This is a genomic window from Pseudomonas sp. NPDC087598 (genome assembly GCF_044743525.1).
GTDB lineage: Bacteria > Pseudomonadota > Gammaproteobacteria > Pseudomonadales > Pseudomonadaceae > Aquipseudomonas.
In genome coordinates this window covers 3,049-98,442 of record NZ_JBIUWQ010000020.1, presented here as the reverse complement: position 1 = coordinate 98,442, position 95,394 = coordinate 3,049, and the positions used below count along the sequence as shown (strand labels likewise).

At 59.2% G+C, this 95,394-nt stretch carries 75 protein-coding genes; 41 read left to right on the top strand and 34 right to left on the bottom strand.

Annotation, left to right across the window (positions count from 1 at the left end; translation table 11 throughout):
- The 9 genes from ACIOWE_RS13630 to ACIOWE_RS13590 form a co-directional block, all read left to right on the top strand.
- Positions 1 to 234 (top strand): HU family DNA-binding protein (locus ACIOWE_RS13630; RefSeq protein ID WP_401392068.1); only part of this gene is annotated, 234 nt, incomplete at its 5' end.
- 227 nt (positions 235 to 461) lie between these two features.
- Positions 462 to 2,333, top strand: a complete 1,872-nt coding sequence (locus tag ACIOWE_RS13625) for a SurA N-terminal domain-containing protein (RefSeq protein ID WP_401392066.1) — start codon at positions 462 to 464, stop codon at positions 2,331 to 2,333.
- Positions 2,334 to 3,312: 979 nt separating this feature from the next.
- On the top strand, positions 3,313 to 6,666 hold the full coding sequence (locus ACIOWE_RS13620) for a P-loop NTPase fold protein (protein ID WP_401392063.1): 3,354 nt from the start codon (positions 3,313 to 3,315) through the stop codon (positions 6,664 to 6,666).
- Positions 6,667 to 6,987: 321 nt separating this feature from the next.
- Positions 6,988 to 8,178, top strand: coding sequence for a Fic family protein (locus ACIOWE_RS13615; protein WP_401392060.1), 1,191 nt, complete (start codon positions 6,988 to 6,990; stop codon positions 8,176 to 8,178).
- Positions 8,179 to 8,229: 51 nt separating this feature from the next.
- Complete coding sequence (locus tag ACIOWE_RS13610; protein ID WP_401392057.1) at positions 8,230 to 8,694, top strand: hypothetical protein; 465 nt, start codon at positions 8,230 to 8,232, stop codon at positions 8,692 to 8,694.
- Positions 8,695 to 8,716: 22 nt separating this feature from the next.
- Positions 8,717 to 9,226: a hypothetical protein gene (locus tag ACIOWE_RS13605; protein WP_401392054.1), complete on the top strand. Its 510-nt coding sequence runs from the start codon at positions 8,717 to 8,719 to the stop codon at positions 9,224 to 9,226.
- Positions 9,227 to 9,324: 98 nt separating this feature from the next.
- A complete protein-coding gene (locus ACIOWE_RS13600) occupies positions 9,325 to 9,711 on the top strand; it encodes a hypothetical protein (RefSeq protein WP_401392051.1) in 387 nt (128 codons plus the stop codon).
- A 115-nt stretch (positions 9,712 to 9,826) separates the two neighbouring features.
- On the top strand, positions 9,827 to 10,207 hold the full coding sequence (locus tag ACIOWE_RS13595) for a hypothetical protein (protein WP_401392048.1): 381 nt from the start codon (positions 9,827 to 9,829) through the stop codon (positions 10,205 to 10,207).
- A gap of 354 nt (positions 10,208 to 10,561) precedes the next feature.
- Complete coding sequence (locus ACIOWE_RS13590) at positions 10,562 to 11,674, top strand: helix-turn-helix domain-containing protein (RefSeq protein WP_401392045.1); 1,113 nt, start codon at positions 10,562 to 10,564, stop codon at positions 11,672 to 11,674.
- Between the two features lie 312 nt (positions 11,675 to 11,986).
- On the opposite strand, the gene ACIOWE_RS13585 is transcribed toward ACIOWE_RS13590, so the two are convergent.
- Positions 11,987 to 13,189 (bottom strand): MFS transporter, encoded by a 1,203-nt coding sequence (locus ACIOWE_RS13585; RefSeq protein ID WP_401392042.1) that lies wholly within the window; start codon positions 13,187 to 13,189, stop codon positions 11,987 to 11,989.
- Positions 13,190 to 13,307: 118 nt separating this feature from the next.
- On the opposite strand from ACIOWE_RS13585, the gene ACIOWE_RS13580 reads away from it, so the two are divergent.
- Entirely contained in the window at positions 13,308 to 14,207 is a 900-nt protein-coding gene (locus ACIOWE_RS13580) for a LysR family transcriptional regulator (RefSeq protein WP_401392039.1), read from the top strand.
- 92 nt (positions 14,208 to 14,299) lie between these two features.
- Positions 14,300 to 15,139: a DUF2242 domain-containing protein gene (locus ACIOWE_RS13575; protein WP_401392036.1), complete on the top strand. Its 840-nt coding sequence runs from the start codon at positions 14,300 to 14,302 to the stop codon at positions 15,137 to 15,139.
- A 371-nt stretch (positions 15,140 to 15,510) separates the two neighbouring features.
- Here ACIOWE_RS13575 and ACIOWE_RS13570 read toward each other — a convergent pair whose 3' ends face one another.
- Together ACIOWE_RS13570 and ACIOWE_RS13565 are read right to left on the bottom strand one after the other, a co-directional pair.
- A complete protein-coding gene (locus ACIOWE_RS13570) occupies positions 15,511 to 16,551 on the bottom strand; it encodes an AraC family transcriptional regulator (protein WP_401392033.1) in 1,041 nt (346 codons plus the stop codon).
- A 3-nt stretch (positions 16,552 to 16,554) separates the two neighbouring features.
- Positions 16,555 to 17,682: a carbon-nitrogen hydrolase family protein gene (locus tag ACIOWE_RS13565; RefSeq protein WP_401392030.1), complete on the bottom strand. Its 1,128-nt coding sequence runs from the start codon at positions 17,680 to 17,682 to the stop codon at positions 16,555 to 16,557.
- A 208-nt stretch (positions 17,683 to 17,890) separates the two neighbouring features.
- Between ACIOWE_RS13565 and ACIOWE_RS13560 the strand changes: the two genes are divergently transcribed.
- Positions 17,891 to 19,927 carry an FAD-dependent oxidoreductase gene (locus tag ACIOWE_RS13560; protein WP_401392027.1) on the top strand — a complete coding sequence of 679 codons (2,037 nt, stop codon included), beginning with the start codon at positions 17,891 to 17,893 and terminating at the stop codon, positions 19,925 to 19,927.
- A 145-nt stretch (positions 19,928 to 20,072) separates the two neighbouring features.
- Positions 20,073 to 20,999 carry a 1-aminocyclopropane-1-carboxylate deaminase/D-cysteine desulfhydrase gene (locus ACIOWE_RS13555; RefSeq protein WP_401392024.1) on the top strand — a complete coding sequence of 309 codons (927 nt, stop codon included), beginning with the start codon at positions 20,073 to 20,075 and terminating at the stop codon, positions 20,997 to 20,999.
- An 89-nt stretch (positions 21,000 to 21,088) separates the two neighbouring features.
- Here the strand turns inward: ACIOWE_RS13555 and ACIOWE_RS13550 are convergent, their stop codons facing one another.
- From ACIOWE_RS13550 to ACIOWE_RS13540, 3 genes are all read right to left on the bottom strand, one after another.
- On the bottom strand, positions 21,089 to 21,637 hold the full coding sequence (locus tag ACIOWE_RS13550; protein WP_401392021.1) for a cytochrome b: 549 nt from the start codon (positions 21,635 to 21,637) through the stop codon (positions 21,089 to 21,091).
- A 189-nt stretch (positions 21,638 to 21,826) separates the two neighbouring features.
- Positions 21,827 to 22,654, bottom strand: coding sequence for a phosphonoacetaldehyde hydrolase (phnX, locus tag ACIOWE_RS13545; RefSeq protein WP_401392018.1), 828 nt, complete (start codon positions 22,652 to 22,654; stop codon positions 21,827 to 21,829).
- Positions 22,655 to 22,797: 143 nt separating this feature from the next.
- Positions 22,798 to 23,907 (bottom strand): 2-aminoethylphosphonate--pyruvate transaminase, encoded by a 1,110-nt coding sequence (locus ACIOWE_RS13540; protein ID WP_401392015.1) that lies wholly within the window; start codon positions 23,905 to 23,907, stop codon positions 22,798 to 22,800.
- Between the two features lie 112 nt (positions 23,908 to 24,019).
- Between ACIOWE_RS13540 and ACIOWE_RS13535 the strand changes: the two genes are divergently transcribed.
- Positions 24,020 to 24,880 (top strand): LysR substrate-binding domain-containing protein, encoded by an 861-nt coding sequence (locus tag ACIOWE_RS13535; RefSeq protein ID WP_401392012.1) that lies wholly within the window; start codon positions 24,020 to 24,022, stop codon positions 24,878 to 24,880.
- Between the two features lie 113 nt (positions 24,881 to 24,993).
- Here ACIOWE_RS13535 and ACIOWE_RS13530 read toward each other — a convergent pair whose 3' ends face one another.
- Positions 24,994 to 25,866 carry a LysR family transcriptional regulator gene (locus ACIOWE_RS13530; protein ID WP_401392009.1) on the bottom strand — a complete coding sequence of 291 codons (873 nt, stop codon included), beginning with the start codon at positions 25,864 to 25,866 and terminating at the stop codon, positions 24,994 to 24,996.
- 282 nt (positions 25,867 to 26,148) lie between these two features.
- Between ACIOWE_RS13530 and ACIOWE_RS13525 the strand changes: the two genes are divergently transcribed.
- Positions 26,149 to 27,474: an MFS transporter gene (locus tag ACIOWE_RS13525; RefSeq protein ID WP_401392006.1), complete on the top strand. Its 1,326-nt coding sequence runs from the start codon at positions 26,149 to 26,151 to the stop codon at positions 27,472 to 27,474.
- A gap of 73 nt (positions 27,475 to 27,547) precedes the next feature.
- Entirely contained in the window at positions 27,548 to 28,939 is a 1,392-nt protein-coding gene (locus ACIOWE_RS13520; protein ID WP_401392003.1) for an FAD-dependent oxidoreductase, read from the top strand.
- 141 nt (positions 28,940 to 29,080) lie between these two features.
- Here the strand turns inward: ACIOWE_RS13520 and ACIOWE_RS13515 are convergent, their stop codons facing one another.
- Complete coding sequence (locus tag ACIOWE_RS13515; protein ID WP_401392000.1) at positions 29,081 to 30,481, bottom strand: type VI secretion system Vgr family protein; 1,401 nt, start codon at positions 30,479 to 30,481, stop codon at positions 29,081 to 29,083.
- 221 nt (positions 30,482 to 30,702) lie between these two features.
- On the opposite strand from ACIOWE_RS13515, the gene ACIOWE_RS13510 reads away from it, so the two are divergent.
- Positions 30,703 to 31,407 (top strand): YebC/PmpR family DNA-binding transcriptional regulator, encoded by a 705-nt coding sequence (locus ACIOWE_RS13510; RefSeq protein WP_201237610.1) that lies wholly within the window; start codon positions 30,703 to 30,705, stop codon positions 31,405 to 31,407.
- A 123-nt stretch (positions 31,408 to 31,530) separates the two neighbouring features.
- On the opposite strand, the gene ACIOWE_RS13505 is transcribed toward ACIOWE_RS13510, so the two are convergent.
- Together ACIOWE_RS13505 and zapE are read right to left on the bottom strand one after the other, a co-directional pair.
- Positions 31,531 to 32,844, bottom strand: a complete 1,314-nt coding sequence (locus ACIOWE_RS13505) for a leucine-rich repeat-containing protein kinase family protein (protein ID WP_401391997.1) — start codon at positions 32,842 to 32,844, stop codon at positions 31,531 to 31,533.
- Positions 32,845 to 32,934: 90 nt separating this feature from the next.
- Positions 32,935 to 34,074 (bottom strand): cell division protein ZapE, encoded by a 1,140-nt coding sequence (zapE, locus tag ACIOWE_RS13500; protein WP_401391994.1) that lies wholly within the window; start codon positions 34,072 to 34,074, stop codon positions 32,935 to 32,937.
- Between the two features lie 285 nt (positions 34,075 to 34,359).
- Between zapE and ACIOWE_RS13495 the strand changes: the two genes are divergently transcribed.
- From ACIOWE_RS13495 to ACIOWE_RS13465, 7 genes are all read left to right on the top strand, one after another.
- Complete coding sequence (locus ACIOWE_RS13495; RefSeq protein WP_401391991.1) at positions 34,360 to 34,881, top strand: spore coat U domain-containing protein; 522 nt, start codon at positions 34,360 to 34,362, stop codon at positions 34,879 to 34,881.
- 106 nt (positions 34,882 to 34,987) lie between these two features.
- On the top strand, positions 34,988 to 35,521 hold the full coding sequence (locus ACIOWE_RS13490) for a spore coat U domain-containing protein (protein WP_401391988.1): 534 nt from the start codon (positions 34,988 to 34,990) through the stop codon (positions 35,519 to 35,521).
- Between the two features lie 20 nt (positions 35,522 to 35,541).
- A complete protein-coding gene (locus ACIOWE_RS13485) occupies positions 35,542 to 36,078 on the top strand; it encodes a spore coat U domain-containing protein (protein WP_401391985.1) in 537 nt (178 codons plus the stop codon).
- Positions 36,079 to 36,082: 4 nt separating this feature from the next.
- On the top strand, positions 36,083 to 36,583 hold the full coding sequence (locus ACIOWE_RS13480; RefSeq protein WP_401391983.1) for a spore coat U domain-containing protein: 501 nt from the start codon (positions 36,083 to 36,085) through the stop codon (positions 36,581 to 36,583).
- 34 nt (positions 36,584 to 36,617) lie between these two features.
- Positions 36,618 to 37,406, top strand: coding sequence for a molecular chaperone (locus tag ACIOWE_RS13475; RefSeq protein ID WP_401391980.1), 789 nt, complete (start codon positions 36,618 to 36,620; stop codon positions 37,404 to 37,406).
- Positions 37,407 to 37,651: 245 nt separating this feature from the next.
- The gene (locus ACIOWE_RS13470) at positions 37,652 to 40,009 is read left to right on the top strand and encodes a fimbria/pilus outer membrane usher protein (RefSeq protein WP_401391977.1); all 2,358 of its coding nucleotides are present in this window, start codon (positions 37,652 to 37,654) and stop codon (positions 40,007 to 40,009) included.
- Positions 40,006 to 40,977 (top strand): spore coat protein U domain-containing protein, encoded by a 972-nt coding sequence (locus tag ACIOWE_RS13465; RefSeq protein ID WP_401391974.1) that lies wholly within the window; start codon positions 40,006 to 40,008, stop codon positions 40,975 to 40,977. Before ACIOWE_RS13470 ends, ACIOWE_RS13465 begins: the two co-directional genes overlap by 4 nt.
- A 122-nt stretch (positions 40,978 to 41,099) precedes the next feature.
- Here ACIOWE_RS13465 and ACIOWE_RS13460 read toward each other — a convergent pair whose 3' ends face one another.
- The gene (locus ACIOWE_RS13460) at positions 41,100 to 41,846 is read right to left on the bottom strand and encodes an anti-sigma factor family protein (RefSeq protein WP_401391971.1); all 747 of its coding nucleotides are present in this window, start codon (positions 41,844 to 41,846) and stop codon (positions 41,100 to 41,102) included.
- Positions 41,843 to 42,349: a sigma-70 family RNA polymerase sigma factor gene (locus ACIOWE_RS13455; RefSeq protein ID WP_401391968.1), complete on the bottom strand. Its 507-nt coding sequence runs from the start codon at positions 42,347 to 42,349 to the stop codon at positions 41,843 to 41,845. Before ACIOWE_RS13455 ends, ACIOWE_RS13460 begins: the two co-directional genes overlap by 4 nt.
- Positions 42,350 to 42,589: 240 nt before the next feature.
- Here ACIOWE_RS13455 and ACIOWE_RS13450 point away from each other — a divergent pair, with 240 nt between their 5' ends.
- The 5 genes from ACIOWE_RS13450 (at position 42,590) to ACIOWE_RS13430 (ending at position 48,134) form a co-directional block, all read left to right on the top strand.
- Positions 42,590 to 44,215 (top strand): amino acid adenylation domain-containing protein, encoded by a 1,626-nt coding sequence (locus ACIOWE_RS13450; RefSeq protein ID WP_401391965.1) that lies wholly within the window; start codon positions 42,590 to 42,592, stop codon positions 44,213 to 44,215.
- Positions 44,212 to 45,546 carry a hypothetical protein gene (locus tag ACIOWE_RS13445; RefSeq protein ID WP_401391962.1) on the top strand — a complete coding sequence of 445 codons (1,335 nt, stop codon included), beginning with the start codon at positions 44,212 to 44,214 and terminating at the stop codon, positions 45,544 to 45,546. Before ACIOWE_RS13450 ends, ACIOWE_RS13445 begins: the two co-directional genes overlap by 4 nt.
- A 53-nt stretch (positions 45,547 to 45,599) precedes the next feature.
- On the top strand, positions 45,600 to 46,364 hold the full coding sequence (locus ACIOWE_RS13440; protein WP_401391959.1) for an enoyl-CoA hydratase-related protein: 765 nt from the start codon (positions 45,600 to 45,602) through the stop codon (positions 46,362 to 46,364).
- A gap of 121 nt (positions 46,365 to 46,485) precedes the next feature.
- The gene (locus ACIOWE_RS13435) at positions 46,486 to 47,592 is read left to right on the top strand and encodes a catalase family peroxidase (protein WP_401391956.1); all 1,107 of its coding nucleotides are present in this window, start codon (positions 46,486 to 46,488) and stop codon (positions 47,590 to 47,592) included.
- Positions 47,589 to 48,134 carry a cytochrome b gene (locus ACIOWE_RS13430; protein WP_401391953.1) on the top strand — a complete coding sequence of 182 codons (546 nt, stop codon included), beginning with the start codon at positions 47,589 to 47,591 and terminating at the stop codon, positions 48,132 to 48,134. The genes ACIOWE_RS13435 and ACIOWE_RS13430 overlap by 4 nt, the downstream gene beginning before the upstream one ends.
- Here the strand turns inward: ACIOWE_RS13430 and ACIOWE_RS13425 are convergent.
- The 3 genes from ACIOWE_RS13425 to ACIOWE_RS13415 all read right to left on the bottom strand — a co-directional run bounded on the left by ACIOWE_RS13425 (position 48,131) and on the right by ACIOWE_RS13415 (position 51,464).
- On the bottom strand, positions 48,131 to 49,345 hold the full coding sequence (locus ACIOWE_RS13425; protein WP_401391950.1) for an MFS transporter: 1,215 nt from the start codon (positions 49,343 to 49,345) through the stop codon (positions 48,131 to 48,133). The genes ACIOWE_RS13430 and ACIOWE_RS13425 overlap by 4 nt on opposite strands.
- A gap of 149 nt (positions 49,346 to 49,494) precedes the next feature.
- Positions 49,495 to 50,646, bottom strand: a complete 1,152-nt coding sequence (locus ACIOWE_RS13420) for a M14-type cytosolic carboxypeptidase (RefSeq protein ID WP_401391947.1) — start codon at positions 50,644 to 50,646, stop codon at positions 49,495 to 49,497.
- 479 nt (positions 50,647 to 51,125) lie between these two features.
- Positions 51,126 to 51,464, bottom strand: a complete 339-nt coding sequence (locus ACIOWE_RS13415) for a DUF6124 family protein (protein ID WP_401391944.1) — start codon at positions 51,462 to 51,464, stop codon at positions 51,126 to 51,128.
- A 129-nt stretch (positions 51,465 to 51,593) separates the two neighbouring features.
- Between ACIOWE_RS13415 and ACIOWE_RS13410 the strand changes: the two genes are divergently transcribed.
- Positions 51,594 to 52,253 carry a LexA family protein gene (locus ACIOWE_RS13410; protein ID WP_401391941.1) on the top strand — a complete coding sequence of 220 codons (660 nt, stop codon included), beginning with the start codon at positions 51,594 to 51,596 and terminating at the stop codon, positions 52,251 to 52,253.
- 40 nt (positions 52,254 to 52,293) lie between these two features.
- On the opposite strand, the gene ACIOWE_RS13405 is transcribed toward ACIOWE_RS13410, so the two are convergent.
- The 4 genes from ACIOWE_RS13405 to ACIOWE_RS13390 all read right to left on the bottom strand — a co-directional run bounded on the left by ACIOWE_RS13405 (position 52,294) and on the right by ACIOWE_RS13390 (position 57,960).
- Complete coding sequence (locus ACIOWE_RS13405; RefSeq protein ID WP_401391938.1) at positions 52,294 to 54,243, bottom strand: acetyl/propionyl/methylcrotonyl-CoA carboxylase subunit alpha; 1,950 nt, start codon at positions 54,241 to 54,243, stop codon at positions 52,294 to 52,296.
- On the bottom strand, positions 54,243 to 55,058 hold the full coding sequence (locus tag ACIOWE_RS13400; RefSeq protein WP_401391935.1) for a gamma-carboxygeranoyl-CoA hydratase: 816 nt from the start codon (positions 55,056 to 55,058) through the stop codon (positions 54,243 to 54,245). The genes ACIOWE_RS13405 and ACIOWE_RS13400 overlap by 1 nt, the downstream gene beginning before the upstream one ends.
- Positions 55,059 to 55,175: 117 nt before the next feature.
- Positions 55,176 to 56,783 (bottom strand): carboxyl transferase domain-containing protein, encoded by a 1,608-nt coding sequence (locus ACIOWE_RS13395; protein WP_007917238.1) that lies wholly within the window; start codon positions 56,781 to 56,783, stop codon positions 55,176 to 55,178.
- Positions 56,784 to 56,796: 13 nt separating this feature from the next.
- The gene (locus ACIOWE_RS13390) at positions 56,797 to 57,960 is read right to left on the bottom strand and encodes an isovaleryl-CoA dehydrogenase (protein WP_401391930.1); all 1,164 of its coding nucleotides are present in this window, start codon (positions 57,958 to 57,960) and stop codon (positions 56,797 to 56,799) included.
- A 360-nt stretch (positions 57,961 to 58,320) separates the two neighbouring features.
- Between ACIOWE_RS13390 and ACIOWE_RS13385 the strand changes: the two genes are divergently transcribed.
- On the top strand, positions 58,321 to 60,018 hold the full coding sequence (locus tag ACIOWE_RS13385; protein WP_401391927.1) for an AMP-binding protein: 1,698 nt from the start codon (positions 58,321 to 58,323) through the stop codon (positions 60,016 to 60,018).
- A 668-nt stretch (positions 60,019 to 60,686) separates the two neighbouring features.
- Here the strand turns inward: ACIOWE_RS13385 and ACIOWE_RS13380 are convergent.
- The 3 genes from ACIOWE_RS13380 to ACIOWE_RS13370 all read right to left on the bottom strand — a co-directional run bounded on the left by ACIOWE_RS13380 (position 60,687) and on the right by ACIOWE_RS13370 (position 63,247).
- Positions 60,687 to 61,586 carry a hydroxymethylglutaryl-CoA lyase gene (locus ACIOWE_RS13380; RefSeq protein WP_401391924.1) on the bottom strand — a complete coding sequence of 300 codons (900 nt, stop codon included), beginning with the start codon at positions 61,584 to 61,586 and terminating at the stop codon, positions 60,687 to 60,689.
- A gap of 142 nt (positions 61,587 to 61,728) precedes the next feature.
- Positions 61,729 to 62,130, bottom strand: a complete 402-nt coding sequence (locus tag ACIOWE_RS13375; RefSeq protein WP_038362702.1) for a MerR family DNA-binding transcriptional regulator — start codon at positions 62,128 to 62,130, stop codon at positions 61,729 to 61,731.
- A 187-nt stretch (positions 62,131 to 62,317) separates the two neighbouring features.
- Positions 62,318 to 63,247, bottom strand: a complete 930-nt coding sequence (locus ACIOWE_RS13370) for a LysR family transcriptional regulator (RefSeq protein WP_095189900.1) — start codon at positions 63,245 to 63,247, stop codon at positions 62,318 to 62,320.
- Between the two features lie 172 nt (positions 63,248 to 63,419).
- Here ACIOWE_RS13370 and ACIOWE_RS13365 point away from each other — a divergent pair, with 172 nt between their 5' ends.
- Positions 63,420 to 64,649, top strand: a complete 1,230-nt coding sequence (locus ACIOWE_RS13365; protein ID WP_401391921.1) for an acyl-CoA dehydrogenase — start codon at positions 63,420 to 63,422, stop codon at positions 64,647 to 64,649.
- A 166-nt stretch (positions 64,650 to 64,815) separates the two neighbouring features.
- Here the strand turns inward: ACIOWE_RS13365 and ACIOWE_RS13360 are convergent, their stop codons facing one another.
- Positions 64,816 to 66,150, bottom strand: coding sequence for a substrate-binding domain-containing protein (locus ACIOWE_RS13360; RefSeq protein ID WP_401391918.1), 1,335 nt, complete (start codon positions 66,148 to 66,150; stop codon positions 64,816 to 64,818).
- A gap of 267 nt (positions 66,151 to 66,417) precedes the next feature.
- A complete protein-coding gene (gene xthA / locus ACIOWE_RS13355) occupies positions 66,418 to 67,230 on the bottom strand; it encodes an exodeoxyribonuclease III (RefSeq protein ID WP_201237637.1) in 813 nt (270 codons plus the stop codon).
- A 303-nt stretch (positions 67,231 to 67,533) separates the two neighbouring features.
- On the opposite strand from xthA, the gene ACIOWE_RS13350 reads away from it, so the two are divergent.
- The 3 genes from ACIOWE_RS13350 (at position 67,534) to ACIOWE_RS13340 (ending at position 73,648) form a co-directional block, all read left to right on the top strand.
- Positions 67,534 to 68,184 carry an N-acetyltransferase gene (locus tag ACIOWE_RS13350; protein WP_201237638.1) on the top strand — a complete coding sequence of 217 codons (651 nt, stop codon included), beginning with the start codon at positions 67,534 to 67,536 and terminating at the stop codon, positions 68,182 to 68,184.
- A 65-nt stretch (positions 68,185 to 68,249) separates the two neighbouring features.
- On the top strand, positions 68,250 to 69,977 hold the full coding sequence (locus ACIOWE_RS13345) for an autotransporter assembly complex family protein (RefSeq protein ID WP_401391914.1): 1,728 nt from the start codon (positions 68,250 to 68,252) through the stop codon (positions 69,975 to 69,977).
- Positions 69,974 to 73,648 (top strand): translocation/assembly module TamB domain-containing protein, encoded by a 3,675-nt coding sequence (locus ACIOWE_RS13340; RefSeq protein WP_401391911.1) that lies wholly within the window; start codon positions 69,974 to 69,976, stop codon positions 73,646 to 73,648. The genes ACIOWE_RS13345 and ACIOWE_RS13340 overlap by 4 nt, the downstream gene beginning before the upstream one ends.
- Positions 73,649 to 73,780: 132 nt before the next feature.
- Here the strand turns inward: ACIOWE_RS13340 and ACIOWE_RS13335 are convergent, their stop codons facing one another.
- From ACIOWE_RS13335 to ACIOWE_RS13300, 8 genes are all read right to left on the bottom strand, one after another.
- On the bottom strand, positions 73,781 to 76,273 hold the full coding sequence (locus ACIOWE_RS13335; protein WP_401391908.1) for a fimbria/pilus outer membrane usher protein: 2,493 nt from the start codon (positions 76,271 to 76,273) through the stop codon (positions 73,781 to 73,783).
- An 84-nt stretch (positions 76,274 to 76,357) separates the two neighbouring features.
- Complete coding sequence (locus tag ACIOWE_RS13330; RefSeq protein ID WP_401391905.1) at positions 76,358 to 77,107, bottom strand: molecular chaperone; 750 nt, start codon at positions 77,105 to 77,107, stop codon at positions 76,358 to 76,360.
- A gap of 72 nt (positions 77,108 to 77,179) precedes the next feature.
- Positions 77,180 to 77,776 (bottom strand): fimbrial protein, encoded by a 597-nt coding sequence (locus ACIOWE_RS13325; protein ID WP_123462404.1) that lies wholly within the window; start codon positions 77,774 to 77,776, stop codon positions 77,180 to 77,182.
- A gap of 109 nt (positions 77,777 to 77,885) precedes the next feature.
- Positions 77,886 to 78,533 (bottom strand): response regulator, encoded by a 648-nt coding sequence (locus ACIOWE_RS13320; RefSeq protein WP_401391901.1) that lies wholly within the window; start codon positions 78,531 to 78,533, stop codon positions 77,886 to 77,888.
- 22 nt (positions 78,534 to 78,555) lie between these two features.
- A complete protein-coding gene (locus ACIOWE_RS13315) occupies positions 78,556 to 81,720 on the bottom strand; it encodes an ATP-binding protein (RefSeq protein WP_401391898.1) in 3,165 nt (1,054 codons plus the stop codon).
- Positions 81,721 to 81,806: 86 nt separating this feature from the next.
- Entirely contained in the window at positions 81,807 to 82,994 is a 1,188-nt protein-coding gene (locus ACIOWE_RS13310) for an EAL domain-containing protein (RefSeq protein ID WP_401391895.1), read from the bottom strand.
- A complete protein-coding gene (locus ACIOWE_RS13305) occupies positions 82,981 to 85,794 on the bottom strand; it encodes an ATP-binding protein (protein ID WP_401391892.1) in 2,814 nt (937 codons plus the stop codon). Before ACIOWE_RS13305 ends, ACIOWE_RS13310 begins: the two co-directional genes overlap by 14 nt.
- 94 nt (positions 85,795 to 85,888) lie before the next feature.
- A complete protein-coding gene (locus tag ACIOWE_RS13300) occupies positions 85,889 to 86,461 on the bottom strand; it encodes a fimbrial protein (RefSeq protein WP_201237642.1) in 573 nt (190 codons plus the stop codon).
- Positions 86,462 to 87,071: 610 nt separating this feature from the next.
- Here ACIOWE_RS13300 and ACIOWE_RS13295 point away from each other — a divergent pair.
- From ACIOWE_RS13295 to ACIOWE_RS13275, 5 genes are all read left to right on the top strand, one after another.
- Positions 87,072 to 88,391, top strand: coding sequence for a hypothetical protein (locus tag ACIOWE_RS13295; protein WP_401391889.1), 1,320 nt, complete (start codon positions 87,072 to 87,074; stop codon positions 88,389 to 88,391).
- A 254-nt stretch (positions 88,392 to 88,645) separates the two neighbouring features.
- Positions 88,646 to 89,128, top strand: a complete 483-nt coding sequence (locus ACIOWE_RS13290) for a MarR family winged helix-turn-helix transcriptional regulator (protein ID WP_201237644.1) — start codon at positions 88,646 to 88,648, stop codon at positions 89,126 to 89,128.
- Positions 89,118 to 90,587 (top strand): efflux transporter outer membrane subunit, encoded by a 1,470-nt coding sequence (locus ACIOWE_RS13285; RefSeq protein WP_401391885.1) that lies wholly within the window; start codon positions 89,118 to 89,120, stop codon positions 90,585 to 90,587. Before ACIOWE_RS13290 ends, ACIOWE_RS13285 begins: the two co-directional genes overlap by 11 nt.
- Before the next feature lie 15 nt (positions 90,588 to 90,602).
- On the top strand, positions 90,603 to 91,805 hold the full coding sequence (locus ACIOWE_RS13280) for an efflux RND transporter periplasmic adaptor subunit (RefSeq protein WP_401391882.1): 1,203 nt from the start codon (positions 90,603 to 90,605) through the stop codon (positions 91,803 to 91,805).
- 200 nt (positions 91,806 to 92,005) lie between these two features.
- On the top strand, positions 92,006 to 93,535 hold the full coding sequence (locus tag ACIOWE_RS13275; protein ID WP_201237647.1) for a DHA2 family efflux MFS transporter permease subunit: 1,530 nt from the start codon (positions 92,006 to 92,008) through the stop codon (positions 93,533 to 93,535).
- Between the two features lie 125 nt (positions 93,536 to 93,660).
- Here ACIOWE_RS13275 and lpxH read toward each other — a convergent pair whose 3' ends face one another.
- A complete protein-coding gene (gene lpxH / locus ACIOWE_RS13270; protein ID WP_401391879.1) occupies positions 93,661 to 94,413 on the bottom strand; it encodes a UDP-2,3-diacylglucosamine diphosphatase in 753 nt (250 codons plus the stop codon).
- Positions 94,410 to 94,916 (bottom strand): peptidylprolyl isomerase, encoded by a 507-nt coding sequence (locus ACIOWE_RS13265; protein ID WP_150652315.1) that lies wholly within the window; start codon positions 94,914 to 94,916, stop codon positions 94,410 to 94,412. Before ACIOWE_RS13265 ends, lpxH begins: the two co-directional genes overlap by 4 nt.
- Positions 94,917 to 95,167: 251 nt before the next feature.
- Here ACIOWE_RS13265 and ACIOWE_RS13260 point away from each other — a divergent pair.
- A partial coding sequence (locus ACIOWE_RS13260; RefSeq protein WP_401391875.1) for a glutamate--tRNA ligase family protein occupies positions 95,168 to 95,394 on the top strand: 227 nt, incomplete at its 3' end.

The window sequence follows — 95,394 nt, the reverse complement described above, 5'->3', positions numbered from 1 at the left end:
GCTGATATCCCGAAAGCTGCTGCTGGCCGTGCGCTGGACGCTGTAATCGAATCCGTCACTGGCGCTCTCAAGGCTGGCGACTCTGTTGTCCTGGTTGGTTTCGGTACTTTCTCCGTAACTGATCGTCCAGCTCGCGTTGGTCGCAACCCGCAGACCGGCAAGACACTGGAAATCGCTGCTGCCAAGAAGCCAGGTTTCAAAGCCGGTAAAGCACTGAAAGAAGCGGTTAACTAAGTTTCAGGTTTTTACCCATCCGGGTCGGGTCATGCCTGACTTGGCAGCGGAGCGGTAGAGCAGGTCGCTGGAACAGCTTCCTGTAACGCCGGGATCGAGGGTTCGAGCCCTGTCCGCTCCGCCAGTTACGAGAAGGCGCATCCTCGGATGCGCCTTTCTTCTATCCGGATTCTACCCACGCTCCACGGTTGCCTAATTTTTGAAGTTCAACCGTTTCTGGGGGACGCATGCTGCAGAATATCAGGGACAATTCACAAGGCTGGATTGCCAAGACCATTATCGGGGTCATCGTTGCACTGATGGCTCTGACCGGTTTCGACGCCATTTTCAAGGCCACGACGCACTCTAACGAAGCGGCCAAGGTCAACGGTGAAGAAATCAGCCAGAACGAACTGAGCCAGGCCGTTGATATGCAACGCCGTCAGTTGATGCAACAGCTGGGCAAGGACTTCGATGCTTCTTTGCTCGACGAAAAAATGCTTCGCGAATCGGCGCTCAAGGGCCTGATCGATCGCAAGTTGCTGCTGCAAGGCGCCGAACAATCGAAATTCGCTTTCTCCGAAGCCGCGCTTGATCAGGTGATCCTGCAGACGCCTGAGTTTCAGGTGGATGGCAAGTTCAGCTCTGACCGTTTCGACCAAGTGATTCGTCAGCTGGGTTATAGCCGTATGCAGTTCCGCCAGATGCTGGCTCAGGAAATGCTGATCGGCCAACTGCGCGCCGGTGTGGCGGGCAGCGGTTTTGTCACCGATGCTGAAGTGCTGGCATTCGCCCGTCTGGAAAAACAGACCCGCGATTTCGCTACGCTGAACATCAAGGCTGATCCAGCCGCGGTGAAGCTGACCGACGACGAGGTCAAGGCTTACTACGACGAACACGCCAAGGAATTCATGACCCCGGATCAAGTGGTCATCGATTACCTGGAGCTGAAAAAGGCTTCGTTCTTCGATCAGGTCGCCGTGAAAGACGAAGGCCTGCAAGCGGCGTATCAGAAAGAGATCGCCAATCTGTCGGAACAGCGTCGTGCCGCGCACATTCTGATCGAAGTGAACGACAAGACCACCGAAGCGCAGGCCAAGGCGAAGATCGAAGAAGTCCAGGCGCGTCTGGCCAAGGGCGAGAAATTCGAAGCGCTGGCCAAAGAGTTCTCGCAGGATCCGGGTTCGGCCAACAATGGCGGTGATCTGGGTTACGCAGGTCCTGGTGTTTACGATCCAGCTTTCGAAAAAGCCCTGTACTCGCTGGCTAAAGACCAGGTGTCCGAGCCGGTGCGCACCGACTTCGGTTATCACCTGATCAAGCTGCTGGGTGTTGAAGCTCCAGAAGTGCCAACCCTGGCCAGCCTGAAAGACAAACTGACCCGTGAGCTGAAAGCGGCGCAGGTCGAGCAGCGTTTCGTCGAGGCGACCAAGCAACTGGAAGACTCCGCGTTCGAAGCTTCCGACCTGGCTCAGCCAGCGGCGGATCTGAAGCTGACCGTGCACACCTCCAAGCCGTTCGGTCGCGAAGGTGGTGAAGGTGTTGCGGCGAACCGCGCCGTGGTCACTGCCGCATTCAGCACTGAGGTGATTGATGAAGGTGCCAACAGCACCGCCATCGAGCTGGATCCGGAAACCGTGATTGTGCTGCGCTCCAAGGAACATCTGAAGCCTGCGCAACTGCCTCTGGAAAGCGTAAGTGCGGCGATTCGCACCCAGCTGACCAAAGAGCACGCCAGCGCTGCTGCCAAGACCAAGGCTGAGAAGCTGATCGCTGATCTGCGTGAAGGCAAGGCCCCGCTGGACAAGGCTGTTGATGGCCAAAGCTGGAAAGCCACCGAAGCGGCCACTCGTGGTCAGGAAGGGGTTGATCCGGCGGTGCTGCAAGCGCTGTTCCGCATGCCGAAGCCGGCTGCCAAGGACAAGCCGACGTTCAGCAGTGTGACTCTGCCGGATGGCAGCCTGATGATCGTGCGCCTGAATGGCGTCAACGAAGCGGCTGCGCCGACTGATGAAGAGAAGGCTCAGTACCGTCGCTTCCTGGCGTCGCGTGAAGGTCAGCAGGACTTTGCGGCGTATCGTAAGCAGTTGGAGAGTCAGGCTGACATCAAGAAGTTCTGATGTTTGACTGAGGTTTGATAGGGAGCCCTGGCCGATTGGTCGGGGCTTTTTTATTGGGGCGGTTGATTTTTGGTGGATCCGTTTTTTTGGGTGATGGCGACTTAGGGTTCCGCCCTTACGGCGGGTCACTTTGGCAAACGCCCCAAAGTAACCAAAGGTCTGTGCCCTGACGTACGGCCCTCGCTTAGGCTCGGGTTCCTTCGCTCCGGGATTGATCCGGGCGCATCGCCTACGGTTTGCTTCGCTGCACCTCCTCTCGATGCATTTGGCTGCGCCAAACGGTCGCTGCGCTCCCACCCCCGGATCAATCCCTCCACTCAGCCTTCCGACGGGCGCTCTAGATCAAGAGCGGTACTCGAGCTAACGCTCATTGTGTTGAGTGGTGAAGGTCAAGAGCGGTACTTGAGTTAACGCTCATTGTGTTGAGTGGTGAAGATCAAGAGCGGTACTCGAGCTAACGCTCATTGTGTTGAGTGGTGAAGGTCAAGAGCGGTACTTGAGCTAACGCTCATTGTGTTGAGTGGTGAAGGTCAAGAGCGGTACTTGAGCTAAGGCTCATTGTGTTGAGTGGTGAAGGTCAAAAGCGGTACTTGAGCTAACGCTCATTGTGTTGAGTGGGGCGGCATGCGCCGCGTTTGGGGGGTACTCATTTTTTGTGTGGGCTGGCTTGCCAGCGATGGCGGCCTGACAGCCGACCAGTCTCTGGCTGTTGTAGGCAGTTCCTACACAGGGAATTTCTACATGATGGGGTGATATCCGGTCAGGTATTGAGAGGTATTCCACCAATAAGAATAAGTTGCATACTGCGGACGCCCAAAGTAAATGGGTGCCTATGGACATTGACGCTTGTTCTTACAGAGAGATCCCTTGGCTACTTGGCTACCTGGCTACCTGGCTACTCTGGTGCAAATTACCGTCAAAGTCGTATGCTGGCGGCAATTGGCCATGTGGTGCTGGTAGGCAGAGGTGCAAGGGACTGATGAACAACCTAAACTTCCAAAATGAAAGCCCGTCCGATGTCGATGTTTTCAAGGGCGAGAGTCACGACCGCGTGGCTCAAGCGATGCATGATTATCTAAAGCCTAAAACCAATCACCGAGTGATTGGATTGGACGGTGAATTCGGTTCAGGGAAGAGTTCGATCCTTCAGATGCTCGAAAAGAAGATCGATACGGAGAAGTCGAAAACGAAGCTGTGGCTCTTTGACTGCGAGCAGAATTATCAAGGCTCGATCAAAAGCAATTTTATCCAACAATTGACCGAGCAGGTCACGGAACTGCTCAAGACATTGGGGCGAGAAAAGCAAATCGCGGAGGTCGAAACTAGCCGCGACATCGCCTTAGGTCGGCACTACAGCTACACGAAGGACACCCGCAGTCATATCAGTATCTGGGCAGTGCTACTGATCGCAAGCGGTGTACTTACGCCGACCTTTATTCGTGACTATCTAATTCGCCTTCATGCCAGCGATTCTCTAGCCCTATGGCTCCATGCTCTTTATGTGCTGGCGTGCACAGCGCCTGGCATTATTCTTCTGTTCGCGTATCTCGCCAGCCGAAGAGAAGAGGATCCTAAGAAACGCTGGAACTTGGCCAGTCTGCTCAAAGGCAGTTCAGATGATCGAATCACTGAAACTATCGAAGTCAGCAAAGAGGTGAGCCCTCTCGATTTGAAGCAGGCGCTGCGGAAGCAGCTGCATGCAGTGAAGGATTACCACATCATCATTGTGATCGATAACTTGGACAGGCTGCCAAGGGATGTCCTGCGAGCGGTATGGAGCGATCTAGAAATTTTCACGTCCGTCACAGGCGAGGAAAATCTCAGTGTCATAGTGCCGTTCTGTTCCACAAAGGTGTCCAAATATCTCAATGGGGAAAACGAGCAAAGCTACGACTCGAAGGACTTCATCGCCAAGAAGTTCCCTGTGGTGTTTCGTACCCCGCCGATCATCACATCCGGCTGGAAAGATGCATTCAGGAAACTTTGGGGTGAGAGTTTCGGTGCATCCAACTTGTTGGATGCTGATGCGTGCAGCGTAATTCTCCAGCGTCATAGCCCCATGGCTGGCGGGTTGGTAACTCCTCGCCTACAGAAAAGATTCATCAACGACATCGCAACCACACTGCTGGTCACTGCAGATAGACCAAGCATAGTCTGCATCGCTGCCTATCTGGCAATCTGCAAATATAATGGCGTGGCCATCGAGGCGATGCTGAGAGACCCAGATGCTCCGACGGTCGATAAGAGCACTGAGAGCACCACAGAAGCTGAAGATGAAGCCGCCCAAACCGTGGCGCTAAACATCGATAAAACCAAGCGCTCCCTGAAGGCACTCCTGGGAGAGGACATGAAGACGGGCTGGCCCATCCAGATCCTGCAGATCCATTTCCAGACATCTTCGGATATCGCCATCGCGGAACTTATCGACCAGCCACTTGAAGATGCTATCGACTCCCAAGACGGCAAAAGGCTCGCCGCACTCGTTCCTTACTTTGGATTTAAGGACTCTTTTGTTCGCCGCTTGGAGACACCGGTTTCCCCGGTCAGTCTTCTGAAAACCCTCCATCAAGCGTCTCAAATGGAAGGGTGCAGCATTGATGACCTGCTCCCTCACGTGAGTGCGAAATTTGGAAATGGGGATCAGCTGGAAACGGTAAGCACAGATCCCGGTTACTTTGATTCCATCAAGGGGCTGATTGGGTTAGGCCTGCGCGGAGACATCTTCGAGAGGGCACTGGCGACTTCCAAAACTGCGTTCGAAGAAATGATGGAAGAGGCCTATGATCCAGACTCTGCTGAAGGCTATACAGAGACCATTTCCAAGTACGACAGCTACCTGGATTCTGTAAACGCCCCATTTGAACCCTCGACCATGGGTGGCGCTGAACTGTTGTTCCATATGGTAATGCCCGATCCAGATCTCAAAAAGATTGATACGAGTAAAATTAGCCTCAACGACAATGGTTTGAGGGACGCGGTCCTGCAACTCGCAGCAACTGAACATGCAACCCTAAATCGAGTTCCACTCGATGAAAGCGATTGGCTGCCATGTTTCACAGCCTATTTTGGCCATATAAGACTGACCACTACCCCTAGGCCATATTTCATAGGTGTTGAGCCTACTGCGGCAGTTACGACGGCAATTGATTTGAACCCTGCCGAACATAGGGTCTGGTTCGCAGCAGCCCTGTTCGGGAAGCTTTCCAGCGCGATGCCGCAGCTGATTCTGCAGCATCTACCTAACGTGAAATCCAACCGCATCAAAGTCTCAATTGCAGTCATGTACATGAGGCTGAACACGGGTGTACCGCTCAGCGAGATTCCAGGCATCAAGGAGGCTTTTGAAGCCGAGCAGGAATATCTGTACGCGTTGGTTCGGGCAGCGATCATCTCTGAAAACCTCTTCAAACTGACGATTGAAGATGAGTCTGCACACCTAGTGGCACCGATTCTGTCTAGGCTGATTAAGGTTGGAGCCATCGGAAACGTTGCCTCTGGCCACGTCTATGAGTCCTATTCGACCCTTGCGGATAGGCTAAGTGGCTACGACCTAACGGATAATGAGTTCCTTGAATGGTTCACCTCGTTCAACTTGGCATCCGAGAAAGTACCGGCGCTCTCAGATATCGATACGCTGTTCTTGAGCCACGCCCTTGAGGGGTCCAACGCCAAGTTGCTGGAGTTGCGAGCCGCCATACTTGATCGGAGCTTTGGGGCGGGTATTGATGCTTCTGGATGGATGAATCTCATTGAAGCTCCCAGCACCAATGAGCGAACTGTATTGAGATACATGATTGACAACAAAATCGATTTTTCTGGTGAGACGTCAGCTCACCAAGCCGTGTCGGCCTGGCTTACAGCTGCAGTCAAACAAGCCACGTTCGCCAAACCGTCCTCCACGAGCATTCAGAATTCAAAGCTACTGCTCAACCTCTTTGAAGGAGACACTCGCGCCATCATTGGCACCATGCTTCGGCCATTTGTGTACGATCTCAAGGTCTCTGTTGAGGCCTCAATCCTTATCTTGGGCGAATACGGCGAGCTGTTACCGAACATCACTCCTAGAACACCTGAAGAGGAGGAACGCCTTCTTCAGATACTACTGCAGATGAACAGTGACCCTGAGGGCACAAGATCCGCAGCGAGTTTTATAGATTCAAGAGCGTCTCAATTCGCTGAGTGGAAAATCTCTAATGAACATAAAGACACGTACGCTTCCCAGGTAACAAAGCTCAAGGAACGCCTCCCAAATATCTACACCAACCTGTCCGAGCAGCATGGGAACAAGGGGCGCATGCAGAAAATGGCAAGAGCCCTTTTCGGCAAAGAATGAAAAGTGCGTTCGCCGCTACCGACTTGACGGCACAAAACGTGAACGAAAAAAACAGGCGAAACGTCGCGCAGCAATTTGGTAATCGATTATTTTGATGGATCGACTTAATTCGCGACGTTAGCGGCGCTAATGGGCCCTGTTTGAACGTAGATCAGGATGCAATCAGGAAGGCTTTTGAGGACGCACTTAAGACTGTTAATTGTTCCTAATGCTTTAAAAAGTCAGTGTTACAATACCGGCAAGCGAACCGGCAAAATAATCGCCGTAAAATTGATTTAGGCCTTTATTTATAGGGCATAGCGCAAGGTAGGTAAGCGGCAAATGTCATTCACGCCATATATTCCCCAAGACAAGGCTTCAGAAGAGCTACAGGATCAGATCGTCAAGGTCATGCGCCTTGATGCGGAACTCCACGGCAAGATCCCGCGCCCGCTGCGCGTGCCGATGACCAACCTACTGCGTGTGGTGAATTCGTACTACAGCAACAAGATCGAGGGTAACTCCACAGTACCGGCTGACATTCTGCGCGCCGAACAGGTTGTAGACGCGCCCCAGGAGGTCAAAGTCAGCGAGGACTTCTTGGAGATCAAGCGCCACATTGAAGCGCAGCGCCGCCTCACCGACGACCCGATCGACCCGGTCGATGTCTGCACTCGGGACACCATCTCGCGCCTGCACCGCGAGTTCTACGTCGGTGTGCCAGAGGAAATGCTGGATATCCAAGTTAACGAACAAGGCGACACCATCCGTATGGTTCCCGGCGTTTTCCGCGAGTACGGCGTCAAGGTTGGCCAACATATCGCCCCGACCGCTGAGCAGATGCAGGCCCACCTTGGCCAATTCGAGCGAGTTTACCGACTGGATCGGATTCACGGGCTGTCGCGTTTCCTCGCAGCCGCTGCAGCGCACCACCGGCTGATGTGGATCCACCCCTTCATGGACGGAAACGGCCGCACAGGGCGTCTGTTCACCGACCAGTACCTGAAGGCCTCTGGTTTTGGCGGCTATGGGTTGTGGTCGATGAGCCGTGGCTTCGCCAGAAACACCACGGTGTATTACGACATGCTCAATGCAGCCGACCACCCTCGGAAAGGCGACCAGGACGGTCGCGGCATCTTGTCGGATAGCGGTCTGATGCGCTGGACCCGGTACTTCACCGAGACTGCGCTGGACCAGGTTCAGTACTTCAGCGCGCAGCTTGATCCGGAAAAGCTGGGCGAACGGATCGATGTGTACTTCGAGATGCGCAGTCGCGGCGCGCTTTCAGATGGCAAGGGCAATGCACTGCCAGAGCTCCGGATCGAGGCCAGGAACGTTTACAAAACCTTGCTCCATATGGGCGACCAGCCACGTGCCGAGTTGCAGGCCAGCCTTGGCGTTGGGGAGCGCACCACCCGGGGTCTGTTGAGCCAGATGGCAAAGGAGGGTTTGATCATCCTCGACGGACGCAGGCCGGTATCCCTGAACCTTTCGCGGCACTCAATCGAGTTCCTCTTCCCCTACCTTTGGTAGGGGGGCCTGGAACACCTTCGGAATGATAGGGAAAATTAAAAGGGAGTTGAAATGTTTGGGTTTTTCAGAAGAAAAATTAGAACGGTTGCCGATATTCAGGAACTCTTGACGACCGAGGGCAATGCCAAAGCTGGTCAGGTACTGAGGTCTGAGGCAGACAAGGGCAACCACATTTGTCAGATTTTTTTATCCCAGTTCTATCTGGACATGATGGAACGAGAGACCAACGACGTGATTTTGAAAGACCTGAGCGAATTTTTTGTCAGGTACTCCGAAATGGCCGCCAACCAGGGCGATGCGGACACCCAATACAACTTAGCCAAACACTTGATGAGCGTCGCATCCGCTGACATCAGAGCCGGGGGTGGCAGGCTGTCAGAGTCGGGTCGGGATACCCTGCTAAACTCGAAGAAGTACTTGCTTTTGGCGGCAGAACAAGGCCTCGATGATGCTAAAGAGTCGCTGTCGAATCTCGACGAACTGCTCGATTGGGCTGAGGCTCAAGAGTACGTCTAAGTAGTGTAGTTGGGGAAAAGGCTTGGACATTGCATCGGCCATGAATGAAGAAAAGCAGAGGCTGTATGAGCGTCTCTATGTTGCCGCCGAAGATTTGGGCATCGCACGCCAATACGCTCAACATCTACTGAAAAAAGGTTGGCACTCTGCGCCTTGGGAGCGGCGTGGTTCTATCTACATTCAGCAATCCGCATTTGTGACGGCACTTGTTGTTAGCTATGCGAGGGCATTCACCAAAAGCTACGGGTGGCCGAGTCTTCCAGCATGTTTTTTGCCAGAAGATCACGGCGCGGCAGCTCTGCATAAGCGGATGATGGGTCTTCGCCATGAGGTGTATGCACATTCGGACAGCAAGCACCATAAAGTCCAGCCTTGGCGCATAGATTCTAAGGCGCTCACCGATTTGCGTGGTGCACCATTCTGGCGTTTTACGAAAGAAGAATGTGAACAGATAACCGAATTGATTGATGGAATTCGTAAGCGACTAGTACCGAAGATAGCCATCATGCGAGCCGAAATTGCGGACGCATAGGAAAAGACCAGCAACGTCCCGGATCAGCCGTCGAACCGCTGGGCCGAGGCAGTAAAGGGACGCCCAATTTCGCGTCCGCCAAAACGAAGGAATGTCGGATGAGTGAAAGAAACCTGTTCGGTGAGCGGTCGAGGGCAAACTCAATGTCGTGGGCGGATACAATTCAAGCATACGACAGAGGCGAATTGGGGTTGTACGTGGATCGTGGTCTAGCACTCCGCGCAGCTTCCAACGGGCTTAAGACAGGGGCGCTTGGTCCGATTTGTGGCATCGCCGCGCCGTTTGCGCTTATTGCGGGTGTTGCTATGGCGTTTCTGATGGCTTGGTGGTGGTGCTTGATCGGCGCCTTTCTTTGCTGGCTCTGCTTTCGCGTTTCAAGAAGCTCTGCTATCCGAGCAGTCCGAAAAGCTGTTCTGGAGAACCAGGCCCATTTTTACGCCTTGCGGGATCTGGAAGTGGTTTGTTTTGAAAGAATCAAAAGCTGATGGGAATCTGGCCATCCTCTTGGGCTGCACTGGAAAGCGTTCATTTCCCAATCTAGCTGGCCGGGACAGTCATTGAACGCTTTGCAAATGCAGCTTTGAAACAAAGGAAAACGCTATGCAAAGAACTTCTGCTATTAATACACACCAGCGGGTTGCTTTGCTTGTAACACTTGCTGCGTCGATCTTGGTGATGTTGCTTCACTTTCCCTTTGACGGCTATGTAACGAAGTTTGAAACAACTCTTCCTTCGTTCACCGCATGCCCTAAGGCCGATCTCCAGAGCATGAGAGCACTAGGTGCGGAGGCATTCAATAACGCGCTTGCAGCTTGCCAACCAAAATCTGTGATTACGGAGCTTCCGATTACCGATTGGCATAGCAATGGTGCGCCAATTTTCTGGTTCGCCTCTCTGCTACATGCGCTGGCAACGATTCTCTCGGTCTTACTTATCGGTTTAGCCTGGTTTTTTTCTGCTAGATCAGGAGAAAGGCGTTAACCACGGAACATCAGCTGCACCGTCAGCCTGCCGTCGCGGGCTTTGGCAGCAGGAACAGGGCGGTTGTCCCAAACGCAGCTGACGCTCGAAGCAGCTTCCCCGTGATCAGATATCGGAAAATAGTTTGAGAGTAGACGAAATTATGCGTACAAAAAAATGTGAAAAATGTGGCGAAAAGTTTGAGATTGTTGAAAACAATGGTGACGGCTTTGACAGGCCCACGAGCACTGAAATCGAGTGCCCATCCTGTAAGGATGTGACGTATGAAAAGTCCACTGGTTACTTTGTGACAAAGAAGCTCCCTCGCCGATAGGGAATGTGGGGGATCTCTGATTTTTTCAACATGGTGCTGCAATGACCGATGAAGATTTGATTGAACGGCTGCTTTATACCGGCGAAGGCATCACCTTGGACTACAAAAGGCAGGGGTACATAACTGACGGGGCTGATCCCATCCCCAAAAGCGAGCTGCTCAAAGATATCCTTGCGTTCTGCAATACCTGGCGGTCTGAACCGGCATATATTTTGATCGGGGTAGATAACAAAGATCAGTCAATTTTTCCTGTAGACCGCCATCCCGATGATTCCAGGCTTCAAGAGCTCATAAACACCAAAACGAACCGACCTATAGTTTTCTCCTACAGACCCGTCACCTACAGAAACCAGTCTCTCGGACTTTACACAATCGAGGTGCAGGAGCGCCCGATATTTGCCAAGAAAAAATTTGGGAATGTTGATCAGAACGCCGTATACGTCCGCCGTGGCTCGTCAACAACAATTGCGGATCCGGAACAGATCGCAAAAATGGGCGCAATCGATGCTCAGAGAATGGCGGCAGGCAATCCGCAGCTCAGCATCGATATGTTTAGGCTCGACGATCAGTCGACGATCAATAATGGGTTTCAGTTCGAATACAAACATCTGCTGCTCGAGGACTATCCCGACTACAAGGCTCCAGCACACGGCTATGTAATGAATCAATCTGTCATGAACAACAGACAGTTTTATCGGGAGCTGGCGGTACACGAACAGGAGAAAACGGGCGCATTTGGATTTCGTGTTCGAGTAGCAAACAAAGGGAATGCACCGGCAAACAGTGTGAGAGTTCACCTCGGATTTGAACCTGCAGGGACGCTCCGATTGGTATCTGAGACGGCCGAACTGCCGAGTACCGAATTTAACCTCACCGTACCGAATGTTATCAATCCGGCGCATGCTCATTTCGACGTCCAGGAAGATTTTGATCGGACAACCGCTGTGTTTAATTTCGGGAAAATCCATGCAGGCGAAGAGGTTCTGAGCAGCGACGTTTTTTTGATAACTCCTCCCGCGGACCTCACGTCAATTTTGGTGCGGGTACATGCTGATGAACTCAGTGTGCCTATTTCCTATTCAATTCCCGTTGCCGTCACAGCGCATGCTCATAGGCTAGGTTTTAGTGAGCTGCGAAGCATTGCTCAGTGCTAAGCCAAGAGCATAGGAAAAAGGACGTGTAGGGCCGCCCGGTGTACCCGAAACCGGTGACTGAGACTCCCCGGTTTCGTAAGGGAGACGGAGTGAACGCTTTTGGCCGATAGCTGCCTGTCACGAATGATTCCACTAGGCAACGAGCTGTGCTGTCCGCGGTCAACAGCAGATTTCGGTATGGACAAATTAGACTCTGAAAGCCCTTCATAGGGGGGATATCCATGGCCATGGTCTATTCAGCGGGAAACGAGAGTTGGTACGGGTTCCACTCATGTCCATAGGTTGACATCTATCCTTTACATCGATGAGGATTTATCCCGCTCGTGGAAATCCATGTTGTCGGGCATTGATAGCGGCGTACAAAGTCGAGACCAGTAGCGCCGCGACGATCCACGGAAAGTGCCCGATCCCAATGCTGTCCAGCAGCAGGCCTCCTGCCAGTCCACCGCCGGCAATGCCGACATTCCAGAGTGTGACCAGCATTGACTGTGCAGTGTCGGCGGCGTCTTTCGCGGTCTTCGCTGAAGCTGTTTGCAGCAGCGAGGGCATGGCGCCGAATGCCAGTCCCCACACGGCTGTGGCGATGTAGACCACGCTTGGCGATTCGCGCCAGATACCCAGGGCAATGGCTGCAACCATGAAGAGTATTGCGCTGATCAGTACCAGTTCGCGCAGCCAGCGGTCGATCAGGCTGCCGACGATCCACAGGCTCAGCACGGATGCCACGCCGAACACCAGTAACACCCGGTCAATTTCCCCACCCAACCCCGATGGTTGCAGGAACGGTGCGATGTAGGTGTACAGAAGATTGTGTGCGACCACGTAGGACAGGGTTACGAACAGCACCGATCGTACGCCGGGCAGGGTAAACACCTGACGCAGCGGCAGCTGTTTGCCGGCTCGCTCGCCCGGGAAGTCTGGCACTTGCCAGCGTACCCAGATCACCAGCAGCACGGTCAATGCGCTCATGATTGCGAAGCTCAGGCGCCAGCCAATCAGGGTGCCAAGCAGGGTGCCGGCGGGGATTCCCAGTGACAGCGCAAGCGGTGCGCCGAGCATGGCCACGGTGATTGCGCGGCCTTGCAGGTGCGGGGCGACCATTCGGCTCGCGTAGCCGGCGAGCAGGGCCCAGAGCAGGCCGGCAAATACGCCGGCGATGAACCGTGCAGTCAGGGTCAGCCAGTACAGCTCCGACACGGCGGTAATGCTGTTGGCGATGGCAAAGCCACCGATGGCGGACAACAGCAGTGGTCGGCGACGCCAACTGCGAGTGGCGATGGTCAGCGGAATGGCGGCGACGATCGAGCCGATGGCGTAGAGGGTGACCAGTTGCCCGATCAGCGCTTGAGAGACGTTCAGGCCACTGCTCATCTGTGGCAACAGGCCGGCCGGCATGGCTTCGGTCATCACGGTTATGAAGCCGGCGGTCGCCAGTGCCAGTAACGCGACGAGGGGTAAGCGTTCAGTTGCGGGTGGATTATCGAGCGTGGTGCAGGTGAGTGGTGCGTCGTTCATGAGCCAGCATCCCTGTGCAGAGTTGACGAGGGACACAGGGTAGAGCGCTGCGCATTGGCGAAAAACGGGTTATGGTTCCGAACATATCGGACACGAATGTCTTTAATGGAAGTTGGGTATGGATAGTCTGGGCAGTATTTCGGTGTTTGTTCAGGTCGCCGAAACGCGCAGTTTCACCGAGGCTGGCCGGCTGCAAGGGGTGTCCTCCTCAGCGGTGGGTAAAAGCATTGCGCGACTTGAGGCGCGGCTGGGCGTGCGGCTGTTTCATCGCACCACGCGCAGCATCACCCTGACCAGTGAAGGTGCACTGTTTCTCGAGCGTTGCCGCAAGATTCTCGCGGAAGTCGAGGCGGCGGAGTTCGAGCTGTGCGATGCCGCTTCGCAGCCCCACGGCAAGTTGCGGATCAGCCTGCCGCAGGTGCATGGGTTGGTGATGCCGGTCATGAATGAATTCATGACGCAGTATCCGCAGATCGAGCTGGATCTGGACCTGACCGATCGCATGGTCGACGTGGTGGAGGAGGGCTTCGATGCCGTTATCCGTACCGGCCAACCGCGGGATTCGCGGCTGATGGCACGACCGTTGGGCGAGTTTCATATGGTGTTGGTGGCCAGTCCGGCTTATTTGCAGCAACGCGGCGTACCACAAACCCCCGCCGATCTGGCGGCTCACGCGTGTTTACGGCACACCTTCCACGCCACCGGCAAACTGGAAACGTGGCCCTTGCGCAGAGAACCCTTTACGGCAGAGCCGATATTGCCGGCGCGGCTGGTCAGCACTTCCATTGAGGCCGTTGCCCACGCGGCATTGGCCGGTATGGGCATTGCCTGCCTGCCGGATTTCATGACCCATGAAGCGGTCACGCAGGGACGCTTGCAGCGGGTGCTGGAGTCGTATCTGGAGCACACCGGGCAGTTTTGGGTGTTGTGGCCGTCAAGTCGACATGCCACCGCCAAATTACGGGTTTTCATCGATCATTTATCAATGCGACTTTTTCCCGACGCAGAAGGTCGATAGAGTTGTAACCGTTTTAAGACACTAATCCATACGCCGCGGGGTCACGATCTGTTGCACAATACGCCCCGGACTGTTTTCCCTCAGGATGTTCAATGTTGATTTCCACTCCCATGCGTGTTGTCGGGTTGGCGCTGTTGTTGACCGCTGTTGCCGGCTGTTCGAAAGACAAGCCGATGTATGAGCATGAAAACTTCGATGACTCCGGTACGTTCTCGCGCAATTATCCGGTGACTGACACCGCCAGTTGCGAAGCGGCACGACGGGCGTTGCTCAGTCAGGGCTACATCATCACCAGCAGTGACCCGAAACTGGTCAGCGGCCACAAGAGCTTCCAGCAGACCGGCGAAACTCACCTGGAAATCAGTTTCAACGTGGTCTGTGCCGAGGACGCCAGCGGCAAGCACCACGCCACGGTGTTCGCCAACGCCCTGCAGGATCGCTACGCACTGAAGAAAACCAACAATTCCGCCAGCCTGGGCGTCGGTGTGTTGGGCTCTGTGTCGATGCCGATCGGCTCCTCGGACGATTCGATGGTCAAGGTCGCCAGCGAAACGGTGACGGCGCAGAAGTTCTACGAGCGTTTCTTCACCCTGGTCGAGCAGTTCCTGCCGGCAGAGACGAAAAAAGCGGCGCATATCGAAGAGAAACCGAAGACCGATCTGGGTGTACCTGAGCCGAAAGTCGCTCCGGCGCCTCTGGCTCCAGCTGCGGAACCTGCTCCCGCACCGGCAAGCCCGGCTGTGACCGCCCCAGCGCCCGCCGAGACCGCCCCGGTCAGTTCGGAGCCGGTTACGCCGCCAGCGGAAGCTGCGCCGATCACTCCGGCACCAAGCGCAGAACCTGCACCGACCACCGAAACCATTACGCCACCGGCCAATCCGACGGACATCCCACCACCGTCCGAGCCGATTCCGGCATTGCCCGGTCACTAATCCCGGCTTGAACCTGAAGCTGCCGAAGGCTGCGATCTTTTGGTCCTGATCTCAAGCAAGATCAAAAGATCGCAGCCTGCGGCAGCTCCTGCACAGGCAAATCTCGTTACATTCCCCTGACAAAAATCCCGCGATAAATTCCTGACCGCCTGCTACGTTTTATCCATGAAGGACACGTTTCACTTTTCCTTCATACGGGCACGATATGCTCGGGGTACAAACGAAGAGAGCAGTAGGGGATTACACGATGGACGACTATCAAGAAGAACTGCTCGAATACCAGGCCTTTGAGCTGGATCCGCCAGAGCCTGCGGAAGATGCGACCGAGCTTTGATCTTTGGCTTGCAGCTAGCCGCTTGTAACTCGCAGCTTCACGCGGTTTTACGATGACTGCGGCGGAATTCGCCAGGCGTCTGGCCGCTCCAGCGCTTGAATGCTCGCTGGAATGCTTCGGCTGAAGCAAACCCCAGCAGGTAAGCGATCTCGCCGAACGCCAGTTCCGTGTCGCGGATGTAGGTCATGGCCAGGTCACGGCGAGTGTCATTGAGGATCGCGCGAAACTGAGTGCCTTCCTCGGCCAGTTTGCGTCGCAAGGTCCAGGTCGGCAGCTTCAGACGCGCGGCCACTTCCTCCAGATCCGGTTCCCGCCCACCGTTGAGCAACGGCCCGAGCAATTGCGTGATGCGCTCGCGCAGGCTGCGGGTGCGGGTCAGTTGTTCCAGTTCCCGTTCACACAGTTGCAGCAAGTGCTGCCAGGTACTTGGGCAGTGCTCGGGGTTGCGCTGGGCGAGGCTGCTCAGGCTCAGGCGAAGTTGATTGCGTTCGGCACCGAACTGAATCGGGCTGTCTCCCAGGGTTGCATAGGCATCGCGATAACCTGGTTCGTCGAACTCGATCTCGATGCGCTCGGCTCGCAGCGGTTCGCGGCTGACGCTGGATAACTGCTGCAGCCAGCCGGCGATGATCGAATCCACCACAAAACGGTTGTAGGCGTTGTACGGGCTGATCGAATAGAAGCGCAGCCACGCACCGTTGGCGTCTTCGTGGAAACTCGACTGGCCACGATAGTTGGAGCCGTACAAAGGCTCGAAACGAATCAGGCAACGGGCTGCTTCACGTACGGTCGGCGCCTGCGCGGCGGTCACACCGGCCAATCCCGCCTGGCTCAGGCGACTGAGCTGGCCCATGCGCAGGCCCAATGCCGGATCGTCCGTCAGTTGAATCGCGCTATGACCCAAACGCATATAACGCGGAATCGATAGCCGTGCCCCGGCCTCGGCCATACGAGCGGCGTCCAGACCGTATTGCTCAAGCAGCGGTTGGGGATCGGCGCCATGACTGCGCACGGCATCGGCGAGGCTATGAACGAAACCCACCGACAGATCCCCGAGGCGCATCGGTAGCGGTTTCATCGTTTACAACCAGATATTCAGCAAACGGGCGCCACGGGCTTCGCCATCGGCGAACTGCTGACCGTTGCTACTGAGGAAACTTTGGCCCGAACTCGATATGTCCCAGAACTGCCCGCGCAGGAACACACTCATGCCAGCGACGGCGCGGCTGCTCGGTGGTTGCGCGATGAGGGTCAGGCGATGCCAGGCCTGACCTTCACTGACCTCGCCGGGTTTGAGGCTGACTGAACTCGGCGTGCTCGACCCCTTATAGCCACGCCATGGCTTGTCCCAAGTGCCATGCCCGAACACCTGCGCCGGCACCGCAACCAGTTGCGCACCTTGTTCGTCGAGTTTGCGGTAGTTGTCCGGGTACCAGCTGTCGCTGCCGATCAGCACGCCGAGACGCCCGGCCGGGGTGTCGACAACGTTGATTGTCTGCTCACTCGCCTGAATGACCTCGCGCTGATCAAAGACCGGATGCATCTGCCGTTGCGGCTGGCCGAGCGGCACACCGTCGCGACCAAACACCACGCTGCTGTTGAACAGCGCGCCGCTGCCGGGTTTGAGCTGGCCGTCGCGAATGCTCGGCTCGGGCAAGACGATGGAGCCTGCGACCAGCGTGACATGAAATTCCTTGGCCAGACCGCCGAACAATGCCTGGTAATCCTTGGCCATCGACTTGGACTTCATGCGCAGATGTGCGTCATCCAGGCGGTCGCTGCCCTTGGCGCTGAGCCAGGCGCGGGCGAACAGCAGTGGATTGCTCGCCGCCAGCCAGTTCATCGCTTCGGCGACGGTCGGGGCCTGATACAACTCGTCCTTTTCGCCGCTGATCATCAGCCAGGTGCCGACATGCTCTGGCAACACCACCACGGTCTTGTCATTCAACAAGCCCTGATCCTGTGCTTGCTGCAAATAGGCCGCGAGTTTGCGATGCAGGCGCTCGGGGCTTTGATAATCGGTGGGGAACAGTTCCGGCTGAATGCCCAGCAGATTGCCACGGTCGGCCGGCGTGCCTTGGTCAACCGCCAGTTTGATGCGCAAGTCCGACAGGTAATGACCCAGGGGCCGGTCCGCCGCCCACATGGCGTAGGTGGTCAGGGCGGCGACAATGGCCATGGAAAAAAACAGGTACAAAAGTTTGCGCATGAAAACCAACAACAGCCGGGTACAGGGTGTGGCGACTAGGGTAGGGCCCATGGCGTTGGTTGCCAAGGGGCGCTGCGCATTTTGATCATTAAGTTGTCAGTTACGGTCATTGAGTGACAGCGATGCGACTCTTAGTCTGTCGAACATGACTGACGGGGGACGCAGAGCTCCCGCAATTTTTCCGTGATCGCTCGTTGTGGAGTTACCGATGACCGCCCATTACCCGCACCTGTTGGCCCCGCTGGACCTGGGATTCACCACGTTGCGCAACCGCACCCTGATGGGCTCGATGCACACCGGTCTGGAAGAAAAGCCGGGTGGTTTCGAACGCATGGCGGCGTACTTCGCCGAGCGTGCCCGTGGCGGTGTCGGCCTGATGGTCACCGGCGGTATCGGCCCGAACGACGAGGGCGGCGTTTACTCCGGCGCGGCCAAGCTGACCACCGAGGAAGAAGCGCTCAAGCACCGCATCGTCACTCGCGCGGTGCACGAGGCGGGCGGCAAGATCTGCATGCAGATCCTCCACGCCGGGCGTTATGCCTACAGCCCGAAACAGGTTGCGCCGAGTGCAATTCAGGCGCCGATCAACCCGTTCAAGCCAAAAGAGCTGGACGAAGAAGGCATCGAGAAGCAGATCAGTGATTTCGTCACCTGCTCGGTGCTGGCGCAGACCGCCGAGTACGACGGCGTCGAGATCATGGGCTCGGAAGGTTATTTCATTAACCAGTTCCTCGCCGCGCACACCAACCACCGCACCGACCGTTGGGGCGGCAGCTACGAAAACCGTATGCGCCTGCCGGTGGAAATCGTTCGTCGTGTCCGCGAGGCCGTCGGCCCGAATTTCATCATCATCTTCCGTCTGTCGATGCTCGATCTGGTCGAGGGCGGTAGCACCTGGGAAGAGATAGTCACTTTGGCTAAAGCCATCGAGCAGGCCGGCGCGACCATCATCAACACCGGTATCGGCTGGCACGAAGCGCGAATTCCAACCATCGCCACCAAAGTGCCGCGCGCGGCATTCAGCAAGGTCACGGCCAAGCTGCGTGGTTCGGTGAACATTCCGCTGATCACCACCAACCGCATCAACACCCCGGAAATCGCCGAGCAGATTCTCGCTGAAGGCGATGCTGACATGGTTTCGATGGCGCGGCCGTTCCTGGCCGATCCGGACTTCGTCAACAAGGCTGCCGAAGGCCGTGCCGACGAAATCAACACCTGCATCGGTTGCAACCAGGCGTGCCTCGACCACACCTTCGGCGGCAAGCTGACCAGTTGCCTGGTCAACCCGCGTGCCTGCCACGAAACCGAGCTTAACTATTTGCCGGTGCATCACATCAAGAAAATCGCCGTGGTCGGTGCCGGCCCTGCCGGGTTGTCCGCCGCTACCGTGGCGGCCGAGCGTGGCCATCAGGTGACCTTGTTCGATTCGGCCAGCGAAATCGGCGGCCAGTTCAACATCGCCAAGCGTGTGCCGGGCAAGGAAGAGTTTTTCGAAACCCTGCGTTACTTCAAGCGCAAGCTGCAGACCACCCACGTCGAGGTGTGCCTGAACACCCGCGTCGACGTGGCGAAACTGGTGGAAGGCGGGTACGACGAGATCATCCTCGCCACCGGTATTGCGCCGCGTGTGCCGGCGATTCAGGGCGTCGAGAATGCCAAGGTGTTGAGCTATCTCGACGTGATTCTTGAGCGCAAACCGGTCGGCAAGCGTGTCGCAGTGATTGGCGCTGGCGGTATCGGTTTCGACGTCTCGGAATTCCTCGTCCATCAAGGTGTGGCGACCAGCCAGGATCGCGCCGCGTTCTGGAAGGAGTGGGGCATCGATACCCACCTCGAGGCACGGGGTGGTGTGGCCGGGATCAAACCTGAGCCACATGCGCCGGCCCGCGAGGTGTTCCTGTTGCAGCGCAAGAAAACCAAGGTCGGCGACGGTCTGGGCAAGACCACCGGCTGGATTCATCGCACCGGTCTGAAGAACAAGCAGGTGCAGATGCTCAACAGCGTTGAATACCTGAGCATCGACGACGCGGGCCTGCACATCCGCATCGGTGAAACCGGCGAGCCGCAGGTGCTGGCGGTGGACAATATCGTGATCTGCGCGGGTCAGGATCCGTTGCGTGAGCTGCATGATGGGCTGGTTGCGGCCGGGCAGAACGTGCACCTGATCGGCGGTGCGGATGTGGCGGCGGAGCTGGATGCCAAACGCGCGATCAACCAGGGCTCGCGTCTGGCAGCCGAACTCTGATTTTGCAGGCCAAGCGTGCCAATGGCTATCGCGAGCAGGCTCACTCCTACAGGTGGACGCATTTCAAATGTAGGAGTGAGCCTGCTCGCGATGGCTGCTTATGAGCGACTAGAATGCTGGCTCTGTTCAGATCGAATCGCCGCTCATGTTTTTGCCTCCCTCCGATTGGCTACCCCAAGCCCCTCTCGAATTACTCTCGCTCGACTGGCTCACCGCCGCCAATGTTGAAGTGGCGATCCTGCGCCTGGATCAGGTCGATCCACTGATCAGCGGCAACAAGTGGTTCAAACTCACCCAGCACCTCAAAGCCGCCGAACGGGCCGGTGCCGAAGGCATCATCAGCCTCGGCGGCGCGCACTCCAATCATCTGCATGCGTTGGCGGCGGCGGGCAAGCGTCTGGGCTTTCAAACCGTCGGGCTGTTGCGTGGACATGCGCAGGAAACGCCCACGGTGAGAGATTTACAGGCGTTCGGCATGCACCTGCACTGGCTGGGTTACGCCGGTTATCGGGCGCGGCATGAACCGGGGTTCTGGGAACCGTGGCAGGCGCACTATCCGACGCTGTATGCGGTGCCGGAGGGCGGCGGTGGATTGCCCGGGGCATTGGGCTGCGCAGCGCTGAAGGTTCAGGTGGATGCGCAATTGGCGAATCTTGGCTGGAGCGATTATCACGGATGGTGGCTGGCCTGTGGCACCGGCACCACTTTGGCGGGGCTGGTGCTGGCCGAGGCTGGTGAGCATCCGGTGTATGGCGCGCTGGCGGTGCCGGAGGATCACGGTGTGGCGCCGCAGGTTGAGGCGATTCTGCGCGAAGCAGGGTTGGCCGATGCAGGGTATCAACTGATCAATGCCAGTCGCGGTGGTTTTGCCAAGGTCGATGCCGGGCTGCTTGAGTTTATCGACCGTAGTGAGCAGGCGAGCGGTGTGCCGCTGGAGCCGCTTTACACCGGCAAGGCGTTGCTGGCGCTGAAAAGCCACGTCGAGGCGGGCAGATTAGCCAGCGGCACGCGGCTGATTTTCGTGCATACCGGCGGATTGCAGGGGCGCCGGGGATTCAACCGCGTCCCCTGATTGCACAGTATCTCCGTCATGAGGGAATACATTGTGGTGAGGGGATAAATCCCCTCACCACAGGGAATCCAGCAGGCTCCAAAAGTGTTTTAGCCGCGTTTGGGCATCATCCGCAACAAGGTGTTATCGCCCACCACATAGTGATGATAAAGCCCCGCCAGTGCGTGTAGCCCGATCAACCAGTAACCGATGGTACCGATCAGTACGTGCCAGTGCTCGACCTGCTTGGCGAACGCTTTGTCCTCATTCACCAGCAGTGGCAGATCAAACCCGTAGAACATCACCTGATGCCCTTCGGCGCTGGTAATCAACCAGCCGAGAATCGGCATGCTGATCATGAACAGGTACAACGCCCAGTGCATCAGCCGCGCCAGCGCGGTCTGCCACTGCGGCGAGGCCGGAAAAATTCTCGGTGCCGGACCGAGGCTGCGTGCGAGCAGGCGAAACCACACCAGCACGAACACGGTCAGGCCGAGCATGTAATGCACTTCGCGGATCAGCGTGCGGCCGCCGCTGCCTTTGGGAAACAGCCCGCGCAATTCCATGCTGGCGTACACCAGCACCAACAACACCAGCATCAGCCAGTGCAGCAGGACCGACACGGTGCTGTAGCGAGATTCGGAACTTGTCCACGGCATACGGTGTTTCCTCACAGATCAGGGTCGAAACGTACCGTTCTTGAGCGACGGCATGCTTTAACTGTAATCCGCTTTGGCCGATTTGCCCGAGTCTAAAAACTCTTTCACTGCGCGAAATCAGTGGTTTGCCCAAAAAAAACGCCAGTGTCGTGCAGACACTGGCGTTTTTGTTTGCCGCAGGCTGCGCAATCAGCTGCTTTGCGGCATCTCACCGTTGGCAAGACGCTTGTTGATGTCGGCGATCACTTCCGGCAAGTCAGTGATGGTGTCGATCATGTAGTGCGGGCGCGAACCCTCGAACAAGGCGTGGATACGCTTGCGTTCACTGGCCAGTTCATCGCTGCCCAGCGCGCGGAAACCGGCGTAATCAAGGCCCAGTGCGTTACCGGAGCAGATCAGTGCCACCGTCCACATCCCGGCGCGACGGCCTTCAAGGATACCCGGCACGGTGTCGTCGATCTTCACGCACGCCGCCACGTCATCGATGCCCAGGGCAATCACGTTTGCCAGTGCCTGCGCTGGCCATGGGCGGCCGTTGGGTACTTCGTCGGTGGCCACGACGTGGTCGGCGACGTAACCGTTGGTGGCGGCCAGTTCGACGACTTTGTCCATGACCTGTTTCGGGTAGCCGGAGCAGGAGCCGATCTTGATGCCCTGTTGACGCAGGTTGGCAATGGTTTCCAGCGCGCCGGGAATCAGCGCCGAGTGCTCGGCGATCTTCTCGATTTGCAGGGGCATGAAGCGGTTGTAGATCGCGGTGACGTCATCGTCGGTCGGCGTGCGGCCGAACGCTTTGCGATAACGCTCGGCCACTTGCGGCTGATCGCACAGGGTGCGGATGTGGTCCCACTTGCCCATGCCCATCGGCCCGCGGGCTTCTTCGATGGAGACTTGCACGTCGAACTCGGCAAAGGCTTCGACAAAAATCTGCGTCGGTGCGAACGAGCCAAAATCGACAACGGTGCCGGCCCAGTCGAGGATCGCGGCTTGCAGCTTGGTTGGGTTTACATAATTCATGGCAATCAATTCCTGAGTTGGCAAGGCAATTCAAATGTAGGAGTGAGCCTGCTCGCGATAGCGGTTGATCATTCAACATCTTCGTCGACTGACACGGCCTCATCGCGAGCAGGCTCACTCCTACAGGGGATTTGTGGTGGTAATCAGATGTCGAGCACTTCCATCTCGCGCAGCACTTCGCCCACGGCGGCGACGGCCTGGCGCATTTCGTCCGGGCTGACGTGGCCGATGCAGCCAACGCGGAACGTTTCGACCTGGGTCAGTTTGCCGGGGTAGAGGATGTAACCCTTGGCTTTGACCCGCTCGTAGAAATCCTTGAACTGGTAACGCGGATCTTTCGGCGCATGAAACGTGGCGATGATCGGCGCCTGAATGGCCGCCGGCAGGAAGCTGCGCAAACCAAGTTTGGCCATCTCCTTCATCAATGTCTGACAGTTGGCGGCGTAGCGCGCATGCCGTGCCGGCAGGCCACCTTCTTCGTTGTATTGCAACAGGGCTTCATGCAGCGCCGCGACCACATGGGTCGGCGGGGTAAAGCGCCATTGGCCGGTTTTTTTCATGTAGGTGTGCTGATCGAACAGGTCCATCGCCAGCGAATGCGAATTGCCGCAAGCAGCAGCCAGCGACTCTTTGCGAGCGAAGACAAACCCCATCCCCGGCACACCTTCAAGGCATTTTCCGGACGCGGCAATCAACGCATCGAACGGTACGTTCTGCGCATCCACCGGCAGTGCGCCGAAGGAACTCATGGCATCGATGATCAAGCGTTTGCCGTGTCGCTGAACAACCTGGGCAATCTCTGGCAGCGGATTGAGGATGCCGGTGCTGGTTTCGCAGTGGATCAACGCGACGTGGGTGATGGTGCCGTCGGCGCGCAGCAGACGATCGACGTCAGCGGCGGTCGTCGGTTCGTCTTCAGCGGTTTCGAAGGTGCTGAAGGGGCGGCCGAGCACGTCGCAGATCTTTGCCAGACGCTTGCCATAGGCGCCGTTGATCAGCACCAGCACTTTGCCGTTGCGCGGCACCAGCGTGCCAATGGCCGCTTCCACCGCAAAGGTGCCGCTGCCTTGCAGGGGCACGCATTCATGGGTCGCCGCGCCGTTGAGGATCGCCAGCAATTGTTCGCAAAGGCTGGCGGTCAGTTGATTGAAGCGGTCATCCCATGACCCCCAGTCGACCATCATCGCCTGTCGGGTGCGGGCCGAAGTGGTCAACGGGCCGGGAGTGAGCAGGATGGGTTCGGCGATACTCATTCGTGTGTCCTCGGATTGCGCTGTGGGATGAAGCTACGGGGCATACGTTGCAATTCGCCGTTGCATCAATCAAATTGTTTGTTGTTATGCCAGCCATCAGTGAGAGTTATTCATGAACTTGTTCCAGCTCCGCGCCTTTGATGCCGTGGCCCGCGAAGGCAGCTTCACCCGCGCCGCCGCACGCCTGTTTATCAGCCAACCGGCGGTCACCGGGCACATCAAGGCGCTGGAGGAGCACTACCAGATCACTTTGCTGCGACGTACTGCGCGACGAGTGGAGCTGACGGAGGAGGGCACCAAACTGGCGGCCATTACCCGGGCGATGTTCGGGCTGGCGGAAGAAGCGCAGACGATGCTCGAAGCCAACCGGCAACTGCTTACCGGGCGCCTGGAAGTGGCGGCGGATGGCCCGCACATGGTGATGCCGATGCTCGCCAGTCTGCGTGCGCGTTATCCGGGCATCACGGTCAATCTGCGGTTGGGCAATGCCCAGGAAACCCTGGCGGCACTGTTGTCCGAACACGCCGACGTGGCCGTGCTGACCGAAGTCGAACCGCGTAAAGGTCTGCATTTGCAGGCGCTGAGCGAGTCGCGGATTTGTGCGCTGGTGCCGGCGGGACATCCGTGGACGGCGCAATCTTCAGACGTGAGACTCAAAGAGCTGGATCAGGTGATCATGGTGCTGCGTGAGCCGAGTTCGATCACCCGGCGCACGTTTGACCAGGCCTGTACGCAGGCTTCGATCCAGCCACGGGTGCTGCTGGAGCTGGATAGCCGCGAGGCAGTGACGGAAGCCGTGGCGGCAGAACTGGGTGTGGGCGTGGTGTCCTCGGTGGAGGTCAGCCATGACCCGCGAGTGGTGGCGATACCGATTGTTGGCGAGGGTCTGGTCAATCGGCACATGATCGGGTGCATGGAACGGCGGCGGGAGTTGCGCCTGATTCAGGCGTTTTTCGGCTTGGCCCCAGCCTGATAAACCGTGGTACTCCCTTCGCGAGCAGGCTCGCTCCCACATTCGACCGCGTTTTTCTGGAGGAACCCGTTCCAATGTGGGAGCGAGCCTGCTCGCGAAGAGGCCGGCGCTGATTACACAAGACTCTCGCGAACCATGTCGAGAAACGTCGCCACCACTCGCCGCGAACTCTGTTCACGCAAACACACCAGCGTTTCGGTCAACCGCCGGGTGCAATCGATGATCGGCAACGCACACACCCGCGAATCCGCACCAAACTCCGCCGCCGAAACCACCCCGACACCAATCCCCACCACCACTGCCTCGCGTGCCGCTTCCCGGCCCTCGACCTGAATGGCCGGGCGTATGCTAAATCCGGCCCGGGCCATTTCCTCTTCCAGCGTCTGCCGCGTTACCGAACCGTGTTCGCGCAACACCAGCGGCGTGTCATCGAGGTCGGCCAGACAGATCGACTCGCGTTCGGCCCACGGATGATTGCGCGACACGAACGCCACCATCGGGTCGTTGCGCAATGGCACGCACAGTAAGCGTTCATCACTGACATCGCGGCCCAGCAGCGCCAGATCGGCCTGATAGTTGAACAGCCGAAACAGCGATTCGTCGGTGTTGCCCGTCTCGATCTTCACGCTGATCCCCGGATAACGTTCGCAAAACCGTGCGATCTGCGGCAGCACATGCACTGGCGCGTCCACCGCCAGAATCAGGCTGCCGGTCTGCAACGCCTGGGACTCCTGCAACAATTCCTGCGCTTCGGCTTCAATCACAAACAGACGCTGGGTGATCGCCAGCAAGCGCTCGCCCAGATCCGTCAGGCGTACCGAACGTTTATTGCGATGAAACAGCAGAACGCCGAAGCGTTCTTCGAGTTTGCGCACCTGGTCGGAAATCGCCGGTTGCGTGAGGAAAAGCCGCTCGGCGGCTTTGGTGAAGCTTCCGTGTACGGCCACGGCATGAAACGCTTTGAGCTGAGCGTGGGAGACAGACATGGTGACTCCTGATTAAACGGTCAGTAACAAGCTGAGCTTATTTGTGAAATACGATAAATCGATTTTATTTATTAAACAGTAATTGCTTTGATCGGCTCACGCCATCGCTGACTGCCCGGTCGGGCAGCAGGGTTGGCGATGAGCCTGCGCGTGCAACAGCAGGACTCATCTGACCGGTATCGCCATAGGGATGGGGTGATATCGCAGTGCTCAACAATAAAAAACACTGGCGTTTACTCAACGATTCTGCCGGCACACTCACACGCTGAGGTCAGAACCACAATGAATAAGCACATCGGCACTATTGCGCGTTGGCGCATGCAGATTTTCGCGATCACCTGGCTGGCGTACGCCGCTTTCTACTTCACTCGTAAAGCGTTCTCTGTGGCCAAACTGGGCATCGGCGAAGACCCGACGTTCATGCTCGACAAGATGACCATGGCCAACCTCGATGCGATCTATCTGGCGGCTTATGCCATTGGCCAATTCACCTGGGGCATGCTCGCTGATCGCTTTGGTCCGCGGGTCGTCGTACTTGGTGGGTTGCTGATTTCCGCGGCGGCGGCGCTGGTGATGGGCAACTTCGCGACGCTGCCGATCTTCGCCACCTGCATGTTGATTCAGGGCTTGGCGCAGTCCACGGGATGGTCGGGCCTGTGTAAAAACCTCGGCAGTTTTTTCCCTTCCGCACAGCGCGGGCGAGTGCTCGGGTTGTGGAGTTCCTGCTACGCGTTTGGCGGTCTGGTGGCGTCGCCATTCGCCGGTTGGTGGGCTTACACGCTGATCGGTAGCTGGCACGCGGCGTTTATCTCCAGTGCGGTAGTGGTCGCCGTGGTGGCTGTTCTGTTCTTTATCTTCCAGCGCGATAAACCGGAAGACGTCGGTCTGCCGGCGGTGGAACCCGAACCGGAACTGAGCGCTGCTGAGACCGAAGCCAACAGCAAACTCAGTGTCTGGGAGCCGCTGAAGGAGATCCTGCGCAACCGCACGGTGCTGGTGCTGGGCCTTGCGTATTTCATGCTGAAACCGGCGCGTTACGCGATTCTGTTATGGGGCCCGGTGATCGTTTTCGAGCAAATGCCCAGCGTCGGCAAGGTTGGCGCGGCGATCATTCCCACCTCCTTTGAACTGGCCGGGTTGCTCGGGCCGATCATGATCGGGCTGGCTTCGGACAAACTTTTCGGTGCCCGGCGCATGCCGGCCTGCGTGCTGAGTCTGCTGGCGCTTACGGTGACGCTGGCGCTGTTCATGGGTGCCCTGCACACCGGCAGCGTGTTGCTGGTGGTGGCGTTGCTGTTTGTCATGGGCCTGACTCTGTACGGTCCGGACTCGATGATCAGCGGTGCGGCCGCCATCGACTTCGGCAAAGCCAAGGCTGGCGCCACGGCGGCCGGATTCGTCAACGGCTGCGGCTCGGTCGGCGCGGTGCTCGGTGGCTTGCTGCCGGGTTACTTCGATTCGGTGACGGTGTTCATCGTCTTCGCCGGCTGCGCTCTGTTCTCGGCGCTCGTACTGATCCCACACTGGAACAGTCGCCCGGTCGGGGTGATGGAGCCGCGCGCGTCGATTCCCAATTGCCCGCTGACGATCAAACCGCTGCGTACCTGAAAACCCTTTGCCTCGCGGCCTGCTGCGGCGTTCGCGGCAGGCTGTGTCGTGGCCCACTGACTGGAGAAAATCCATGAGACCGTTTTGGCTGGAGCAGGCCCTGCAGGCCGATACGTCGGCGACTTGTCCACCGCTGCACGGCGAAGTCCGCACCGATGTGTGCATCGTCGGCGGTGGTTATACCGGGTTGTGGACGGCAATCATGCTCAAGCAACAGAACCCCGAACTCGATGTGTTGTTGATCGAGGCCGACATCTGCGGCGCCGGCGCCAGTGGACGCAACGGCGGCTGTGCACTGTCGTGGTCGGCCAAGTATTTCACCCTCGAGCGCTTGTTTGGCGTCGAGGAAGCAGTGCGCCTGGTCAAGGAATCCGAGCGCAGCATTCATGCCATCGGCGAGTTCTGCGAGCAGTACGGCGTCGATGCCGAATACCGTCTCGACGGCACCTTGTACACCGCGACCAATCAGGCGCAGGTCGGCTCGACGGATGCCGTGATCGCGGCGCTGGAGCGCAACGGGATCAACTCGTTCAGCCAGCGTCCGGTCGCCGATGTGCAGCGAATGGCCGGGTCGGGCAAGCACCTGGAAGGCTGGTTTTCGCCGGCGGCGGCCAGTGTGCAACCGGGCAAACTGGTGCGCGGACTGCGCCGGGTGGCATTGCAATTGGGAGTGAAAATCCACGAAAACACCGCGATGACCGGCCTCGAGGAAGGGCGCCCGGCGCGTATCCAGACCGCGAACGGCAACGTCATCGCCGACCGCGTGGTGCTGGCGATGAACGCGTGGATGGCGCGTGCCTTTCCACAGTTCGAACGCAGTGTGGCGATTGTCTCCAGCGACATGCTGATCACCGAACCGCGTCCGGATCTGTTGCAGGAAATCGGTTTGACCAGTGGCGTCACCGTGCTCGACTCGCGGATTTTCGTGCACTACTACCACAACACGGCGGACGGCCGGATCATGCTCGGCAAGGGCGGCAACACCTTTGCCTATGGCGGGCGAATGCTGCCGGTGTTCGATCAGCCGTCGCCGTATGCGGGGCTGCTCAAGCAAAGCCTAGGCGACTTTTTCCCGGCGTTTGCCGAGGTGAAAATCGATGCGACGTGGAACGGGCCATCGGATCGCTCGGTCACCGGCTTGCCGTTCTTTGGCCAGATGAACAGTAGCGGTAATGTGTTTTACGGGTTTGGTTACTCCGGCAGCGGTGTCGGCCCGTGTCACATGGGCGGGCAGATTCTCGCGTCGCTGGTGCAGGGCCTGGATAACCCGTGGACGCGTTCACCGCTGGTCAACGGGCCGTTGGGTTATTTCCCGCCGGAGCCGATCCGCTACCTCGGTTCCCTGATGGTGCGCAACGCGATCCGCCGCAAGGAACGCGCCGAAGATCATGGCCGGCGCCCCCGGCATCTGGACGTACGTCTGGCCAAATTCGCCGCTGCCGCCGGCAAGGCCGACAAAGGCTGATCCCCATAAATTCATCTCACCGCGTCCTATGTAGGAGCTGCCGCAGGCTGCGATCTTTTGATCTGTTTTTTAACATCAACATCAAAAGATCGCAGCCTGCGGCAGCTCCACAGGGGTGGGTCCGGCAATCCATTGCAGCGTTTACAGGGGGTGCGGCTGATTGAGCAGCCAGTCGAGCAACAAGCTGTCGTCGTGCATGGGCTGTGTTTTTTGTGAGGGCGGATTGCGCTGGGTGCCCAGGCATAGAATCGGTCGGTCCGGATCGCCGTCGAGGAAGCTCACCCACACTTCACTGCCCGCACAAGGCAAGTCATCGGACGCGACTCGGCCGTTGGCTCGGGTCATGGCAACCGGTAGCCAGATCGCATCGGTATCGGCGGTTGACGATGGTTGCGCCGGCCACAACCTGACAGCGACGCGCCCTTGTTCGTCGAGTCGCGCCGGATGCCCCGTCGTGCCAAGCACTTGCGCCAGATGATAGCCGGCGATGCCGGGGCGCGGTTGTTTGAGCGGCGGGCGGAAGTCGCTTGACCAGGGCTGAGCGGTGAAGTCGTTGTGATAGCGATGTTCGCTCGGACGCGGGTCAAGAATCGATGGGTGCTGACCCTGGTGGCGTATCGAGGTGATCCGCCATTGTTCGTTGAAGCTGTTGATCGGATGCTCCGTCACTTGCAGCAAATGCCCGCTGAGTAAACCGATACAGTCACTGCGGCCATTGATCGAACGATGTTGGCAACGTTGTCGCTCCAGGTGACGCCGACTGCGCTGTTCACTGTGGCGTTGCTCCAGTGACGGCAGGCTTGGCTGCGCATTGACCGGGGTCTGATTGGCGGCCGCTTCGCTGCTTGCCTGCGGCCCTCGATTGCGCACGGCGTGCAGCGTCGCAACAGGCGCGGCGTGGTGATGCTGGTAAAGCGCGCTGACACTCGGCAAGGGCGCTTGCGCCTCATCGGTGAACGGTACCAGCGCCGGCTCCTGCGGGAGGCTCAAGCTGTCATCGGCGAACACGACAACGTGATTGTCCGCCCGGTGTTCAAAGTGATAATGGATACCTTCCTCTTCACAAAGCCTGTGCAGCAGCGCCAGATCGCTCTCGTCGAACTGGATGCAGAACGGCCGTGCCGGGTAGTGGCCCACGGTCATTTCAATCCGATAGCCATCGCCGGGCAAGGTATTTTCCATGAGCAACTGCTGCAGAATCTGCGGCACGCTCTGTTGTACGAAGACACGCCGTTTGCTGGGTTGCGCCAACTTTTGCAGGGCTGGCACCACGACAAGTCGATAGCCGATCCGGTGGGTGCCGCGATGTTCGCAACTGGCACTGTGGACCATGCCGTGAATGCCGTGCTGGTCGTCCAGGCGCAGAAATACGGGCTGCTGCAACAATGCGCCCGGCGTCACGGCGGGCGCCAGGCCAATCAGTTCGATGTCGAAGCGATAGGGCTGGTTGAGCGCTTCCTCGCCGTGAAAACCCAATACCGGCAGGCACAATCCGCTATCAGTCAGGGTGAGGGTGAACGGACTTTCCTTGTCATTGAGCATTCGAGCGGGCTCTGTGAGGCAATACGGGTCTCAGAGGGTACGAAACCCCAGCGCTGAATGGTTATGTCAAAGGGGTTTTTCAGAATCGCCCTACAAGCTCTGGTGAAGAAGTCGATTCCACATCGGATTTTTTTGGTCGATTGCCGACTTTAGGCCGTATAAACTGGCCGGCACGCGTCGGCCAATAGATGTCTCGGCGCCACAGATCAAGAGAGTGAGTAATGGGCGCACAGTGGAAGGTTAAACACAAAGAAGCGGCAGCCAACGCCAAGGGCAAAATCTTCGGCAAACTGGTGAAAGAAATCACCATTGCTGCCCGCAACGGTGCCGATACCACCACCAACGCACACCTGCGTCTGGTGGTCGAACAGGCCAAGAAAGCCTCGATGCCGAAGGAAACCCTGGATCGCGCCATCAAGAAAGGCGCAGGTCTGTTGGGCGAGACCGTGCAATACCATCGCGTGACCTACGAAGGTTTTGCCCCGCACCAGGTACCGTTGATCGTCGAGTGTGTGACCGACAACATCAACCGCACCGTCGCGGAAATCCGCGTGGCGTTCCGCAAAGGGCAACTGGGTGCTTCGGGCTCCGTGGCCTGGGATTTCAACCATGTGGGCATGATCGAAGCGTCGCCGGACAGCCCGGACGCCGATCCGGAAATGGCCGCGATCGAAGCCGGTGCCCAGGATTTTGAAGCGGGCGAAGAGGGCGCGACCCTGTTCCTGACCGATCCGACCGATCTGGATTCGGTGCAGAAAGCCCTGCCGGAACAAGGTTTCACCGTGCTGTCGGCCAAGCTGGGCTACCAGCCGAAGAACCCGGTCAGCGGTTTGAGCGATGAGCAGATGGCTGAAGTTGAAGCGTTCCTGGAAGGCCTCGACAACCATGACGACGTGCAGGATATGTTCGTCGGTCTGGCTGGCTGATCTGCTGCAAAACTGTCCTGTGGCGAGGGAGCTTGCTCCCGCTGGATGGCGAAGCCGTCCCAAAGCGACGACTGCTGCGCAGCCGAGCGGGAGCAAGCTCCCTCGCCACAGGGTTTGTATGAGTCAGAGATTGTGCAATTGCTGCACCACTTCACTGAACCCCGGCCGCGCCAGCACATCCGGCTGACAGCAGCGCCGCTCCAGTGCTTCCAGCACCACACGCCGCTCATCGCTCAAGCCTGAGTCGATCCGCGCCAGCAGCTCCCCAAGCAGAATCCCGAACGCCCGTACTTCGATGCGTTGCAGCGCGCGCGTTTCGACGTTGTCCGTGGTGGCATGAAACGACGCCGCGCCGAAATCCCCCAGCAGACACTCACCCTGATCGTTCAACAGAATGTTGTGCCCATAGAGATCGCCGTGGGTGATGCCTTGCTGATGCAGATGCTCGGCCGCTGCGGCGATGCCCTTGGCAATGCTCAGCGCCACCTCGGCGGTGAAACGGCGATCCTCGGCATAGACATCCCGCGAGCACGACGCCAGGCTCGGCAATGCCGCAAGGTTGCGAAAGCTCGGATCAATCAGCTGCATCACCAGACCGTGCTGGCCATCGGGATGCCCCTGAATACGGCCTTCCACGCGAATCAGATTCGGGTGCAATCCTGCGGTGATGCACGCGTTCATTTCGTGCAGCGGCGAGCCGTCGCTGGTCATCTCGCCTTTGTACAGTTTCACCGCGACCGGTTGCTCCGAGCCATCGGCGCGCAGCCAGATCGCCCGGGAAATCACCCCGGAGGCGCCTTCGCCCAGTTGTTGCTCCAGACGCAGCGCCGACCAGTCGATCAGCGGTGTGGCTTCAAGGGCAGCGGCATCGGCCTCGGTTTCCAGCGGGTTGCCGGCGTAAGCCAGCCACGTCAGGCTCGGCAACGTCAGCAGAGACTGCGGCAACTCGGTCAGGCGGTTGGCGGCGATGCGGATCAGTTCCAGGCGATGGCATTGGCTCAGCGACGATGGCAGCGCTTGCAGGCGATTGCCCGCCAGCATGAGTTTTTGCAGGTAAGGGCGCTCACCGAGTTCGTTCGGCAGGGTTTCGATGCAGTTGTCGGTAAGGATCAGCCAGCGCAGTAACGGCGGCAGCGCGGTACCGGGTACCTCGACGATGCGGTTGGCCTTGAAGCCGATCATGCTCAGCGCGGCGCATTGGCCGAGACAGGCGGGCAGTTCCGTGAACTGGTTGTCGGAGCAGAACAGCACACGCAGCCGGGTCAGGCGATGCAGATCATCCGGCAGGCTGCTCAAGGCATTGCCGCTGAGGTTGAGCACCTCGAGGGTGTCGGCGAGGTCGAAGATCTGTGGCGGAAACTCGGTCAGGCCGCAGGACAGATCCAGCCGTGTAATGCCCGACAATTCGCCGGCGCGCAATTGAGCAAGGGTATGCATGAAGGACTTCGCAATAAAGGGTTCGCTGGGAATGGGCGACATCATAACGGCAGACGCCTGCCCGGCGCAGACCCAAGTGCGAAATTGCACCTACAGGTGGTGGGGAGTGGTTGTCAGGTTCTGCAACTGGCCCAGTCGGCTGCGGGTGCGGGCCAGGTCGATGGCGTTGCCCGCCAGGCTTTCGTGCAGCGGCAGTCGGCCCAGCAGTGTCAGGTGTTTATCCTGGTCGTACAGCACGTCGATCACGTTGATGAAGCGTTGTTGCGCGGCAATCGAGCACGCGTCCAGTAGCGGCAGGTGGTCGATGATCCAGTGGTCGAAACGCCGACACAGCTCTAGATAATCCATCACGGCTGTCGGCTGTTCGCACAGATCGTCGAAGGTAAAAGCGACACGCCGCTCCTCATGCAGCCGTGCCCGAAACGGCCGCGTACCGACCATCAACGAAATGGCTGGCGCGTGCTCTGCTGGCAGATTCAGCGCCTGACGTTGGGCTGGCGTGGCAGGCCACACGTAATGGCCCTGCGTGAACAGTTGATGCACAGAGTTGTGCGCCTGAGTGCGGTAGTCGTGTGGGCCGCCGACTTCCATGACCTGCATGCGCGAATTGATCAGCTCGATCACCGGTTTGAAACGCGCGTGATAGAGCGGGTTGGGCAGCAAACCTTCAGGCGGATAGTTGGAAGTGACCAGCAGTAAAATCCCGCGTTGGAACAAAGCCTTGAACAACCGTGTGATGAGCATCGCGTCGCCAATGTCATGCACATGAAACTCGTCGAAACACAGCACTCGACAGTCCTGCAGCAGTTCATCGAGGGTGATGGCCAGGGCGTCGTCCTGCTGGCGATGGCGGAACATGCCCTGATGCAATTGCGCAAAGAACTCATGGAAATGCAGGCGCCGCTTCTGCGTGATCGGCAGCGCCTGAAAAAAGCCATCCAGCAACCAGCTCTTGCCGCGTCCGACCGCTCCGTGCAGATAAAGGCTCGGCGGGGTGTGCGTTGAAGCGCCGAACAGCAGGCTGGCCTGCTGCGCCATGCAATCGATCACTCGCTGCTGGGCATGGCTGAGGGTGTAGCCTTGGCTGCGCGCCTTGTTGCGGAAGTAATCGCGGATCGACTGGGCACTGGCGTCATGGCCAGTGCTGGCGGGCAGGCCTTTGCCGAACAGGCGACGCCACGCCGGCCAGCGCTGCGACAGTCGTGAACGTTTCGGCGGTTGGGCGGGCACTGTGCGTTACTCCGAGTCATCAATCCGGCCCCCGGGGGCGCGGCAGCACAGTGTAACCAGGCGCGTAACTTACGCTCCAGCGCGGGCGGTCGAAAATGGGCGGTCAGTGAACAATATTGTGCGGCGCGTACAGCTATTTTTAGCGAGATGATTCGGCCTGTTGCCAACCTCTCGAAACATATCCTGTCCTGGTCATGGATCCAATCGACTGGCGCAATCGCCGTCCGTTGCTAACCTGAAACGCAGTAACGACAACGCAAGCGCTCGCTGACAAGGAACCGGGCAGTGAATCTACGTGTGGTCATGGGCCTGCTGGGTGCGTGTGTTGCACCCGTATACGCGGCGGATCTTCAGGTCGAGGTACGCGTCGACGTGCAGCGCGGCTGCCAGTTGATCGGCCAGCAGCGCGAGGCCGGCATCGAGCAGCTCGGCTTGCTTGATTTCGGCAGCACCGCGCGTCTCGACGATCCGGCCGGGCCACTCGGAGCGGCCTTGACCAATCAACGGCTGCCACGCCTGGAATGCAACCCGGACACGCCGTATCAGATGCGCGTCGATGGCGGTTTGCACGGCGGTGTCGGCGAAGTCCGCTACATGGCCGGGGCGGCTGACAGCAAGCCGATTCCGTACCGCTTGTATCAGGACGCCGCGCGGCGGGTGCCGCTGGTGGTGGATGTGCCCGTCAGCGGTCGGGTGCCGGATACGGGCACCGTGGAGTTGCCGCTGTATGCGCGGATCGAACGTCTGGCGCAAGTACCGAAGGTCAGTCGCTATTCGGATCTGGTCAAAGTGACGGTCACCTGGTGATCGCCAGGTGGTGATTGGCAATCCGCCGGATGCGGGTTGTGCAAGGAAGGTGTTCAGCAATGAACGGGGCGGTTGAGTCATTCCTCAAGGAGCAGGGACGGACACAATGACAGGCAAGCACTGGATGGTCGTGGCGGCAGGTACGCTGGCATTACTCGCGGACGACGCACAAGCGGCGGTGAGCGGGCAGATTCATGCGCGGTTGATCCTCATTGCCGGTTGCGAAGTGACCAACACCGGCAACCCCTCCAGCCCGGTCAGCGACCTGGGCAAGCTTGACTTCGGCCTTCAGGGCCCGACCTGGAACGCACCGATCAAGGCCAGCCTCGACGGTGACAGCAGCGGCAGACTCAATGTCGCCTGCAACCCCTCGGTCACCGGTTTCACCGTCACCATCGACGGTGGCACTCATGGTGACGGCAATACCCGGCGCCTTAGCAACGGCCGCCAGACCATTCCCTACCAACTGTTTGTCGATCCCTCCGGCGCCCGGAGCTACAGCATCGGCCAACAACACAATTTCGCTGTCACCAGCGGTGCGCAGATACCGATTCCGGTATTTGGCTCGGTGGTGGCGAATACCCGCGCGGTCCCGGCAGGTGTCTATACCGACACCCTGACGGTGACGCTCGACTGGTAACCCCGTAGAGGACGGACACCATGCGTATGTATGCATCAAGGATAGGTTTGTCACTGCTTGGGCTGGCGCTGGTTTCCAGTGCTCATGCCGCTACCACTGTCACCGGCCAGATCACCTCGAGCCTGATCCTGACCAGCAGTTGTCAGGTCAACGGCTCCGGCGGTTCGACCGGTCTGAATTTCGGTGCGTTGAACTTCGGCACCGCCAACAGCCTGTTCACCACCGCCGCCGGGCAAGTGCTGGGCGGTGGCGGCGGGGCGTTGTCGATTCTTTGCTCCAGTGGCACCACACCGACGGTCAAGGTCCGGGCCGGCTCCCATGACGGCATGTCACCGGGCGGTACGCGCGCACTGTTCGACGGCGTCGCCAATTATGTGCCGTACGACTTGTACACCGATGCCGGGCACTCGCAGCTGTTGGCGATTGACGGCACGATCAATCTGGCCGCCAGCACCGGCGTGGCGCAAACGGTGAATATCTACGGTCAGGCGGTGGGCAAGGCCGGTTTGCCGGCGGGGACCTACACCGACACTGTCGCTGTTGAACTGACGTTCTGATGCCATGCGCCGCCAATGCTGCATCGCGCTGCTCCTGCTTTGTGCGGGCAGTGCGCCGCTGCCGCTGACCGCGGCGACCAGTCAGAGTTTTCAGGTCAGCGCCACGGTCACCGCGGGGTGTCTGGTGGTGGGCGGGGTGTCGAACTATGGCGGGCTGAATTTCGGTACGCGTTCGGCCCTGGCCACCGGCACGGTGCAGGTCGCGCTGACCGGGGGCGTGCAATTGCAATGCACCCCGGGAGTGACGCTGAACATGAGCGTCGATGGCGGTCAGTACAACAGCAGCGGCCGGCACATGCAGATCAACAGTGGCAGTGCGCGGGTGGCGTATGCGCTGTTTCGTGATGCGGCGTACAGCCAGAGCCTGGGCATCGGCCAGAGCGTGGCAGTGGCCTACAGCGATGCGAACAACATCAGCCTGCCGATTTACGGTCAGGTGCAATTGCCGGGCAATCAGCCTGGGGGGACGTACAGCGACGTGTTGCAGGTGCAGCTGTCGTGGTGAGGCGAAGTCTGGATTGCCGACAAGGAGCAGGTCTATGGGATCAGTTACATCACGGCATTCACTGGTTCAGTGCGCGATGTTGGCGCTGTTCATGCTCGCGGCCGGTAATACGCATGCCGCCAGTTCGGTATTGATCTGGCCGATTGACCCGGTGCTGGAAGCCGATCAGCAGGCCAGTGCGTTATGGCTGGAAAACCGTGGTAACGAAACCGCCAATTTGCAGATTCGCGTTTTCAGTTGGAGTCAGAGCGGTTTCGAGGAGCAATACCAGAATCAACGTGACGTGATCGGCAGCCCGCCGGTGGCGAAGATCGAGCCGGGGCAAAAACAACTGGTGCGCCTGACCCGAACCAAAGAGGTGCCGCCGGGGCAGGAGCTGGCTTATCGAATCATCATCGACGAAATCCCCTCCGCACAACCGAGCTCTGCTGACGGCGGCAAGACCGCTGCCGCCATTCGATTCCAGATGCGCTATTCGGTGCCGCTGTTTGCCTACGGCGCAGGGCTGTGGAGCAAAGAGGACAGCACTCGCCCGCGTGATCCGAAAGGCATCGGCCTGCCGCAATTGAGCTGGCGCACGGTGGCAGTGGAGGGACGGCCGTATGTAGAGGTGCGCAACCAGGGTGCGGTGCATGCGCGGTTGACCGATGTGGCGATCAAACAGGGCGGGCAGAGCAAACCATTGGCCGAGGGGCTGCTGGGGTACGTGTTGCCGGGCGCGGTGATGCGCTGGCCGGCACCGGGTGCTGCGGCGGGTGATTCGGCGTTGCAGGTGCGGGTCAATGGGGCGCCGCAGGTACAGAGCATCAGCCCGGCACGGTAGCCGGATGAAGATTTTTCCGCTGTGCTTTTTGTGGCGAGGGAGCTTGCTCCCGCTGGGCTGCGAAGCGGCCCCAAAACAGATGACTGCAGTGACTCAGTCAAATTCAGGTGACTGATTTTGAGACGGCTGCGCCGTCGAGCGGGAGCAAGCTCCCTCGCCACATGGGTTGGGTGGTGTCAGTGATATCTGAGTTTGGTTAGGGAAGTATCAAGAGGAATCAGTCCATTGACGGACGTAAAGCGCGTATGAGCCCAGGATGGGCTCGCCGTATTCGGCGTCCGTTGTGGCTCATGACCGGCGCGTGTTGCCTGGTGTTCGTTCAACCATCCGGGGCCGGTGAACTGCCGCCGCCTCCCAGCGGCATGGAGGCCGTCAGCGATGCACAGTTGTTTCTCGAACTGGTGGTCAACCAGATGAATACCGGACGTGTGGTGGCGGTGGATCAGCGCGGAGGGCGGCTGTTTCTGCCGAGCACGGCGTTACGCGAAACCGGCATGAAACTGCCCGACGGTATCGGTGCCGAAGTCGACCTCGACAGCCTGCCGGGGCTGCACAGCGATTACGACAGTGTCGGCCAGCGCCTGTTGCTGGATGTGCCGCCGGAGTGGTTGCCGGAGCAGTTCATCGGCAATCGCCAGAACTACCCGCGCACCCCGGCACTGAGCAGTTTCGGCGCGCTGTTCAACTATGACCTGTACCTCAACGACACCGACGATGCAGGCACCTATCTGGCGGCGTGGAACGAGGTGCGGCTGTTCGACAGTTGGGGCACGTTGTCCAATACCGGGCAATACCGACGCACCTTGTCCGGTGATTCGCTCAATACGATGAACAACGGCTACCTGCGTTACGACACCACATGGCGTTACTCCGATGACGAGCGAATGCTCACCTACGAGGCGGGCGACGTGATCAGCGGCGCCTTGCCCTGGAGCAGTTCGGTGCGTCTGGGCGGTGTGCAGTTCTCCCGGGATTTTGCTGTCCGGCCGGACCTGGTGACCTATCCGCTGCCACAGTTTGCCGGGGAGGCGGCGGTGCCATCCTCGGTGGATCTGTTCATCAATGGCTACAAATCCAGCAGCGCGGATCTGCAGCCCGGGCCGTATACGCTGACCAACATTCCGTTCATCAACGGTGCCGGCGAAGCGGTGGTGGTTACCACGGATGCGCTGGGGCGGCAGGTGTCGACCACGGTGCCGTTTTATGTGACCAGCAGTTTGCTGCAAAAGGGCCTGAGCGACTTTTCCGTGGCGGCCGGTACCTTGCGCCGCGACTACGCACTGAAGGATTTCAACTATGGGCCGGGCGTCACCTCCGGCAGTCTGCGCTACGGCGTCAGCGACAGCTTCACCCTGGAGAGCCACGCCGAAGCCGCGGAAAACCTGACCCTCGGCGGCCTCGGCGGAAACCTGCGCCTGGGCAATTTCGGCGTGCTCAACAGCGCCATCAGTCAGAGCCGTTTCGACGGTGACGGCGGCGAACAATTGAGCCTCGGTTATCAGTACAGCAATCAGCGTTTCAGCTTTTCTTACCAGCGCCTGCAACGTCACGATCAATACGCTGACCTGACCGTGGTCGACAGCCCCTACATCAGCCTCAGCCGCCGCAGCGAGCAGGCCACGCTGAGCCTCAACCTGGATCGCTGGGGCAGCCTCGGTGCCGGTTATTTCGATGTGCGTGCCGCCGACGACTCACGCACGCGCCTGCTCAATTTGAGCTGGAGCAAACCGTTGTGGCGCAACAGCAGTTTTTATCTGTCGGCCAACCGCGAGATCGGCGACAGCAACTGGGCCGTGCAGGCGCAACTGGTGATCCCGTTCGATTTGCGTGGCAGCCTGGCGATCAGCAGCGAGCGCAGCAAGACCGGGCAAACCCAGCAGCGCGTCAACTACAGTCGTTCGGTACCGACCGAGGGCGGGGTCGGCTTCAATCTGGGGTACGCCAAGGGTGATGGCGCCGATTATCGTCAGGCCGACGTGACCTGGCGTCTGCAATCGGTGCAGTTGCAGGCCGGGGTGTATGGCACGTCCGACGCTGAAACCCGTTGGGCCGATGCCAGTGGGTCGCTGGTGTGGATGGATCGGCAAGTGTTCGCCGCCAACCGTATCGACGATGCGTTTGTCGTGGTCAGCACCGATGGTTTTGCCGACATTCCGGTGCGCTACGAAAACCAGCAGGTGGGCCAGACTGATAAAAACGGTCATCTGCTGGTGCCGTGGAGCAGTGCGTATTACCGCGGCAAGTACGAAATCGATCCGCTGAACCTGCCGCCGAATGTGCGCAGCCCCAACGTCGAACAGCGCATCGCGGTACGCCGTGGCAGCGGTTACCTGCTCGAGTTCCCACTGAGCAAAATCATTGCCGCGAGCATTGTTCTGGTAGACGCGCAGCAACGTGAACTGCCGTTAGGCGCAGGTGTGCTGCATGAGCAGAGCGGCACGCGCACGGTGGTCGGTTGGGATGGCCTGGTCTATCTGGAAAATCTGCAAGCGCAGAACTCGCTGCAGGTGACGCTGGCCGACGGCAAAACCTGCAAGGCGCAGTTCAACGTCGACATGAACCAGAATCAGGTGCCGCTGATCGGCCCACTGGTGTGCCAATGATCGGCGCACGCTGGCTTTTGGGTTTGGCGCTGTTATTGCCGGGGGCGGCGCAGGCCTTGTGTTCGGTGGTCAGCACCACACCGGCGGCCTTCGGAACGCTCAGTTCGATTGCCGTGCGCACCACATCGCAACCCAGCTCCACGCTCAATGGCGGGTTGAGCTGCACCGGCTCGCTGCTGTCACTGCTCACCAGCAATGACCACTTCTGGGGCACGGTCTCGTCGACCCAGAGCGGATTGCTCGGACCGACCGGCGATGTCATCAGTTACACGGTCTACGCCAACAACAGCACGAGTTACCCGCTGACGCGCGGCACGGCGTATGACTTCGCCCGCAATGGCATCATCGATGCCTTGGGGCTGCTGGGCGGTACGACTCCGAAAACCGTGCCGCTCTACCTGGGGACGACCATTGGCAGCAACGTCGCAGCGGGGGTGTACACCGAAACCCTGAGCATCTTCTGGAACTGGAATTACTGTTCGGGGATCGGCATCGGCAGCGTGTGCCTGGGCCGCGATATCAACAGCGGCACCACCACGTTGACCGTGAACCTGACCGTCTCCAACGATTGCACGATCACCGCACCAAACATCGCGTTCGGCAGTGCTCCGGTGATCAGTGCGTTCACTCCGGTCACCGGACAGACCATCAACCTGGCCTGCACCAAGGGCAGCGCCTACACCGTTGGCCTGAGCGACGGGCAAAACGCGATCAGCGCGGGTGGGCGGCGACGGATGATTTCCGGGAGCAACTATCTGGCCTATGACATTTTCAAAAGTGCCGGCACGACGCGCTGGGGCAGCGTGGGGGCGGCACGTCGGGCGAGTAGCGATGCCGAGGTCAATCCGGGCAACGGGCTAGGGACTGGCAGCCAGATTTTCAATTACAACGCGAAGATCTATACCGACCAGACCACACCGCCAGCGGGGACGTATCTGGACAATGTGGTGCTGGATGTGGGGTTCTGAGCCGGCCGGTATGGACCCTGTGGGAGCGGGCTTGCCCGCGATGACGTCAGATCAGGCGACATTTGTATTGGACATGCCGGCCCCATCGCGGGCAAGCCCGCTCCCACAGGTTATACAGTGTTTCAAAACTGTTTCAGCAGGGGGGCGGCCGGCGTATCAACCGGGCTGACCATCGCATAGTTGTAACCACCTCCCGACCAATACTCGGCCTGCAAATCGCCATCGCTACGGCTGCCTCGCGGCAAAAAGGTGTTTTTCGGGCCTGGTGGGCGAACGTAGAAGCTCACTTTGTGCCCACTTGAATCCTCATACATCACCATCGCCGCCGGGCCTTCATCGGTGCTGAGCAGACGCCCGCTGACCGGTTGGAAGCCGGCAGCCGTCAGATCAGGCAAACGACGAGCCTGAGTGAAATAGCGGTCGAGCCAGTGCTGCATATCGCCATCGCCTGCCACTTGGTAATCCGCCGGCAGCATGCCTTGCTGGGCAATCAGTCGATAAGCCTGCAACGCGTCGGTCATGGGTAATACAGAGGAGCGCACGAGGGTCATTTCCCGCGCCTGCCAGCCGCTGAAACCGCCGACGCTCACCGCGATCAGCAACACCGCGGCGCTGGCCAGATGACGGCGTGACTGGCGCTTCTGACGCTGGCGAATCATCGCCGGATCAAGCGCTGGATTCATCGGTTGTTGCAACGCACCGCTCAGCGCCGCGCGCAATTGCTGGGCATCCTGTTGCCAGGCGCGAACCTGCGCGGCTTCATCCGGATGGCTGGCCAGCCAGGTCTCTAGCGCACGTCGGTCGGCGTCGCTGAGCAGGTGGTCGACATAAGCGTGCAGGTCACGCTCGTTGGGAGGCATGCTGATCATTTGAGTATCCGCAAAGAAGGGCTGCTGATTTCGCCGTCGCTGAGTTGGCGCAAGGCCTGGCGGGCGCGGGACAGGCGCGACATCACGGTGCCGATCGGGGCGCCGAGAATATCGGCGACCTCTTTGTAGGAAAGGCCTTCGACCGAGATCATGAGCAGCAGGGCGCGCTGCTCGGTGGGCAGTCGGTCGAAGGCTTGCAGGGTCGATTGGGCGATCACGGTGCGTTCCACCGAGGGCTCGGCATCGTCGCGACCAGTGAAAAACTCGAGCATCCGCGCATAGCGGCGCGAACGACGATGGGCATCGAGAAACTGCCGGTACAGGATCGAAAACAACCAGGCGCGCAAATCGCCGTCGGCGCGTTTGTCACCCCAACTCGACAGGGCTCGCTCCAGACTCGCCTGCACCAGATCGTCGGCGCTGCTGCCATTGCGCGTCAACGACACGGCAAAGCGGCGCAATCTGGGGATCAGCTCACGAAGTTGTTCATCGAGTGCGTTCATGCCGAGGTTTTCATCGAAGGCAATACCCTGAGCCAGAAAGACAGTGTTGAGAAGGAAGACGCCCCTCAGCGAAGCTTATTCCATCCTCGGAGCTGTAAGTTTTTATCCTTCGTTTTGTAGGATGGCTCTCCGCGAGTTGTAGTCCGTGTAATGGATTTCAATTTCCCTGCTCAACCCATTTGAAAGGCGCGTTTTTCTATCGGTGCAGCCAGGGCCACCGATGACGGACGTGACCAGAAAATGGTTGAAATCAGAAAAGGGAAATTTCCAATGAATGCGTTCGCGATAACTAATCGGTCGGCACGGGGCTTCGATTCCCGGTTGAAAGTTCAGTCCAACCCATGGCAGCGCTTTGGCTGCGGCCCAACAGTCGAGCCTGACGCGACGTTGATTCATCGTGCAATCGAAGCACAAGCCGTTGCCCGGCCTCAGGCTGTCGCCGCTCGGCATCAGGGCCATTCCATCACCTACGGCGAACTGAACCGCCAGGCTAATCGACTCGCCGCAGTGTTGCTCAAACAAGGTGTGTTACCGGGCGACCATTTGGCACTGTTCGTCGAAAGGTCGATTCCGATGCTGGTGGGCATGCTGGCCACGCTGAAAGTCGGGGCCGCCTATATTCCGCAGCATGTGGGTATTACCCCCGCTGCGCAATTGCGCCACATCATGGACGTCGCCCGGGTGCGGGTAGTCCTGACTCTATCCGAACTGGCGCCGGCGATTCCGCTGGCCACGGCACAACACTGCATCCACCTGGATGAATTCATCCGTGTCGCCAGTGTGGCCGCAGACGAAACGAATACCTTTGGCGCAACATCATCAGCTGACTCACTGTGTTTTGTATTGTTTACGTCGGGCACCACCGGACTGCCCAACGGCGTACGTGTGACTCAGCGCAACGTCTGCAACATTCTGCTGACCGAGCCCGGCAATCTCGGCATGCGACCGGGGTTGAAAGTCGGACAGATCCTCAACATCGCGTTCGATATGGCGGCCTGGGAAGTGCTGGGGTGTCTGGCCCATGGTGCGACGCTTATGATCCGAGGCAAGGACATCGCGCAGACCGCTGAACAGTGTGACGTGTTAATCGCGACTCCGTCGATTCTTGCCACGCTTGACCCCGCTCGTTGTGGCCAAGTGAAGGTGGTCGCTTTGGCGGGTGAGCCTTGCCCACAGCCGTTGGCGGATCGCTGGGCAGCGATTTGCACGTTTTACAATGCGTGTGGGCCGACTGAAACCACGATCGTCAATACCATGCAGCACTATCGGGGCTCGGGAGCACTGACGATTGGCAAGCCAACGCCCAACAACACAGTGTATGTGCTCGATGAAGCAGGGCAACTTTGCGGGCCGGGTGAGCAGGGCGAGATGTGGGCGGGCGGCGATTGCGTGACGGCGGGTTATCTGGGCAATGCTCAACTGACCCGTGAGCGTTATCGGCCCGACCCATTTCTGGGCGAGGGGCGCGTGATGTTCCGGACCCGCGATCTGGGGCGCTGGACGGCAGACGGTGAGCTTGAGCACCTGGGGCGTGTCGATGATCAGGTAAAGGTCAGGGGCTTTCGGGTTGAGCTCGACTCGGTGTCTGCGGCCTTGGAGTCTGCGGCGAACTGTGAGCGCGCGGTCACACTGAAGCTCGATAATCGTCATCTGGTAGCCTTCGTCTATCCCGCCACAACTGACGTCGATGCGGCGCGAGTCTGCTGTGAAGCACGGCTTGCCTACTATTGTGTGCCCTCGCTGATTCTCGCTGTGGATCAGATTCCGCTCACGTCCCGGGGCAAAATCGACAAGCGATTACTGCTCGAGTGGGCTGTGGCGCATCAAACGTCAAATACGGGCGTCGATGCTCAGGTGAAGGCATGAACGGGCCTGATTTGAACATCGTTTTACCTGCTCGACGGGTGCTCTGGCGGCGCCTGGGAACGCTGCCGATGTTCTCGCATTACAATCGTCTGGTTGTGCTGGTGCTGGCCTGCAACATCGCCGCGCTGGTTTACGGTATCAAGGTCGGGCAATGGTGGTCGATCGCCGGTGCGGATTTGCAGACGCTGTCCGGGCTGGTGGTTGCTAACCTGTCGCTGGCCATACTGATTCGTCAGCAGTACCTCATCAATCTGTTGTTCTGGCTGGCTACCCGGGCGCCCACCAGCTGGCCGCTGGCGATTCGGCGAACGCTGGCCAAGGTCTACCACTTCGGCGGGCTGCACAGCGGTGGGGCGATGGCTGCGATTGCGTGGTTTGCGTTGTTGTTCGGTTCGATGCTCTGGCAGCGGTTCCAGGGTCCGGGCGGTGTTTCACTGACCTTGATTGGATTGAGTGGCGGGCTGCTAGGGTTAATGTTGTTGGTGGCAATTATGGCCATGCCGGCAATTCGCGGGCGATTCCACAATGCATTCGAACGAACTCACCGTTTTGCCGGATGGGCTGCACTTGCGATGTTCTGGGCGATGACGCTGGTGTCTGCCCGAGAGCAGAATCCGACGGTTGCGATGATGGACGTTCTTTCTGCGTCTGCCTCGTTCTGGGTGTTGCTGCTGGTGACGTTCAGCATCGCGTTGCCCTGGCTGCATTTGCGAAAAGTGCCTGTCAGTCTCGTTCGGCCTTCGTCACATGCAGTGATTGCCCACTTCAATCACCACACACCGTTTGCCGGGTCCGCGACGGCCATCAGCCGTAGTCCGCTGTGGGAATGGCATTCCTTCGCCAATATTCCTGCGCCAGGGCAGGACGGTTTCCGATTGATTATTTCCCGTGCCGGCGACTGGACCGGTGCTTTTATCGAGCAGGCGCCAACGCATGTTTGGGTCAAGGGCATTACCACCGCAGGCGTGGCGCACATTGAAACGCTGTTCAAATCGGTGGTGTATATCGCCACCGGCAGCGGTATCGGACCGGTGCTGCCACATTTATTGGCCAGACAAGTGCCTATACGCTTGATCTGGTCGACTCGCAGTCCGAGAGCCACCTACGGCGATCCGCTGGTGGACGAAATCCTCAAGGCCCAGCCTGACGCCCTGATCTGGGACACGGACGTGCGGGGAAAACCCGATCTGGTGACTCTGGCCTATACCGCCGTACAGTCGTTCGGCGCTGAAGCGGTTATTTGCATCTCCAATCAGACATTGACTGAGCGCGTGGTCGAGGAAATGGAAGCTCGGGGCATACCGGCCTACGGCGCTATCTGGGACTCCTGACAAGGCTGCGAAGTTTTTTCTGGCAGACACTTTATTCAAAGGATGAGATGAACATGAATCTACTGATTGAACGACTGGGCCGGGTTGTGCTGATCCGGCTGAATCGCCCGCAAGCCCGAAATGCCCTGAGTGCGCAGATGATGCAGGAGCTGTTGGATACTCTTCGTGGGCTGGATGCTGATCCGGATGTGGGTTGTTTCGTGATTACCGGTACGAAGGAGTACTTTGCTGCGGGCGCCGATATCAAGGAAATGTACGCGAAATCCTGCGTGGAAATGATCCAGGAAGATTACTTTGCCGGATGGGATGCTTTCACCGGATTTCGGACGCCGAAGGTGGCAGCCGTCGCGGGTTTTGCCTATGGCGGTGGCTGTGAGTTGGCGATGATGTGTGATGTGATCATCGCGGCTGAATCTGCGAAGTTTGCGTTGCCGGAAATTACTCTGGGTGTAATGCCGGGCATGGGCGGAACTCAACGGTTGACGCGCGCAATAGGTCGGGCAAAAGCCATGGACATGATTCTCACCGGACGTTCTATCAACGCCAGGGAGGCCGAACAGGCGGGATTGGTGTCGCGTGTAACGGCCACCGATCAATTGCTCGAACAGGCACTGGCGGTTGCGCAGCGGATTGCCGGATTTTCAGGCGCGGCGACGATGGCTGCCCGCGAAGCAGTAGATCGTGCGCAGGAATCAACACTGCGCGAAGGCATATTGTTTGAGCGTCGGGTATTTCATGGCTTGTTTGCCACCCCCGGGCAGAAAGAGGGGATGCAGGCGTTTCTGGAGAAGCGTGAACCCCGATTCGAGCATATTTAAATTACTCAAACGCAGCATCACACGTAGTGCGGTGAAAGAAACTACAGTTCAAAGGGAATAAACCTACGAGGCGTGCGTCTCATAGCACCTTTCCCTATGGCCATTGGCCCTGGAGTCTTTCATGGTTGATCGCATCTCACCCGATATCAAGAGGCCCGGCGGGCCGCAACGCCCGCCATTGAGTGCGGCGAGCCTGATACTGCGTCTGGGCGGCATTGCCGTGGTGGTCGCTGCCGTGGCCGGGGCATTTGCCTACGTTCACGGTAACTTTGACCCACAGCGTCTGACGCCCAAGGCGCTGGTCGATGTGCTGGAAAAGAACAACGGCGTGCACCCGGGATTCCGTCGTAATCACGCCAAAGGCGTGTGCGTGATCGGGCATTTCGAGAGCAGTGGCGAGGCGCGAGTGTTCTCCACCGCGCAGGTGTTCAATGAGCCGCGTACTCCGGTGGTCGGGCGTTTCGCGCTGCCGGCGGGCAACCCTTATGCGCCGGACAGCAGCGTGCCGATCCGCAGTCTGGCGCTGCGATTTACCCAGGCCAATGGTCAGCAATGGCGCACCGGGATGAACAGCATGCCGGTGTTCCCGGTGGGCACGCCTGAGGCGTTCTATCAATTGCAGCAGGCGCAGTCGCCGGACCCGGCCACCGGTAAACCGGATCAAGCCAAGGTGCCGGCATTCTTCGCCTCGCACCCGGAAGCGGTGCCGTTTCTGACGTGGGTCAAGACCGCCAAGCCGTCGGCCAGTTATGCCACCGAAACCTATAACAGCATCAACGCGTTCTATCTGGTGGACGCCAGCGGCAAGAAGCAGGCAGTGCGCTGGAGCATGACGCCGTTGGCGCAAGACGCTGCCGGCGCCAGTGCACCTGAGGGCGCCGACTTTCTGGAAAAAGACCTGGTGCAACGCTTGGCTGCTGCGCCGCTGCGTTTTCAGCTTAACATCACCCTGGCGAATGCCGATGACCCGGTCAACGACGCCAGCAAAACCTGGCCCGCCGGGCGCAAGGTATTGAACGCCGGCACGTTGGTGCTGGAAAAGACCCAGCCGCAACTCAGTGGCGAGTGCCGCGACATCAACTACGACCCGTTGGTGCTGCCAGCCGGGATTCAAGGTAGCGACGACCCGTTACTCGCCGCACGCTCGGCCGGTTACGCCGATTCCTATCTGCGCCGCACCAGCGAAGTCAGCCAGTTGCCCGCCGCCAAACAGGAGGCTCGTCAATGAGCACTCAACCGACTCATTTCGCTCTACTGGCGCGGGTGCTGCACTGGCTGATGGCGCTGATGATCATCGCCATGCTGTTTATCGGTGCCGGAATGGTCACCTCGGTGTCAGAACGGCATGAATGGCTGATCCATCTGCACAAGCCGTTGGGGATTGCGATTCTCGCGCTGGTGATCGTGCGCCTGCTGGTGCGTTTCTTGACTCGCCAGCCACCGCTGCCGGCGGACCTGCCGGACTGGCAGGTGCTGGCCGCCAAGGCTTCGCACGTCTTGCTGTATGCGCTGATGCTGGTGCTGCCGCTGCTCGGCTGGGCGATGATCAGTGCTTCAGGCGAGCCCGTCATGCTCAGCAGTTCGTTGCAGTTGCCGTCGATTGTGCCGGCGGATGCGCAGCTGTTTGCGTTGCTGCGCAAGGCGCACGGGTATCTGGCCTACCTGTTGTTCCTGACGGTGCTGCTGCATTTGGCGGCGGCGCTGTTTCATGGCTGGGTGCGCCGCGACGAAGTGCTCGACAGCATGTTGCGCGGGCGCGATCGCGATTAATACCGGGCCTCTGTGGTTGGGGAGCAAGCTCCCTCGCCACAAGGTTGTGGTGCCAGGGTTTTCCACCAGTAGAGGAGGGCGACGGTGTTTATTGCGGCGCCGAGCAGGCACACGCCGGTCCAGCCGGCCCACGCATACATGGCGGTCGAACCGATCGAGCCCAGCGCGCTACCGATCGAATAGAACAGCATGTAACCGGCGGTGAGGCGGCTTTGTGCTTCGGGTCGCACGCTGTAGATCATGCTCTGGCTGGTGACATGCACGGCTTGCAGACCCAGGTCCAGGGTGATCACGCCGAGCAACAACGCCCATAACGAAGACTGGGTGAGGGCGATCGGCAGCCACGAGCCGAGCATCAGTAACAACGAAAGTCCGCTGACCCATTGGCCCAGACCGCGATCAGCCAGGTGTCCGGCACGCGCAGCAGCCAGTGCACCTGCTGCACCGGCCAGTCCGAACAATCCGATTTCGCTGTGGGAAAGCGACAGCGGCGGGGCGGCCAAAGGCAACACCATCGGTGTCCACAGCACCATGGCGCTGGCGAACGTCAGCAGGGCGAGCAGCGCTCGTTGGCGCAGGACGGGCTCTTCCTTGAACAGGACGAATACCGAGGCGATCAATGCGCGGTAGGTCGATGCAGGTTGTGGTTCTTCATCCTTGGGCAATACGCGAAGCAGCAGCAACGCCATCAATAACGTCAGGCCCGCCGACAGCCAATAGATTGCGCGCCATCCGGCCAGATCAGCCATTGCTCCTGCGACAGTCCGCGCCAGCAAGATGCCGACGACGATGCCGCTGGTGACCACACCCACCACTCGGCCACGTTGTGCCGGGATCGCCAGAGTCGCGGCATAGGCCACCAGCACTTGCGTGACCACGGCAAGCAAACCGGTCAGCGTCATGCCCAGCAGCAGCCACACACTGTTGGGCGCCAAAGCAATCATCAGCAACGCGCAGGCTGAAAGCAGTGTTTGCGTGACGATCAATCGCCGTCGGTTAAGCAGATCGCCGAGCGGCACCAGCAGCACCAATCCAACGCCGTATCCCACCTGCGTCAGGGTAATAACGATGCCAATGGTCGCCGGCGACAGGGCGAATGCGTCGGCCATGGCATCCAGCAGTGGCTGGGCGTAATACACATTGCCCACGGCCAAGCCGCAGGCAACGGCGAAGAGCAGCACTACGCGGCTACTGAGTGATTGAGGTTTCATACCCGGATCCTTTTCAGGTTTCAAATTGAAACCAGGATCACGGTAGGTACTTTGGTTTTATTTTGCAACCTGATTGATCGAATCTGTGGGCCACACAAAGCAAAAGATCGCAGACAAGCTGCGATCTTTTGTAGATACCGGGGGAGGGATCAGCGCAGGGTATCGACCATATCGGCGATCGTGGTCAGCACGTCCTTGCCCAGCTGTTTCGAGCGTTTGCCCGACCAGCCGGTTTCCGGGTTTGGCGCGTCGTCGTGATCCTTGAAGGGCATTTCCAGGGTCAGCGACAGGCAGTCGTACTTCTGGCCGACGCTGTTGCACGCCAGGGTCATGTTGGCCTGGCCCGGTTCGTCGCGGGTGTAGCCGTACTTGGTCTGAAAGTCCTTGGTGGTGTGTTTCAGGTGGCTGCGGAAATGCTCCTCGAGTTTCTCGATCCGTGGCGTGTAACCCGGATTGCCTTCGCAACCTGCGGTGAATACGTGAGGGATTTCTTCATCGCCGTGTACATCCAGGAACAGATCGACGCCGTACTTTTCCATCTGCTGCTGGACAAAAAGTACCTCGGGGCTGACTTCCTGGCTGGCATTCTGCCAAGCGCGGTTCAGGTCCTGGCCCATCGCATTGGTGCGCAGATGGCCATGGAAAGCGCCGTCCGGGTTCATGTTCGGCACCAGGTACAGGTCGGCGCTGGCGAGCAGTTTGTTCAGTACCGGATCTTCGTGTTTTTCCAGACGCTCGATCACGCCTTCCATGAACCATTCGGCCATGTGCTCGCCCGGATGCTGTTGGGCGATGATCCAGACTTTGCGCTGGCATTCGGCGCCGCTGCCTTTGCGCAGCAGTTGAATGTCGCGGCCCTCGACGCTTTTGCCGGTCGCCAGCAACTCGGTGCCGGCCTTGGTCAGCGCCTGCTCGATCAGCCAGTCGTGACGGCCGCGGCTGTAGGGTTCGAAGTAGGCGAACCAGGCGTGAGTCTGCTCGGCTTCGAGGCAGAAACGCAGGCTGTCGCCTTCGAATTGGGTCGGAATGCGGAACCAGTTGACGTGATCGTACGAAGCAACCGCCTGATAGCCGGTCCAGGCTTTGTTATAGGAGGACTGGCTGGCGTTGACCAGGCGAAACCAGTGTTCCTGATGCACATGCAGGCCGCTGGCCTTGAAGTGGAACCACTGGAAATGCGCGCTGCGGGTGTCTGGACGGATGGCCAGAACCGGGTTGAGCGGATTGCTGATGTCGATGACTTGGATGTTGCCGCTGTCGAAGTTGGCGCTGATGTCGAACGAAGATTTGGCCACGGTCATAATCGGTTCCTGAATATGATTTTTATGGCGGCTACTTTACACGCAAGACAGAGGTGAAACCGAGGGAAATTGCGGGGTGTGGCGGGGGGCGTCCTCCATGACGCGGATGCAGCTTAGAGGCTGTGCGATTGATTCTCAAGTGCTAATTGTCATTAGTTTGGCCCAATGTGGCCGGGCTTGGCTTGCCAACCGATATTCTTTTGATATTATCCGCGCCATCGAATTTGCAGCACCTGAAGACTTCATTAGCCTGAAGCCATAAGCCCGAAAAACGGGCAAAAAAAGACCCGGCAAAAAGCCGGGTCAAAAACCGTGATTAGCCTGATGAGGAGATAGTCCAGAAGACCGACCTAAGGTCTCTGGTCCATCGACTGATCTCGCGACCAGTTGCCTGCAATAATAATCATTATCATTTGCAAGTCAAATGTTTTTATCTGCGCGATTGGAAAATTCTTTCCTGTCCGTTCGAAATCCGTTATTCAGACTTCATCGCCATCGAGCGAATGGTCGACCATTGCCCGCGCCATATCCACCATGTGCACCACTGAAAAGGCCAGGTCGCGGCTCGCGCCTTGCAGGTTCTCTGCGGCCTTGAATGCGGTCGCCGCCGCACAACGCAACAGATCCGAGGCGTGCACCAACGCCTCTTCGCCACTGAGATGACGTCTGACGTCGAAAAAACGCTCATCGACCTCGGGTTCTGACACAGCAGGTTTCAAGTAATAGTCGAGGGCACGCTGCGCCGCGGCGTTGCCTTGTGGCGAGGTGAACGTGGTGTCCATTTGCAGATCGGGCAAGTCTTTGCTGCTGATATTCATGATCGGGGCCACTCCTTGTTCGATTGAAAATCCGTGGCTTCAGAATAGTACGATGCGTAGTTGTGACTAGGATTTAAATACTACAATATGTGTTTTGCTGGCCGAAGGCGTCCGCGTAAGGTGCCGGATATGGATAAATGGATTGAGTTGGTCAAGGCCAAGATGAGTGAACTCAAAATCACTCAAACAGAGCTCGGAGAGCGCGTCGGCATGTCCCAGGGCGGGATCGGCCATTGGCTGAACAAACGCCGGGAGCCGGGTATCACGCAAATGAATCGCGTGCTGCAAGCACTCGGGATGGACTTTCTCGAAGTGGTGCTGTTGATTCGCGAACCGCAAGTCACGCCGGACGATGACATGCCGCTGGCGCAGAAGTACAACCCGTACTTCCGCTACCCGGTCAGCGATTGGCGGACGCCGTGCGAAGTGCGCGAAGACGGTCAGCCTGCCTATGTTGTTGCGACGGACAAGCAGGTTTTCCAACTGACGGACTACCATGCCCGTGGGGCGGCGTTCTGGCTGACGGTGGCCGGGAACTCGATGACCGCACCCAGCGGCCCGAGCATTGCCGAAGGCATGTTGATTCTGGTGGATCCGGAGGTGGAAGCGGTGCCCGGAAAACTGGTGATCGCCCAGTGGGCCGACAGCGAAGAAGCGATCTTCCGCAAGCTGGACGAAGAGGGCGGCCAGCGTTACCTGATACCGCTCAATCCGACCTGGCCGAAAGCCCTGTTTACCGATGACTGTCGAATCATCGGCGTAGTGGTTCAGGCAACGGCGCGTTTCTAGTCAGATCGATCCTCGCCAGGCGTAGGATCGATCCCCGCATTTACACTTCTTCCAATTCAACCAGAGCGCTGCCTTCGCCGACCATTTCACCTTCCTGGCAGTACAGCGCTTTGATCACCCCGGCATGCGGCGCGCGGATACTGTGTTCCATCTTCATGGCTTCCAGCACCACCAGTTGCGCACCGGCCTCGACAGACTGCCCGGCTTCGACCAGAACACGCACGATGCTGCCGTTCATGGGCGCAGTCAGGCCACCCTGATGACTATGGCTGGCTTCGACAGCGCTGATCGGGTCATAGGCCTGAATGCGCCGCAGCTCGCCTTCCCATTGCAGAAACAGCGAATCGCCCTGGCGAATCGCGCGCAAGGAACGACGCACGCCGTCGTGCTCGACAACCAAGGCTTCACCGGAAAGTTTCGCGTCGTTACTGGCGCCCAACGTCAGCGCTCGGTCCTGGCCTTCGCAACTCAAATGCACAGTGATTTCCTGCGGCAGACCTGCACGCAAACCGCTGTTCAATGCCCATGGCGAACTCGGGTCATCCTTGCGTGCAAGCGCCGGCAGGCTCTGCGTGAACGCCCGCGCTGCGGCATTCCAGAACGCGTCACTCAACTCGCCCGGAGCCGGCAACAGTTGCTCCTGGTAACGCGGAATAAACCCGGTATCCAGTTCCGCCGCGGCAAACGCAGGATGAGCAATGATCCGGCGCAGAAAATTGATGTTGGTTTTCAGCCCGCCAATCGCGAATTCATCGAGCATGCTCAACAGTCGCAGGCGCGCCTGTTCACGATCCTCGCCCCAGGCAATCAACTTGCCGAGCATCGGGTCGTAGAACGGCGAAATCTCGTCACCTTCTTCAACGCCGCTATCAACCCGACGTCCCGGACCCTCAGTCGATTCGCGATACAACTCCAGACGCCCGGTAGCCGGCAGGAAATCGTTCGAAGGGTCTTCGGCATACAAGCGGACCTCAATCGCATGGCCGTTGAGCGGTACTTGCGCCTGGGTGATTGGCAGCGCTTCGCCACGGGCAACGCGAATCTGCCACGCCACCAGATCCAGTCCGGTGATGGCTTCGGTCACCGGATGCTCGACTTGCAGTCGCGTGTTCATCTCCATGAAGAAGAACTCGCCGCGTGCATCCAGCAGGAACTCCACGGTGCCGGCGCCGACATAACCGATCGCCTGCGCCGAACGCACTGCCGCCTCACCCATGGCGCGCCGCAGTTCCGGTGTCAGGCCCGGTGCCGGTGCTTCCTCGACGACTTTCTGGTGGCGGCGCTGAATCGAGCAGTCACGCTCGTTGAGGTAAAGACAATTGCCATGCTGGTCGGCAAACACCTGGATTTCCACATGACGTGGCTTGAGCAGGTATTTCTCCACCAGCATCCGCGAATCGCCGAACGACGACTGCGCCTCACGCTGAGCCGAGGCGAGGGCTTCGGCCAGTTGGCTGACGTCCTCGACGACTTTCATGCCCTTGCCGCCGCCACCGGCAGTGGCCTTGAGCAACACTGGATAACCAATCCGCTCACAGGCATCACGGAAGGTATCCAGGTCCTGGGCTTCGCCGTGATAACCCGGCACCAGCGGCACGCCGGCCGTTTCCATCAACGCCTTGGCCGCGGATTTGCTACCCATGGCGTCGATGGCCGAGGCGGGCGGGCCGAGGAAAATCAGCCCCGCCGCTTCGATGGCGCGAGCAAACCCGGCGTTCTCGGAGAGAAAGCCATATCCCGGATGGATGGCCTGCGCGCCGCTGGCCTTGGCCGCCGCGATCAGTTTGTCGATTTGCAGATAACTGTCGGACGCTTTACTGCCGCCAAGGTCGACGCGGATATCCGCTTCACGGCTGTGCCGCGCGTCGCGGTCGGTGGCGCTGTGCACGGCGACGGTGGTCAGGCCCAGCGCCTTGGCGGTGCGCATCACGCGGCAAGCGATTTCGCCACGGTTGGCCACCAGCAGGGTGGTGAGAACAGGTGCGCTCATCAACGCGGCTCCTTGGTGGTGGTTGCGGCTTGCCAGTTCGGCGGACGTTTTTGCAGAAAGGCGCGCAAGCCTTCCTGGCCTTCGGCGCTGACGCGGATGCGCGCGATGGCGTTTTCGGTATAGCGACGCAACGCCGGGGTCAGCGCGCCATTGCCGACTTCACGCAGCAAGTCTTTGCTGGCGCGCATTGCAGCAGGGCTGTTGAGCAGCAGGTTGTCGATCCATTGCTCAACGTGTTGCTCAAGTTCTGCGGCTGGATAGCTTTCTGACAACAAACCGATTTCCCGAGCGCGCTGGCCGCCGAAACGTTCGGCTGTCAGCGCATAGCGACGTGCGGCGCGTTCGCCGATGGCCTGCACCACGAACGGGCTGATTACTGCGGGTGCCAAACCGATGCGTACTTCCGACAGGCAGAACTGCGCGTCATCGGCGCCAATGGCCATGTCGCAGCAGCTGATCAGGCCCAGTGCACCACCGAATGCCGCGCCTTGCACCACCGCCAGGGTCGGGATTTTCAGCTTGGCGAGGTTGTACATCAGCTCGGCCAGTTCGCGGGCGTCGTCGAGGTTGGTGTGGTAATCGAGTTCGGCCGATTGCTGCATCCAGGCCAGGTCGGCGCCAGCGCTGAAATGTTTACCGCGCCCGCGCACCAGCAGGAAACGCAGGCTGGCGTCGCTGGCTACCTTGTCGAGGGCGAGGATCAACTCGCGGATCATCTCGGCGTTGAACGCGTTGTTCTTTTCTGCGCGGTTGAGCCACAGGGTGGCGAAACCCCGCGGGTCGGTTTGCAGTTCAAGGGTGTTGAAGTCGCTCATATTCATCCGTCTCCACGGTTTCTGTGGGAGCGAGCCTGCTCGCGAAGAACGATTACGCGGTCGTGCCGATAACCGCGCTGAAGCCTTCGCGAGCAGGCTCGCTCCCACAAAAAAGCATCACATCCGGAACACGCCGAAGCGGCTCGGTTCGATTGGCGCGTTCAGCGACGCGGACAAGGCCAGGGCCAGCACATCGCGGGTCTGCGCCGGGTCGATGACCCCGTCGTCCCACAACCGTGCGCTGGAATAGTAGGGGTGGCCCTGTTCTTCGTACTGGTCGAGGATCGGCTGTTTGATTTCGGCTTCCTGTTCCGCACTGAAGCCTTGGCCGCTGCGTTCGGCTTGTTCGCGCTTGACCTGCACCAGCACGCCCGCTGCCTGTTCAGCGCCCATTACGCCGATCCGCGCGTTCGGCCACATCCACAGGAAACGCGGATCGTAAGCGCGACCGCACATGCCGTAGTTACCGGCGCCGAAGCTGCCGCCGATGATCACAGTGAATTTTGGCACCTTGGCGCACGCCACTGCCGTCACCAGTTTCGCGCCGTGCTTGGCGATGCCGCCGGCCTCGTATTTCTGCCCGACCATGAAACCGGTGATGTTCTGCAAGAACAGCAGCGGGATGCCACGCTGGCAGGCCAGTTCGATGAAGTGCGCACCTTTCTGCGCGGCTTCGGCGAAGAGGATGCCGTTGTTGGCGAGGATCGCAATCGGATAGCCGTGCAGATGCGCAAAACCGCACACCAGTGTCGTGCCGAACAGTGCCTTGAATTCATCGAACACCGAACCGTCGACCAGCCGCGCGATCACTTCGCGCACATCGAACGGTTGCTTGGCGTCGGCGGAAACCACGCCGTACAACTCGTCGCTGGCGTACAACGGCGCAATTGGCGTGCGCTGTTGCACTTCGCCGAGCTTGCGCCAGTTGAGGTTGGCAACGCTGCGGCGGGCTAGGGCGAGGGCGTGTTCATCGCTCTCGGCGTAATGGTCGGCCACACCGGAAATCTTGCAGTGCACATCGGCGCCGCCAAGGTCCTCGGCGCTGACCACCTCCCCGGTCGCGGCTTTCACCAGCGGCGGGCCGGCGAGGAAAATGGTCGCCTGATTGCGCACCATGATGGCTTCGTCGGCCATCGCCGGCACGTATGCGCCGCCCGCGGTGCACGAGCCCATGACCACGGCGATCTGCGGGATGCCCATGGCGCTCATGTTGGCCTGGTTGAAAAAGATCCGGCCGAAATGCTCGCGATCCGGGAACACTTCGTCCTGACGCGGCAGGTTGGCGCCACCCGAATCCACCAGATAGATGCACGGCAGACGATTTTGCTGTGCGATGGTCTGCGCGCGCAGGTGTTTCTTCACGGTCAGCGGGTAGTACGAGCCACCTTTTACCGTCGCGTCATTGGCGACGATCATGCATTCGACGCCTTCAACCCGGCCGATCCCGGCAATCACGCCAGCGGCGGGCACGTCCTCGCCATACACGGCGTGCGCGGCCAACTGACTGATTTCCAGAAACGGCGAGCCCGGATCGAGCAAGCGGTTGATGCGCTCACGCGGCAGCAGTTTGCCCCGCGAGGTGTGGCGCTCCTGAGCCTTGGCGCCGCCACCCTGCGCCACTTGGGCGAGCAGGGTATGCAAGGCGTCGACTTGCTTGAGCATTGCCGCGCTGTTGGCGGCGAACTCCGCTGAACGAGGATTGAGCTGAGTGTGCAGGGTAGCCATGGCCAGCTCCGTTTTAGCGGGTTTCGTTGAACAGTTCGCGACCGATCAGCATGCGACGAATCTCACTGGTGCCGGCGCCGATTTCGTACAGCTTGGCGTCACGCAACAGGCGCCCGGCCGGGAACTCGTTGATGTAGCCATTGCCACCAAGAATCTGGATCGCGTCGAGGGCCATTTGCGTGGCGCGTTCGGCGGTGTAGAGGATCACCCCGGCGGCGTCCTTGCGCGTGGTTTCGCCACGCTCGCAGGCCTGTGCAACCGCATAGAGGTAAGCGCGACTGGCGTTGAGTTGGGTGTACATGTCGGCGACTTTGCCCTGGATCAGCTGGAATTCGCCGATGCTTTGGCCGAACTGCTTGCGGTCGTGGATGTACGGCACGATCAGGTCCATGCACGACTGCATGATCCCGGTTGGGCCACCGGAGAGAACCACGCGCTCGTAGTCGAGGCCGCTCATCAAGACTTTCACGCCGCCGTTGAGCACGCCGAGAATGTTCTCTTCCGGCACTTCAACGTCATCGAAAAACAGTTCGCAAGTGTTGGAGCCGCGCATACCGAGCTTGTCGAACTTATTGCTGCGGCTGAAACCTTTCCAGTCGCGCTCGACGATGAATGCGGTGATGCCGTGCGGGCCTTTTTCCAGGTCAGTCTTGGCGTAGATCACGTAGGTGTTGGCGTCGGGACCGTTGGTGATCCAGGTCTTGCTGCCATTGAGGACGAAGCGGTCGCCGCGTTTGTCGGCGCGCAGTTTCATCGAAACCACGTCGGAGCCAGCGTTCGGCTCGCTCATCGCGAGGGCGCCGACGTGTTCGCCGCTGATCAGCTTCGGCAGGTATTTGGTTTTCTGTTCGTGGTTGCTGTTGCGGTTGATCTGGTTGACGCAGAGATTGGAGTGCGCGCCGTAGGACAACGCCACCGAAGCCGAGCCACGGCTGATTTCTTCCATCGCCACGACGTGCGCCAGGTAACCCAGGCCAGCACCGCCGTACTCTTCCGGCACGGTGATGCCGAGCAGGCCCATGTCTCCGAATTTGCGCCACATGTCGGCGGGGAACAGGTTGTCACTGTCGATCTGCGCCGCACGCGGAGCGATCTCTTTAGCGACGAAGGACTGAACCTGATCGCGCAGCATGTCGATGGTTTCACCGAGGGCAAAGTTCAGGGATGGATAGCTCATGAGGCACCTTTTGGCTTTTTTGTAGGGTGGGGAGAGTGGCGTTTCAGTTCTCACCTTTACGTTAACGTAAGCCTGTGACGAATGGCTGTCAATCATCCTTTACGTTAACGTCAACTTGAGCGAGAGTATGGGCAGTTCAAGATTGAAAGCGGATCGCTTTTTTGTGGGTACGAGCTTTTGTGGCGAGGGGATTTATCCCCGCTCGGCTGCGAAGCAGTCGTGAAATCTGTAAATCTGATTTGTCTGGAGTTATGCAGGGGGCGGCTTCGCCACCCAACGGGGATAAATCCCCTCGCCACAGTTGGCTCCCACAAAAAGTGTAAACCGGTAAACCCACTAATAAAGACAATAGGGGTCGTCATGGATCAACCCAGTGCAAACCCGCAGCGCAGCTATAGCCGCGGTTCTCAGGACAAAGCCTTGCTGGCGATGACCATCGGGCAGAAGTTCGACCAGACCGTCATGCAGTACGCCGACGGCGAGGCGCTCGTGGTGCGCCATCAGCAGTTGCGCTACTCGTGGCGACAACTGGCCGATGCAGTGGATGTGCATGCCAGAGCCTTGCTCGCATTGGGTTTGCAGGCTGGCGACCGGCTCGGCATCTGGGCACCGAATTGCGCGCAGTGGTGCATCACGCAAATCGCCACCGCAAAGATCGGTGTGATCCTGGTCAACATCAATCCGGCTTACCGCAGTTCCGAACTGGAATATGTGCTCAAACAATCCGGCTGTCAGTGGCTGGTCTGCGCGGGGGCGTTCAAGTCGTCCAACTATCACGGCATGTTGCAGGGCCTGGTGCCGGAGCTGGCCGAGCACGCCATTGGCCAGTTGCGCAGTGAGCGTCTGCCGGACCTGCGCGGCGTGATCAGCCTGGATGCGCAGCCGCCATCAGGTTTCCTGCCGTGGTCGCAACTCGCCGGTCTGGCCGTCAGTGTCTCTGCAGAACAGTTGCGTGAACGCAGCGACAGCCTGCACTTCGATCAACCGGTGAACATCCAGTACACCTCCGGCACGACCGGTTTCCCCAAGGGCGCGACCCTCAGTCACTACAACATTCTCAACAACGGTTACATGGTCGGTGAAAGCATCGGCCTGACCCCGACTGATCGCCTGGTGATCCCGGTGCCGCTGTATCACTGCTTCGGCATGGTCATGGGCAACCTCGGTTGTATTACCCACGGCAGCACGATGATTTACCCCAACGATGCTTTCGATCCGTTGCAGACCCTGCAAACCGTCGCCGAGGAGAAGGCCACCGGGCTGTATGGCGTGCCGACCATGTTCATCGCCATGCTCGATCAGCCGCAACGCAGCGAATTCGATCTGTCGAGCCTGCGCACCGGGATCATGGCTGGCGCGACCTGCCCGATCGAAGTGATGCGCCGGGTCATCAGCGAAATGCACATGAGCGAAGTACAGATTGCTTACGGCATGACTGAAACCAGTCCGGTTTCGCTGCAGACCGGCCCGAATGACGAGCTTGAACTGCGCGTCACCACCGTTGGCCGCACTCAGCCGCAACTGGAAAGCAAGATCATCGACGAAGCCGGCAACCTGTTGCCACGCGGTACCATCGGCGAGTTGTGCACTCGCGGTTACAGCGTGATGCTCGGTTATTGGAACAATCCGCAGGCGACCGCCGAGGCTATCGATGAGGCTGGCTGGATGCACACCGGCGACCTGGCGAGCATGAACGACGAGGGTTACGTCTGCATCGCCGGGCGTAACAAAGACATGATCATCCGTGGCGGCGAAAACATTTACCCGCGCGAACTGGAAGAGTTCTTCTTCACTCACCCGGCGGTGGCGGATGTGCAGGTGATCGGCATTCCGTGTTCGCGTTACGGTGAAGAGATTGTCGCCTGGATCAAATTTCACCCCGGCCACAACGCTTCCGAGCTGGAGCTGCAAACCTGGTGCAAGGAGCGCATCGCGCACTTCAAGACGCCACGGCACTTCAAGTTCGTCGAAGAGTTTCCGATGACGGTGACGGGCAAGATTCAGAAATTCCGGATGCGTGAAATAAGCATTGAAGAGTTACGCGAAAAGCACGCCTGACGAAGATCAAATGTAGGAGTGAGCCTGCTCGCGAAAGCGTCATGTCAGTCGATGCAAATATTGACTGATACACCGCTATCGCGAGCAGGCTCACTCCTACAAGGGAACTGTGGTGGAAAGAGGAATCACAGAAAGCACAAAGGGGAGCCGAGGCTCCCCTTTAATTTTGTCGTCGCGTGCTCTTTTTTATTATTGAGGGTCGGTCTGTTGTTGTTTTTGGTAACCGTGGCCCTTTACCGCTGTTTTTGGCGACCCCCATCCGGGGTCAAGAGCAAACGTATTTTTTTGAGCGCTGATCTGCTTTCTCGTTAAACGATCCAACCGATTCGGGAGCTACCTGAAGGTAGTTTTATTGTTCTCTGCCCGGTTGCGGGTCACTCCTGAGAGCACCCTGAAAAGCACACCTTCTCCAAAAAAATCTGTTAGCTGCGTCTCTGCCGTGTTGTTTTTGTTATGTCAGAGTCGGTACGTCTTATTTTTATTGGTTTGCTGCTTTTTATTCTTGTTATGCCATAGAGATAGCAGAAGCCGTGCCAACTTTTAAAAATCCTTATAAATCAGTTAGATACGATTTTTAAGGATGTTGCGTTCCGGCAAAGCCAGACAATTTGTTTCCGTGTTACTCGTTTCTGCCCACGTTTTCGACTCAGCGGTAACACCGTAGCCACTCACTGTGCGCCGCGAGCCTTGGCCACGCGCGAACCGCTTGGGCGGCCGAGCACCGCGCTGATTTGCTGACCCGCGGCAATCAAGGCGTCCAGGTCGATACCGGTCTCGATCCCCAGGCCATTGAGCAGGTACACAACGTCTTCGGTAGCAACGTTACCGCTCGCGCCTTTTGCGTACGGGCAGCCGCCGAGCCCCGCAATAGAGCTGTCGAACACCGCGATGCCTTCGAGCAGACTGGCATAGATGTTGGCCATCGCCTGGCCGTAAGTGTCATGAAAATGCCCGGCGAGCTTGTCGCGCGGTACGTGCGCCGACACCACTTCGAACAGCCGGCGGGTCGCGCCAGCGGTGCCGGTGCCGATGGTGTCGCCCAGCGAAACTTCGTAGCAGCCCATCGCGTACAACTCGCGTGCGACCATGGCCACTTGCTCCGGCGCGACCGTGCCTTCATACGGGCAGCCAAGCACGCAAGACACGTAACCGCGCACGGTAACGCCGTGCTGTTGCGCCGCTTCCATGATCGGCGCAAAGCGCGCCAGGCTTTCGCTGATCGAGCAGTTGATGTTGCGCTGCGAGAACGCTTCGGACGCGGCGGCGAACACCGCGACTTCCTTCACACCAGCGGCGATCGCGTCTTCAAAACCGCGCAGGTTCGGCGCCAGTGCGCCGTAGGTCACGCCGGGTTTGCGCTGGATCTGCGCGAACACTTCGGCGGAACCGGCCATTTGTGGCACCCATTTCGGTGAAACGAAACTGCCAACTTCTATATAGCCGAGACCGGCGGCGCTCAGAGCGTCGACCAGTTGCACCTTGTCGGCCACGCTGATTGGTTGGGCTTCGTTCTGCAGGCCATCGCGCGGGCCGACTTCGATCAGGCGTACTTGGGAGGGGAGGGACATGGGCTGACCTGTTCTTTTGAATGCGTGGTGAACCCTTGTAGGAGTGAGCCTGCTCGCGATCACGGTAGACCAGTCAACATGACTGTTGAATGTGAAATGGCAATCGCGAGCAGGCTCACTCCTACAAAGGGATTTGAGTTGTTTACTGGATCGCTTGCTGGCTCTTCAGCGTTTGCTCCAGCGCCTGCACACAGCGCTCTTCGGCGGTGTCGAGTTCCAGCTTCATCTGCTCGATGTCGAGCAACTGCTGCTCAAGCTGTTCACGGCGCTCGCTGATTTTCGCCAGCATGCTGTTGAGCTGTTTGGTGTTACCGCTCGACGGATCGTAGAGTTCGATCAGTTCGCGGCATTCGGCCAGCGAGAAACCGATGCGCTTGCCGCGCAGAATCAACTTCAGGCTGACTTTGTCGCGCGGCGAATAAATCCGTTCCTGGCCGCGACGCTCGGGGCTGAGCAGGCCTTGTTCTTCATAAAAACGGATCGCCCGGGTGGTGATGTCCAGCTCGCGGGCGAGGTCGGAAATGCTGTAAGTCTGGCTGCTCATGAAAGCGCTCGAAAAAAGGTCTTGGCGCTAAGCTAATGGCAGGTTGACGTTTACGTCAAGGGTGATGATCTTCGTTGTCAGTGCTGGCCTCTTCGCGAGCAGGCTCGCTCCCACAGGTTCTTTGGCATTCACAAATCCGGTGTGGGAGCGAGCCTGCTCGCGAAGAACGATAACGCGGTGAAAAACCTTACACCTTATCGAGCTTCTTCTCATGCGCCGTCACTTGCTGGCACAACTCGATCATCTGCTCGCGCATCCAGCGATTTGCCGGGTCCTGGTCAGTGCTTTCATGCCAGTACAAATGCGTCTCCACCGGCGGCACATCGTTGACCGGCAAATTGAATGCATGCAGTTCATGCCGCCGCGCAAAACGTTCCGGCACGGTCATGACCATATCGGTTTGCTGCATCACCTGCGACGCCATCAGGTAATGCTGCGAGCGCAGGGCGATCTTGCGCTGAATGCCCATTTTGCCCAGCGCCAGATCGACATAACCCAAACCACTGCGGCGGCTGGAAATGTGGATGTGGGTCAACGACAGATAATCATCGAGCGACAGTTTTTCCTTGCCCGCCATCGGATGGCCCTTGCGCATCGCACAGACGTACCGGTCCTCCATCAGCTTGACGTGGCGCACTTGCGGGTCGGTGTTGAGCGGTGCATCCACGGCAAAGTCCAGACGCCCGGCGGCCAATTCCTTGGTGGTCTCGCGGCGTTTGGACAGAAAGCTTTCGATGATCACCGTTGGCGCCAGACGGCGCAGACGCTGGAACAGCGGCGGCAAAATCACTGCTTCGGTGAGGTCGGTCATGCTGATGCGGTAGGTCTTGACCGCTTGCGCCGGGTTGAAAATCCGGCTTTCCTGAACCGACACCCGCAACAGCGATAGCGCGTTGCGCACCGGGCCAATGATGTTCTGCGCCATCGGCGTCGGCACCATGCCCTGGGCGGTGCGCACGAAGAGCGGGTCGTTGAAGGTTTCACGCAACCTTGCCAGCGCGTTGGACACCGCTGGCTGAGTGATGCCGACGATCTGTCCGGCACGGGTCAGGTTGGCTTCGGTGTAAATCGCGTCGAAGACGATGAAGAGGTTGAGGTCGACCTTGCTCAGATTCATAACGCGGCTTCTCTTGTTATTAAGGGCGGCTGTTTTAGGGGCTGACGATCACTGGATCATATATCGGTGATGAATGTTTATACACGCCGAGAATAGGCTAGGTAAATTATCAGCGCTGTTCTAGCATCGATTGCATGACCTAAACAACCTCTCAACAAGAAGGTAATTGCTCATGGATTTCGCTTATTCGCCCAAGGTGCAGGAACTGCGTGAGCGCGTGACCGCGTTCATGGACACTTACGTTTACCCGGCCGAAGCCGTGTTCGAACGCCAGGTCGCTGAAGGCGATCGCTGGCAGCCGACGGCGATCATGGAAGAGTTGAAAGCCAAGGCAAAAGCCGAAGGCCTGTGGAATCTGTTTCTGCCGGAATCGGAACTTGGCGCCGGCCTGAGCAACCTCGAATACGCACCGCTCGCGGAAATCATGGGCCGTTCGCTGCTCGGGCCGGAACCGTTCAACTGCTCGGCACCGGACACCGGCAACATGGAAGTGCTGGTGCGCTACGCCAATGAAGAACAGAAACAGCGTTGGCTCGAACCGCTGCTGCGTGGCGAAATCCGCTCGGCATTCGCCATGACCGAGCCGGACGTGGCCTCGTCCGACGCCACCAACATGGCCGCCCGTGCCGTGCGCGATGGCGACGAGTGGGTAATCAACGGCAAAAAGTGGTGGACCTCCGGCGCCTGCGATCCGCGCTGCAAAATCCTCATCTTCATGGGCCTGAGCAACCCTGATGCGCCACGTCACGCCCAGCACTCGATGATCCTCGTGCCGGTTGATACCCCCGGGGTAAAAATCGTCCGTCCGCTGCCGGTGTTCGGTTACGACGACGCGCCGCACGGTCACGCCGAAGTTCTGTTCGACAACGTGCGCGTGCCGTACGAAAACGTCCTGTTGGGTGAAGGACGCGGTTTCGAAATCGCTCAGGGTCGCCTTGGCCCGGGCCGCATTCACCACTGCATGCGTTCGGTCGGCATGGCCGAGCGTGCGTTGGAGTTGATGTGCAAACGCTCGGTGAGCCGTACTGCGTTCGGCAAACCGCTGGCCCGTTTGGGCGGCAACGTCGACAAGATCGCCGACTCGCGGATGGAGATCGACATGGCACGCCTGCTGACGCTGAAAGCGGCGTACATGATGGACACCGTCGGCAACAAGGTTGCGAAAAGCGAGATTGCGCAGATCAAAGTCGTTGCGCCAAATGTGGCGCTGCGGGTGATCGACCGGGCGATCCAGATGCATGGCGGGGCAGGGGTTTCCAACGATTTCCCGCTGGCCTACATGTACGCCATGCAACGCACCCTGCGCCTGGCTGACGGCCCGGACGAAGTGCACCGCGCGGCGATCGGCAAGTTCGAGATCGGCAAGTATGTGCCGAAGGAAATGCTGCGCAGCGAACGCTGATCCAGCACCGACTGTGGCGAGGGAGCTTGCTCCCGCTCGGCTGCGCAGCAGTCGTAAATCCGGACGACTCGGTATAGCTGACAAAACCGAGTTGTCTGGTTATGGGGTCGCTTCGCAACCCAGCGGGAGCAAGCTCCCTCGCCACAACGGCGGTTCAGCTTGCAGTTCAATACACCCACACCTCAACCCTTCGATTCTTGATCCGCCCTTCATCCGCGCTATTCGCCGCCACCGGCATCAACGCACCAAAGCCGCGAACCTCACGCAACACCACGCCGTTCTTCACCAATTCCCTTCGCACCGCCATCGCCCGCAACTTCGACAGCAGATCCGCGCGTGCCGGGTCGTCCTTGGCATCGCCAAAGCCCACCAGTGTCACCGCGCGATCGCTTTTGTCGTGGCGCTTTATATAGTCGAACACCCGCGCCAGATCCTGCCGCGCCTTGTTATCCAGGCTGGCGCTGCCTTCCTCGAAACGGAAATTCACTGTCAGACGCTGGGCATGACGGCTGAGGGATTGATAACCCTCGGGCATCAGCGAATTCGGTGCGACGCTCATGGCGCGCACGGTCTGACTGATAAAACCGTTGGCAGCGACGATTGTCTGGCCCTGACGGCTTTGCGCAAACGTCACCAGCGCCTTGGCCCAAGGATTGTTGCTGTCCGGCGGCAAGTAGAAGAACAGTCGGCGTGACAATGGATAGTCTTCGGTGGCGATCAGGTTGTTGAGCGGCAGCATCGATTGCGAGGCGCCATCGGCAATCGCCACGGCTTTGGCCTGACGCACGTAGGGCAAACCGATGAAACCGATGCCTTGCGGGTCGGTGCTGACGGCGTCGGACAATTGCTCACTGGATTCGAATCTTTTCGCGGCGCTGTTCAAATTCTTCCCACGACGGTTGAGGACCAGTTCCTTAAACGTGTCGTACGTGCCGGACTGATCATCCCGTGCATATAAATGAATCGCCCCGCCACGACCGCCAAGGTCTTCCCAGGTTTTCACCTCGCCGCTGAAGATGCGCGCCAGTTGCTCGGTGTCCAGTTGCTGCAATGGGTTATCGGGGTGAAGGATGATCGCCAGGCCATCGATGGCGATGACTTGTTCGGCGGCAGGGCTTTTCAGATCGCCCAGTGCTTGCAGGCTGAGCAGTTCGCTGTCCTTGATCTCGCGGGAAGCGGCGGCCAGGTCGGCACTGGCGTTTTTCAGCGCGGTGAACCCGGTGCTGGAGCCGTGCGCAGCGACTTCCACCACCACACGTTTGCCTTGGGCGGTCTGGCCGACGATGCGTTGTTCGTTGGCGGTGTCCGGGGTTTCGCGGTGGATTTTCAGCAGGCCTTGCTCTTGCAGCAAGCCTTCGACCAGCGCCGGACCGAGTTCTGCGCCAATCGTGTTGGAACCCTGAATGCGCAGCGCCGGGCCGTTTTCGGGTATCGGCAGGGCAGCGGCAGAGACCGTCAGCCATCCACTCAATAGAAAAACGCACAGAACACGCAGGGTCATGCCGGCACCGAATCAAGCCAAGGGGATTGCCGGGGAGATTAAGTCAGGCGCATGACCAAAACATGACAGTGATTCAATGTAGAGGAGCCTTTGTGGCGAGGGGATTTATCCCCGATGGGGTGCGAAGCGCCCCCAAAATTTTTCCTGTTAAACCGCATTCACAAGTTTTGGGTCGGCTTCGCCAACCATCGGGGATAAATCCCCTCACCACAGGTCAGCCGACCACAGAACCCCATTGTCAAGTGTGATTCTGTGGTGGCTTTAAGGTCAGGCCAGTTCAAGCCAGATCGGCGCATGATCCGAAGGCTTTTCCATCCCGCGCAATTCGTAGTCCACACCCGCCGCCTTCACCCGTGGCAGCAAACCGTGGGACGCCAGAATCACATCAATGCGCAGGCCACGCTTCGGCTCATCTTCAAAGCCACGGCTGCGGTAGTCGAACCAGCTGAACATGTCGGTCACGTCCGGGTTGAGGTGACGATAGCTGTCGGTCAGGCCCCAATTCTTCAGGCGCGCCATCCACTCGCGCTCTTCCGGCAGGAAGCTGCACTTGCCGGTTTTCAGCCAGCGCTTCATGTTGTCCGGGCCGATGCCGATGTCGCAGTCTTCCGGGGAAATGTTCACATCGCCCATCACCACCAGCGGCTGTTCGTTGTGGAACTGGCTTTCCAGCAGGGTTTGCAGATCGCTGTAAAAGCGCTGCTTGGCGGGGAATTTGGTCGGGTGGTCGCGGCTTTCGCCCTGTGGGAAATAGCCGTTCATGATCGTCACCGGCACGCCATTGGCGTCGGCGAACGTGCCCCAGATGAAGCGGCGCTGGGCGTCTTCTTCGTCAGTGGCGAAACCTTTGTGGATGGCAATCGGTTCCTGGCGCGAGAGCAGGGCAACACCGTAATGGCCCTTTTGGCCGTGGAAATACACGTGGTAGCCCAGGGCGCGCACTTCTTCCAGCGGGAACTGGTCGTCGTGGACTTTGGTTTCCTGCAGGCCGATCACGTCGGGCTGGTGTTTTTCGATCAGCGCTGCCAGCTGATGCGGACGGGCGCGCAGTCCGTTGATGTTGAAGGAAACGATCTTCATGGTCGGCAGTCCTGGCAAAAGGGCGATGCTAGCTGACATGTGGGATGGGGGCCAGTGTGGGGTGGGAGAAAACATTTTGGCCTGTGGGATGTGTGGTGCCTGTTCTGGCCTCTTCGCGAGCAGGCTCGCTCCCACAGGGTGAACACGATCGAAATGTGGGAGCGAGCCTGCTGGCGAAGAGGCCGGCGAAATCGATGAAGATCCTGAGTTGGGCTATACCTGTGGGGAACTGTGCCAACGCCAAAAGGTTCGTACCAACAAGAGCGCCGCCATTTGAGCCGTGCCCCGGGGAGAATCATCGTCATGCCTGAATCCCAGACCGCCATCGCCGACATTCACATGCTCGACCGTGGCTACTCGCGCGAAGCCCGATCCTTGCTGTATCAGGCCTATCGCCACGAACCGACCTTCGGTTATCTGTTCGAGGCCGAGCGCCCCGGTTATGAGCAGCGGGTGCGGGCGACGGTGCGCGAGTTGGTCAAACAACACTTCCTGCAGGACTTGCCGGCCATCGGCCTGCTGGTCAACGACCGCTTGATCGGCATCGCCCTGATCGCACCGCCGCAACGACGGCTGGGCATCACCGAAAGTTGGGCATGGCGCCTGCGCATGGTGCTCAGCACCGGTTTTCGCTGCACCCGCCGCTATCTGGAATATCACGATGCCGTGGCCGCATGCGTGCCCAGTGACTCGGTGCACATGCTGCCGCTGCTGGGCGTTCATCCGCAGTTCCAGGGCAAACACTTCGGCGAGCAACTGCTGACCGCCGTACACAACTGGTGCGCCGTGGACGAAACCTCGCAAGGCGTGGTGCTCGACACCGGCAATCCGCGTTACCTGGAGTTCTATAAAAGGCAGGGCTACGAAGAGATCGGCGAAGTGGCCGTCGGGCCGGTGCGCGAGCACGTGTTTTTTCACGCCAATCCGCAGGTGTTACAAACTGCAATGGCTTAGAGGTCGAACTTTACCGGCACCTCAGGCTCTATCACGCTCCCAAGCTCGTGATAGCATCCGCGCCTATGAAGTTTCCAGGAAGATTTACCAGTGGCGTGCTCATGCTGTTAACCAGCTGTGCGGCACTGGCGCAAAGTGAATTGGATGTGCGGATCAAACCGTCCAACGATGAACTCAAGGCCAATATAGAAGGCTATATCGGCAGCCTCGGCGATCGCGACGAAGAAGCCTTGCTGCGCTTCAGTCGCGGCGCCGAAGAGCAGGCGCGCAAGGCCGCCCAGGCGTTGGGCTACTATCAGCCGCAGATCGAAAGCGACGTCAAGGGCGGCGACAAGCCGCGTCTGGTGCTGAAGATCGATCCCGGCGAACCGATTCGCCTGCGCAACGTCACCATTCGTGTCGACGGCCCGGCGGCCTCTCTCAAATCCTTTCGTGTGCCGAACAGCGACGTGCTCAAGTCCGGCGCCGTGCTCAATCATGGCCGTTACGAAGACGCCAAAAGACTTATTCAGAATCAGGCTTCACGCTTCGGTTTTTTCAGCGGTCACTTTACTAGCCAGAAACTCCTGGTCGACCCACGCGCCGGCGTCGCCGACGTTGAATTGATCTACGAAAGCGGCCCGCGTTATGCGCTGGGCAAAGTCAAATTCGAAGGCGACACGCCGTTCGACGAAGACCTGCTGCAACGCATGGTGCCGTTCAAGGAAGGCGAGCCGTACGACTCCGAGCTGATCGCCGAACTCAACCGCGACCTGCAATCGAGCGGCTATTTCGAAGGCGTGCGCGTCGATGCCGCGCCGACTGCGGCAAAAAACGACGTGATCCCGGTGGACGTCAAACTCGACACGCGCAAGCCGCGCACCATGGGGCTGGGCCTCGGCTATTCGACCGACGTCGGTCCGCGTATCAAAGCCAACTGGACGCGCCACTGGGTCAACCCGCAGGGCGACAGCTATGGCTGGGAAGCCGAACTCTCGGCGCCACGACAAAACGTCGGGCTGTTCTATGACATTCCGCTCGACCCGCCACTGACCGACAAATTGCGTTGGGCCGGCGGCTATCAATTCGAAGATATCGACGGTTCCGACACGTTGAGCAAACTGCTGACCTTTGGCCCGGAATGGCACAGCAAGTTGCCCAGCGGCTGGCAGCGGGTGATCTCGCTGAAATGGCAGCGCGAAGAATATGAACTCGGCGACGACTCCGGCCTGAGTACCTTGCTGATGCCCGGCATCAGCTATTCCTATCTGAAAAGCGACAACCGTATCGACCCGCACAATGGCTATCGCCTTACGTTTGAAAGCAAAGTGGCTAAGGAGGGGCTCGGTTCCGACAACAACCTTCTGTATGGCACCGCGCTGGTCAAAGGCCTGACCACGGTGTTCGACAAACACCGCTTCCTCGGCCGTGTGCAGGTTGGCGGAAGCGCCACCAATGGCTACAACTCGGTGCCGCCGTCGCTGCGTTTCTTCGCCGGTGGCGATCAGAGCGTGCGCGGTTACGATTACCAGAGCCTGTCGCCGAAAAACTCCGACGGCGACCGCATCGGTGGCCGCTACATGGTCGCCGGCAGCGTCGAGTATCAATATTCGATTGCCGAGAAATGGCGGGTCGCGACCTTTGTCGACCAGGGCAATTCTTTCAACAAACTCGAACTGCCGAACCTCAAGACCGGGGTCGGTATTGGTGTGCGCTGGGTCTCGCCGGTAGGGCCGATCCGCCTGGACCTGGCCCATGCACTGGACGACGATGGCGGCATCCGGCTGCACTTTTCCATGGGGCCTGAGCTGTGAAGCGTGGTTTGAAAATTGCGGCACTGGCGCTGTTGGCGCTGGTGCTTTTTGTTGTCTTGAGCGTCGCCACGGTGCTCGGCACCCAGGCGGGCAGCCGTTGGGTGCTGGGTCTGGTGCCGGGCTTGAGCGTGGAAAACTTCCAGGGCCGGCTCGGCGGACAGTGGAGCGCCGACCATTTGTTGTGGCAGCAGGACAGCAGCCGCGTCGAGTTGCAAAAACCGATCTTCGAATGGTCGCCGCTGTGCCTGACCCGCATGACGCTTTGCATCGAACAGCTAAAGGCTGATCAAGTCATCCTGCAATTCCCGCCGAGCGACGAAACCACTGAAAGCGGTCCGATCAAACTGCCGGATCTGCAATTGCCCGTCGCGATCGAGCTGGGCGATGTGCAGGTCGGCAGCTTGCTGTTCAACGGCAGTGAGCAGCTCAAGGGCCTGAAGCTGGCGGCGCACTGGACGGCCAAAGGCATGCAGATCGACAGCGTGCAGCTGCAGCGCGACGACCTCAGCCTGAACCTCTCCGGATTGCTTGAGCCCACCGGCAACTGGCCGCTGAACATCGCTGGCGACTTGACCCTGCCGTCTCCCGGCACCGGCCCGTGGACGCTGGCATTGAAAGTTGACGGCGACCTGCTGAAAACCCTCAACCTGCACGCTGACAGCCGTGGTTATCTCGACGGCCAGTTGAGTGGCGAGCTGCAACCGCTGGCGGAAAACCTGCCGGCCAAGGTGCGCATCACCTCCGAAGCGTTCAAGCCGAGCGCCGATCTACCGGACACCCTGCAACTCAATCAACTGGTGCTGACCGGCGAAGGCGATCTGAAAAACGGTTATCAACTAAACGGCAACGCGACGCTGCCGGCGGATCAAGGCCCGGTGGCGCTGCTGCTTAAAGGCAAGGTCGACGCCAGCGGCGCGCAGATCGCCGGTCTCGATCTGACGGCCAACGACAAGCAAAGCCTCAAGCTCACCGGCAGTGTCGACTGGAGCAAAGGCCTCAGCGCCCAGGCCAACATCAATTGGCAGGATTTCCCCTGGCATCGGCTCTACAACGAAATTGACGAGCCGCAGGTCGCTTTGCGTACCTTCACTGGCGAAGTCTCCTACACCGACGGTCAATACATCGGTAACTTTGCCGCCGCGCTCGATGGCCCGGCGGGCGCGTTCAGCCTGAGCAGTCCGTTCAGTGGCAGTCTCAAGCAGATCGCTTTGCCGCAACTGCAAATGCAAGCCGGGCAGGGCAAGGCTGAAGGGCACGTCAATGTGCAGTTCGCCGACGGTATCGCTTGGGACACGGCACTGGAATTGTCGGCACTCAACCCGGCGTACTGGGTCGCGGAACTGCCGGGCACTTTAGCCGGCCCGCTGAAAAGCCAAGGCGAAATGAAGAACGAACGCCTTAGCCTGACCGCCGACCTCGACCTCAAGGGCAAACTGCGCGGTCAACCGGCCATCCTGCAAGCCAAGGCGGACGGCGCTGGCGAACAGTGGAACCTCAATGCCCTGCAAATCCGCCTCGGCGACAACAGCATCAGCGGCAAGGGCAGCCTGCAACAGAAACTCACCGGGCAGATCGACATCAAGCTGTCGCGTCTGGCCCAGCTGTGGCCAGAACTGCGCGGGCAGATCAACGGCCAGGTCAATGTCGCCGGCACGCTGAAGGCGCCGCAGGGCAAGCTTGATCTGCAAGGCTCGCAACTGGCGTTTCAAGACAATCGCCTGCAAAGCCTTAACCTCGACGCCACGCTCGACAGTGCGCAACGGGCAAAGATCGATTTGAAAGGGGCGGGGATTCAGGCCGGCGACACCTCGTTGGGCACGCTGACCGCCAGCGCTCAGGGCGATATCAAAAATCAGAAGCTCAATCTCGACCTGCTCGGACCGAAGCTGAAACTGGCCCTGGGTCTGGACGGCAATCTGGACAAGGGCAACTGGCGCGGTCGCCTGGCCAGCGGTGACATTCAGGCCGGCGGTCAGGACTGGAAGTTGCAAAACCCGGCGAAGCTTGAACGTCTTGCCGACGGCAAGATCAACTTCGGCGCTCATTGCTGGATGTCCGGCAGTGCCAGCCTGTGCGGTGAAGACCAACGGCTGATGCCCGATCCGAAACTGCGTTACCACCTCAAGCAATTCCCGATTGAAAGTCTGGCGCAATGGCTGCCCAAGGATTTCGCCTGGCAGGGCAAGCTCAACGCCGACCTGCAACTGGATCTGCCGGCCAGCGGCCCGAACGGGGTGATCAGCATCGACGCCAGCGGCGGCACCTTGCGCATGAAGGAAAAGGATCAGTGGCTGGACTTCCCGTATCAGACCCTGAAACTCACCAGCAAACTCACGCCCAAGCGCATCGACACCGACCTCAACTTCGTTGGCGGCAAACTCGGCGAACTGATGGTGCAGGCGCAGCTTAATCCGCTGCCGAAAAACAAACCGCTGAGCGGCTCGTTCCGTCTCACCGGGCTGGATCTGTCGGTGGCACGGCCGTTTGTGCCAATGGTCGAAAAACTCACCGGGCACCTCAACGGCAGCGGCACGATTTCCGGTGGCCTGCTGGCACCGTTGGTCAACGGCACCGTGCAACTCAGCGACGGCGAAGTGTCCGGTGCCGAGCTGCCGATGGAGTTGCAGGATCTGCAGCTCAAAGCAGTGATTGCCGGTGAATCGGTACGTCTGGACGGCGGCTGGAAAAGCGGCAAGACCGGGCAGGGCAGCCTCAACGGTAATGTTGCCTGGGGCCAGGCGCTGATGGTCGATCTGGCGCTTAAAGGCACGCAACTGCCGGTGACCGTCGAGCCGTACGCCAAACTCGAAGTCGCACCGGACCTGAAGATATCCATGGCCGACGATGAGCTGAAGATTGCCGGCAAGGTGCAGGTGCCGAGAGGCGAAATCACCGTGCGTGAACTGCCGCCATCGACCGTGAAAGTCTCCGATGACACGATCATCGTCGGTGCGCAGACCGAGGAGGGCAAGCCGCCGATGGCCATGAAAATGGACATCGATGTGGTGGTCGGCGAAGACAAGCTCAGCTTTGCCGGATTCGGCCTGACCGCCAACCTGCAAGGGCATGTGCACATCGGCGACAACATGGACACCCGTGGCGAGTTGTGGCTCAACGACGGCAAGTACCGCGCCTATGGCCAGCGCCTGACGGTACGGCGTGCGCGCCTGCTGTTCGCCGGGCCGATTGATCAACCGTATCTGGACATCGAAGCCATTCGTCAGACCGACGATGTCATTGCCGGTATTCGCCTGAGCGGCAGCGCCGAGCAGCCGACCACCCAGATCTTCTCCGAGCCTGCGATGAGCCAGGAACAGGCGCTGTCGTATCTGGTGCTGGGCCGTCCACTGAGCACCAACGGCGAAGACAACAACATGCTTGCGCAAGCGGCGTTGGGCCTGGGCTTGATGGGCAGTTCCGGGGTGACCAGCGGTCTGGCCAAAGACCTTGGCATTCAGGATTTCCAGCTCGACACCCAAGGCAGCGGTAACACCACCAGCGTGGTGGCCAGCGGCAACATCTCCGAGAAACTCAGTTTGCGTTATGGCGTTGGCGTGTTTGAACCGGCCAATACCATTGCGCTGCGTTACAAACTGAGCAAGAAGGTCTATGTCGAGGCGGCCAGTGGCGTCGCCAGTTCGCTGGATATCTTCTACAAACGCGACTTCTAGGTCGCGTGCTTGCCTTGACACCGAGCCGCTTGCATCGCTGGCAAGCCAGCTCCCACAGTTTTCTTTGGCGTACATGAATATTACGTACGACACCAACCCTGTGGGAGCGGGCTTGCCAGCGATGGCGGCGTCTCAGTCAGTCGCTGTCGCGCGGCATACTAGCGATACCCGCTCATAGTTCAGCGCCTTATTGCGCTCCGGCAGTGTGTAAGGTGCCTCGCAGCGCTGGCTTTGCCATTGGATGACGAGGCTGCCAGTGTCGCTTTCAATCAGCGCCAGTGCCTTGCCACTCGGATCGGAGATTGCCAGTTGCTTGCCGGCGCCATCTTCCAGCGACGCACCAAACGGGATCGGCTGGTGCTGCGCATCGAACAATGCAAATTGCACGCGGCGCCCGGTCTTGCTCGCATAGCGCGCGAGCACCACGGCACCACGGCGCGGCACCACTTGCCGGGTCGCGTTATCGATTTCGATATCGCCGCCCAGGTCGCGGGTGTCGAGGTTGATCCAGTTGACCCGATAGGGTTGCGCATTGGGCACCACGGCATAGCCGTTACGCCCGGTTTTCGCCCCGGAGAAGCTGCCGATTTTCACCCCGGATACTCCTTCGACCTGCGCCAGCGCAAACGTCTCACCCACGGTTTGGCCCAGGTTGATCCCGCCGCCGTGACCGACGATCGAGCCGGCCAGATTAAGGTTCTGCGAGTTGTAGCCTCGCCCCTGACTGTAACCGGCGCTGATGTCCATCACCGAGGTGCGGGTGCTGAGGTTGGCCGAACCGTTGCTGCCACCGGTGCTGCTGTTGCCGCCTTGCACCGAGTAATAAGTGTCGCTGTCTTCCGTCAGATAACCGTTGATCCCGACTTGGGTGCTGTCGGTGGCTCTCTGTGTGCTGGCGGAAACGAACGCTCTCGGCGCGCGCGGTTTTGAACCCAGCGGGAAAGACAGTGACAGGTTGACCAAGGTGTCGTTGTTCGCCGGCCCATAGTTGCCGACGTCCTTGGTGTAGGTCGCGCCGAGGTTGTAGCTGACATCGCCCCAATAATTGCTGTAACCCGCCGACAGGCTTTGCGATCCGCCGCGTCCCCAATAACGCTGGTCACTGGCGTTGAGGTAAACGCTGCCATATTGCTGGTTAGTCCCCAGGCTCTGGTTGACGGTCAGGTCGGTGCGGGTTTTCGAGTTGCCCGTGCGTTTTTCGCCCTCATGGCTCAGTTCCTCGACATGGTCTGTGAGGGTGCGATAACCCTCGGTCGAATAGCGATAGGCGGCGAGGGTGAAGCTGGTGTCGGTGCCGGTAAAGGTCTTGGCGTACAGCGCCCGCAAGCTGTTGCCCTTGACCACTTGGCCAAAGGTGCGGCTGGCGGAATGGGTCACGTCCAGTGACACGGCGCCGATCGGCGTATTGCGCCCCGAGCCCACGGACAACGCCTGAAAATTCTCGGTTGCCTGCACGCCGACGATGCCGGACAAGTTGCTGCTGATGCCGTAGGCCAGTGTACTGCTGACGAACTGCGGCGATTGCAGATCATCGCTGTTGCTGTTGTAACGGCCGGCCGAGACGCTGTACTTCAGTTGACCTTGACGAACCATGATCGGCAGGCTGGAAAACGCCTGCACCGTCACCCGGCGCTGACCGTCGGCTTCGATAATCGTGATTTCCAGGTCACCGTTGGAACCGCTGGGATAGATATCGCTGATCTCGAAAGGGCCCGGCGGCACGTTGGTGGTGTAGAGGATGTAGTTGTTCTGACGAATTTCCACCGTGGCGCTGGACTGTGCAATTCCGCGAATGACCGGCGCATAGCCGCGCTCGCTGTCGGCGCGCATGCCGTCATCGGAGGCCAGTTTCAGGCCGCGATAGCGCACGCTGTCGAACAGGTCGGCGTCGGAGAAAATATCCCCGGCACTGAACTGGCCTTTTAACGCGGTGACGTCATGTTGCAGATAGCTGCGGTTGCTTTTGAAGGTGCTCGGCTGGTCCGTGCTGCTGTTGAAGTTGGACTCGTTGCGCAAGCGCCAGCCGCCCAGGTTGATACCGTTGCGCAAGCCGACGTTATTGGAAATCGTGTTGGCGGTCTGCGTGCTGTTACGGCTGCTGCTCAGCTGATAGTTGATAAACGCCGCAGGCACGCCTTCGTCCCACAGGGCTGGGTCAACGTAACCACGTCGGCCACGTTCCATGGCGTTTTGCGGCACGCTGACCAGCAGGCGCAAGCGCGGTACGTCGTAACGCACGCTGGCATGTTCGATCAGAGCGGGCAAGTCGAGGCAGGCGGTCGGGTCGTCAGCGTCGAGTTTGCCGCTGGCTTGCAACTTGGCGATGTCGACGCCCAACTGCTGGACCATTTCCAGGGTCAGGCAGGCCTGGATCTTGCCGTTGCCGGGGTGGCGACGGAAGTCGATATCGCGCCGACCGACCAGCGTGTCGTTGCTGTAGAGGTCAACCCGGTAGTTGCCGGGCAGTACGCTGTTGCTGGCGAGCAGCGATTGCACATCAACGGTCGACGCGGCGCCTTGCAGAAACGACGTGTTGAACTGTTCATCGCCGTCAGCCTGGCACGCTGTGCTGATGGCCGAGGCGATCAACAACGATGCCAGGCCGTCGCGTTTGAGTAAAAACATGCAGGAACCCTATATCACCTCCGATACGAACTAACGGAGCGAAGAGAAATACAGTGAAAGTGTGCGATCAGAGCGATTCGCGAATTATGGCGTTTCTTTGTTTGGACTGGCGTGAGTGTCGGCGCTGTTGGAAAGTTGCGCGGTAAAACGATCTTGTGCGCCGTAGTCATTAATGCTGCTGAACAACAAACTTGCCGCATTAGTCGAGTGAAGTTGTTTCAACACGAACTCTTTGCGTTCGCCGGGCGCGATCATCATCGAATCAAACGGCTGCTCGCTGACTGCGCCGGATTGCAGGGTGATATCGGCAATCGACACGTGATAAAGACCGGGGTTATTCACCACCAGCACGCTTTTTCCGGCGCGCTCGGCCAGGCGCCAGGTCAGTTCGCCCGGTGCCAGGTAGGCGTTTTTTTTCAGGCCAACCGGGCGGAAGAACACCTTGATGCGCTGGCGCACGGCGAGCTGCAGGGTGTTCTGGGTTTTCGCGTTCTGGGGGATTTCCTGCACGTTGAGCCAGACTACCGACTCGCGGTCGCTCGGCATGCCGGTGCCCTCGTAGATGACCCGCAGTATTTGCTGTTCGTCGCCGCTGACGCGCACTAACGGCGGTGTGACCGCAAACGGCACGGAAGCGGATTCGCTGGCGTCGGTGTCGATCCACGACTGGACCAGCACATCTGCACCGCTGTTACGCACGGTGATTCCGGCTTCCTTGTGCTGGCCGTCGAAGACCAGACGGGTGCTGCTCAAGGAAATGCCGGCGGTGGCCTGATTGACCACGAACAGGCCCAGCAGGCCTGCACAAAAGGACAGTGAGTGTCGATAAAACATGATGGTTACCGCGCAAGTGATTGAAAGCGCGGGGCCGCGTGGCCCCGCACCGGGCTCGAGCATTCGCGCGGGTTATTCGTATTGCAGGGTGAACGGCAGGGTGGCGTCGCCACGACCGGCAACGGCGGTTGCCACGTCGGCGGTGGTGACGTAGGCGGCCGAGAATTTCAGCGTGGTGTTGCTGTCTTGCAGGGTGTTTTCGATCTTCGCGGTGGATGGCGAGCTCAGGTCGATCAACGCGCCATTGGAGTCGAGCAAGGCGATACCAATGTTCTTCGCAGCGCCGAGGCCGTCGATCAGCTTCAGTACTTTGGTCCCGGCCACGATGCCCGAACCTGCGCCCTTGGTCGGTTCGAAGATCATCGCCACTTTTGTGCCGGCGTTGCAGTTGATCTTCATGTCGAAGTTTTCGGCGCTCAGGGTGCCGTTGCCTTTAGGTGCAGTAGCGGTGCCCATGTCCTTGATCGACACTTCGCCCATGTTGACCGAAATGGTTTTGTTGCTTCCGGCGCCTTCAACCGAGCAGGCATCGTTGTTGATGGTGCCGGTGAAGTTGATGGTGCCGCTGCCAGCCTTGGTCGGGGTTGGGGCCGGTGGATCTTCTGCCAGAGCGTTGCCGGTAGCGGCAATGATCGAAAGGGCGAGAAGTGCGCGAGTCAGCTTTTTCATGTTGTTTTCCAATGGTTGGGGTTAAAACAACAACACAATATAGCGCGAACTTTTGCTGGAACATCAGACGATTCCTAGAAGTCGTCTTTAACTAGGGTGTCATTACCTGTTAGTTAAACAAGTTGCGCTCTATGCAATAAGCCAATAAGTCCTGATCACTGCAGACTTCAAGTTTGCGCATTGCCGATATTTTTTGCGTACTGATGGTTTTAGCACTTCTGTTCAAGTAACGGGCAATGTCGTTGACGCCCTGGCCCTGAACGAACAAGCGCAGGATTTCATGCTCCTTGGGCGACAACCGGGAAAACCGTTCATCCAGATCAGCGCCGTCGTTCACTACGGATGTCGGCGCGGGTGCCTGCCAGCGCACCGGGTTGCCTTTGGCGATGGCTTTGAGTGCGGTCTCGATTTCGTCGTGCAACTGGTTTTTTTGAATGACTGCCAGCACACCCAGTTCCTGCAGGCGCGTCAGGATCAACGGATTGGAAATCATGGTCAGTACCAATACCCGAACCTTGGGAAAGTGCCTTATCAGGTACTCCACCAGTTTCAGGCCGTCACCGTAGGTCGAATCGGCAGGCATGTTGAAGTCGGTGATCAACAGATCTACAGGCTTGGTCTCCAGCAGCTTGATCAGCTCATCGGAGCCTACCGCTTCGCCCACCACGCGAAAGCGTTGGTCACGCTCGACCAGTTCCCGCACCCCCAGCAGCACGATGGGATGATCATCGGCAATGATAACGTTGAAGGTTTCCATGAGTGATTTATCCAGAGTGAAGTTATTCGAGGGAGTCGAGCAGATCTTGCAGCCGCGTCAGATTTTGTCGCACCGCCACGGCCAGAGCGGGCGTCACGGCCATGCCGGTCAAGCGACATTCCAGCTCGACAAACGCGCTGGCCAAGACGTTGATCTGCACTGCCCCTAGCGCCCCCGCCATGCCGTGCAGTTGCTGCGCCACGCTGTTGGCGTCGGCCGCATCCAGTGCCGCCAGGGTGGTCTGAATATCCTGGCGCAGGGTGGTGACAAACAACTCGCGCATTTTTGCAGATAGCGACGGCGGGGTATCGATAACGGGGGCCACAGCGATTTTGCAATGTTGCTCAAGTTGCGTACGCAGGGTGGCAAGGTTCAGCGGCTTGACCATCCACGCGTTCATGCCGACGGCGGCGCAGCGTTCGCCTTCTTCGCGCAGGGCGTTGGCGGTGACGCCGATGATCGGCAGCGTTGCGTCCTGTTGGCGCACCGCTTCGGCCAGTCGGTAGCCGTTCATGACCGGCATGTTGACGTCGGTCAGCAGCAGATCGAAGCGGCCGGGCACCCACTGCGCCAAGGCTTGTTCGCCATTCACGGCGACGATCACCGAGCAGCCGAGGGCTTCCAGTTGTTCCTTGATGATCGCCGCGTTGATCACGTTGTCTTCGGCCACCAGCACCTGCAGATTCAGTGGGCGGGTCTTTGCTTGCAGCGCGGCTGGGCGCTGCGCATTGGCGCCGTGTTGTGCCAGATAAATAGCCCAGGCAATCGCGCGGACATCGTTGGCGTCGACCGTCCAGTCGGGGCCATTCAGTTGCGCCGGATTTGGGCCGCCCGACAAAGCGACGATCCGTGGCCCGCTCCAGTGCGGGGCATTGTCGAGCGGGGTGAGGTCCACCAGTAGCGCCGAGAGTGGTGGCATCTCGGTCGTCACCAAGCGGCAATCCAGACCAAAACGGTTGAGCCAGGCCATCAGCTGCAGCGCCAGTTCGCTGATCGGTGCACGTACATAAACGGCGGCGCTGCCTTCCACGAAGGCGGGGCAATCGGCCAATGCGCCCGGCACGTTCTCCAGCGAGAGTTGCAGGGTAAAACTGCTGCCCAGTCCGGGTTCACTGACCACGCTCAACTGGCCGTGCATCAACTCGCACAACCATTTGCAAATGGCCAGGCCCAGACCCGCGCCGGCCTGACTGTCGGCGTCGTTGACCTGATAGAACGGGTCGAACAATTGCTGTTGCTGCGCTTGGGAAATCCCCATGCCCGAATCGCTGACCTGCCATTGCACTTCGGCGCTGCCAGCGGCGTTTTGCAACACGCGCACGCGCAGCACCACGCGACCGTTGTCGGTGAACTTGATCGCGTTGCTCAGCAGGTTGTTGAGGATCTGGCGGATGCGCAACGGGTCACCGCGCAGTTGATCCGGCAAGCCCGAATCGATGCAGGCATACAGTTGCAGGCCTTTGGCGCGGGCAAATGCGCTGTAAGTACGCACGACATCTTCAGTCAGCTCCAGCGGGCAGAAGTCCTGAAGCTCAAGGGTCATTTGCCCGGCCTCGATCTTCGACACATCCAGCACATCGCTGATCAGCTTGAACAGGCTGGCGGAGGAACGCTGGATGGTGTCCAGATAATCCTGCTGGCGTGGGGCGAGCGGTGTCAGCCCGAGCAATTCGAGGGTGCCCAGCACGCCGTAGAGCGGGGTACGAATTTCATGGCTCATGGTGGCGAGGAAGCGGCTCTTGGCCTGGTTGGCCGAGTCGGCGGCCTGACGGGCTTCTTCCAGGGCGGCGGCGTCTTCGATATGCCGGGTCACGTCATGCAACGCACACAACCAGGCATCCTGGCCTTGATAGCGCGTCGAGACGAAAGCCAGATGCAGATGACGCCCGTCGATCTCGAGATCGGCATGGCCGGACTCGCTGTGTGACTTGAGCAGGCTCATCAAACGGCTGCTGTCGTGCCATTGCTGGGCGCGCTGGTTTTCCAGGAGCACGTGGTGATCGCTGCGGCGAATCACACAGAGGCCGGTCGGTGCGGTGTCGATCACCGCACGGCTGAAGGCCTCGCTTTCGGCGATGCTCGCGTGCGCACTTTGCGCGGGGATGATCACGCGTGCGGTGTACCAGCGGTTGATGGCCCGACCGCAACCAAGCAACGCCAGCACCACCGCCACGAGGCACAGCAATGGCCACAGCGCATAGCTGAGAAAACTGCGCAGGCTGATGACGTAGATCGCGGTCCAGTGCTGTGCGCCGGGGCTGCTCAGTTTGAACACCAGGCCGTCACGGTCGAAATTTATCCCCTCATCCAGTTCCTGGTCGGATCTCTGTGCGCCGGTCAAGACCACGCCGGCCGGGGTGATCAAGGTGAAGTCATCGTAGATCGACCACTCCATCAATCGCTCGATGTTGTTGACCTGGGACAGTTTCAGCAACGTGCCGAGCACCACCCAGGAATCGGCGCCCTCGATGGCCTGCATAGGCTGGAGCAGATTGATCCTGACGTAGGCCAGCAGCGTCGGCGTTGACTCGTTGTCCTGAGTAGACGGGTAGGGCACCCAATGCACTTGATGATCAGCGACTGATGACTGCTCGCGTGCATGCTGGTTCACCTGGCTCATGACTTGGGCAAACGCGCCGATCTGCATCGGGCCTGCACCGCGCAAGCGCCCGGCGGAGGGCACGGCCACGTCGAAGTTGTCGGGGCCATTGAGCAGGATCACTTGCGGCGACTGATAGTGCGATGCCGCCCAGAACGCGCTGTAGTAGGCGGCCAGATAACTACCCAGCGCGAAAACCTTGGGGTATTGGTCGGCGGCGATTCTCTGCGGATCGATCTTTACGCTGAACGGCAGTGAAAACGGCAAGCCGCGACCTTCATAGACATTCGGGCCTTCTTCTGGCAGCAGTTTTTGCGAATAAGTGGGCAACACCACCAAAGGAAAATATTGACCCTTGGCACTGGCCTGGGAGATATCGCGCAGGAACACTTCCTGCTCATGGATATTTTCCATCAGCCGGGCGAAGTGAAACTGCAGGGTGTCGCGCTGCTCTTCGAGCATGCGCTGTACCCCCAGATAGCTGATGCCCAAAAGCAGCAATACAAGGGCGCCGAGCAGCAGCAGACTTTTGTTCAACCGCAGCGAACTGCTGGCCAGTTTGTCCAGAAATGCATTGGTATGCGGCATTACAGCGCCTGACCAGCGGTGATGGGGCAGCCTTGGGACACAGTGACCTCGGTAGCGAGCGACGTTCAACAATAGCCACGTGCCGCTCACCAGGCGTTCGCCGGCCCGTCGTGGGTCAGCAAGTGCTGGAACTGATCGGCTGAAACGGCGTGGGAGATCAGGAAACCTTGAACCTGAGTGCAGTCGATTTTACGCAACAGAGCAAGTTCTTGTGCGGTTTCTACGCCTTCGGCCACCACCGTAAGACCCAACTGGCGACCGAGGCTGACAATGCTGGTCAGCGCCTGGGCCAATTCCTCGTTGGCGTTGCAGCCTTGCACCAGCGTGCGGTCGATCTTCAATTCAGTGAACGGCGCCGACACCAGATTCATGTACGAGCTGTAGCCCTTGCCGAAATCGTCCTGCGACAGACCGAAACCCTTGATCCGCAAGCGGCACGCGCCGGCGTAGAAGTTGCTGATGTCGTCGGGTACCGAGCACTCCATCAATTCGAAACAGATCCGCGCGGGCAGGCCTTGGTTGGTAAGCACGAAAGCGAGGATGCGGTCGGGCAGGTCGTGGCTGTTGAGCAGGTGCGTGGGCAGGTTGACCGAGACCGGAATGTCATAGCCCTGTTCGCGCCAGATGGCTTGGGCGGCAATCGCTTGTTTCAGCACGCACCAGAGCAATGGCTCTTCGAGACCGAACGCAATCAACGCCGGCAAAAATACCCCGGGCAGCATCGTGCCATGTTCAGGATGGTTCCAGCGTACCAGTGCTTCGGCGGCGACGATCCGGCCATTGTTCAAGGCCTTCTTCGGTTGAAACCAGGCTTGCAGTTCACCGTTGTCGAGGGCGTTGCAGATACTCTGGCGATCGATGCCGGGATGGGTCGCCGCCGGGACGTTTTGGCGCAGCGCCTGCAATTGATCGATCAGGCAACGCAGGGCGGCAGCATTCACCGGTTTGGAAATCAGCCCGATGACTTTCACTTGCAGGTTGCTCGCCACCAGGCTCGCGCCCATCAGCATGCGTCGTGAGACGGCGCTCATGATCGCCAATGCCGGACGTGAGCGTTGGGCGGCAAGGCCCTGAATGAATTGCACGCCGTCCATGCCCGGCATCAGCAGGTCGGTGAGCACTAGATCGAAGTCGCGTTGTTTCAGGCAGTCCAGTGCTTCTTCGCCGTCCTTGGCGCACGCCAGATCGAAGTCACCCAACTCGCTGAACAGGTTCTGCAAGTACAGGTGCTGGAAGGGGTGATCTTCGACAATCAGAATGCTACAGGGCTTCATGAGCGACTCGTTCGTAGGGAGCCAGGACAGCGAACAAGGCTCGTAGCGTAAAAGGTTTGACCAGGCAGTGATTCATCCCAGCGGCCAGGCACAGCGCATCCTCACCGCGCAGGGCGTTGGCGGTCGCGCCGATGATCGGGATGCTGCAACCGAGGCGCCGCAGGGCTTTGGCCAGTTCGTAGCCGTTGAGGCGGGGCATGTTGACGTCGGTCAGGACGATGTCGAACGCAGCGTCGGGCCACAGCGACAAAGCCTCTTCGCCATCGCTGGCCAGCGCTACGGTGCAGCCCAGTTCTTCGAGCTGATCGCGCAGGATCAGTTGATTGATGACGTTGTCTTCGGCCACCAGGATGTGCAGGCGTAACGGGCGCAGGGCATGGGATTCAGTGTCTTGCGGGCGTTGAACGATCTGGCCGCTCTGGGCTTGGCGAACGGCGCGTTGAATCGCCAGCAGATCATTCAGATTGACCTGCCAGCCGTCGCCGCTGAACTGCGGCTCATGGGCGCCGTCACCGCTGGCCAGTACGCGCGGCCCACGCCATGCCAGGTTCGGGCGCTGTCCGAAGGCTGCGGGATACAGCTCCAGCAGCAGCGCCGTCGAATCCGGCTCGATGCTATCCGGTGCGCCGATATGCACGCGGGCACCCCAGCGGCGCAACCAGCCGCTGATGCTGTCGGCCAGTTCGCGCACGGGCGAAACGACATAGACGAGGTCCGCGGCCAAGGGCGGCAAAGCAGTAGAGGGTGCGTTGCCGCAGCGTTGCTCCAGCGGCACGCTGAGGGAAAAACTGCTGCCCAGGCCCGGCTCGCTGACCATGCGCAGAGTGCCGTTCATCAAGTGCGTCAGACGTTGGCAAATGGGCAGACCGAGGCCTGTGCCGGCGGCGACATTGGTGTTGCCGGCGGTCTGGTAGAACGGCTCGAAAATAAACGCCTGATCGTCATGGGCGATGCCTTTGCCGGTGTCGGAAACCTGCCATTGCAGGCTCACGCGTTCGCCTTCACGAGCGAGCAGTCTGACCCGCAATACCACGCGCCCGGAATCGGTGAACTTGACCGCGTTACTCAGCAGGTTGTTGAGGATCTGCCGCACCCGACTGACATCGCCGATCAAGCGCTCAGGCAGTTGCGGGTCCAGGCAGGCATAGAGTTGCAGGCCTTTGCTTTGCGCCGCGGCGGCATAGCCTTGCACCACTTCGTGCACCAGTTCCGGGACGGAAAACTCGCTCAGCTCCAGCGCCAGTTGCCCGGCCTCGATCTTCGACACATCGAGCACGTCGCAAATCAACTGCAGCAACGTAGCCGATGATCCTTCGATCGCCCGCAGGTAACTTTTCTGCTGAGTGTCCAGTTGCGTGCGCGCGAGCAACTCCAGGGTGCCCAGCACGCCGTAGAGCGGGGTGCGTATTTCGTGGCTCATGGTCGCCAGAAACAAAGTCTTGGCTTCGTTGGCGGCATCGGCCGATTGGCGTGCCTGTTCCAGTGCTGCTTCGATCTGTCGCCGAGCGCTGATGTCACTGAACGCACAGAGCAAGACGTCTTCACCTTTATAGCGGGTCGGCGCACAGCTCAGGTACAGGTGACGACCGTCGGCAGTCTCGAAGTAATCGGTCAGGTACGGCGAGTGTTGGTCGAACGCATCGCGGATCCAGCCGGCGCCCAGTTGCTCGCTGCACTGGCCCAGCCATTGCCGCGCGAGGGTGTTATCCAGCACCACTTGACCGTCACTGCGGCGCAGCACGCACAGCGCCACCGGCGCGGTCTGAATCACGTCGCGGCTGAACAGTTCGCTTTCCACCAATGCCTGAATGCGCTGGATTGCCGGGGTAATGAAACGATGCTCCAGACGTCGGACCAACAGGCACACCAGGCTGATACTCAACACGCAGAACAGCAGCGCGCCGAGCATTTGTGGCCACAGGGCGCGCAGTACCGCCAGCAAGTCGATGGAGTAAGTCAGCTGCCAGTCCGAGGATTTCAGCTGCTTGCGCAACACCAATTGCTCGGGCAGCCAGCCATCGCCGACGAAGCCGAAGAAATCCTGTTGTCGCAGCAACGGCAGGTGCTGTTCTGGCGGTGGTTTGTGGCTGTTGCTGAACAGCGGTTTGCCTTGGGAGTTGAACATGGTGAACTCGCCGGCACTGTGGTCGTTCAGGGCGCTGGAGACTTCGCGGTCGTCCATTTCCAGGCCGAGCCAGCCGGAGTTGATATCGCGCGCGTCTAGACGAATGAAGATGTATAGCTGCGAGTGGCCGTCGGCGGCATGGGTCAGCCAGAGTTCTTTGACGTTGCCGCTGTTGTGGTGCTTGAGGGTCTGCAGTTGTTCGAGCATGGTCTCGGGGACACGGCCGATCACCGCGGTTGCGTTGTACAGGCGCAACACTTGGGTCCGGGGGCCGCTGCTGACGTAGACCAGGTTGAGCTGCCGGGCCTTGAGGTAATCGCGCATGCGTCGGGTCAGCCAGATGCTCCATTGCTGCCCCGGCGCTTGCCCGAGCAGCAGGCGGATCTCTTCCTCGGAGACCGGCAAATCCATGTTGGCCATGTGCGTAGCCGACAGGCTCAGGCTTTCCAGCAGTGCTTCGCGGGTGGTGAAAAAGGTATGCGCTTCGGCGATGGCGCTGCTCATGTAGCTGCGCCGTTGGGAAATCTCATTGTTGAAGGTAAACAGCAGAAAGCTGTAGACGCCGCCGAGAATGCCCACCAGCAGCACCAGGGCAAAAATGCGCAGCAGACGCCGCGCCGCATCGGGCGAGGACAGGATCGGGCTGATCTGATGGAGGTAGTTCTTCAATCGCATCCCGGCACAGTAGAAGCGGCCGGGCATGATGAAAATCAGACGATTCTTAAAGAGAGCTGCGCAAACAATTGGCTATAGCAACGCATCAATGGATTCAAAGGTAACTCATGACAAATGCAATCGTTGCGTTGGCTGTTCCGGCGCGCATGCCCTTGTCAAACCCACCATTGCCACCTGTTTCAGCGACGCGAAAGTAACGAGCGCTCAGGGGGATCTTCAAGTTGCCTCCCACAGAGGGATAGTCTGCGAATACATAGCTTTGATTTAAAACCAAGGGGTTTCCATCGCTATTGAGTACTTGCAAAGCCACACCCTGAGCAGTCGAATCTGCACTCAGCTGTACGATACCCCTCGTGGAATTTTGCGAGGGAGAAGTTGGGGTAGGCTTGAGTGTATAAGTTACTTTTTTTATGCCCGGCGGACAATTGTTAAGGCTGATGTCAAATTTGACCAGCTCAGAATATGCTCCGTTGTGGGCAAAGCTACTCATGTCATGCGACCCCATGTCTACTTTGATGTCCGGCGTTTCACAGGATTGAGGCACAATCGTTGTGCCATTGGTCGCCATTGCTAGTGGTGATACACCATCTGCATGAAAAGTCCCCAGTGTTCCTGCCGGGATTTTCTGTACATCGATTACATCCGCTATTTTGAATAGTCGTAGCACGTGTCTTGTGGTGTCCCATCCGTACCCGCCCGCTGCTCGGCGAATAGCCGGATAAATGGGTATGGCTATCCCTTCTCTGGAGGACCACTGCCATGCGAGCCCGGTGTTTCCGATTGCGTAAACAAGGTCACCCGATTTAGACACACCGACGTTGTTCTGAACACCATATGAAAACTCGTTAGTACATCTATACGAGCTGGGCGTAGGTCCAAGTGTTAATGGAGGACTTTCATATATTACGGTGCCGTTAGGTGTATCACGAGGAATCGAAAGTGTAGTGGGTAATTGCATAGTGAGAGTTGTTTGATGATGACCCGGGAAGAACGAGCAATTAGCCGCGCCTGCGTAGCTGGGCGCGAAAAGTAACGACAGACATAGCGTGTGAATCAATTTCGTTAGCTGGAGCGGGCGCTGGAGTTTGAAACGCTTCATGAAGGGGTTTACGTAATTGGCCAAAGAGCGGCATACGTTAAACACGCCGTTTGCCGATGGACATCAGGCGATTCTTAGAACACGCTCCCGCGTCTGCGCAAACGCGGCGATGTATTAGACTCAGCAAAGCCTGAAAACCGTGCAGGTTGTGCAGCCCCCGGTTCACCAGAGAGGTCATATGGTCCGCTTGAGTATGGTCTTGCTCGGTCACGAATTCGTCCGCAAGCGTTGGTCCGCGCTGGCGCTGACGGGCGTTGTCTGGGGTGCGGCCGGTGTGGGCATCTTCATTGATGCGCTGGACGGTGTTTTGTATTTTCCGCTGCATCTTTTCGGCTATCTGTTGTTGCTCGAAGCGCTGATCCTGCTGCTGGTGCCGGCACCGCAAGCCGGGACCGCTGCGGCCCTGCGCAGAGGGCGAGGACTGGCTTTTCTCTTGCTGGGACTGCTGATCGTCGACCGGCAACATGCCGCTGGGCTGATTCTGGCGGTGCTGTTTGGCGGGGCTTTTATCATCGATGGGGTCTTTAGGCTGGCGGCTGCGCTGGTGGTGCGCTTTGTCGGTTGGCAAGTGTCGCTGCTGGCGGGGTTGTTCGAAATCGGCTTTGGCGTGTTTATCCTTGAGCCGTATCCGACGCTGTATAAGGGCACGGTGCCTTTTTGCATCGGCATGAGCCTCTTTCTCACCGGTTGCGCGTTGTTGCGGCAAGCCGTGCGTTTCAAAAACCAGTTGCCGCTGACCAGTACTGCTGCAGTGAGTGCGCCGACCCGCAGCGACGCGTTGGTGATTCACGTCTGGACCCCCAGCGGCACCGTCGACGACACCTTGGTGCGCAATCGTCTGCTCAACCGCTATATCGCGGCGGTCGACGTCAACGGCGTGATCTCTGCCGGCCATGCGGCTCTGGCGTGTGGTCCGGACATCTACATCAGCCACTATCCGCAGGATGACATTGATCGTTCGGCGGGGGATTTCGTGCGGTTATTGCGGGCGACGCCGAACAACAATGTCCCGGGCCGGTTTCTGCAGGACTATGCGAGCGAGGTTGCCGACTGGTGCCCGTCTTCGGCTCAGGTCAGTTTTGCCCATTACGATGCCGGGAGACTGGCGGCGTTCTGGGCGGAATATCGGCAGAACACCACGTACAACCTCACCAGCCGCAACTGTTCCAGCGCCGTCGCCCACAGCCTCGAAGCGGCCCTCGAGGGGGCGATGAATCGCGGCCAGTCGAGCATGCTCGATTTTGCCCGGGTCATCATCAGCCCCGAATTCTGGGTCGCGGCCCAAGTGCGTAAACGCGCAGAGGCCATGGCCTGGACACCGGGGCTGGTGCTTGATTATGCGCGGGCGTTGCACGCGGCTATCGAGCCGGCACCACCGGGCTGGCATGGTCTGTACGCGGGGGGCAAACGTGCCTGCGGGTATGTGGCGACTGCCTTGCGGGGGCGCGAGGTGCATCCGGTGCAACCGCCGCCCGCGAATCCTTCCGACAAGTCCTGACCGGCATTACACCGAGTCGCCCCAATCGCTGGCAAGCCAGCTCCCACAGGATCTGTGTCGTACACAAAATTCATGTACACCCGATAACCCTGTGGGAGCTGGCTTGCCAGCGATGGCGTCCACGTGGACGCCACAAAAACCCAGTCCACTGGTCAACTAATTACCAAGCAACCTAACTATTACGTTGACATTCGCTGCCTAGGCAGTAACATCTCGACATACATTCACTGCCTAGGCAGTTATTAGGTGAGCAAATGAAGCATTTCACCCCGGACGAATTCAAACACTGCCATCTCGGCCTGTTGCTTGGCCGTGCTGCGCTGCTCAAAGACAAGATCATCGACACCCACATGGAACCCCACGGCATCACCGCCGCGCAGTTCAAGGTGTTGATCATCATGGCGCAGTTCGGCGTCGATACCCCGGCCGAACTGTGCCGGCACCTGTCGCTGGACAGCGGTTCGATGACGCGCATGCTCGATCGTCTGGAGCAGAAAGGCTTTCTGGCTCGCCAACGCAGCGAAGGCGATCGCCGTCAGGTGCAGCTCAAGCTTACCGAGCAGGGCCAGCAACTGGCCGATCGCCTGCCGCACATCGGCGCCGACGCGATGAATGAACTGGCGGGCGCCGTTACCCCGGACGAGTTGAAAACCCTGGAATACATCCTCAAGAAAATTCTGCTGGGAGCCGGTGACCCGATCACTATCCAGCGGCTAGGTGAACACAATGAGCGGTAAAACCTTGCGCAGCAGCCTGACCCTGGTGCTGTCGGCGATGATCCTCGCCGGTTGCGCCAACTACAGCGGCCTCGACACCCACGGTCAGAACCTCGATGCGAAAAGCCTGAAAGTCGGCCAATCCCTCAACGGCGTGACCCTGTCGCCGGCCGCCTGGCCAAAAAGCGACTGGTGGACCAGCCTTGGCGATCCGCAACTCGACGGTTTGATCCGCGAAGCCTTGCAAGACAGCCCGGACATGCAGATCGCCGAAGCACGCGCCCATCAGGCCAGCGCCGCCGCGTATGCCGCCGATGCGGCACGGTATCCGACCCTCGACGCCAGCGCCGGCATCAGCCGTTCGCGTCTGGCCAAGGATCAGGACCCGCGCGGGCAGGGCGATGCCTACGCCACCGTGCGCAATGTCAGCGCCGGCTTCAATTACAACTTCGACCTGTGGGGCGGCCAGCGCGATGCGTGGGAAGCTGCACTCGGTCAGGCCCGCGCCGCTGAAGTCGACCGTCAGGCCGCGCAGTTGACGCTGGCTGCTGATGTCGCCCGTGCTTACAGCGATCTGGGTCAGGCGCACATCGTTTATGACCTGGCCAACGACGACCTCAAGCGTACTAAACAAATGCTCGACCTGAGCCAGCGTCGCCTGAGCTCCGGCATTGACAGCCAGTACCAGTTCCAGCAAACGCAAAGCCTTGAGGCCAGCTCCGAAGCCAGCCTGATCGATGCGGAAAAACGCCTCAACAGCGCCAAAATCGCGCTCGCTGTGCTGCTCGGCAAAGGCCCGGATCGCGGCAGCGAAATCGCCCGGCCGAAAGTCCTGCAAGCCAGCGCCGTTGCGGTGCCGTCGGTATTGCCGGCGGAGCTGCTCGGTCGTCGCCCGGATCTGGTCGCTGCACGCTGGCGCGTCGAAGCGGCGAGCAAAGACATCGACTCGGCGAAAACCCAGTTCTATCCCAACTTGAACCTCACGGCCTCGGCCGGTGCCGAATCTTTGTTGGGTGACGCGATGTTCGGTTCGGCCAGTCGCTTCTTCAACATTGCCCCGACCATTTCGGTGCCGATCTTCGATGGCGGGCGCCTGCGCGCCAACCTCGATGCGCGCGACGCCGATTACGATCTGGCGGTGGCGCAGTACAACAAAAGTCTGGTGAAAGCGCTCGGCGATGTCAGCGACACGATCAATCAGTTGCGTGACATCGGCCGGCAGATCGGTGCACAGCAACACGCCACCGAGATTGCTCAGGATTCTTACAACACCGTCGTCCAGCGTTACGGTTCCGGCATCGGCAACTACCTGGACGTGCTCAGCATCGAGCAGCAGCTGCTGCAGGCCCAGCGTCAGTTGGCCAACCTCAATGCCGAGCAGATCGACCTGTCGATTCAACTGATGCAAGCGCTGGGCGGCGGCTTCCAGGGTGACACCCTGACCGCAGCCAACGCCACCCCAGCCACGCCGCACAACTAATTCAAGGTATTTGTCATGGCCACTGCCGAAAACACCCAAGCTCAAGGCAACACCCCCGACACCGGCAACCCGCGCAAGCGCAAAGTCATGCTGCTGGTGCTGGCCGTTGTCGTCCTCCTCTCCTGCGCTGGCGTCTGGGCGTATCACGAGTTCATCGGGCGCTTTAACGAAAGCACCGACGACGCCTACGTTAACGGCAACGTCGTCGAAATCACCCCGCTGGTGACGGGCACTGTAGTCAGCATTGGTGCTGACGATGGTGATCTGGTTCACGAAGGCCAGGTGCTGATCAACTTCGACCCGAATGACGCCGAAGTCGGTCTGCAAAGTGCCCAGGCGAAACTGGCGCGCACCGTGCGTCAGGTGCGCGGCTTGTACAGCAACGTTGATGGCATGAAAGCCCAGGTCAACGCGCAACAGGCGGAAGTGCAGAAAGCCCAGGACAACTACAACCGCCGGAAAAACCTGGCGCAGGGCGGGGCGATTTCCCAGGAAGAACTGTCCCACGCCCGCGACGACCTGACCTCGGCCCAGAACGCCCTGGCCAACGCCAAACAGCAACTGAAAACCACCAGCGCGCTGGTTGATGACACCGTGGTCTCGTCGCACCCGGACGTGATGTCGGCCGCCGCCGATCTGCGTCAGGCTTATCTGACCAATGCGCGCAGCACCTTGATCGCACCGGTCACCGGTTACGTGGCCAAACGCACTGTCCAACTCGGTCAGCGCGTACAGCCGGGCACTGCACTGATGGCGGTGATCCCGCTGGATCAACTGTGGATCGATGCCAACTTCAAGGAAACCCAACTGCGTGATATGCGCATCGGTCAACCGGTCGACATCGAGTCCGACATCTACGGCAGCGACGTGAAATACAGCGGCACCGTCGACAGCCTTGGCGCCGGTACCGGCAGCGCGTTTGCCTTGCTGCCAGCGCAGAACGCCACCGGTAACTGGATCAAGATTGTTCAGCGGGTGCCGGTGCGCATTCACATCAACGCCGAAGAACTGGCCAAACACCCGTTGCGTGTCGGTCTGTCGACCAACGTTGAAGTCAACCTGCACGACCAGAGCGGCCCGGTGCTGGCTCAGCAGCCACCGCAAAAAGCCTCGTTCAGCACCAACGTCTACGACCGCCAACTGGCCGAAGCCGACGCGATGATTGCGCAACTGATCCACGACAACAGCGCTGCGGTCAGCAAAACCGCGCAACGCTGAATCTAACCTCTGTGGGAGTGAGCCTTGTGGTGAGGGGATTTATCCCCGATGGACTGCGTAGCAGGCCCGGCTTTTTGAATCAAAAGTGGGGCCGCTTCGCGACCCATCGGGGATAAATCCCCTCACCACAGGATTCACTCCCACAAGAGCAGCTGTGTCTTTAACAGGCACGGCGCCAATCAGGTTTCATAGGATTCACAATGAGCAATAACGCCTCTTTCACGCCGCCCAGCCTGTTGCTCAGCACCATCGGTCTGTCGCTGGCGACGTTCATGCAAGTGCTCGACACCACCATCGCCAACGTGGCGTTGCCGACCATTTCCGGCAACCTTGGGGTGAGTTCGGAGCAGGGCACCTGGGTGATTACCTCGTTCGCCGTGAGTAACGCGATTGCGCTGCCGTTGACCGGTTGGCTCAGCCGCCGTTTCGGTGAGGTGAAGCTGTTTCTCTGGGCGACCATGCTGTTTGTGTTGGCCTCGTTCCTTTGCGGTATTTCAACATCGATGCCCGAGCTGATCGGCTTCCGTGTCCTGCAAGGTCTGGTCGCCGGTCCGTTGTACCCGATGACGCAAACCCTGTTGATTGCCGTGTATCCCCCCGCGAGGCGCGGCATGGCCCTGGCGTTGCTGGCGATGGTCACGGTGGTCGCGCCGATTGCCGGGCCGATTCTCGGCGGCTGGATTACCGACAGTTATAGCTGGCCGTGGATTTTCTTCATCAACGTGCCGATCGGCATCTTCGCGGTGATGGTGGTGCGTTCGCAGCTGGCCAAACGGCCGGTGGAAACCAGCCGTCAGCCGATGGATTATGTCGGTCTGATCTCGCTGATCATTGGCGTCGGCGCGTTGCAGGTGATCCTCGACAAGGGCAATGACCTCGACTGGTTCGAGTCGAACTTCATCATCATTGGCGCGGCGATTTCGGTGATCGCGCTGGCGGTGTTCATCATCTGGGAAATGACCGATCAGCACCCGGTGGTGAATCTGCGCCTGTTCGCCCATCGCAACTTCCGCATCGGCACACTGGTGCTGGTATTGGGTTACGCCGGGTTCTTCGGCATCAACCTGATCCTGCCGCAGTGGTTGCAGACCCAGATGGGCTACACCGCGACCTGGGCGGGGCTGGCGGTGGCGCCAATCGGTATTCTGCCGGTGCTGCTGTCACCGTTTGTCGGCAAGTACGCGAACAAGTTCGACCTGCGTTTGCTGGCCGGGCTGGCGTTTCTGGCGATTGGCTTGAGCTGTTTCATGCGCGCCGGGTTTACCAACGAGGTGGACTTCCAGCACATCGCTCTGGTGCAGCTGTTCATGGGCATTGGCGTGGCGCTGTTCTTCATGCCGACCTTGAGCATCCTGATGTCGGACTTGCCGCCGAGCCAGATTGCCGACGGTGCGGGGCTGGCGACTTTTCTGCGGACCTTGGGCGGTAGCTTTGCGGCATCGCTGACCACGTGGATCTGGATTCGCCGGGCCGATCAACATCATGCGTACATGAGTGAAAGCATCAGCACCTTCGAACCGGCGACCCGCGAGACCTTGAATCATTTAGGCGGTGCGAGCCAATCGGCTTATGCACAGATGGATCAGATTTTGACCAGCCAGGCGTACATGCTCTCCACCGTGGATTACTTCACGTTGTTGGGCTGGGGCTTTATGGGTTTGATTCTGATTGTGTGGCTGGCGAAACCGCCGTTTGCCGCCAAGGCAGGCCCGGCCGCTTCCGGGCACTGATCTGCAACACGATCAAATGTGGGAGCGAGCCTGCTCGCGAATGCAGTGTGTCATTCAGCAATGAAGCGCCTGACACAACGCTTTCGCGAGCAGGCTCGCTCCCACATTTGTTTTGTGCTTGAGTTTTAGATTGCCGGGGCAGGCAGGGCTGGCGGCGGGGCAAAATCGAACGGCGCCAACGCATACCCGTTCTCATCCACCTGCAACGCCCAACCCTGACGATCCCAATCCCCCAACACAATCCGTTTCGCCGCCTGCTCACCGAGCTGCAACTTGTGGATTGCCGGGCGATGGGTGTGCCCGTGAATCAGGGTTTTCACGCCGTATTCCTGCATGATCCGCGGGATTTCCTCAGGCGTGACATCAACAATGTCATTGGCCTTCATCCGTACCTGCGCGCGGCTTTCGCTGCGCAGTTTGCGCGCCAGTTTATGGCGGCTGCTCAGCGGCAGGTTGCGCAGGATAAACAGCGTGATCGGGTTGCGCAGGTAACGACGCAGCTTCATATAACCGACGTCGCGGGTGCAGAGGCTGTCGCCGTGCATCAACAGCACCAGTTCGCCGTAGAACTGCACGACGCTCGGGTCCTTCAACAGCGTGCAGCCGGCCTGTTTGCAGAAGGCCTTGCCGAGCATGAAGTCGCGATTGCCGTGCATCAGAAAGATGGCCGTGCCGCTGTCGCTCAATTCGCGCAGGGCCTGGCAGATGGAATGCTGAAAGGGCGTCATGGCATCGTCGCCAATCCACGCCTCGAAAAAGTCGCCCAGAATGTACAACGCACTCGCCGAGCGGGCGCGTCCGGCGAGCAAATCCAGAAACGCCCGGGTAATGTCCGGGCGCTCCTCTTCCAGATGCAAGTCTGAAATCAGCAATATCACGCTTCGATGATCTCGGCTTTCTCGATGATCACGTCGTCTGCTGGTACGTCCTGGTGGCCGGCCTTGGAAGTGGTCGAAACACCTTTGATCTTGTCGACAACGTCAGTGCCGGCGGTCACTTTACCGAATACCGCGTAGCCCCAGCCCTGAACGTTCTTGCCGCTGTGGTTGAGGAAGGTGTTGTCGGCAACGTTGATGAAGAACTGTGCGGAAGCCGAATGCGGCTCCATGGTGCGGGCCATGGCAACGGTGTACTTCTCGTTGGAAAGACCGTTGTCAGCTTCGTTCTGGATGCTTGGGCGCTTGTCTTTCTTTTCTTTCATGCCTGGCTCGAAACCACCGCCCTGGATCATGAAGTTACCGATGACACGGTGGAAAACGGTGTTTTCGTAGTGACCGGCTTTAACGTACTCGATGAAGTTGGCGACGGTGATCGGCGCCTTTTCAGCGTTCAGTTCGATGACGATGTCGCCATGGTTGGTGGTCAGTTTGACTTGAGTCATGGTCATTACTCTTTATAAGGAATTCGTGGTTTTCGGACATTCAGTCCCGAAACCGGTTCAGCCTGCATCGGCCAAGGTGCGCAGTTTAGCGTGACAGGCGCGAATTTCGAGGCTGTTTTTCGAAAACCCTGCGATTAAATGCACTCCTTTATAGGGCCTGCTCTGTCAGCCCCTTGACAGCATCGGCTATGATAGCGGCTTTGTTTTGTCTGGCCCCCTTTGCGGCCGCGCACATGTAAGTCAAGGATCCTATGAGCAAGCCCACTGTCGACCCTACCTCGAATGCCAAGTCCGGCCCTGCCGTGCCGGTCAATTTCCTGCGGCCGATCATCCAGGCAGACCTGGACTCGGGCAAGCACACCCAGATCGTCACCCGTTTCCCGCCTGAGCCCAACGGCTACCTGCACATCGGCCACGCCAAGTCGATCTGCGTGAACTTCGGCCTGGCCCAGGAGTTCGGCGGCGTCACGCCCCTGCG

Coding starts and splice junctions, on each gene's coding strand:
- ACIOWE_RS13625 (WP_401392066.1), top strand. CDS start 462: ATGCTGCAGAATATCAGGGACAATTCACAAGGCTGGATTGCCAAGACC.
- ACIOWE_RS13620 (WP_401392063.1), top strand. CDS start 3,313: ATGAACAACCTAAACTTCCAAAATGAAAGCCCGTCCGATGTCGATGTT.
- ACIOWE_RS13615 (WP_401392060.1), top strand. CDS start 6,988: ATGTCATTCACGCCATATATTCCCCAAGACAAGGCTTCAGAAGAGCTA.
- ACIOWE_RS13610 (WP_401392057.1), top strand. CDS start 8,230: ATGTTTGGGTTTTTCAGAAGAAAAATTAGAACGGTTGCCGATATTCAG.
- ACIOWE_RS13600 (WP_401392051.1), top strand. CDS start 9,325: ATGAGTGAAAGAAACCTGTTCGGTGAGCGGTCGAGGGCAAACTCAATG.
- ACIOWE_RS13595 (WP_401392048.1), top strand. CDS start 9,827: ATGCAAAGAACTTCTGCTATTAATACACACCAGCGGGTTGCTTTGCTT.
- ACIOWE_RS13590 (WP_401392045.1), top strand. CDS start 10,562: ATGACCGATGAAGATTTGATTGAACGGCTGCTTTATACCGGCGAAGGC.
- ACIOWE_RS13585 (WP_401392042.1), bottom strand. CDS start 13,189: ATGAACGACGCACCACTCACCTGCACCACGCTCGATAATCCACCCGCA.
- ACIOWE_RS13580 (WP_401392039.1), top strand. CDS start 13,308: ATGGATAGTCTGGGCAGTATTTCGGTGTTTGTTCAGGTCGCCGAAACG.
- ACIOWE_RS13575 (WP_401392036.1), top strand. CDS start 14,300: ATGTTGATTTCCACTCCCATGCGTGTTGTCGGGTTGGCGCTGTTGTTG.
- ACIOWE_RS13570 (WP_401392033.1), bottom strand. CDS start 16,551: ATGAAACCGCTACCGATGCGCCTCGGGGATCTGTCGGTGGGTTTCGTT.
- ACIOWE_RS13565 (WP_401392030.1), bottom strand. CDS start 17,682: ATGCGCAAACTTTTGTACCTGTTTTTTTCCATGGCCATTGTCGCCGCC.
- ACIOWE_RS13560 (WP_401392027.1), top strand. CDS start 17,891: ATGACCGCCCATTACCCGCACCTGTTGGCCCCGCTGGACCTGGGATTC.
- ACIOWE_RS13555 (WP_401392024.1), top strand. CDS start 20,073: ATGTTTTTGCCTCCCTCCGATTGGCTACCCCAAGCCCCTCTCGAATTA.
- ACIOWE_RS13550 (WP_401392021.1), bottom strand. CDS start 21,637: ATGCCGTGGACAAGTTCCGAATCTCGCTACAGCACCGTGTCGGTCCTG.
- phnX (WP_401392018.1), bottom strand. CDS start 22,654: ATGAATTATGTAAACCCAACCAAGCTGCAAGCCGCGATCCTCGACTGG.
- ACIOWE_RS13540 (WP_401392015.1), bottom strand. CDS start 23,907: ATGAGTATCGCCGAACCCATCCTGCTCACTCCCGGCCCGTTGACCACT.
- ACIOWE_RS13535 (WP_401392012.1), top strand. CDS start 24,020: ATGAACTTGTTCCAGCTCCGCGCCTTTGATGCCGTGGCCCGCGAAGGC.
- ACIOWE_RS13530 (WP_401392009.1), bottom strand. CDS start 25,866: ATGTCTGTCTCCCACGCTCAGCTCAAAGCGTTTCATGCCGTGGCCGTA.
- ACIOWE_RS13525 (WP_401392006.1), top strand. CDS start 26,149: ATGAATAAGCACATCGGCACTATTGCGCGTTGGCGCATGCAGATTTTC.
- ACIOWE_RS13520 (WP_401392003.1), top strand. CDS start 27,548: ATGAGACCGTTTTGGCTGGAGCAGGCCCTGCAGGCCGATACGTCGGCG.
- ACIOWE_RS13515 (WP_401392000.1), bottom strand. CDS start 30,481: ATGCTCAATGACAAGGAAAGTCCGTTCACCCTCACCCTGACTGATAGC.
- ACIOWE_RS13510 (WP_201237610.1), top strand. CDS start 30,703: ATGGGCGCACAGTGGAAGGTTAAACACAAAGAAGCGGCAGCCAACGCC.
- ACIOWE_RS13505 (WP_401391997.1), bottom strand. CDS start 32,844: ATGCATACCCTTGCTCAATTGCGCGCCGGCGAATTGTCGGGCATTACA.
- ACIOWE_RS13490 (WP_401391988.1), top strand. CDS start 34,988: ATGACAGGCAAGCACTGGATGGTCGTGGCGGCAGGTACGCTGGCATTA.
- ACIOWE_RS13485 (WP_401391985.1), top strand. CDS start 35,542: ATGCGTATGTATGCATCAAGGATAGGTTTGTCACTGCTTGGGCTGGCG.
- ACIOWE_RS13480 (WP_401391983.1), top strand. CDS start 36,083: ATGCGCCGCCAATGCTGCATCGCGCTGCTCCTGCTTTGTGCGGGCAGT.
- ACIOWE_RS13475 (WP_401391980.1), top strand. CDS start 36,618: ATGGGATCAGTTACATCACGGCATTCACTGGTTCAGTGCGCGATGTTG.
- ACIOWE_RS13470 (WP_401391977.1), top strand. CDS start 37,652: ATGAGCCCAGGATGGGCTCGCCGTATTCGGCGTCCGTTGTGGCTCATG.
- ACIOWE_RS13465 (WP_401391974.1), top strand. CDS start 40,006: ATGATCGGCGCACGCTGGCTTTTGGGTTTGGCGCTGTTATTGCCGGGG.
- ACIOWE_RS13460 (WP_401391971.1), bottom strand. CDS start 41,846: ATGATCAGCATGCCTCCCAACGAGCGTGACCTGCACGCTTATGTCGAC.
- ACIOWE_RS13455 (WP_401391968.1), bottom strand. CDS start 42,349: ATGAACGCACTCGATGAACAACTTCGTGAGCTGATCCCCAGATTGCGC.
- ACIOWE_RS13450 (WP_401391965.1), top strand. CDS start 42,590: ATGGTTGAAATCAGAAAAGGGAAATTTCCAATGAATGCGTTCGCGATA.
- ACIOWE_RS13445 (WP_401391962.1), top strand. CDS start 44,212: ATGAACGGGCCTGATTTGAACATCGTTTTACCTGCTCGACGGGTGCTC.
- ACIOWE_RS13440 (WP_401391959.1), top strand. CDS start 45,600: ATGAATCTACTGATTGAACGACTGGGCCGGGTTGTGCTGATCCGGCTG.
- ACIOWE_RS13435 (WP_401391956.1), top strand. CDS start 46,486: ATGGTTGATCGCATCTCACCCGATATCAAGAGGCCCGGCGGGCCGCAA.
- ACIOWE_RS13430 (WP_401391953.1), top strand. CDS start 47,589: ATGAGCACTCAACCGACTCATTTCGCTCTACTGGCGCGGGTGCTGCAC.
- ACIOWE_RS13425 (WP_401391950.1), bottom strand. CDS start 49,345: ATGAAACCTCAATCACTCAGTAGCCGCGTAGTGCTGCTCTTCGCCGTT.
- ACIOWE_RS13420 (WP_401391947.1), bottom strand. CDS start 50,646: ATGACCGTGGCCAAATCTTCGTTCGACATCAGCGCCAACTTCGACAGC.
- ACIOWE_RS13415 (WP_401391944.1), bottom strand. CDS start 51,464: ATGAATATCAGCAGCAAAGACTTGCCCGATCTGCAAATGGACACCACG.
- ACIOWE_RS13410 (WP_401391941.1), top strand. CDS start 51,594: ATGGATAAATGGATTGAGTTGGTCAAGGCCAAGATGAGTGAACTCAAA.
- ACIOWE_RS13405 (WP_401391938.1), bottom strand. CDS start 54,243: ATGAGCGCACCTGTTCTCACCACCCTGCTGGTGGCCAACCGTGGCGAA.
- ACIOWE_RS13400 (WP_401391935.1), bottom strand. CDS start 55,058: ATGAGCGACTTCAACACCCTTGAACTGCAAACCGACCCGCGGGGTTTC.
- ACIOWE_RS13395 (WP_007917238.1), bottom strand. CDS start 56,783: ATGGCTACCCTGCACACTCAGCTCAATCCTCGTTCAGCGGAGTTCGCC.
- ACIOWE_RS13390 (WP_401391930.1), bottom strand. CDS start 57,960: ATGAGCTATCCATCCCTGAACTTTGCCCTCGGTGAAACCATCGACATG.
- ACIOWE_RS13385 (WP_401391927.1), top strand. CDS start 58,321: ATGGATCAACCCAGTGCAAACCCGCAGCGCAGCTATAGCCGCGGTTCT.
- ACIOWE_RS13380 (WP_401391924.1), bottom strand. CDS start 61,586: ATGTCCCTCCCCTCCCAAGTACGCCTGATCGAAGTCGGCCCGCGCGAT.
- ACIOWE_RS13375 (WP_038362702.1), bottom strand. CDS start 62,130: ATGAGCAGCCAGACTTACAGCATTTCCGACCTCGCCCGCGAGCTGGAC.
- ACIOWE_RS13370 (WP_095189900.1), bottom strand. CDS start 63,247: ATGAATCTGAGCAAGGTCGACCTCAACCTCTTCATCGTCTTCGACGCG.
- ACIOWE_RS13365 (WP_401391921.1), top strand. CDS start 63,420: ATGGATTTCGCTTATTCGCCCAAGGTGCAGGAACTGCGTGAGCGCGTG.
- ACIOWE_RS13360 (WP_401391918.1), bottom strand. CDS start 66,150: ATGACCCTGCGTGTTCTGTGCGTTTTTCTATTGAGTGGATGGCTGACG.
- xthA (WP_201237637.1), bottom strand. CDS start 67,230: ATGAAGATCGTTTCCTTCAACATCAACGGACTGCGCGCCCGTCCGCAT.
- ACIOWE_RS13350 (WP_201237638.1), top strand. CDS start 67,534: ATGCCTGAATCCCAGACCGCCATCGCCGACATTCACATGCTCGACCGT.
- ACIOWE_RS13345 (WP_401391914.1), top strand. CDS start 68,250: ATGAAGTTTCCAGGAAGATTTACCAGTGGCGTGCTCATGCTGTTAACC.
- ACIOWE_RS13335 (WP_401391908.1), bottom strand. CDS start 76,273: ATGTTTTTACTCAAACGCGACGGCCTGGCATCGTTGTTGATCGCCTCG.
- ACIOWE_RS13330 (WP_401391905.1), bottom strand. CDS start 77,107: ATGTTTTATCGACACTCACTGTCCTTTTGTGCAGGCCTGCTGGGCCTG.
- ACIOWE_RS13325 (WP_123462404.1), bottom strand. CDS start 77,776: ATGAAAAAGCTGACTCGCGCACTTCTCGCCCTTTCGATCATTGCCGCT.
- ACIOWE_RS13320 (WP_401391901.1), bottom strand. CDS start 78,533: ATGGAAACCTTCAACGTTATCATTGCCGATGATCATCCCATCGTGCTG.
- ACIOWE_RS13315 (WP_401391898.1), bottom strand. CDS start 81,720: ATGCCGCATACCAATGCATTTCTGGACAAACTGGCCAGCAGTTCGCTG.
- ACIOWE_RS13310 (WP_401391895.1), bottom strand. CDS start 82,994: ATGAAGCCCTGTAGCATTCTGATTGTCGAAGATCACCCCTTCCAGCAC.
- ACIOWE_RS13305 (WP_401391892.1), bottom strand. CDS start 85,794: ATGCGATTGAAGAACTACCTCCATCAGATCAGCCCGATCCTGTCCTCG.
- ACIOWE_RS13295 (WP_401391889.1), top strand. CDS start 87,072: ATGGTCCGCTTGAGTATGGTCTTGCTCGGTCACGAATTCGTCCGCAAG.
- ACIOWE_RS13290 (WP_201237644.1), top strand. CDS start 88,646: ATGAAGCATTTCACCCCGGACGAATTCAAACACTGCCATCTCGGCCTG.
- ACIOWE_RS13285 (WP_401391885.1), top strand. CDS start 89,118: ATGAGCGGTAAAACCTTGCGCAGCAGCCTGACCCTGGTGCTGTCGGCG.
- ACIOWE_RS13280 (WP_401391882.1), top strand. CDS start 90,603: ATGGCCACTGCCGAAAACACCCAAGCTCAAGGCAACACCCCCGACACC.
- ACIOWE_RS13275 (WP_201237647.1), top strand. CDS start 92,006: ATGAGCAATAACGCCTCTTTCACGCCGCCCAGCCTGTTGCTCAGCACC.
- ACIOWE_RS13265 (WP_150652315.1), bottom strand. CDS start 94,916: ATGACTCAAGTCAAACTGACCACCAACCATGGCGACATCGTCATCGAA.